The sequence below is a fragment of the Planctomycetota bacterium genome, from assembly GCA_016872555.1.
Classification (GTDB): Bacteria; Planctomycetota; Planctomycetia; order Pirellulales; family UBA1268; genus F1-20-MAGs016.
This window is the reverse complement of sequence record VGZO01000009.1, coordinates 1-114,771: the sequence shown is the minus strand read 5'-3', so window position 1 is coordinate 114,771 and position 114,771 is coordinate 1. Positions and strand designations below refer to the sequence as shown.

The window sequence follows — 114,771 nt, the reverse complement described above, 5'->3', positions numbered from 1 at the left end:
CGTGAGCTGGGTTCAGACCGTCGTGAGACAGGTCGGTCCCTATCTGCTGTGGGCGCACGAAACTTGAGGGGATTCTTCTTTAGTACGAGAGGATTTGGAAGGACGTTCCTCTGGTGTTCCAGTTGTCGCGCTAGCGGCACGGCTGGATAGCTATGAACGGAACGGATAAACGCTGAAAGCATATAAGCGTGAAGCCCGCCCCAAGATCAGGTTTCGTAGGGCTTATGCCCGAAAGTCCCCTGGAAGACGACCAGGTTGATAGGCCGGACGTGTACGTGCAGCAATGCACTGAGCTAACCGGTACTAACGGACGAATGCTTGACCACTCGTATCGATTGCTTGCCATGAGCGCTTGCGGGGTTCTTCACGGATCCCCCAGGCCTGCCAGCTACCACGACCTTACGTATACCTGCCATCCCGCAAGGGGTGGAAGGACCGAATTTCCGGTGACGATATCTGAAAGGTCACACCCGTTCCCATCCCGAACACGGTAGTTAAGCTTTCAGAGCCGATGGTAGTACTAAAAGTGCGAGAGTAGGTATCGCCGGAATCTTTTTCGAGTGACCCCCGGGGCGAACGCCCCGGGGGTTATTTTTTTGGTGGATCAGGTGGCGCGGCCGTGGTCTTCGGCGGCGAGCAATCTGCGGATCGTCGTCAGTGGAAAGCCGACGACGTTGTCGGCCGCCCCGGCCACGAGTTCGAGTGGCAGACGCGCGTCTTGGAATCCGCAGGCGCCGGCCTTGCCCTGCCACAGCCCTGAGTCGAGGTACCAATCGAGGAACCCCTCGTCGAGCGCCCCCATCGCCAGGAGGCTCTCTTCGGTAGCGGTTCGGGGGCGATCGCCCGGCATGCGCCAGACGCACGCTGCCGAGACGACGCGGTGCCGTTTTCCCGACAGCGCCAGCAGCATCCGCCTCGCCTCGGCGCGATTTGAGGGTTGGCCAAGGGCGACGCCATCGACCTCCGAGAGCGTGTCGCATGCCACCAGCGTTCCGCTGACCCCCGTGGCAGCGACGGCATGTGCCTTGGCCAGCGCGAGGCGGGTGACGTAGGCCTCGAGCGATTCCCCGGCGGCCCGGGGGGGTTGGCCGGCCTCCACGCTCTCCGGGGCGGGGGCGACGGTGACCTCCCACCCTTCCGCCTCGGCGAGCGCCCGACGGCGCGGAGAACGGCTTGCAAGCACGATCGCCCGACGCGACGCTGTGGTCATGGCAACTGCTGGAAGGGGGGTCGAGATCCTGTTCGAGGATGACGCCGTGATCGGGGTGGTCAAGCCGTGCGGATTGGCGACCGCAAATGCCCGGCGCGGAGAGCCAAGCGTGTTCACGATCGTACGCCAACGCGACCGGCGTCCGGCGGTTTTTCTCGGCGTCGTCAGTCGCCTCGATCAGCCCGTTTCGGGGGTCGTGGTGTTCGCGCGAACGCCGGCGTCCGCCGCCGCGCTGGCCCGGCAGTTCCGCGAGCGGACCGTCGGCAAAACCTACCTGGCCGTCGTCGAGGGGCGCTTCCCCGGGATCACCGGGGAGTGGCAGGAGTGGATCGATCGCCTCGTTCCCGGCGAACAGGGCTCGGGAGGAGCGTCGCCGGTCGGGCCCGGAAGCGCCGCTGAGGGCTCCACCGAGGCGCGAGTGCGGGCCCGCGTTCTCCGCCGTGCGGGGGAGGTGTCACTGGTCGAGCTCGCCCCCACCACCGGGCGCAAACACCAGCTGCGGATCCAGTTGGCATCGCGCCGCTGCCCGATCGTCGGGGACCGTCGCTACGGGGCTCGATTGCCCTTTCCCGACGGCATCGCCCTGCATTCGCTGCGCTTGGTCTTCCGTCATCCCGTCTCGACGGAGACGATCACCCTGGCGGCTCCGCCGCCGGAGCCGTGGCTTCGAAGGTTTCCCGCCCTCGCACCATTTCCAGCGAACTGACGCCATGGCGACCGCCGGCAGCCACTCGGAAGGCGATGACGATCGCGCGGCCAGGCCGATCGCGCCGCCGCGTTTCCGGGCGATCGCGCTGGCCAGCACGCTGGTCGACCCGGCGGCGCTCGACGTCGCCGAGGCGGACATCCGTCTGATCCTCGACGAATCCCGTGTCGATCCCGGAAAGTGGGACAACGCCCTCGCCCAGCGGTTGGTCGAGATGGAGGTGCTGACTCCGTTCCAGGCGAAGCAAATGCTTGCCGGGCGGCGCAAGCTCACGCTCGGCCAGTACCGGATCCTCGAGCTCCTCGGTCAGGGGGGAATGGGGCAGGTCTTTCGGGCCGAGCACGCGCTGATGGGGCGGGAGGTCGCCGTCAAGGTCCTTCCCCGCGCGAAATCGACCCCGAACACCGAGGCCGCGTTCCGCCGCGAGATCCGCATGCTCGGCCGTCTCGACCATGAAAACCTCGTCCGTGCCCTCGACGCCGGCCACGACGGCAAGGTGTCGTATCTGGTGACCGAGTTGATCTCCGGGTGCGACCTCCGCAAGCAGGTGATCAAGTACGGGACGCTCGACGAGACGCTGGCGGCCTGCATCGCGGTCCAGGTGGCCAAAGGGCTGGCCTACGCCCATGGCCAGGGGGTGGTGCACCGTGACGTCAAACCTGGCAACATCCTCGTGTCCGACCAGGGGCGGGCAAAACTGCTCGATGTCGGTTTGGCGGGGTCGGTGCTCGAGGCGGAGTCGACGCGCCTCGGGAGGGTGGTTGGAACGATGGACTACATGGCGCCCGAGCAGATCCGTTCGGCGGATTCGGCGGGTCCTGCGGCCGACATCTACGGGTTGGGGTGCACGCTCTACTTCTGCCTCTCCGGGCAGGTGCCTTTTCCCGGGGGGACGCGCCAGGAAAAGGCACGGAGGCAGCTGCAGGACGAACCCCAGCCGCTGCACGATCTCGCGCCGACGGTGTCGAACCGCTTCTGTGCCCTGGTCGCGGAGATGATGCGGAAGGATCCCGCGGCCCGGATCGCGACCGCCAACGAAGCGATCGTGCGACTGTCGCCGTGGCTCGTGACTCCGCAGCCTCCGCTCCCGCGGACACCGCGCGGCCGGGGGCAGCGTTCCGAGCGGCCGGCCGGAGCCGTGCGCGGCTCACGGGCCAACGCGAGCCGGCGGTCGTCCGACTTCGACCAGCGGCTCCTCGACGAGGTCCTGTCCCCGGGCGCCCCCAGCGATCCCCAGGGGCTCGACTCCGGCACCGTCACGCCGCCGTTGCCGCTGCCCCTCGCACCGGTGCGCGCCCGTCGGCACGACCCGGGGATCGTCGAGGTCTTCAAAGACGCCCGGCGTTGGTTTTGGCGGACCGGCGTCGGGCGGATCACCGTCCGGCTAGAGCAATCGATCGCCATGGCCGGAACGGTGGGCACCGCCTTCGGGGTCGCGGTCTGGCTCGGGCACCTGGTTGCCCCGGTCCTGGCGGTCCGCGTCGTCGGTCAGACGTCGGCGGCGACGCTGGGGTGCACGGTGTTCGCCGTCCTGCTCGGCCTGCAGTGCCTCGTGGCCCTGTTTTCAGCGGACGGAGAGGGCCGGTGAACCGGGGCCGCCGCCCAGTGGCCGGCGGATTGACAGCGGGCGGAAATCAACTCCAATTCGGGCTCGTTGGAGCAATGGACAGGTAGCTCAGTTGGTAGAGCAACGGACTGAAAATCCGTGTGTCGCCGGTTCGATTCCGGCCCTGTCCACTTGAAGGTCGGCGGACGGCCCGGCTGCCGGCAGCGTGTTCCACGCGTGCCGCCGGCGTCGAGCGAGCCCCGCACATCCCGCCACCCGGGCGGACGAAAACCGGCGGACGAAAAAACGGAGGGCGATGCCCACCAGGACATCGCCCTCCGAATTCGATCCGTCGCGATCGCCCGCCGCCGCGGCTACCGATTTTTCGGTGTCGTCGGCACCGGTATCACCGGCCCCGGCGGCCCTCCCGACGACGTTGCCGACTCGTCACCTCTGGGCTTTCGTCACCTCTGGGCTTTCGTCACCTCTGGGCTTTCGTCACCTCTGGGCTTTCGTCACCTCTGGGCTTTCGTCACCTCTGGGCTTTCGTCACCTCTGGGCTTTCGTCACCTCTGGGCCATCGGTGCACCGCTTACCGGCCGACGGTCAACCCGCGGCCATCGCCTTCAGGCTCTTGAGCGCCCGCACTTTGACCTTCACGCTGGCGGGCTTCGCAGGACGGTCCTGCAGTTCGCCGGTGAACGGATTCTTGACGCCCTTCTGCGCGGGCTTCGCCGGAACCTTGACGCGGACGATCTTCACCAGGCCCGGGATCGAGAACACCCCGACGCTCCCCTTGACGGCCTTTTGGATCTCGCTGGTCAATGCCTCCATCACCGCCACGACGTCCTTTTTGGGAAGGCCCGTCGACTCGGAAATGCTCCTCAGGATCTCGGTCTTCGTCATGGGCTTGCTACCCGACTTCTTCGCCATCGCCACTGCCTCCACGGGAAAGGGACTATTGCTCGGTCGCGGCGGCAACCCGCCGCAGAATCGTGAAAATCGGCACAGTCGTGCCGAAAACGTGCGGAGATTAGAAGCACTGGAAAACAAATTGCAAACCAAAAGCGGCTTTTTTCCCGGGGAAATACTCGGGGGAGGGTGACGGCGTCCGGGGTAACGCGGCCCCGGAAACTTGCTCGCCAGACGGAGGCGAACCTAAGATGCGACGGTCGTTCGGCCCGCCGGACATTGCACGGAAAACCGCTTCACGCACGAAGCTGCGACGCTGCCGACCCGGGCGCAGGGGTGGATGGAATGCCGATCCACGCCGCGCACATGGGGTTTTCGAGGGGATTTATGGCACGTTCCGGCCCTCCGCGACGGGGGCGGATCGCCTTCGGTGACGGCCCGGCCGATCGGCCCGTGGGGAGCGATGCCCTTGCCGCCGGTGGGCAAAGCCATCCCTGGCCTTGGTCGACTCAGGCGACCGCGGGTAATGCCGAGGGTTTGCCTGGTCGCCGTCCCCCCGCTCCGGCGGTACGCCGCCTCGATACCGGGCTCGTCCCGCGTCCCCGTCCCGCCCTGCTGCGAGGCGGGTGCGAAGCCGGCGTGCAGCGCGTCGTGGCAGTGCTCAGTTTCGTCGCGTTTGCCGCGTTCACCGTCACCACGCCGGTCGGCGGCCGGGTGGCTCGTGCCGTGGACCTGGCGCTGGTGAACCAGCAGGCCGACGAGTCGGCCGACGACGACGCCGAGGAGGTCGCGGGCCCATCTTTTCCCACCGACCGGCGCCGTGAACGGCAACTGGATCAGGTGCGCCGGCTGGTCGCCGAGGGGCGCTGGAGCGACGTCGCCACACTCGCCGACGGGATCCTCGAATCCGATCAGGATTTTTTCGTCCGTCCCGCTGCGGGTGATGCCACGTGGCGGAGCGTCAAGAGCGAGGCGGTGCGGATCCTCGCCGGCCTGCCGGACGCCGGACGCAAAGCCTACGAGCTCCAGTTCCGCACGCGCGCCGAGCGGGCACTCGCCAAAGCCGTGGCCGACAACGATCAGGCGGCGATCGTCGCCGTGGCGCGGCGCTGGTTCCTCACGCCGGCGGGGCGCCAGGCGACGCTCCTGGCTGCGCTCGAGGCGCTCGAAGGGGGGCAGCCCCTGGCGGCCTCGGTGTGGCTCGACCGGCTCGCGGCGACGCCCGAGTCGTCGGCCTTGGAGCCGACGCTGTCGGTGCTCCGGTCGACGGCACTGTGGCGGGCCGGCGAAAAGAGCGCTGCCGCTGCCGTCCTCGACGCCAGCCGCGCGGCACGGCGCGGCGACGACCGCCGTGCCCCGCCGCTCCGCTTCGGAGGGCGCGACGTTCCCTTCGACTACGCCCCCGGCACCGCGGGCGAGTGGCTCGAGTCGGCGATCGGCCAGCCCCCGGCGGCCGCCGGCCGTCGGGAACGCGAGTGGTGGTTGCCGCGCGGCGACGCCGCCCGCAACGCCCTCGTCGAGGCATCCCGCCCCCTGCTGGCGCCGCGGTACCGCGTCCCGCTCACCCGACACCCCGAGGAGAGCCGCCTGCTCGAGCGCCGCCGCCGTCAGGCTGCCGACCGCGATCAGGTCCAGTGGCCCGCCGGCCTGCCGATCGCCGTCGACGGTCGTCTCGTCGTCCGTTCGACGCTGGGTTTGATGGCAATCGACTTCGTGACCGGCAAACGCGTGTGGCTGCAACCGGCGGGAACGACGACGTCCTTCCTGGAGACGCCCGACGAGGTCGTCGACGGGTTCGACGGGAGCGCCCGCGAGGAGCTCCCGGCGTCGGTGCGCGAGGCCTTCGAGGACGCCGCCCGCGGTGGGCTGGCCAGTGACGGACGGCTCGTGTTTTCAGTCGAGCCCGATCCGCAGGCGATCGCCGCCGACCAGGGGCGTCTCCAGGCCCGCTTCGACGGGCTCGGTGCGCCCGATGTCCGTGGTGGCAACGCACTGGTGGCGTACGAGATCGAGGGGCGCGGTCGCGAGGTCTGGAGGCTGCCGCGGGGGCCGGGCGAGCGCACGGCAGCCGGTGAACCGGCCCCGCCGGGCGGCAATCGCGAGGCGGGGGGGCGTGGCCATTACCTCGGCGCCCCGCTGCCCCTCGGCGAGCAGCTGTTCGTGATCGTCGAGGACCGTGGTGAGATCCGCCTCGACGTCCTCGACGGCGCGTCCGGTGCGACGCTCTGGTCGCAGCCGCTCACCGTGCTCGACGAGGAGCTCGGCTTCGATGGAGCGGTCGCGCGGCAGCGCCGCAATGCAGGGCTGTCGCCGTCGTATGCCGAGGGGGTCCTCGTCTGCCCGACCGGCGCCGGCGCCGTCGTCGCCGTCGACCTCGCCAACCGGACGCTGCTGTGGGCCTACGCCTACGCCGCGCGGGCCGACGTCGCCGCGGCCCAGCAGCTCCCCAACGGGCTGCGGATCCGCCGCGGGGGCATCAACGCCCGAATCCTCGTCAACGGTCAACTTCAGGTCGGTGGCCAGGCCCCGTCGCGGCCGACGGGGTGGCGCGACGCCGGGGCGATCATCGCCGAGGGGCGGATCGTGCTCACTCCCCCGGATTCCGAGGAACTGCACTGCATCGATCTGCGGAGCGGTTCGGTCGTCTGGCGGAAAGCCCGCGAAGACGCCGTGCATGTCGCCGGCGTCAGCGGTGGCGGCGTGATCGTCGTCGGCCGGCACGCCGTCGACGTCCTCGCGGTCGCTGACGGCACCTCCCGCCTCGCCGCGCCGGTGTCGCTGGGGAGTGCCGCCCCCAGCGGGCGCGGGATCGTCGCCGGTGACCACGTGTTCCTCCCGCTCGACACCCCCGAGGTGATCGACATCGATCTCGTGGCCGGTGAGGTCGTCGGGCGCTCCCCGGCACGGGGCGGATCCGTTCCCGGCAACCTTGTGGCGTACCGGGGCGAGGTGATCTCGCAGGGGGTCGATTCGATCGATGTGTTCCACCAGTCCGACGCGCTGGCCGACCGCCTCCAAACGGCCGACGGGCGCGGGCGCGCGGCGCTGTGGGGTGCCGAGCTGGCGCTCGACCGCGGTGACATCGTCGGGGGTTTGGCAGCGCTGGTCGCCGCCCGCGAGGGAGATCCGACGCGGATCCCGACGGCAGTCGTCGACGATGCCCTGTCGTTCGCGCTCACGCGGGACTTTGCCGCCGCAGCGCCCCTCTGGCGGCAGCGCCTCGCCGCCGCGGATGCCCCGCCGGTCGATCCTGCTGCCTTCGCACGGCAACTCCGGGTCGCTGCCGACGGCTACCTCAACGCGGGTGATTGGGCCAACGGCTGGTGGGTCTGCCGGGAGGCGATCGCCGGGGCGCTCGATCCGGCCGCCACTCCGGCAACGGGGCTGGTCGAAGACCCGGGCGATCGGCGTCTGTCGGTCGCCGGACCACGCTGGCTCCACGGTCGGCTCGCGCGGATCCTCGCCGCGGCCCCCGCACCGCTCCGCGACGAGATCGACCGGCACGTGGCGGCGAGCCTGGGGGCGATCGCGGCCGATCCCGACCCGGTCATCCGGACGGCGCGGCTCGAGAATTTCCTCGGCGTCTTCGGCGCCCATCCCGCGGCCGTCGCCGCCCAACGGGCACTGGTCGACACGCTCCGGGAGCGGCTCGCTGCCCCGGGCACGGGAGGGGCCGGCGGCACCGGAGACACGGCGCGCGGATTGGCGCTGCGGGCGGAATTGGTGTCGCCGTCGTCGGCCTCCATGGGGCTGCCGCCGATCGACAGCCGTCGTGCCTGGCCGTTGGGGAAGGTCGTCGAGCAGCGCTCGGCGGTGCGCGGCGGCGAGCAGGTGCGGCAGGTGCGGTTGATGGCGTTGCCGGTGAACGATTCGGGTGCCGGCGCGTTTCCGGGCCTCCGCCTCTGGTACGACATGAACCAGCCGCGGCTGTTCGCCGTCGACGGCGCCGGTCGCCAACTCGGCGATCTCCTCGAACGCTCGACGCGGCAGATCGGGATGCAGATCAATCCGTTGATCTTCGAGGCGGCCACGGTCGGCAGGATCGTGGTGATCCGCACCGGCCCGGTGGCGACGGCCTTCGAACTGTCGGGCGATCCGGCGATTGCCAACCGCCGGTTGTGGTCGCTCGCGGAACGCTCCGCGCTGGCCGCGGAACTGCCGCTGATCAACGTCGGGCGGACGATTGGCCGGGTCGTCCGCGCCGGGGCCGTGCCGCTCGGGCTGCAGGTCGTCGAGCCCGACATGGCAGCTGCCCGCGAGGAGGTGCAGCTCGGCCCGGTCTCGCCGCGGGGGATCGCCGTGCGGATCGGCACGACCGTCGAACTCCATGACCCGATTTCGGGCGCGGTGGTGTGGGAGCGGCGTCGCCTGCCCGCCGGGGTCGAGCTTTTCGGCGACGACGAGGTCATCGTCGCGGTCCCCCCGACCGGCGCTGGTGTCCAGGTGCTGGCGGTGGCCGACGGCCGCCTCCTCCACGAGCTCGATCTCCCGCCGCGTCACCAGCGGCTGGCGACGCGCGGCCGGCGGGTGGTGGCGATCGAGCCGCTGCCCGGCGGGGCACAGCCGACCCCCGGTGCGCTCCATGCCCGCGTGCGCCTCGTTGCCATCGATCCGCTCTCACGCGAGCGGACGACGCTCGGTGAGTTTTCCGGAACCGCGCTGGCGGTCCAGGTCGGCGGCGACGTGCTCGTGCTCGACCGCGACGGGACCCTCGACCTCCTCGACGTGGCCGCGGGCACGGCCCGGTGGCGGAAACGGCTGCCGCTGGGCAGCACCGCCCCGCGCTCGCTCCAAGCGCAGCGCTGGGAAGACCGGTTCCTCGTGATCGTCGGGCGCGATCCGTCGGCCGAGGAGCAGGCGACCGTCCAGCGCGCCGGGATGGTGATGCCGCTTCCCCAGGCGTCGCTCCTCGGCGACGCCCCCCTGCCCACGACCGGCACCGTCTGGGCGGTGGCCGCCGAGGATGGCACGCCGCTCTGGCCGGCCCCGGCCTCGATCCTCCAGCATGCGCTCCATCCGCAGCAGCCGGCCGCGCTGCCGATCCTCGTGTTCGCCCGGCAAATCCAGAGCCAGCGCGGCGCCGGTTCGATGCGGCTCAGCCTCCTGGCGCTCGACAAGCGCACCGGATCCGCCGTCTGCAACGACGACGGGATCGAGGTCCAGCAACCACATCTGCTGATGGGCTGCGACGTCACCGCCGACCCGGAGGCTCATTCGATCATCCTCGGCCACGGCTCTGGCGACATGGCCGACCGCGTGCTCGAATTCACCGGGCTGCCGATCGCGCCGCGACCGCCGTACCAGGCGCTGGGCGTGCAGCCTCCACCGCTCGACCTGCGCGGGAGCCTGCAGCGGTTGTTGGAACGGGCCCTCATCCCCGACGGTGGACCATGAACCGAGTGATCCGATCCCCGTCCGTGTCGGCCGTCGTGCGGGCCGTCGCCGTCGGTCTCCTCCTCCGGCTCGCCACACCGTCGGCGCTCGCCGCCGATGCGGTCGCCGACCAGTCGTCGAAGGTCGACCGGGTGGTGACCCGGGCGTTGGATTGGCTCGTCGCCAAGCAGTCCCGGCGCGGAAGCTGGGCAGCCAACGAGGGGCGCTACCCGACGGCGATGACGGCGCTGGCCGGGACGGCGATGCTGATGGAGGGCTCGACGAGCACCCAGGGGCGCTACGCCGAGCCGATCCGCAACGCCGTCGACTACCTCGTCAGCCGGTCACGGACCAACGGCCTGATCGGCGATCCCAAGACCGACGATCGCTACACCTACGGTCACGGCTTCTCGATGCTGTTCCTCTCCCAGGTCCTCGGCGAGGAGGAGGACGAGCGGCGCCGCGAGGAGCTGGTGCGCGTCCTCGAGAAGGCGGTCGAGTTTTCCGGGCGCGCCCAGACGCCCGACGGTGGCTGGGGCTACGTCAGCGCCAAGGATGGCAACAACTTCGACGAAGGGTCGACGACGATCACGCAGGTCCAGGGGCTGCGCGGGTGCCGCAACGCCGGGATCCCGGTGCCGCGCGAGATCATCGAGAAGGCGATCGGCTACATCCACAAGTGCACGATGGCCGACGGCGGCGTGCAGTACAGTTCCAAAGGGGGTGGCGGACGTCCGGCGATCTCGGCGGCAGCGATCGCCTGCCTGTTCAACGCCGGCGAGGAGGACGACACGCATGTCCCCCGGATGCTCGACTACGCCGAGAAGCACCTCGGTAACATCGCCAACAACGGTTTCGGCCACTGGCACTACGCCCATTTCTATTACGCCCAGGTCATGTACCGTGGAGGGGGGCAGAAGTGGGAGGGCTACCGTGATCAGATCGTCAAGCGCATCATCGGCGAGGCCCAGGAGGACCGCGACGGACTCCACTGGCCGCAGGGGTTCATCGGTCCGGTCTACACCACTGCCTCGAACCTGACGATCCTCCAGCTCGACAAGGGCACGCTGCCGATTTACCAACGCTGATCGGACGGACCGGCACGAGGGCCCGCGCGGGGGCTCCCCGCCGCCGTCGCCGGGCCGTTTTCCTCCTGGAGACACCATGTCGACGCACCCCGATGCCGCAGCGGTCGAGCGGCTGCACCTCGCCCACGACCGGATCCTCGAGCAGCTCTCGCGGGTGATCGTCGGTCAGCACCAGGTCGTCGAGGAGCTGCTGATCAGCCTGTTCAGCCGCGGCCATTGCCTCCTCGAGGGGGTTCCGGGCCTGGCCAAGACGCTCCTCATCAGCACGCTCGCGCGGAGCCTCGACCTGTCCTTCAGCCGGATCCAGTTCACCCCCGACCTGATGCCTGCCGACATCATCGGCACCGACGTCCTCGAGGAGGACCGGGCGAGCGGCACCCGGCAGCTGCGCTTCCTCGAAGGGCCGCTGTTCGCCAACGTCGTTCTCGCCGACGAGATCAACCGGACGCCGCCGAAGACGCAGGCGGCACTGCTCGAGGCGATGCAGGAGCGCCAGGTCAGCGTCGGGCGCACGCGTCACCGTCTCGCCGATCCGTTCTTCGTGCTCGCCACCCAGAATCCGATCGAGCAGGAGGGTACCTATCCGCTCCCCGAGGCGCAGCAGGACCGGTTCATGTTCAAGGTGCAGGTCCGCTACCCGAGCTTCAGCGAGGAGCTCGAGATCGCGCGGCGGACGACCGGCCAGCCGCTCGACGAGGCCCGCCCCGTGCTCAGTGCCGACGACATCGAGAGCCTGCAGCGGAGCGTGCGCGACGTCCCCGTCAGCGACCACCTGCTGCGCTACGCCCTGTCGCTGGTGCGCCAGACCCGTCCCGGCGAGAAGGGCGTGCCCGACTTCGTCTCCGACCAGCTGACCTGGGGGGCCGGTCCACGCGCCGTGCAGTTCCTCGTGATCGGCGCCAAGGCGCGGGCCCTGCTCCAGGGGCGCGATCACGTCGCGGTCGAGGACGTCCAGGCGCTGGCAGCGCCCGTGCTCCGCCACCGCATCGTGGTCGGCTTCGCGGCCGAGAGCGAGGGCGTCACCCCCGACGCGATCATCGGCCGGATCATCGAGAACACCCCGACCCGCGAGAACGAACTGACCCGCGATGCCCGCTTCCAGACGATCTTTGCATCCTGAGGCGATCGCCCGGATCGCCCGGCTCGAACTGCGCGCCCGCGCGGTCGTCGAGGGGGTTCTCACCGGTCTCCACAAGAGCCCCTACAAGGGGCAGTCGGTGGAGTTCCTCCAACACCGTGAGTACGTCCGCGGCGACGATCTGCGCCGGGTCGACTGGAAGGTCTGGGGCCGGCAGGACCGGCTGTACGTCAAGGAGTTCGAGGAGGAGACCAACCTCCGGCTGGCGCTGGTCGTCGACGGCTCGTCGAGCATGGACTACCGCTCCACCGCCGCCGGTCGGGAGCGGATGTCGAAATACGACTACGCCGCCACGCTCGCCGCCAGCCTGGCCTGGCTGGCGCTGTCGCACGGCGACGCCGCCGGCTGCGTGCTGTTCGACGAGCAGGTCCGGGCGAGCGTGCCGGCACGGACGCGCCGCTCCCAGCTCACCGGCGTCTGCGACATCCTCGAGGCTCCGCGGCAGGGCACGCGGACCTCGTTCCAGCCGGTGCTCCGCAGCCTCGCCGAGACGTTGCCGCCGCGCGGGATGGTGGTGATCGTCAGCGACCTGCTCGGCGACCGCGACGGGCTGTTCCGCGGCCTCCAGGTCCTCAAGCGCCGCGGCCATGACCTCGTCGTGCTCCACGTCCTCGACGACGACGAGATCGAGTTTCCCTTCGACGGACCGACGCGCTTCGAGGGGCTCGAGCTCCCCGAACACGTCACCTGCAATCCCCGTGGTCTCCGCGACGGCTACCTCGAGGCCCTCGAAGCGTTTCTCACCGAGGTCCGCCGCCGGTCGGCCGCGGCGGCGGCCGACTACACGCTGATCCGCACCGGCGAACCGGTCGACGGCGCGCTGGTGCGGTTCCTCGCCCGGCGTGCGAGCATGGCGGTCTGACGGCGGCGGAAGACCGCGAGAGGGGGATCGGTCCGGTGCCGACGTTCGACTTCACGTCTCTGCTGTGGTGGGGCCTGCCGCTGGCGGCCGCGCCGATCGTCATCCATCTGATCAACCTCCTCCGCCACCGGCGCGTGGAGTGGGCGGCGATGGAGTTCCTCCTCGCCAGCCAGCGGAAGTACCGGACGCGCGTCCTCCTCAAGCAGCTCCTCCTCCTCGCGCTGCGGGTCGCGGCGGTGCTCGGCCTGGTGCTGGCACTGGCGCAGCCGCGGTGGACGGCGCTGGCCGGGTGGCTCGCCGGGGCGCGGACCGTCCACCTGGTGCTCCTCGACGACAGCTACTCGATGGGGGAGCGCGGCGGTCCCGGCGCCGCCGACGGCGCCGTCGGCACCTGCTTCGATCGCGCCCGCGACGTGGCGGAGCGGGTCCTCGACGAATTGGCCGCCCGCGGCGGCGGGCAGGAGATCGCCATCGGCCGGTTTTCGCGACTCGTCGGGCCCGCACCGCCTGGCCCGGGAGCCGACGGGGCCGCCGCGCCGGTGGATGCAGCGGCGCCGGTGGCGGCAGGCCTCGACGGGCGGCTCGATCAACCGGCCCAGCGCGTCACCCCGGCGGTGGTGCAGCGGCTCCGTGAGCAGCTGGCGCGGCTGGTGCCTTCCGCGACGGCGATCGGGCCGGCCCGGGCGCTGGCCTTCGCGCAGGAATGGCTCGGCGGGCGGGCCGGCGCCGGCGAAGACCGGGTGCTGTGGCTGGTCAGCGACTTCCGCGCCCGCGACTGGCGCTCGGCCGAAGAGTCGACCGGTCTGCTCGAGGCACTGGCGGCGGCGGGCGTGCAGCTCCGGCTCGTCGATTGCGCGACGGCCGCCGACGAGCCGGGGGGGCCGGTCGCACGGGCCGACGCCTCCGCCAACCTGTCGATCGAACGGATCGAGTCGGTCGGCGGGGTGCCGGCCGCCGGGGTGCTGCTGCCGCTGGAAATCACCGTCGCCAACCGCTCCCCGCAGGCGGTCCGCGACGTCCTCGTCGACCTCCGTGAGGACGACGTCGCCCGCCCCGGCCTCAGGCTCCCCGAGATACCCGCCGGCGCCAGCGCCACACAGCGCTTCGAGGCCCGTTTCGAGCGCCCCGGGGCGCACGTCATCACGGCCCGCCTGCCCCCCGACCGGCTGCCGGGGGACGACGCGCGGACGGCCGTGATCGACGTCGTCGAACGGGTCGACGTGCTTCTCGTCGACGGCCGGCTGGCCGCGGCGGGGAGCGCTGCCACGGGGCGCGTCGGCGATGCCTTCTACCTGGCCGCCGCCCTGGCGCCGGGGGCCGGCGCCCCGACGGGACTGCGCCCGCGGATCGAGCCCCCGGCGGCGCTCGCGACCCTCGACCTCGCCGGATTCGACTGCGTTTGGCTGCTCGACGTCGAGCGGCTCGACCGCCCCGAGCGCGAGGCCCTCGAGGCCTACGTCCGCGCCGGCGGTGGGGTCGTGTTCTTCACCGGGCCGCGGACGCGGGCCGACGTCGTCAACGAGACGCTGTACCGCGACGGCGAGGGGCCGTTTCCGGTGCCACTCGCCGGCGCCGTCGACCTCCTCCCCGATCCCGCCTCCCCCGACAGCCCCGACCTGGTCGTCGAGGAGCATCCTGTGGTCGGGGTACTCGCCGGGCAGCGCAATCCGTTTCTCGGCGCGGTCCGCGTCGGGCGGTACGTGGCGGTGCAGCGCGGCCACGAGCCGCCGGCCGGCTCCGGGCTGCGGCGGCTGCTGTCGCTGCGCAACGGCGCGGCGCTGGTGGTCGAGCGCCCGTTCGGCGACGGGCTGGCCGTCGCCGTCCTGACCACCGCCGCCCCGGAGTGGAACACCTGGGCGCGGGGCAACCCGAGCTGGGTGGTGGTGATGCTGGAATTGGAGAGCCACCTCGCCCGCGCGCGGCGTGCGGGCACGGCGCTGGCGGTCGGTGATCCGGTGACCGTCGACCTGCAGCCCGGGGTCGACGGTGTCGAGGTGGACTTTCTCGTGCCCCCCGACGGCGTGGTCGTGCGGCAGGCGGCGACGCCGGTCGCCGACGGACGCCTCGCGGCCCGTCTCGAGCGGACCGAGACGCCGGGTGCCTACCGGATGCGCTGGCAGCGTGCCGACGGCAGCGAACGCGAGCGTGCCGTCGCCGTCAACGTCGATCCCGACGAAGGACGCCTGGAGCGCGTCGGCCGGGAGCGGCTGGCCACGGCGCTGACCGGGATCCCCCACCGCTACGAGTCGGCCGCGACGTTCCGCGGCGAAGAACAGGCCGCTTCCGGGGCATCGCTGGTCGGCCCGTTGCTCAAGGGCCTCGCCGTGGTGATGCTGCTCGAGCAGCTCCTCGCCTGGTCGGCCAGTTACCATCCCACCGCCGCGCGCCGCCGTCCGCCCACCGCCTGACGGCGGCCCCGGAAACGCCTCGATGCCCATCACCCCCCTGGTCGCCGTGACCGAGAGCGTGCAGCACCGCATCACCAGCGCCGTGGTCGAGGGGTTCTCGCAGTGGTGGCAGCTCCCCCTCCTCGTCGTCGTCGTGCTGGCGCTGGCGCTGGTCTCGCTGGCGATCTACCGGCGCGATGCCGCCGAGCTGCCGCGCGGGCTGGCCCTGCTGCTGGTGACGCTGCGGCTGGGAGCGCTGGCGGCGCTCGTCGCGGCCTACCTCGACCTCCGCCGGACCGCCGAGCACGAGATCGCGTTTCCCTCGCGCGTCGCCGTCCTCGTCGACTCCAGCGCCAGCATGACGCTCGAAGACGCGCCGGCCGACGGCGCCGAGGGCGCCGCCCCCGTGCGTTCGCGGGCCGAGGAGGCGGTCGAGGTCCTCGACGGTGGCGGCCTGCTGGCGGCGCTCGGGCGGCGGCACGAGGTGTCGCTGTGGCGGTTCGACGCCGATGCCGAGCAGGTCACGCTGCTGCCCGCGCCCGGCGCCGATGTGGCGCCGGCGATCCCCGCGGCGACCGCGGACGGCGCCGAGACGACCCCGCCGGCGGCGGGCTGGCGCGAGCGGATCAGACCGCTGGGGTTCGAGACCCGGCTCGGCGAGGCGCTCGGCGCCGTGCTCGACCAGGAGCGCGGCGAGTCGCTGGCCGGCGTGGTGGTGGTGACCGACGGGGCGAGTAACGGCGGCCTCGACGCGGCGGCCGCAGCCGCCGCGCTGGCCCGTGCCGGGGTCGCCGTCCACGCCGTCGGGGTCGGTGCCGAGCGCCTCCCCGCCAACGTGCGCGTCGCCGACGTCCTCGCCCCGGCCCGGGTCTTTCCCGGCGACCGCTTCGGCGTGTCGGCCTTCCTCCAGGCGCAGGGGCTCGAGGGAACGACGGCGCGGGTCGAGCTCCTCGAAGCGGAGGCCGACGACGCCGACGGCGCGGCTCCCGACGCGGGGCGCGTGATCGACACGGTCGAGACCCGGCTCGCCGCCGACGGCGAGCTGGCCGGGGTCCGCTTCGAGCTGCCGGGCCTCGGCAGTGCCGGCCGGCGCCGGCTCACGGTGCGCGTCGTGCCACCGGCCGGTGAGCGGAACCGTGCCGACGACGTGCAGTCGGCCGAGGTCGAGGTCGTCGACCGCGTCACCGAGGTGCTGCTGGTCGCCGGCGGGCCGACGCGCGATTACCAGTTCATGCGCAACGTCCTCCAGCGCGACAAGAGCTTCGCCGTCGACGTCCTTCTCGCCACGGCCCGTGCCGGTGCCTCGCAGGACGCGCGGCGGATCCTCGACGCCTTCCCCCCCACGCCCGAGGCGTTGTCGGCCTACGACGCCGTCGTCGCCTTCGACGTCGACTGGCGGCAGATCGACCCGGCGGCGCAGGCACGGCTGGAGCGCTGGGTGGCGCGCGAGAGCGGAGGGTTGTGCCTGGTCGCCGGTGGCGTGTCGATGGACGCCTGGCTCGGCCACCCCGACTGCGCGACGTTGCGGACGCTGCTGCCGGTGGAGCCGGCACACTCGGGGCAGTTGATCACCGAAGCCCCCGCCGGGTTCACCGATCCGCACCCGCTCGCGTTCACGCGCGATGGGCTCGACGCCGAGTTTCTCTGGCTCGCGGGCAGCCGGGCCGCCAGCGAGGCGGCCTGGCGCGGCTTTCCCGGGGTCTACGCCTGCTTCGACGCCCGTGAAGCCAAGCCCGGTGCCACCGTCTACGCGCGCGTGCCGCCGCTCGGTGACGGCCCGGCGGTCGGCGACGCCCGGCGCGAGGGACCGATCTTCATGGCGGGGCAGCTGTACGGCGCGGGCACCGTGTTCCACCTCGGGAGCGGCGAACTGTGGCGGCTGCGCGGCCTCGACGACAGCTTCTACGAGCGGCTGGTGACGCAGTTGGTGCGCCACGTCTCGCAGGGACGGCTGCTGGCCGGGTCGCGCCGGGCCCGGCTGCTCGTCGACCGCGACCGCTACGCCGTCGGGGCCGCGGTCGTGGTCCGCGTGGTGATGGCCGACGGCGATGCCGTGGCGGGGCGGGCGCTTCCCGATTGCCGGGCTGTCGGCCCCGACGGGGCGGCGGTGCGCGTGCTGCTGGCGGCCGAGCCGGGGCGTCCGGGGGTGCTCCAGGGGACGTTCGTCGCCGGTCGCGAGGGGAGTTGGCGGATCGACGTCGGCCTGCCCGACGGCGGCGAGCCGGGGGAGACGCTGTCACGGCGGATCCAGGCGCGTCTCCCCGACCGCGAATTGGAGCGGCCGCGCCTCGACCGTGGCGTGCTCGAGCAGGTGGCGGCGGCGACCGGCGGCACCGTCACGTTCCTCGCCGACGGGCCTTGGACCCCCGGGCGCGCCGGCGAGCTCGCCGCCCGGCTTCCGGACAGGTCGCGCCGGGAGTACGAGCCCGGCGTCACCGACACCAGCTTCAAGCAACGTCTCAACACGGTCCTCCTCGGAGTCGGGGTCGGGCTGTTGTGCACCGAATGGATCCTCCGCCGCCTCGTGCGGTTGGCCTGAACGAAACACCCCACTCCGACAGCCGTTCACGATGGCGACCGTTTCCCACTCCCCGTCCGACGGTCTCGCGATCCTCCGGGGCCTGCTCGCGACCGTGCGCCGCGCCGCACGCCGCTGGGTGTGGATCGAAGCGCTGGCCTGGGTCGGCCTGTGCGGCGGCGCGGTGTTCTGGGCGCTGCTCGCCTTCGACTGGGCGGTCGAGCCGCCTCCGGCGGTGCGCGGGATCCTGCTCGTGGCGGCCCTGGCGGGACTGGCCTGGCTGCTGTGGAGCAAGCTCGCCGTCCGCCTCGCCACTCCGCTCGACGACGGGCAGTTGGCGATGATCGTCGAGCGCGGCCACCCGGCGTTTCGCGACAGCCTCGCGACCGCGATCGACCTCGGCCCGCGCCCCCACCCCGAATGCGATCCGGTGCTCCTCGGCCGAACGATCGACGAGGCGGCCGCCGTCGCGCCCCAGGTCGACGTCGCCCGCTTGTTCCGCGGCGGAAACATCCGGGCACTGGCGCTGGCCGGAGTGGCGGCCACCGCGACGATCGCCGGGCTGGCGGTGGCGCGGCCGGCCGTCGCCGACGTCTTCGTGCGCCGCGTACTCCTGCTCCGCGACGATCCCTGGCCGCGGCGCACCCAGCTCGCGGTCGAGGGGTTCACCGACGGCGTCCTCAAGGTCGCCCGCGGGGCCGACGTCGACATCGTCGTCCGCGCCGACGCGACCCGCGCGGTGCCGCGCGTCGTGGATCTGCGCACGCGCGGCGCCGGGCGGTGGCAGACGGAGCGGATGGGGATGCGCGGCGGGGTCGCCGATGGGACGCAGGCCTTCGGGCACATGCTCCGGGGTGTCACGGAGAACCTCGACCTCGAGATCCGCGGCGGCGACGCCCGGATCCGCGGTCTTGCGATCCGCGTCCTCGATGCCCCGGCCGTGGCCGACCTGCGGATCACCTACACGCTCCCCGAGTACCTCGGCGGCGGACGGCGCGAGGCGCCGCCGGCACGGCTCGTGCAGGTGCCGCGCGGTTCCCGGCTCGAGATCGCCGCCACTTCGACCAAGCCGCTGCGCACCGCGCGGATCGTGGCCACCTCGACCGCCGGTGAGCGGCAGGTGGCCGCGCTCGAGGCGTCGGCCGGGAACGCCCCCGCCTCCAGCGTGGCCGGCGACGCGGGGGTGATCGACGAGGACCTCGCGGTCGCGATCACGCTGGAGGACACCGATGGCCTCGGCAATCGCGAACCGATCGGATTTCTCGTGACGGCCGTGCCCGACGCGGCGCCGACGCTCGCCCTCCGGCTCCGCGGGATCTCGACCGCCGTCACCCCCCGGGCACGGCTCCCCGTGGTCGGCGCGATCAGCGACGACCACGGCCTCGTCGCCGGCGCGGTGGTCGTGGAACGGGTCGCGGCGCCGGACGCCCCGGCCGCCGCAGCGCCATCCCCGGGGGCGGCGACCGAGCTTCCCATCGCCCGGGTCGGCGGCGGGGCGGCGCTGGTCGACATCACCGCAGAGAACGCGGAGACGGTGGCGCTCGAGCCGCTCGGGCTGTCGACCGGCGGGCGGATCGCCGTGGTCGTCCGGGCGACCGACGGCTGCGGCCTGCCCCCCGGGCCCAATACCGCGACGAGCGACGTCTGGACGCTGGCCGTGGTGTCGGCCGACCAGTTGATGGCGATGCTCGAGGCCCGCGAAATCCTCCTCCGCCGCCGGTTCGAGAGCGTCGTCGCCGATCTCGCCCAGGCCCGCGACCGCGTGGCGGCCGAGCCGGCCGCGGCCGCGCCGGGCGACGACGAGGAGGGGTTCGCCGTCGGCCGCCTCGGGGAGTCGGCCGCCCGGGCGGCCGGGGAGACGGGGGAGATCGCCGCCGCGTTCCGCGACATCCGCCTCGAACTCGACAACAACGCTCTGCTCACCCCCGAACTCGAGTCGCGACTCGTCGCCCGGATCGCCGATCCGCTCGCCGCGGTCGCCGCCACCGACCTGCCCGCCCTCGCCGCGGCCTGCCGCGAACGCGACGCGGCTCCCGCGGCGATCGTCGAACGGGCCGACGCGGTGCTGGCGCGGCTGCGGGCGATCCTCGATACGATGATCGAATTGGAGTCGTACAACGAGGTGCTCGAGCTGCTCCGCGGGGTGATCAAGACGCAGGAGGAGATCCGCGCCGAGACGCTCGAATGGCAGAAGCGCCGTGCCCGCGAGGCCCTGGAGCGACCCTGACATGAGTTTCCCCCCGGGAGTGGATCGGGCGGGGCCGGCGCGACCGTCGCTCCGCCTGGTCGGGCGGCCGGCGGCGGCGTTCGCCGTCGTGCTCGTCGCTGCCGCGACCGTCGCCTGCGGCCAGGAGACGCGTCCTGCCGCCGATGCCGGCGCGGCGCTCGTCGCCCGGGAGCAGGGGCTGCGCGACCAGTTCCGCGAGCTCGAGCGGACGTTCCTCCGCCTGGCGGACCTGCTCGCTGCCAGCGACCCGCGCCGCGCCGCCCTGTTGCGCTCGGCGTTCGAACAGTCGCGCGACGGCGAGGTCACCGAGCGCCTCGACGCGATCGTCGCGATGCTCGAAAAGGGGCAGCTCCTCAAGGCGGGCACGAGCCAGGCCGGGGCGATCGACAAGCTCCGCGAACTGCTCGTCCTTCTCGAGGCCGGCGACACCGACCGGCGCTTGAGCAACACCAAGGAAGAGGTCCGGCAGTTCCTCGCCCGCCTGGGCAAGGTGATCGCCCGGCAGCGCGATGTCGAGGGATCGACGGAGGCCGGAGCCGACGCCGAGAAGCTCGCCGAGCGGCAGGACGCGCTGGCACGCGACACCGAGGCCCTGGCGCGCGACATCGGCGGCTTCGCCAAGCGGCTCGCCCCGGCGACGCCAGGCGGGGCAGGGGAGGGGGCCGAGGCGAAGCAGCCCGGTGAGCAGAAGCCGGGCAAGCCCGGTGCCGGCGACGAGAACAAGCGCGACGACGCCGAGGGGGAGAAGAAAGACGCCGACGGCAGCGACGACGAGACTCCCGACATGCCGGCGGCCGACGAGCCGAAGGCCGATGCCGGGGCCGACGAGCAGGCCGAGGGGAAGTCTGACGGCAAGGGGGGGAAGCCCGAGGCCGGCAAGGGAAAACCGGCGGGCAAAGGCAAGCCGCAGCCGGGGGGCGAGCCGGGCGAGGGGGAAGGGGAGGAGCAGGAGGGAGAGCCGGGGGCGGACGAGCCGGCGCCCGAAGGGGACGACGAAGCCTCCCGCGCCGAACGCACGCGGCAGCGCCTCGGCGCGGCCGGAAGACGCATGGAGCAGGCCCGCAAGCGCCTCGACGAGGCCAACCGGCGCGGTGCCCGCGAGGATCAGGAGAAGGCGGTCGAGGAATTGGAAAGCGCCCGCGCCGAATTGGAGGAGATCCTCCGCCAGCTCCGCGAGGAGGAGGTCGAGCGCGTCCTCGTCCAGCTCGGCGCGCGGTTGCGGTCGATGCTGCGGATCGAGAAGGGCGTCTTGTCGGGCGCCGAAAAGCTCGCCGCCACGGCGGGCGACGGCGGCGCGCCGGCCGACCGCGAGCGCCAGGTCGAGGCGACGCGATTGGCCCGCGACCAAAGCCAGGTGGCCGCCGAGGCGACCCGGGCCTTGGCGCTCGTCCGCGACGACGGTTCCGCGGTCGCGATTCCCGAGGCGCTCGTGCAGCTCCACGACGACGCGGTCCAGGCGGCGGGCCGGCTCGGCCGCGGCGACGCCGGCACCACGACCCGCGGGATCATGCAGGACATCGTCGCCAACCTCGAAGAGATGATCGCCGCCCTCGAGAAAGCGCAGCGTGAGCAGCAGGCCCGGCAGAAGGGGGAGTCCGGGGGGAGGCCGGCCCAGCCCGGCGAGCAACCGCTCGTCGACAAGCTGGCGGAGCTGAAGATGATCCGCTCCCTGCAGATGCGGGTGAACACGCGCACCGGGAGGTTTTCGCAACTGCTCACCGACGGCACCGAGCAGGCCGAGGAGCCGGAACTGTTCGACGCGGTGCGGCGGCTCGCCGAGCGGCAGCGCACGATCGAGCGGGCGGCGCACGACATCGTCAGCGGCCGGACCGAATGACGGCCGCCGGACCCGCGGCCGACGGAGGATGCGTGGGCCGGCGCGGGGTGACGACGGTATGATTGACTCAGGTCCGGTGACGCGTCGCCATCTTCCGGCTCCGAGGAATCGTGCGATGAGAGCATCGTTGCAATCGGCCGGGACGGCGGCCCACGCCGCGGCCGGCGCACGCCGCTGGTTGGTGGCGCTGGTCGCCGGGCTGGCCACGGTCCCGGCTGGCGCCGCCGGGCCGGTCGCCCCCGGGGGAGCGGCCGCCGACGACACCCAGGAAGTCCGTCGCCAGCCGAGTTGGCCGGCGGCGACCCGGCAGCGGGCCGACGAATTGGTGGCGGCCTGGCTGGGCTCGATCGCCGATCCCGCGGCACGGGCCCGCGGCGCGGAGGCGTGGACCGCATCGTTTCCGGCCACCGACCTCCTCGACGCGGCGATGGCGGCGACCGGTGCCGTCGATCCGCGGGCGGCGGTGGCGGCCGCGTCGGTCGACGACCGACGCGGGCTGGCCGATCTGGCCTGGCTCGGCGAGTCGTCCGTCGCCCCCTTCGAGCGCGACACGCTGCGGGCCTGGATCGGTCGCGAGTTGGTGCGCCGCGACCGGTTCGACGAAGCCCTGCCGGTGCTGGCGTCGGTCGATCCCGTCGCCGCGGTCGACCCCGCGGCCGTTCTGTTCCACAGCGCTGCCTGCCAGCACTGGCTGCTCGACTCCCAGGTCGCGATCACCACGCTCGACCGGCTCCTCGAGCGGGCGGGTGAGATCCCGCTGCGCTACGAACGGGTCGCCCGGCTGCTCCGCGCCGACATGGCAGGGCTCGAGGACGAGTCGCTCGATCACATCGCGCGGCGGATGCGCGACGTGACCCGGCGGCTCGGTCTCGGCCGCGCCGGCGCCCGGACGCGGGCCGTCCAGGACGGTGTCATCGAGTCGCTCGACAAATTGATCGCGCGGCTCGAGCAGGAGCAGCAGTCGCAGTCAGGTGGCGGCGGGGGCGCGGGGTCGGGGTCGGGATCGGGGCAGGGGGGCCAACCGATGGACGACAGCCGCCCGGCCGGCGGCAAGGGGCCCGGCGAGGTGACACGGAAAGACCTCGAAGCGGGCGAGGGCTGGGGGCAACTGCCGCCGCACAAGCGTGAAGAGGCGCTGCAGCAGATCGGCCGTGAGTACCCGGCCCACTACCGTGAGGCGATCGAGCAGTATTTCAAGCGGCTCGCGGCGGGCGAGGAACAGCCGCCGTCACGGTAGCCGTCCGGCGCGCCCGGTGGGGCCAGGGATCCAGCGACATGCATGCGGCACTTCCTCGCAGTGGTGGCGGCGCAGTGGCGCCGCGCCCCGGGCTCTGGCCGACGCTGGCGCTTCTCGCCGCGGTCTGTGTGCCCCTGTCGGGCGCCGCGGCCGAGCCCCGGGTCGCGCTGACGCTCGTCGGCGGTGAACGCGCCGGCGGCCGCCTCCGGGCGCTGACCGCGACCGAGGTGGTGATCGACGACGGCACCGAGCGGCGCCTCCCGGTCGCGGGCGTTCGCCGTCTCGACATCGTCCGCGACGACGGCGCCACCGCCGCCGCTCCAGCCGGCAGCGCCCGTGTGTGGTTCACCGACGGCGGCTGGATCCGCGGCGACGACTTCGCGTGGCGTGCCGACAAGGACCGGGCGGGAGATCGGGTGGTCGCGGCGCTGGTCCGCGGGGGGCGCGAGTGGCAGCTGCCCGCCGACCGGGTGCTGCGGGTGGCATGGGACGCCGCCGCGCCGGCGGCCGATCCGCCCGAGCCGCCGTCGTGGCAGGCCGATCTCCCCGAAGACGCCGATGGCGATCTTCTCGTCGTGTCCGGCTCGGGCGAACCGACGTTCGTGCCCTGTGCGATCCAGACGGTGTCGGCGGAGGCGGTCACCGTGGTCGTCGACGGGGAGACGATCCCCGTCAAGCGCGCCAAGGTGATCGGGCTGGCGCTGTTCCGCCCGGCACCCGAGGCGGCCGGGCCACCCGCCGGCGCCATCGCCGTGGTCGTGCGCGGCGGCCGGCTGCTGGCGCGCCGCGCGGACTGGTCTGCCGACGGCCTCGTCGTCGACGGCAGCCTGACCGTGCCGGAGGAGGATCTGGTCGCCGTCGACTATGCCGTCGGCCGGACCGTCGACGTGGCGACGCTGACACCGGACCGCGTCGCGGTCGAGCCGTTTTTCGGAAACCTCGCGGCTCTCGAGGGGCTGGGGCCGTTCTTCGCCCCGCGGGCGCTGGCCGACGGGGCGCTGTTGGTGCGACCGCGGAGCGAACTGGAGTACCGCATCCCCACCGGGGGACGGCGCTTCCGGGCGACCGCCGTGCCGGCGATCGCCCGCGCCGTCCAGGGCGGCGTCGCGGTCGTCGTCCGGACCGACGATCGCGAAGTGTTTCGGGGCGTGGTCTCCGCCGCCGACTCGGCCACCGCCGCGCTGCCGATCGACGTCGATCTCACCGGCGCTCGCCGGATGGTGATCCTCGTCGAATTCACGTCGCCCGCCGATCAGGGATTCCCGTTGCGGCTCGAGTCCGCCGTCATCGACAGGTAGCCGACCGCCGCACCGTGCCGAGAGGGACCATGCAACCAGCGACAGCCTCACGGAGACGGTGCGACTGGCGCTCGGCGCGGGCGGTGCCCTGGCCGGCCCTTGTGGCCGTCGTCGTGGCGACGGCGACGGCCAGCCGTCCGGCGGCGGGCGCCGAAGCCGGCACGGCGCCCCCCGACTCGGTGCTCGCCGCGGAACGCGACCGCGTCGCGGTCATGGCCCGGGCCAGCGGTGCGGCGGTGGCGATCTTCGCCGGCGATGCGGGGGGCGGTTCGGGCGTGCTCGTCAGCCCCGACGGCTACGCGCTCACCAATTTCCACGTCGTCCAGCCCGCCGGCGTGGCGATGAAGTGCGGGCTCTCCGATGGACGGCTGTACGACGCCGTCCTCGTCGGTCTCGACCCCACCGGCGACCTGGCGCTGGTCAAGCTCGTCGGCCGCGACGATTTCCCCTGGGCCGAACTGGCCGACAGCGACACCGTCGCCGTCGGTGACCCCTGCTTCGCAGCCGGGAATCCGTTCCTCCTGGCGACCGACTTCCAGCCGTCGGTGAGCGCGGGGATCGTCTCCGGCGTCCACCGCTACCAGGGCCCGGCTGGCACGATCCTCGAGTACGCCGACTGCATCCAGGTCGACGCCGCGATCAACCCCGGCAACTCGGGCGGGGCGCTGTTCGACGCCCGGGGGGCGGTGATCGGGATCAACGGCCGGGCGTCGTTCGAGAAGCGCGGGCGCGTCAACGTCGGGGTCGGCTACGCCATCTCGTCGAACCAGGCGCGGCACTTCCTCGGCGCCCTCAAGGGGGGGCGGATCGTCGACCATGCGACCCTCGGGGCGACGGTCGCCACCGCGTCCGACGGGCGCGTGGTCGTCTCCGACATCCTCGAGAGCTCCGACGCCTACCGGCGTGGGCTGCGCTACGACGACGAGGTCGTGGCCCTGGCCGGCCGACCGGTGCGCACCGTCAACGCCTTCAAGAACGTCCTCGGGACGCTGCCGTCCGGGTGGCGCGTGCCGCTGGTCTACCGGCGCGGGGGGCAACGCCACGAGATCCTCGTCCGGCTCGCGGCCGTGCACGCCCCGGCGGAACTCGAGGCGATCGTCTCCGGCGAGGGGGGCCCGCGGCAGCGCCGGCGGACGCCCGGCTCGCGGCGGCCGCAGGCCCCGGGCGACGAGCCGCCACCCGATGAGGCACCGGCCGCTCCCGCCGCCCGCGAACCGCCCCCGCTCCCCGACGCGCTCCGCGGGCTCCACGAGGCCCGGCCGGGATTCGCCAACTTCCACTTCAACCTCGTCGAACGGGACCGTGTCGCGGCGGCGATCGCCGCCCGCCACCCGGTCGAGCGGCCGGCCGGGACGTGGCGCGTCGTCGGCCGCCTGACCGACAAGGAGGCATTCCGGATCGAGCTGGCGCCGGCACGGGCGAGCATCGATCTGCCGACGGGAACGAGCGCGATCGACGCCGCCGGTGAGCTCGACGCCAATCCCGCACCGCCGGGGAGCGGCGGGCTGCTGGCGGCACTGGTGCTGTGGCGGCGTCTGATCCTCGACGGCCCCCGGTCGCTCGGGCGCACCACCTACCTCGGCACGGTGCCGGCCGCGACGGCGGCTGGCGCGGAGCCGGCGGGCACGGCGATCCCGGTCTACGACGACGTCCTCGATGCGGCGGTCGGGGGGGTCGAGGCCCGATTCATCGTCGCCGCCGACGGTGCCGTGACCGGCATCGACCTGTGGACCGCCCCCGATGCCGAGCCGTGCGAAGTGCGGTTTGCCTACGCCGCGGACGGGGGCGTGGGCGATGCGGTCGGCCTGCCGCGGAGCTTCACCGTCCGCCATGCCGATGCCGCGTTCGGCACGTTCACGATCGACGAGGTGGTGGTCGAGCCGGCCACCGAGAACGCCGACTCGACCGGCCCGGCGGCGACCGCCGGAGACGGCGCGGGAGCGGAGCGATGAGCGACACCATCCAGGGACGCCCGGCAGGGGGAGCGGGGGCGCTTCTGGCGCTTGCCCTCACGCTGGCGCTGGCCGGTCCGGTGTCGCGCGCGGCGACGCCTGGGGAAACCATCGCCGGTGCGGCACGGGGCGTCGTCAAGGTCTACGGTGCCGGCGGCGTGCGCGGCCTCGAGGCGTACCAGACCGGGATCCTCGTCACCCCGGCGGGCCACGTCGTCACCGTCCTCAGCACGGTCCTCGACTCCGACACGATCGACTGTGTTCTCGACGACGGTCGGCGTTACCCGGCCCGGCTCGTGGGGGCCGACCCGGCCCGCGAGCTGGCTGTCCTGGCGATCGAGGGGGAGGACCTGCCCGCCCTGCCGCTGGTGGCCGATCTGCCCCGTGTCGCCCCCGGCACGCGCGTGCTCGCGCTCTCCAACCTGTTCGGCGTCGCGGTCGGAGACGAGCGCGTCAGCGCACAGCACGGCGTGGTCTCGGCGGTCGTGCCCCTCGAGGCGCGGCGCGGAAGCTACGAGGCCCCGTACCGCGGCACCGTCTACCTGCTCGACTGCACGACCAACAACCCCGGCTCTCCCGGCGGGGCCTTGATCGATTTCCGCGGCCGCCTGGTCGGCGTCCTCGGCAAGGAGCTCCGCGCCAGTGCCAGCGGCGTGTGGCTCAACTACGCCCTGCCGATCGACGAGGTCGCCAAGGCCTACGACGACATCGTCGCCGGCCGCGCCAGTGCTCCGGTGGCCGGCGGCGGAACACGCTTCGACCCGTCACTCCTCGGGGTGCTGCTCGTGCCCGATCTCCTCGACCGCACGCCGCCGTTCCTCGAGGCCACGCGTGCCGGTTCGGCCGCGGCCGCCGCCGGGCTCCGCGCCGACGACCTGCTGGTCGCCGTCAACGGGCGCACGGTGCCGTCGCGCCGGGCGGTCGAGGAGGCGCTCGGCGCCCTCGCCACCGGCGATCCGGTGCGGCTCACCGTGGTCCGCGGCGGGGCAATCGTGGAATGCGACCTGGGGCCGCGCCCGGCCGCGGGGGAGGCGCCGTGAAGGGACACTGGCTCGCGTCGTTGGCGCTGCTGCTGGCGACCGTCGTGCGGTCGGCGACGGCACAGGATCCGGCCAACGCCGGCAGCCTGGCGCTGGCGGAGGAGGAGGCGTTCCGGGCTGCTGCAGCCACGGTCGCGCCGGCGGTCGTGCGCATCGAGCCGGGGGTCGCGACGGCCGCGGTCGGCGCCGGCGCCGAGGCGGCACCGGCGACGAGCTTCTCGACTGGCGTCGTCGTCGGTGCCGAAGGCTGGATCGTGACCACCGCCTTCGCCGTTCCGGACGACGTCGCCGAGACGGTCGTCCGCTTCCCCGACGGCAGCCGCGCGGTCGGCCGGGTCGTCGGCCGTGACGAGGCACGGTCGCTCGTCCTGCTCCGCGTCGAAGCCCTCCCCGCGGGCTGTGCGCCGCCGACGGAGTGGGTGCGCCGCGCCGACCTGGCGGTCGGGCAGTGGACGATCGCGCTGGGGCGCGGCTGGGACAGCGCGACGCCGGGGGTCGCAGTCGGCATCCTCTCGGCGCTCGATCGCTCCTGGGGGCGCAGCGTGCAGACCGACGCCTCGGTGTCGCCCGCCAACTACGGCGGGGCACTGGTCGACATCCGCGGCCGGATGATCGGGATCCTCGCCCCGCTGCCGGCCGACACCGCCGGGATGAGCTCGGGCACCGAGCTGTACGACGCCGGGATCGGGTTCGCCGTTCCCTACGAGGATCTCGTCCGCGTCCTGCCGCGGCTCCAGGCGGGGGAGACGCTCCGTCCCGGGATCATCGGCATCGGCTACGCGTCGCGCGACGCCGTCAACGGGCCGGCACGCGTCGCCGTGTGCCGTGCCGGCTCCCCGGCCGCGAAGGCGGGGATCCGCGCCGGCGACCGGATCGTGTCAGCCAACGGCCGGGCGGTGACGCGCGTGGCCGACCTCCGCCACGTGGTCGCTCCGCTCTACGCCGGCGATCGGCTGGAACTGGAACTGGAGCGCGGCACGGGCGACACGGCGACCGAGAGGATCGCCGCCAGCGTCGAGCTGGTGGCGCGCTTGCCCCCGTGGCGCCGCACCGTCCTCGGGATCGTGCCCACCCGCGAAGTGCCGACGGCTGCGGCCGACGGTGCCGCGGAACCGGCGGCCACCGGGATTCGCGTCGGCTGGGTATGGCCCGACGGGCCGGCGGCCGCGGCCGGTGTGCTTCCCGGCGACGTCGTCGTGGCGGTCCGTCCCGTCGAGGCCGAGCGTGCCGGCGAGCGGCTGGCCCTCGCGGCGCCCGCGCAGTTGGCCGGCTTCGTCGGCGGGCTCGAGCCAGGGAGCAGCGTGATCCTCGAACTGAAGCGCGACGCCGCGCCGGTCGAAGTCACGGTCGTGACGACCGTCGCCCAGGCCGGCGTGCCCGCGGACGTCCCGGTGACGGAGGCCGATCCGGCCGCCGTGCGCGTCGTCCGCCTCGAGGCGCCGGAGCTGCCCGAACCCGTCCTCGCCGTCGTACCCGACGGCGCGGCCACCGAACCGCTCGGGGCGCTGGTCTGGTTCGATCCACCGCGCGGTGCCGTCGACGCCGAAGGGGCGTTGCGAACGTGGCGGACGGCGGCCGCGCGGCACCGCGTCGCCGTGCTCGTGCCCGGATCGTCGGACCCGCAGCGCTGGGGCCGGGCCGACATCGGCGCCGTCGCCCGGGCCCTCGACAGCCTGCGGAGCCGGCGCGCGATCGACCCCAGCCGGGTGGCCGTGGCCGGGAACGGAGCCGGAGGGCAGTTCGCCTGGCTCGTGGCGGAGCGGCTCGGGCCGGCGGTGCGCGGCGTGGCCCTCGTCGGCGCGTCGCTGCCACGGCAGGCGACCATCGAGCCGGCCGAGCCGGGGCGCAGCCGCGTCGTCCTGTTCGGCGGCAGTGCGACCGAACCCCACCTTCGCGACGCCGACCGCGAACGGCTCACCGCCGCCGGCTACCCCGTCGGAACGCTGCCCGGTGGCGACGGCGGTGACGCCCCCGCCGAGAATCTCTGTGCGTGGGTCGAGGCACTGGGCGTCCTGTGAGCGGCGACGGGGACGAGCGGGACGATCTCCCGCGGATCCTCTGGGCCGACGGCCACCTGCTGGCAATCGACAAGCCGGCGGGGATGCCGAGCGTGCCGGCGCGCAACCCCTACGACCCCCCCGCCGCCGCCACCGTCCTGGCCCCGGCCTGGGGCCCGCTGGAGGCCGTCCACCGCCTCGACCGCGAAACCTCCGGCATCCTTCTCCTGGCGCGGACGGCGGCGGCCCGCCGCCGGCTCGGCGCGGCGTTTGCCGAACGGACGGTTCGCAAGGAGTACGTCGCCGTGGTCGACGGCCGTCCGCCGACGCCAGCTGGCACGCTCCACCTGCCGCTCGGTCCCGATCCCGACCGCCCGCCACGGCAGCGCTGCGACCCGGTCGCCGGACGGCCGTCGACGACGCGCTGGCGCTCGCTGGCCACGTCAGCGGAGCAGACGCTGCTCCTGCTCGAGCCGCTCACCGGGCGCTCGCACCAGCTCCGTTGCCATCTCGCCTGGCTCGGCGTTCCGATCGTCGGAGATCCGCTCTACGGCCGCGGCCGGCCCGTCGGCCGCCTTCTCCTCCACGCGGCGCGGATCAGCTTTCCCCATCCTGTCGACGGCACGACGCACACGTTGCTCCTGCCGGCGTGCTTTCCCCCAGACGGCGCGCCGTGGCACGCGGCCGACACGCTCACCCCCGCGCCGTCGGCCGCAACGCCGAGGCGCTGACCTGCTGCCAGTAGCGTGAAAACCGCCCCAGGTCGCGTACGCCCGCGGCGTCGACGAGCTGTGGCCGGTCGACCACCTCGACCGGGAGCACCGCGGCGATCGCCCCGGCTTGGCGGCGCAGCCGCGGGCAGGGGGTGTCGGTGAGGGCGACGCCGTCGCAGCCGTGGGCACGGGCGTGCCGGGGCACCTCGACGGTCGGATCACCGCGCACGACGTCGATCGACCCGATGTCGGCGAGGCATTCGAAGAGGAACCGCAGCCGCGCCGGCGACGGCCGCTCGGCGGCGAGCCACTCCGGATCGATGATGAACAGCCGCGGCGAGTCGGGGTAGCGTCGCGGCGCCGGCGCCGTCTCCGCCGCGGCATCGAGCGTGACCCATACCAGCGGTCGCCGCGGGGCCGTCGGCAGCGCGGGGCGCCACGGCCCGCCGGGAGGGATCCGCAGCGCCGGGCGCTGAGCCGGCGCGCCGTCGAACAGCCGGCCGGCGAGGTCTTCGTAGCTTCCCTCGAGGTCGCAGGCGCCGGCCACCGCGCAGCCGCGGCAATGGCGACCGGCGGTGAACGACTCGAGGTTTTCCCGATTGAAGATGTAGGGTTTGGCGGCGAACGTGCCCGCCACCCACTGCCACGAGAGGTGATTGGAGGCGGGATCGCCGTCGAGGAGGTGGGACAGGAACCAGTCGGCTCCCGCCCGCCAGTCGATCCCGCGGACGTGCACCAGCCAGCTCGCCAGCCACATCCGCTCGTGGTTGTGCAGCCAGCCGTCGCCGCGGAGCCGCCGGGAGAAATCGTCGATGCAGGCCAGGCCCGTGGCGGCGTCGCGGACGTCGTCGGGAAGCCGCGTCGCCGGCTGCCGGCGCGGCACCGCGGCCGGGGCCTCGATCGCCCTGCCGATCCGCGCGCCGAGGGCACCCTGGACCCGCAGCCAGTAGTCGCGCCACGCCAGCTCGCGCACCAGCACCAGGGCGTCGTCGGCGCGCGTCACTCGGGCCAGCGCCGCGTCGCGAACCTCCGCCAGCCCGAGGACCCCGTGGCGGATCCAGGGCGACAGGGAGGTCACCGCGCCGTCGACGTGATTGCGCGTCGCGGCGTAGCGGGGCGGATCGATCGCCTCGACACGCTCGAGCGCCGCCCCCCGGCCACCGCGGAAGCGCCGCGTGCCGTCCCCGCCGGTGTCGGGGCCGACGTCGGAAACCAGCGCGAGCCACGAATCGATCGGCGCTGAAGGCATGTCAGGGAGCCCACGAGTGTCGGAGTCAGACGTGCATCGTTCCCGGGCAACGGGCTGCCGTCAAAGTGGGCGGCGGCATCGCGAGCGGTCCAGATCCGTCGTCGGGGCCAGGGATGATCCCTCGGTGTGACACCGATTCCCCGGCCGTGCCGGCGACCGTCCGCCCGGAACGATCGACGGCCGCCGATCGTGGCACGACGTTTGCTGAATCGATGAGGTGGTGTCCCGCGCGGCTTCGGCGCCGGTCCGTCGCGATCCATTAGGATGCCCCAACGGCTTGGGTGGGCAAACCGCCTAGCTCGCCCAGGCCGGGGCATGCCCGGCGGGATGGAACCCCGTCCCTCCGGGCATGCCCCTCGAGGCATTGAGCGTCCGCACCGTGAAACTGATCATCGCGATCATCCAGCCCGATCGTCTCGAGTCGGTCAAGGAAGCGTTGTCCCAGGTCGAGGTTTTCCGCCTCACGGTCCTCGATGTCCAGGGATTCGGCCGGCAGCGCGGCCATGCCGAGACCTACCGGGGCCACGAGATCGCCGTCAACCTGCTCCGCAAGGTCCAACTGCAGATCGCCGTCAACGACGCCTTCGTGGAACCGACGATCGCGGCGATCATCAAGGGGGGGCGCACCGGCGAGCAGGGGCAGATCGGCGACGGCAAGATCTTCGTCATCCCGCTCGAGGAATGCGTCCGGATCCGCACCGGCGAGCGCGGCGGCGAAGCGATATAGTTTTCGCGCGGAACGAGCCCTCCCTTGCCTCGTTCCGCTTGGCCGTCCGGTGGCGACGCCAAGGGTCGCCACGGCCGGCGGCCGCCGCGTCCGGCGGCGGGAACGTGCGGTCGGAGGCGTGAGGGAGCGTCGGGAACGAGCCTTCCCTGGCCTCGTTCCGCTTGGCCGTCCGTGGTCGGCGGCGACGCGGTCGGCGTCACACGCGCTGCGGGTGGATCCGCGGGCTCGGGCCGAGGGCGATGCGGTTGACGGCCGCGAGAAACGCCTTCGCCGAAGCCTCGAGCGAATCGGTCGAGACGCCACGGCCGCGGTGCAATTCGCCCCCGTGCTCGAGCTCGACGGTCACCTCGGCCTGGGCGTCCTTGCCGACGGTCACCGCCTGGACGCGGAAGTCGCGGCAGGTCGTGACGATCCCCGTGAGCTTCTCGATCGCCAGGAAGATGCCGTCCACCGGGCCGTCGCCGGCAGTGATCGTGACCGCCTCGGCCACGCCGTCGTGGAGCACGCGCAGCTCGACGGTCGGGATCGCGCCACTGGCGCAGGAGAGCGTGTAGCCCGCGAAGCTGAACTGCTCGGGAAGGGCCGCGAACTGCGACTCGCACAGCGCCGCGATGTCGCCGTCGTAGATCTCCTTCTTCCGGTCGGCGAGCGCCTTGAATCGATCGAACAGCGTCTGGAGCTGCTCGGGGCTGAGCTGGTAGCCGAGCGACCGTGCCCGGTCGGCCAGCGCCGCCCGGCCGCTGTGCTTGCCGAGGACGAGGTCGGTCTTCTCGAGGCCGACGTCCTCCGGCCGCATGATCTCGTAGGTCCGGCGCTCCTTGAGCATCCCGTCCTGGTGGATGCCTGCCTCGTGCGCGAAGGCGTTGCGGCCGACGATCGCCTTGTTGCGCGGGACGCGGATCCCGGTGATCGTGGCCACCAGGCGGCTGGTCGGCACCAGCCTCCGGGTGTTGATCCCGGTGGCGCAGCCGTAGGTGTCGCAACGCGTCCGCAGCGCCATCACGACCTCCTCGAGCGAGCAGTTGCCCGCCCGCTCGCCGATGCCGTTGATCGTGCATTCCACCTGCCCGGCCCCCGCCTCGACGGCCGCCAGGCTGTTGGCCACCGCGAGGCCGAGGTCGTCGTGGCAGTGGACGCTGATCACCGCCCGATCGACGTTCGGCACGCGGGCCCGGAGGGCGGCGATCACGCCGTGCATCTGCGTCGGCGTCGCATAGCCGACGGTGTCGGGGATGTTGACGGTGGTGGCGCCGGCGTCGATCACCGCCTCGACGACACGGCACAGGAAGTCGATCTCGGTCCGCGCCGCATCCTCGGGGGAAAATTCGATGTCGGCGCACAGCCCGCGCGCCCGGCGCACACCCGCGACGGCCCGGGCGACGACCTCGTCCTCGGTCATCCGCAGCTTGAATTCGCGGTGGATGGCACTGGTCGCGAGGAACACGTGGATCCGCGGCCGGTCGGCGGCCCGGAGCGCCTCCCAGGCGCGGTCGATGTCGCCGTCGTTGCACCGCGCCAGGCCGCAGACGGTCGTGCCACGGACCTCGCGGGCGATCGCCGCGACGCTCTCGAAGTCTCCCGGCGAGGCGATCGGGAAGCCTGCCTCGATGATATCGACACCGAGTTGCACCAGCGCCTGCGCGATCTCGAGTTTCTCCGTGAGGTTCATGCTCGCGCCGGGCGACTGTTCGCCGTCGCGAAGGGTCGTGTCGAAGATGCGGACGGGACGGAGTTGGCTCATGGCGGCCGCGGCACTGCGGGGGGCGGGACAGCCGTGCAATGTAGCAGCCGCGGCGGCGACGACGCAGTCCGGCGCGATCCCGGTGGTGGGGGAGGGCGAACGCGGCCGAAGCTAGAATGGATGTCGGTTCCCCGCCCCTTTCGTCACGTCCGCGCCGATGTCCACCGTCCCCTCGTCGCCGCCAGCCGCCGTCGCTCCGCACGCCGCCGCCGACGGCGGCCGGCGGCCGGACCGCGCTGCCCTCGGGCGGCAGGCCGCGTTCGCCGCCACGATCGCCGCCTGTGGGCTCGCCTGGTGGTGGCTGGCGACGCATCACATGGTTCCCCCCGAGCACGACGCGCCGGCCGCCGCCCCGGCCACGGACGTCGCTGCGGGCGACGTCGTCGTCCTGCCGGCCGCCACCACCGGCATCGAGGTCGCGGCGGTCGGCCTGCGGTCGCTCCGCGGCCACCTCACCGTCCCCGGCCGTCTCGACTACGACGCCCGCTACCGCCTCGATTACGGTGCCCCGGTCGACGGCATCGTGTCGCGCGTGCTCGTGCAGGTCCGCCAACGCGTCGCGCGTGGCGATTCGCTCGCCGAGATCTCCAGCCCCGACGTCGGCACCGCGCGTGACGACATCCGCCGCCGCGAGGCCGACCAGGAGATCGCGCGGCATGCCGCCGAGTGGACCGAGACGATCGCCGGCAACGTCGATGCCCTGCTGGCCTACCTGGCACGGCGGCCATCGCTGGCCGACGTCGAAGCGGCCTTCGAGGGGCGCGTGCTCGGTGCCTACCGCGAGGCGATTCTCGGCGCTTATTCACGCCTCGTGTTCGTCGAGAAGGTCAGCGACAGCACCGCGCAGCTCGGTGCCGGCGGCGTGCTCTCGGGGCGGATCGTCGAGGAGCGGACCAGCAACCTCGAGGTCACCCGCGCCAATTACCTGGCCGCCTGCGAGGAAGCGCAATTCGCCGTCCGGCAGAAGCGCGACCAGGCCCGGGCCGAGCTGGCCCAGGCCGACCGCCTCGTCCAGATCGCCCGCGAGAACCTCCGCACGCTCGTCGGCAGCCGGCTCGATACCGACGTCGGCGGTCGGGGGTCGGGCACGGTGACGATCGAGGAGGAAGGAGAGGTGGGGACGGGCGCCACGGGGGCCACGAACGGCCTCAGCACCCTCGTGTTGCGCACGCCGTTCGACGGACTGGTGGAAGACGTGTTCGTCGCCCGCGGGGAGCGCGTCAAGGCGGGGGACAGGATGTTCGTCGTCGCCGACACCGGCACGCTGTGGGTCCGGGCGCAGATTCACGAGCGCCAGTGGACGACCGTCGAGGTCGCCGAGGGGCAGGAGGTGCGCGTCAAGGTCCCGGGGGCCGGCGACCACGACACCACGGCTCGGGTCAGCCACGTCGGCGCGACGGTCGAAGCCGATTCGCGGAGCGTGCCCCTCGTCGCCGAGCTCGAGAACGACGACGCCCATTACAAACCGGGGATGTTCGTCTGGGTCGATCTTCCCCAGGGAGAGCCGCGCGAGGTGCTCGCCATTCCGGCGGCCGGGGTGATGCGCCACCAGGGCGAGGCCTTCGTGTTCGTCCCGGCGGGGCGCGACGAAGAGGGGCGGCCGCGCTACCGGCGCGTCGGGATCACGACCGGGATCGAGGAGGGGGGCTACGTCGAGGTCACCCGCGGGCTCGCCGCGGGGGACGAGGTGGTGACCACCGGGGCGTTCACGCTCAAGAGCGAACTGCTCCTCGAGGACGAATCCGCGCCCGGTGCCGAGGGCGGCGGTGGCTGACACATCGGGGAGCGGCGCCGCGTGCTGACCGGCATCATCGAGTGGTCGTTGGCCAACCGGGCGCTGGTCATCGCCCTGTTCGTGCTGATGGCCTGCGCGGGGCTGTTCGCGGCGACCCGGATCCCGGTCGATGCCGTCCCCGACCTGGTCAACATCCAGGTCCAGGTGGTCACCGAGGCGGGCGCGCTGCCGCCGGTGGAGGTCGAGCGCTCGATCACCTACCCGGTGGAACGTGCGGTGAGCGGGCTGCCTGGCATCGAGGAGATCCGCAGCGTCTCGCGTCTGGGGATCTCGGCGGTGACGGTCGTGTTCCGCGAGGGGACCGACATCCTCCGCGCCCGCCAGCTCGTCGCCGAACGACTCCCCGAGGCCGCGGCCGGCATCGCCGTTCCCGGGGCCGAGCCGAAGCTCGGCACCCTGAGCACGGCGCTCGGCGAGATCCTCCAGTTCGAGGTCCGGGGAACCGGTCACGACCTGATGGAGCTGCGCGGCATCCTCGAGTGGGACATCGCCCCGGCGCTCCGCGAGGTGCCGGGTGTGACCGATGTCAACAGCCACGGCGGATTCGCCAAGTCGTACGAGGTCGAGGTCGATCCCGACCGGATCTCCTCCCACGGCATCGCGCTGGCCGAGGTGCTCGCGGCGCTGGAACGCAACAACGCCAGCACCGGCGGCGGGTATGTCGTCAAGCATGGCGAGCAGCGCTTCATCCGTGGCCAGGCGCTGCTCGGCGGCGTCGCCGACATCGAGCAGGTCGTCGTCCGCAGCCCCCCGGGGGGCGTTCCCGTGCTGGTCCGTGACGTCGGCAAGGTGACGGTGGCGCCGCTGCCGCGGCAGGGAGCGGCGAGTCGCGACGGGCGCGGCGAGGTCGTCACCGGAATGGTGATGATGGTCCGCGGCGAGAACGGCCGCCGGGTCGTCGCCGCGGCCAAGGAACGGCTCGGCGAGATCGGCCGGACGCTCCCCGCCGGTGTCACGCTGGAGACGATCTACGACCGCTCCGACCTCATCGCCCGGACGCTCGACACCGTCCTCCACAACCTCGCCGAGGGGGGGCTGCTGGTGGTGGTCGTGCTCCTCGTCCTCCTCGGCAATCTCCGCGCCGGGCTGATCGTCGCCTTGGCGATCCCGCTGTCGATGCTGTTCGCCGCCAACTGCATGTGGGCGGCGGGGATCCCGGCGAGCCTGATGAGCCTCGGGGCCATCGACTTCGGGCTGGTCGTCGACAGTTCGGTGATCATGGTGGAGAACTGCGTCCGGCGCCTCGGCCACGCCCCGCCGGGGTCGTCGCGGCTTGCAGTCGTCGTCGATGCCGCGGTCGAGGTCCGCGGTCCGACGATGTTCGGCGAGTTGATCATCGCCATCGTCTACCTCCCGATCCTGTTCCTCCAGGGGACCGAGGGGAAGCTGTTCCGGCCGATGGCCCTCACGGTGCTGTTCGCGCTGGCCGGGTCGCTGGTGATCTCGCTGACGCTGATGCCGGTCCTCGCCGCGACCGTCCTCGGGCGCGAGGAGGAGCGCGAGCCGTGGCTGATGCGCGTCTTCCACCGCTGCTACCAGCCGCTGGCGCGGCTCGCCGTCGGGTATCCGGTGCTGATCACCGTGGCGGCGGCGCTGCTGGTGGCGGCCACGGTCCCGGTCGCGCTCCGCCTCGGGGCTGAGTTCATGCCCCGCCTCGACGAGGGCGACATCCTCATCGAGGCGACCCGGCTCCCCAGTGCCACGCTCGAGGACGCGGCGCCGATGACGGCCCGGATCGAAGCGCTCCTCGGCGCCTACCCCGAGGTCCGGACGGTGTTCTGCAAGACCGGTCGGCCCGAGATCGCCAACGACATCATGGGGGTCCAGCAGACCGACATCTGGGTGATGCTCCGGCCCCACGGGGCGTGGCCGACGGGCGTGACCCGCGAGTCGCTCGTCGAGCGGATGGCCGCAGACCTCCCCGCCGCGGTCCCCGGCGCGACCTTCGGTTTCAGCCAGCCGATCGAGATGCGTGTCGACGAGCTGGTGGCGGGCGTCAAGGCGGACGTCGCGGTCCTCGTCTACGGCGACGACCTCGCTGCCCTCGGCCGCATCGGCCAGCGGATCGAGGGGCTGCTGCGCGGCATCAAGGGTGCCGCCGACGTCCGTGCCGACTGGCAGGCCGATGTGCCGACCCTCCGCGTCGACGCGCGCCGTGATCAACTCGCCCGCCACGCCATCGACGGCGTCGAGGTGATGGAGGCCGTGTCGGCGCTGGGGGGGATCCCCGTTGGCGTGATCTACGAGGGACGGCCGCGCTATCCTCTCGTCGTCCGCTATCCGCGCGCCTGGCGCGAGGACGAGACGCTGCTCCCGCAGATCCCGGTGGGGACGGCCAAGGGGCGCCCGGTGCCGCTCGGCGAGCTTGCCGACGTCCGCATCGAGGAGAATCCGCCGAGCATCGAGCACGAGAATTCTCGGCGGCGGACGTTCGTGTCGGCCAATGTCCGCGGGCGCGACGTCGCCAGCTTCGTCGCCGAAGCGCGGCAGCGCGTGGCGGAAGGGGTCGCCTTGCCCCCGGGGTACACGATCCGCTGGGGAGGTGATTTTGAATTCCTCCTCTCCGCCAGCCGCCGGCTGGCGCTGATCACGCCGCTGGTGCTCGGCCTGATCGCGCTGCTGCTGTACACGAGCTTCAAATCGCTGCGGCTGGCGGCCCTGATCTTCGTCGCCGTGCCGGTGGCGGCCTGCGGCGGTGTCGTCGCCCTGGCGCTGCGGGGGATGCCGTTCTCGATCTCGGCCGGCGTCGGCTTCATCGCGCTGTTCGGCGTGGCCGTGCTCAACGGCCTGGTGTGGGTGGCGGGGGCGGAACACGCCCGGGCCGACGGGCTCACGCCCCGCGCCGCCGCCCTCGCCACGGCCGAGGCCCGGATCCGCCCCGTCCTGATGACGGCGCTGGTCGCCAGCCTCGGGTTCCTGCCGATGGCCCTGGCGACCTCGGCCGGGGCGGAGATCCAGCGGCCGCTGGCGACGGTCGTGATCGGCGGGATCGTGACCTCGACCCTGCTGACGGCTCTGGTGATCCCGGCGATCTATCCCTGGTTCGCCCCGCCGCGCTCGGCCGAGCTTCCGGGATGAGGCGACCGCGGCCGCCGCGCGGTACAACTGCCGGCCGACCGGGGGCTGCATGACGCTGCGCGAGTTCCAGGCACTGATCCGCCGCATGTATCACGACAAGGACGCCGCGCGCGGTGTCGAGGGGACCTTCATGTGGCTCTCCGAGGAGATCGGCGAGCTGGCCGGAGCGCTGCGCTCGGGCACCAAGGAGGAGTTGGCGCTGGAATTCGCCGACGTGCTCGCCTGGCTGGCGACGATCGCCAATGTCGCCGACGTCGATCTCGAGGCGGCGATCGAGCGCAAGTACGGGTCGGGCTGTCCGGGGTGCGGGCAGCCGGCATGTGTCTGCCCCGATGCGGAGAAGCCATGAGGGGGAGCCGTCGGGCCGGGTCGCCCGCGACGGCGCCCGGGCGTGCGGAGGCGCGGGGGAGACGCTCTTCCCGGCCCGCCGGCGCGCGGTGCCTGGCCGTGGCCGTCGGTGTGGCCGTCACCGCGTTCCTCGGCGCGGGGTTGGCAGCGTGCGGCGCCGAGGGCACCGATCGGGTCACGGTCGGTCTCGCCGGCGCCTACCGCACAGGGAGCTGGACCCCGGTCGTCGTCGAAGTCGCCGCCGGGCCGGCGGACGAATCGATCGCCGTGTGGGCCGAGGATCCGGACGGTCAGGCTGTCCGCTCTCCGCCGATGGCGCTGGAGACGACTGCGGCCGGCACCCGCCGGGCACGCGTGCGGATCCGGCCCGGTCGCCCCGCCGCGCCGCTCCGCGTCGACCGGATCGGCGCCGACGGGCGCGCGGTCGCCGGCACGACGGTCGATCCGCCGCGGGCGCTCGATTCGTCCGAGCGGCTGATCGTCGTCGTCGGCGACCTGCCGATGGCAAACCGCGCGGCGCGGTTGAGCGTCCGCGAGGGGCGCCCGCGGGTCGTGTCCGTCGCCGATCCCGGTTCCCTGGGGACCGAAGGACTCGATTTTTCCGCTGCCGACGTGATCGTCGTCTGCGGGCGCGCCGTCGCGGCCGTGGGCGAGGCCGGCGCACCGGGCCTGGCGGCGATCGACGAGTGGGTCCGCCAGGGGGGGCAGCTCGTGCTCGTTGCCGGCAAGAGTGCCGGCGAGCCGTCGTTCCGCACGTCGCCGGCGGCGGCTTGGCTCCCGGGGCCTCAGGGACGGTCCGGCACGGTGGACCGCTTCGTGCCCCTCCGCCGCGCCGGGGCGATCGAGACCTATGCCCATTCCGCCCGGCCGCTCGACCGGGCGCTGCTCGACGGCGTCGAGGTGCCGTTGCTGGCCGACTCGCGGTCGCTCGACGGTGTGATCGAGGCCTACGAGGGATCGGCGCCTGGCGACCTGCCGCTGGTGGTCCGCAGCCCGCGCGGCTTCGGCACCGTCACCTGGGCCGGGGTCGACATCGATGCCGGCGGGATGCGCGAATGGCCGGGGACCGAGCTGATGCTGCTCGAGCTGCTCGGCGGCCCGCCACCCTCGCGGACCGCCGGGCGGACCGGCGAGTCGGCCGTGCAGGGGCAGGACCTCACCGGCCAGCTGCGGGTCGCGATCGACCGCTTCGCCGCGGTCGCTCCCGTGCCGTTCCAGATCATCGCCGGGCTGTCGATCCTGTACATCGCGTTTCTCTACCCGTTCGATTGGTGGCTCGCCTCGGGGGGGCGCCGCGATGGCCCGGCGGGTCGCGCGCGGGGCTGGGTGGCGTGGCTCTCGCTGCCCGTCGGCGTGGCCCTGTTCGCCGCTGCCGCCTGGGGGATCGGGCAGCGGTGGAAGGGAACGTCGTGGCGTTCGTCGCAGACCGATCTGGTCGACGTCGACACCGTGACCGGAGCGTTTCGCGCGCTGTCGCTGGCGGGGATCTGGTCGCCCGCCAACGACACGCTCACCGTGACGGCGGCACCGTCCGCGGCGCTCCCCGCCGGCCCTCCGCGGCTGGCTGTGTCGTGGCTGGCGGCGTCGGGGCGCGGGATCGGCGCCACCGATGCCACGACGAGCCACCCAGGGCTGGCGACCGGCGACTATTCGGCCACGGCGGCACTCGACGGCCTCGACGGCGTGCCGGTCGCCGCCCACTCCAGTCGGTTGTTCGAGGCCACCTGGAACGCCGCGACGACCGCCCCCGTGGTCGCGGCGACGCTGCGCCGCGCCGGCCCCGGCGCCCTCCGCGGGTCGGTCGAGAACCGCCTGCCGTTCCCCCTCGGCGGGTGCTACCTGGTGCACGCCGGGTGGATGTGGGACGTCGGCGACCTCGCTCCCGGCGGCCGCTTCGAAGCCTTCTCCGGCCGCAGCCCGCGGTCGTTCGTCGCCGGCCTCACGCGCCGGACGACGGTCAAGGATCGCGAGGTCAACGAGCGCTGGGACATCACCAACCGCGACCCGCTCCGGATCCTCGAGATCGTCGGCTTCCACACGAAGGTCGGCGGCAGCGGCTACACCGCGCTCGAAGCCGGTCGGCTCGGCCGCTACGACCTCTCGCCGCTCCTCGACGTCGACCGGGCGGTGCTCGTGGGGCGGGGCCCGGTGGGCACCGCGTGGCGCGAGCTGGCGGCGGAATCGGGGGCGATCGGCGACCGCGAAGCGGACGGCGCGGCCCTGTGGCGGATCGTGATCCCGGTCGCTGGAGGGGTGCCATGATCGAGACGGTCGACCTGACGAAGAAATACGGCGACTTCGCCGCGCTCGAGGCCCTGACCCTCAAGCTCGAGGAGGGGGACCTGTTCGGATTCATCGGCCCCAACGGCGCCGGGAAGACGACCACGATCCGGATCCTGGCGACGCTGCTGGCGCCGACGTGGGGCGAAGCCTACGTCTGCGGGCACTCGATCTACACCCACCCCCGCGAGATCCGCCGCGCCATCGGCTACATGCCCGACATCTTCGGGGTGTACGACGACATGCGCGTGATCGAGTACCTCGAGTTCTTCGCGGCCGCGTACCGGATCGAGGGGGCGGAGCGGAGGCGCGTCGCCGAGCGTTCGCTGGAACTGGTCGACCTCTCCGTCAAGCGCGACGAACTGGTGACGAGCCTGTCGCGCGGGATGACGCAGCGGCTCGGCCTCGCCCGGGTGCTGCTCCACGACCCGCAGGTGCTGCTCCTCGACGAGCCGGCCAGCGGGCTCGATCCGCGGGCCCGGATCGAGATGCGCGGTCTCCTCAAACGGCTCCAGGGGATGGGGAAGACGATCCTCGTCAGCAGCCACATCCTTCCCGAGTTGGCCGACATCTGCAATCGCGTCGGGATCATCGAGTACGGCCGGTTGCTGGCGTTCGGCGACGTGCAGGATCTCCTCGCCCAGGTCCGGGGCCGTCCGGTGATCCGGTTCCGCGTCGCCGGTCCCCCGGCCGCGGCGGCCGCGATCCTCGAGCGCTGCCCGGAGGCGGCCGCGGTGGCGGTCCGCGACGGCGAGGTGCTGGTGACGTTGGCCGAAGGGGTCGGCGAGCCGTCGGCGCTGGCGGCCCGTCTGGTGGCCGAAGGCCAGCAGCTGCTCTCGATGCGTGAGACCGACGTCAACCTCGAGACGGCGTTTCTCGAGATCACCCGCGGCCGTCTGGGCAGGCCGTCGGAGGAGGCGCGGGCCGAGGAGCGACGGGCCCGGGGGTGAGCCGGCGGACGGCGGGGGTGTAGACTCCCGGCGGCGGCCCGGAGCAGGGGCGCCTCGGGGACGTGCCATCAGGGAGGATCGACCATGCCGCATGCCGTTCGTCATCACATTTCCCCGCCGTGGTGTGTCCGGCCGGCGCTGGGGGCATGCCTGGTGGCGCTGGCGGGCGTCGCGGTCGGGGCCGGGCTGGCCCGTCCGGCGAACGCTTGGCAGGGGCCGCGGCCGGAGCAGGGCAGGGGAGCGCCGCCGCGTCCGGCGGGCGACGCGCCCGCCCTTCCCGACACCCCCGAGGTGACCCTCGGCTACGCCCTTGGCCTGCAGATCGGCGGCCAGATGGCGGAGGACTTCCGCCGCCCTGAAGCCGGCATCGATATCGCCGCGTTGGTCGCGGGATTGAGCGACGCGCTCCTCGGTCGTCCTCCGCGGATCGGGGAGGAGAAGGCGTTTGCCGCGTTGACCGCCTACGAGCAGAAGCTGCTCGCCCAGCGCGAGGCGTTCGAGAAGCGTATGGCCGAGGCGGCGGTCGCCAACAAGGCGAAGGGCGCCGAGTACCTCGCCGCCAACGCCGCCAAGCGCGGGGTGGTACGGCTCCCCAGCGGATTGCAGTACGAGGTCCTCGTCGAGGGCAAGGGGCCGAAGCCGACCCCCGATGACGTCGTCTCCACGCGCTACCGCGGGACCCATGTCGACGGCACGGTGTTCGACCAGACCGAGGCTGCCGATCCCCCGGCGACGGTCGCCATCAAGGGCGTCGTACCCGGCTGGCAGGAAGCGCTGCCGCTGATGAAGGTCGGTTCGAAGTGGCGGCTCACGATCCCCGCCGAGTTGGCCTACGGCGAGCGCGGTTCGCCGCCGGTCATCGAGCCCAACGAGGTTCTCGTGTTCGAGATCGAGCTCCTCGCGATCGAATCGCCAAGCGCGATCCCGCGCCCGTAGCCGCCCGTGGAAAGTCCGGAACCCGCACGATGCCCCGTTTCCCGTCGAGCGTGTGCGCCGGCGCCCTCGTGGCATTGGCCCTGGCGTGGGGGGGCGCGGCCGGCCGCGGGCAGCCCCCGGCCGGCGGCACCCGCGCCGACGGGGCCGGCGGCGACCGGATGCGGCAGGTCCGGGAGCGGATGGTGCGCGACGACCTCGTCGCCGGCGGGATCACCGACCAGCGCGTGCTGGGGGCGATGCGCGACACGCCGCGCCATGAATTCGTGCCGGTCCCGCAGCGCCAGCTGGCCTACGTCGACATGGCCCTGCCGATCGGTGAGAAGCAGACGATCTCCGGGATCTTCGTCGTCGCCTACATGACCGAGCAGCTGGCGCCGAAGGCCACCGACAAGGTGCTCGAGATCGGCACCGGGAGCGGGTACCAGGCGGCGGTGCTCTCGCCCCTGGTCGACACCGTCTACTCCATCGAGATCAACAAGACGCTCGGTGACCGGGCGGCGCGGACGCTCGAACGGCTCGGCTACGCCAACGTCGTCACCCGCGTCGGCGACGGGTTCGCCGGTTGGCCGGAGCACGCGCCGTTCGACAAGATCATCGTCACCTGCTCGCCGGAGGACGTGCCGGCGCCGCTGGTGGAGCAGCTCGCCGACAGTGGCCGGATGGTGATCCCGGTCGGGGAACGCTACGAGCAGACGCTCGTCCTCTTCACCAAACGCGACGGGCAGTTGGTGCGCGAGGCCCTGGTGCCGAGCCTGTTCGTGCCGATGACGGGGGCCGCCGAGGAAGCGCGGAAGGTCCAGCCCGACGGCGCCCACCCGGCGCTCGAGAACGGCGGGTTCGAGACGGTGCTTCCCGGGACCGACGTCCCGACCGCCTGGTACTACGGCCGGCAGGCGAGCCTGCAGCAGGGGGACGATGCTCCCCAGGGAGAGCGCTACCTGCGGATCACCAACGCCGAGCCGGGGCGCCCCGCGCAGATCTTCCAGGGATTCGCGGTCGACGGGCGGGAGGTCGCGCGGCTCTCGCTCGTGGCCCGGTTGCAGGGGGAGGCGCTGCGCGACGGTATGTCGGCCGACGAGGCGCCGGCGCTGGCGGTGCAGTTCTTCGACGAGAAGCGCTCGCGCACCGGGCGGGCGCTGGTGGGCCCGTGGCGCGGCACATTCGGGTGGCGTGAGGTGAGCGGGTCGGTCCCGGTGCCGGGGTGGGCGCGCGAGGCGATCCTCCAGGTCGGGCTGCTCGGGGCGACGGGGCAGCTCGACGTCGACGACGTCCGGATCGATGCCGTCCCGCGGTGAGCGGGAAGTGCATCGGCATCCGCGGCGGGCCCCCGGTCGGACACCGGAAAAACCTCGGTGAACGCGGCCGGTGGCGGCGCTCGTCGTCGGCGTTCGCGGCCGGTTTTCGTGGTGCCGTTCGCAGCGATCGTGACGGTGATCCGGCCTTCGGTGCCGCCCTACCTGACGCGTCGGGCTCGCCATCCACCGGTGGGGTGTCGACAAAGTTGACCCAGTCCGGACAAACTTCTTGATTTACCCGAATTACGAATTATGGTTGGGCCGCGAGAGGTACCGGCAGCACGATCGGCGGAAACGCCGTCCCCGTGATTCCTGTCGCCGCCGATCGCAGTCGCCCGGTTGCACGTCGCCCTCGTCCTTCGTTCTCCACTGTTCATCCCCCTCTTTCGCGGAGATTGTCTCTGATGGTCATGCGTCACTGCTTCCGTCATACGGGAGTCATCACTTTTCTGGCGGTCGCGGCCATGGCCTGCGACGCACATGCCGGGTGGCACAACCGATACCGTGCGGCCTACGGATCGGCCGGCAGCTCCGGTGGTTCGTCGGGCGGCAGCTCGGGCGGGAGCTACGGCGGCTCGTCGGGCGGCAGTTCGGGCGGCAGCTACGGCTCGTCTGGCGGTAGCTACGGCTCGCACGGTTCCTACGGCAGCGTCGGCGGTCACTTCGCCGCCAAGCGGGCGTGGCGGTCCTACCGGCACTCGCTCCACCACGGCTCGTACGGCTCGTCGGGCGGGAGCTCGGGTGGCGGTTGCGGCGGCAGCTCGGGCGGCAGCTACGGCGGGTCGTCGGGCGGTGGTTCGGGCGGCGGCTCGTACGGGTCGTATGGCTCGTACGGTGGCTACGGCCCGGCGCCGGCCTACACGTCGGGCTATTCCAGCTATCCGTCCGGGACGGTGATCGGCGGCGAGCAGATCATCAGCGAGGGTGCGGTGTACGGCAGCCCGGTGTACGACGGTGGTTCGGCGATCGAGTCGGTCCCCAGCTCCGCCCCGATCATCGACAGCTCCTCGGTCGAGCCGACGGTTCCGGCCGACGGCGCGATGCTCGTCGTCCGTCTCCCGGCCGACGCCGAGGTGTTCGTCAACGGCTCGAAGACCGCGGCCACCGGATCCCTGCGGCGCTACATGTCGCGCGGTCTGGAGTCGGGTCGTGAGTACGACTTCGTCGTCAAGGTCGTGACCAAGCGTGACGGAGAGCCCCGCGAGGAGACGAAGGTCGCCTCCCTCACGGCCGGTGGCCGCGAGCAGCTCGACTTCACCGCGTTGGTCGCGGCCCGGGCCGCCCGGAAGACCAGCCTCACGCTCCGCGTTCCCGCCGAGGCCAAGGTGTGGCTCGCCGGCAATGCCACCGTGTCGCAGGGCGAGGTCCGCGTGTTCGAGACCAGCCAGCTGACCGACGGGCAGGCCTGGCGGAACTACGAGATCCGCGTCGCCACCGTCGTCGACGGCCGCGAGCAGGTGGTCTCGAAGACGATCGACCTGATCGGCGGCAGCACCGTCGATCTGGAGCTCGATCCGGCGCTGCGGACCGCCTCCGCCGCGGCCACCGCCGCGGTGCGCTGAGGCTCCGGTCGGCCAATCGCGTCCCATCCGACTCCCGCGCGGCCCGCGCCGCGCGGGAGTCTTTTTTTGCTTTGTCAGGTTCTGCTTTGTCGGGGCCCGGGAGACGGTTGTCCGGCTTCTGCGGCGTGCCGGTGCGGATTACAGTCGCGTCGGCCCGCGCGTCGATGGTCCCTCCAGAGTGCCCCGATGGTCTCCGCGCCCGCCGCCGCCGCGCCCTGGAGCCGACCCGCCCGCGTCGCGGCGTCGGCGGCGATCCTCGTGTACCTCGTGGCGGTCGTGGTGCCGCCGCTCGCCGGCCCGCCCCCTGCCAGCGACCTCGCCCGCGTGCTGATCCAGCCGCTGCGTCCGCTGGTCGGGACGCTGGCCCTCGGCCACGGCTACCGGTTCTTCGCCCCCAACCCGGGCCCCGGGCACTCGCTGCGCTATCGGGTGTCGCGGTCGGACGGGTCGTCGCTCGCCGGCAGCCTCCCCGACGCCACGGCCGACCGGCCGCGCCTCCTCTACCACCGCCGCTTCATGGTCGCCGAGAAGATCGCGGCGCTCGTGCCCCCGGCCGACGCGCCCGACGACGTCCGCCAGCGCGCGCGGGGCGACTGGCTGCCGCTGGTGCGTGGCGTCGCCGGCCAGGTGCTCGAGCGCCATCGCGGCGTGGTCGTCGAGATCGAACTCGTCGAGCACCATCTTCCCGGCCCGGAGGAGCTCGGGGATCGGCCCGCGGGTGAATCCGCCGGGGCAGGGGAGGGGGAGGCGCCCGGTGGCGACGTCGTCGTGCCCTTGGGCACGTTCACCTGGCAGGACGCGCCCGGCGGCGCCGGGGTGGCGCGATGAAGAGGGGCCTTGTCGCGAGCCCCGACGTGATCCGCGGGCCGTGGAGCCCCGCCGACGCGGCCGTCGCCGAGCCGGGCTGGATCGGTGCCTGGCGCGATGCCTGGAACCGGTTCTGGTTCACTCCCGCCGATCCGCTCCCGTTGGTCGTGGTGCGGATCTGCACCGGCTGCCTGCTGGCCTGGGCGAACCTCGTGTGGCTCGCCGACGCGCCGGCGTTTTTCGGTGACCAGGCCTGGTTGCCGCCGGCCGACGTGTGGCGCGTCAACGATCAGCCGTGGCAGTGGAGCTGGTTTTTCTCCGCCGGTGGCCCGTGGGGCGTGCGCGGCCTGGCGGCGCTGGCGCTGGTGGCCGCGGTCTGCCTGGCGGTGGGGTTCCTCACGCCGCTGGCGGCGCTGGTGTCGTTCGTCGGCCTGGTGAGCAGCGTCAATCGCGCGCCGCTCAACGTGTTCGGTCTCGACGACACGCTGGGGATGCTGCTGGTGCCCCTCGTCGTCGGGCCGGCCGGGGCGCTGGCGAGCGTCGATCGCCGCCTGTGGCCCGACCGGACGGCGGCAGCCCCCTCCGTCCGCGCCAACGTCGCCCTGCGGCTGTTGCAGGTTCACCTCTGCGTCGTCTACGGTTTCTCGGGTTGCGCCAAGCTGCTCGGCGCGAGCTGGTGGGAGGGGACGGCGCTGTGGGGGGCGGTCGCCAACGGCCAGTACCGGACGCTCGACCTGACGTGGCTGGCCCGCCATCCGCTCCTCGTCAACGCCCTCACACTCGCCACGCTCTTCTGGGAGGTCTCCTATCCGGCGCTGGTCTGGCCGCGGCTGACGCGCCGGCTCGCCCTCGGGATGGCGGTGGCCGTCCATCTTGGCATCGGGCTGGCGATGGGGATGATGGAGTTCGGCCTGGCGATGATCACCGCCAATCTGGCGTTCGTGCCGGCGGCGGTGTTTCGGCGTCGGTCGGCCAACCATGCCGCCCCGGAGCGGGTTCCCCAGCGTGTGAGGAGCGTCTCGTGATCGACACCATCGCCGTCGTCGGCGCCACCGGCGCCGTTGGGCGGATCATCGTCCGGCTGCTCGTGGAGCGGGCCTTTCCCGCCCGACGGATCAAGCTGCTGGCCTCGAAGCGGTCGGCGGGGGCCACGCTGTCGGTGGCCGGCACGAGCCTGCCGATCGAGGAGTTGACGCCCGAGTCGTTCGCCGGCGTCGAGATCGCGATCGGCAGCACCCCCGACGAGGTCGCCGCCGAGTTCGTGCCCTGGGCGCTGGAGCGCGGCACCGTCGTCGTCGACGAGAGCGGGCAGTTCCGCATGCGTCCCGACGTGCCGCTGGTGATCCCCGAGGTCAACGCCGCGGCGCTCGACGGCCACGACGGGCTCGTATCGAGCCCCAACTGCTCGACGACGCAGTTGGTGATGGTGATGAAGCCGCTCCACGACGCCGCCCGCGTCCGCCGGGTCGTGGTCAGCACCTACCAGGCGGTCAGCGGGGCGGGGCTGGCGGCCACCGACGAGCTCCGCGGGGCCACCGCCGCCTGGCTCGAGGGGCGGGCCGAGCCGCGCGCCGTGTTTCCCCATCCGATCGCCGCCAACCTCATCCCGCAGATCGGCTCGCCGAAGGGGGGCGGGTCGACGAGCGAGGAACTGAAGATGGTCCTCGAGACGCGGAAGATCCTCGGCGACGAGTCGATCGGCGTGTGTGCGACCTGCGTCCGGGTGCCGGTCGGCAACTGCCACAGCGAATCGATCCTCATCGAGACAGAACGCAAGCTGTCGGCCGCCGAGGCACGGCGGCTGCTCGCAGCCGCGCCGGGGATCGTCGTCGTCGACGAGCTCGAGGCGCGCAGCTACCCGCAGCCGCGCACCTGCGACGGGCGCGACGAGGTGTTCGTGGGGCGGATCCGCGAGGACGAATCGTGCCCCGCGGGAATCGCGCTGTGGTGCGTGTCCGACAACCTCCGCAAGGGGGCCGCCACCAACGCCGTGCAGATCGCCGAGCTGCTGGCGACGAAACGGCCGAGGCGGGCAGGGGGGGTCGCGGTGGGCGCATGAGCCGCGCCATCGGCCTGCGCCTCGCCTACGAGGGCACGCGCTACCACGGCTGGCAGGTGCAGCCGGGACGGACGACGGTGCAGGGGACGCTCGCCGCGGCGATCCACGCCGTGAGCGGCGAGACGGTGCTGCCGCGCGGGTCGAGCCGGACCGACGCCGGCGTCCACGCCCTCGACCAGATCGTCTCGTTCACCAGCTCCAGCTTGCTCGATGCCGCCACCTGGGCCCGGGCCCTCGACGCCAACCTCCCGGCGGACGTGACGGTGGTGGCCGCGGCGGAAGTCGACGCCGATTTCGATCCCGTCGCCGCCGCGGTCGCCAAGACCTACCGCTACCGGATCCACGACGCCCCCTGGAAACCGGTGCTCGACCGGGCGCTGGTCTGGCGCTGGCGGTCGCGGCTCGACACCGACGCGATGGCGCTGGCGGCGCTGTCGCTTCTCGGGGAGCACGACTTCACCAGTTTCGAGAAGACCCCCTCGTCACGGGTATCGAAAACGCGCACAATCCACCGCCTCGACGTCGGACGCCGGGCCAGCCCGGCGGGGAAGGCCGATGCCGAGGTGTGGGTGGAGGTCGCCGGCAACGGCTTCCTCCACAACATGGTGCGTATCATCGTCGGGTCGCTGGTGCTGGTCGGTGCCGGTCGCCGGCCGCCGCCGTGGCTGGCGGAGGTGGTCGCGGCCCGCGACCGTATCCGCGCCGGGCCAACCGCACCGCCGCAGGGTCTCGTGCTCCTCTCGACGCAACTCCTTCCCGGGACCCCCCTCGCCGCGCCCACCGTCCGCCGGTGATCGTCGGTGTCCCCCCGGCTCCCCCATGGCCAGACTCCCCGACAGACTCGGTCCCCTCGTGCTGTCCCAGCAGCTCGGCCTGGGACGGCAGTGCCAGGTGTGGAGCTGCAAGGACGACTCGCTCGGCCGGCAGGTGGCGGTCAAGATCCTCCAGACCGGCTACGACGACGACCGCCTCCAGCGCCGGCAGCTCGAGCATGAGTTGGCGGTGGGCCGCAGCCTCGACCACCCGGGGGTGATCCGCCTCGATCGGCTCACGGTCTACGAGGGGTTTCCCTGCCTGGTGATGGAGCTGTTTCCCCACCCCAACCTCCGTCGCTTCGTGACCGGGTCGCGCGATCGGCTCCTCTCCCGGCTGCCGAAGATCCTCATCGGGGTCAGCGAGGCGCTGGCGCACATGCACGCCCGCGGCTGGGTCCACCGCGACATCAAGCCCGCCAACGTCCTGGCCAACCGGGCCGGCGAGATCAAGGTGATCGATTTCGCGATCGCGGCGCGTCCGCCAGGGGCCCTCGGCAGGTTGCTGTGGCGGCGGCAGCAGCCGCAGGGCACGCCCAGCTACATGGCCCCCGAGCAGATCCGCGGGCAGCCCCCCGACCCGCGTTCCGACGTCTACTCGCTGGGCTGCATGGCGTTCGAACTGCTCGGCGGCCATCCGCCGTTCACCGGATCCAACACCCACGAGCTCCTTTCCCGGCATCTGTACAACGCCCCGCCGGGAGTCGAGGCCTCGAATGCCAACGTCTCCGCGGCCGCGTCGAAGCTGCTGCGCGAGATGATGGCCAAGCGCGCCGCCGACCGCCCCGCCGCCGGCGACGTCGCCCGGCAGCTCCACCAGCTGCGGCTCTACGACCGCGATGTGACGCCCCCCGCGGTGGCCGACGGGGGCGACGGCTCGAATTGACGCCGGCAGCCGCGGCGCGGGACACTCCGGAACCTTCCGGAACGCCCCGCCATGAGCCGCGGACTCCACCGCCTCCCGCTCGAAAAGCCGATCTACGAACTCGAGGACCGGATCGCGGCCCTCGAGGCGGCCCCGCTCGGGTCGCAGCACGCCGGATCGTCGCCTGAGGAGGAATTGCGGCGGCTACGCCGCGAGGTCGTCGAGCTGCAGCGGCAGGTGTTCGGCAACCTCGACCCCTGGCAGACCGTCGAGGTCGCCCGCCACCCCGACCGGCCGAAGACGAGCGACTACCTGAACCTCGTCTGCGACGAATTCGTCGAACTCCACGGCGACAAGGCGTTCGGCGACGATCCCGCCCTCGTGGCCGGCTTCGCCAAGCTCGAGCGCTACAAGGTCCTGATGATCGGCCACCAGAAGGGCAAGACGCTCACCGAGCGCCAGGCCTGCCATTTCGGGTGCGCCCATCCCGAGGGCTACCGCAAGGCGATGGGCAAGATGCGGCTGGCGGCCAAGTTCGGCCTGCCGGTGATCGCCCTGATCGACACGCCGGGGGCCTATCCCGGGGTCGGCGCCGAGGAACGCGGCCAGGCCCAGGTGATCGCCGAGAGCATGTTCCTGATGGCGTCGTTGCCGGTGCCGATCGTCTGCGTGGTGATCGGCGAGGGAGGCTCGGGCGGGGCGCTGGGGATCGGGGTCGGCGACCGGGTCGCGATCCTCGAGCACGCCTACTACAGCGTGATCAGCCCCGAGGGCTGCGCCGGGATCCTGTGGAAGAGCGCCACCCACAAGGCCGAGGCCGCCCGGGCGCTGCGGATGCGGTCGAGCGACCTCTTCGGCTTCGGGATCATCGACACGGTGATCCCCGAGCCTCCCGGCGGCGCGCATCGCGATCCGCGGCAGATGGCGCGCCGCCTGAAGGTCTACCTGCTGCGCACGCTGCGCGAGTTGGCCGCGCGGCCGGCCGAGACGCTCGTGGCGGAACGCTACGAGAAGTTCCGCCGCATGGGGCGGTTCATCGACGCCGCTGACGAGGCAGCGGCCGGAGGGGGCGTGGGGACGGCAGGACCGGCCTGAAGGCCCGATTCCGCTCCCCTCCCCAACGTCCGATAATGTCTCTTATGTCCGGTTCGTGGTTCGCGTTTTCGGGCCTTTTTTTAGCCCTTTCCGCACCGGATCCCCTGCCCGGCCCACGGCGGCACGGGCGCCCGGCAGCGGCGTCGCTCCGCGGCGATCGCAGGCGGCGCTCAGCGGTAGCGCAGGGGCGACTGGCTGCCCGGCGCGTAGCCGGCCGGAGGAGCGTCGGACGGGGAACGGAACGACGGAGGCGGAGGCGCCGCGCCCAGGGGCGGGGCGGCGGTGAAAGCGCTGGTCGTCGGCCGCTGCGGTGCCGATGCCGGTGGCGGGGCGGCAGCGGGTGCGACGGGGGCGGCGAACGTCGCCTGGCGGAGCGGATTGGCCGCCGGCGGCGCGAAGAATGAGCTCCCGGCCTGCAACGCGCCCGCGGCGACCTGGGCCCCCTGCCCTGCATCGCCGGCACTGGCCCACGCAGCCGCCGACGACACCCCTTCCCAGATCGCCGCCAGCGGTGAGGCCGCAGGACCGGCCGGGGGGCCGCCGGGGACACCGGCCATGCCGGCCCCGGCGAGGCCCGTGTTGGCCGCGCTCGGCCCGAGGAACTCACGCTCGAACTGGCGCACGAACGGATCGACTTTCTCGTGAATCTCGCGCGGCAGGTAGGTGTCGGCACGGACGATCGCGGTGGCGACGATCCGCCCGCTCTTGCTGGCCACCACCTGCGGCCGGTAGGCCGGCGCCATCGTGACGGTGAAGAAGGTGATCACGATGCACAGCAAGGCCCCCTTGGCGAGCCCGAACAGCAGCCCCAGTTGGTGGTCGAACGCCGAGAGATGGACGGCGCTGATTGCCTTGGAAACCAGGCGAAACACGATCCACACGCCGGCCGACGTCGCGGCGTAGAGGGCGAGCATCCCCGACAGCTGGTTCCAGGGGGCGGTTTGCCCGAACCAGGGGGCCACCTGGGCGCCGAACCGCAGGGCGACGAAGCCGCTGGCGACGATCCCCAGGATCGAGGCCACTTGCCAGACGATGCCGCGGAAATAGCCGAGCAGCCCCGCGACCGCGAGGATTCCGATCATCACCAGGTCGTAGCCCTCGACCTCCACGGCTGATTCCTCCACCGGTGCGGGCAGCGCTCGGGGCCGTCCATGCCCAGAGGGGCTGGGAGTGTAGGGGGCGCGGGTCGTTGGGCGTAGGCCAACCGAACGCCCCTGGCGCGGTCATCGCTGCCCGGCGGCCTGAAACGGCACCGAGGCCTCTCGAGGCGACCGTTCAGGCGTTCTCACCGAACGTGCTGGGGGGCAGGGGAGGGTCGGAAATCGCTCGCAATCACGATCTTCACTCCAGGTTCCCCGGTTTTTCTATTTTGCGTAGTCATTATTCCTTGTGTCGGCGAGATTCGTCTCTGCACCGCTGGAAAATGCAGCTGGGGTTTGGGGTGGAGTGGGGACCTTGGGGAGAGTGTGCCTTTTTTGGAAATGTCGGGTGGCTCGGTCAAAGGGGCTGACGCCGGTGTTCGGGGGCTGCCGAAACTGGAGTCGGGGAACTGTGTCCGCCAGGGAAGGTCGGGCCAGCACCCCTGCGCCGCGCGGCCGAATCGAGGCTGGCGGTGGCCGCTGGGCGGAGGGAATCGGGTGCCCGGGTACCGCGTGCACATCGCCGGATCGGCGCTGGTCGGAGGCGTGTATGGCGCCGCCGGCTGGTATGCCGGCGGTTTGCCCCCCGTGACATGCGGCCTCGCCGCCGCCCTCGCCACGGCGGCCGGCATGGTTCCCGACCTCGACTCCGGGGAATCGGAGCCGCTCCGGGAAGGGGTCGCGCTCCTGGCGGCGGCCGTCCCGCTGATGATGCTCCACCGTCTCCAGCAGTGGGGCCTGCCACTCGACGGGATCGTCCTGGTCGGGATCGCGATCTACCTGGCGGTCCGCTTCGGGCTCGGCTGGATCCTCGCCAACCACGCGGTCCACCGGGGGATGTTCCACAGTGTCCCCGCGGCCTTGATCGCCGGGTTGCTGACGTTCCTCGTCGCCGGTGGCGACGACCCGCTCCACCGCTACTACCTTTCCGGTGCCGTCGTCCTCGGCGTGCTGTCGCACCTGGTGATCGACGAACTGTGGAGCGTGTCGCAGGGGATGTTCGGACCGAAGTTCAAGAAGGGCTTCGGGACGGCGATGAAGTTTCACGGTGCGGAAGCCTGGGCGAATCTCCTCGCCTATGTCCTGCTGGTCGCCCTCGCCGGACTGGCCGCCTTCGACGCTTCGCACAGCGAACGCAGCCTGCAGATCAAACGCTACACACGCCAGCAGATGGAGCAGGCGTCGCGGATGATGCAGGGCGTGCCGATGCAGCCCTGGCAGCTGCGTCGGTGAGCCGTCGCCGAACGGGGGCAGGTCACCGCGGCCGCCCGTCGGGGTCGGCCCCGGGCGCTTGTCCACCCTCGCCCCCCCGGCGATGATCGCCGGGGGAGCTCGACCCGCCTGCGGATCCTGCCATGACTCGTCCCGTCGCCCTGCTCGCCGACGCCGGAGCCCCGGCCGCGCTGCTGGCGTACCTGGTCGCGATCGCGGTGGCGGCAGCGCTCGGCGGTGCGGCGCCGGTGCTGCTCTCGCTGGGGCACCGGCGGATGCAGGTGCTGCTGTCGCTGACCGGCGGGGTGATGCTCGGCGTCGGCCTCCTCCACCTCCTCCCGCACGGCCACGGGCTGCTCGGCGGCGACATCGAGACGACGATGCCGTGGGTGTTGGGTGGGTTCCTCGCGATGTTCCTCCTCGAGCGGGCGTTTTACGGTCATGCCCACCATGCCACCGACGGTTCGCACGACGCCGAGTGCGAGCACCACGCAGCGCACTCCCATTCCCCGAGCGGCGGCGTGCCGTCGCGCTGGAGTTGGGTCGGGGCCCTCGTCGGGCTGTCGCTCCACAGCCTCGCCGACGGCGCGGCCCTGGCGGCGGCGGTCGATGCCGGCGGGACCGACGGGGGCCTGGTCGGGTTCGCCACCTTCCTGGCGATCGCGATCCACAAGCCGATCGACGCCTGCGTGATCACCACGCTGTTGCTCAAGGCCAAGGCGACCGCGAACACACGGCGCCTCGTCACCGCCGGCTACGCGCTGGTGGTGCCGATCGGGGCGCTCGTGTTCCTGGCCAGCGTCCGGCTGTTCGGCGGCGCCCACGCGGGGGTGACGGGGGCGGCGTTGGCGCTGGCGGCGGGGGCGTTCCTCTGCATCGCCGCCGCCGATCTCCTCCCCGAGGTCGAATTCCACAGCCACGACCGGCTGCTACTGACGGCGTCGCTGGCGGCCGGGTTGCTGATCGCCGTCGCTGTCACGGCGATCGAGCGCGCCTCGCCGGCCCATGCGGCCCACGCGCATGCCCGCGAGTCGCACGACCACGATCACTGACCGCGGCGTCGCCGATCGCCGGCCCGCTCGGGCCGCGGGTGCCGGTGCGGCGTGACGGAGACCGGCCGCCGCGCCGTCAGCCGATCTCGCCTCCCTCGGCGGAGGCGGCCGAGTCGACCTCCAGCCCGCGTTCGACGCGCACCCGACGGACGGCGGCGAGGACCTCCTCCACAAGCTCGTGCTGCCGCCGGATGCCGGGAATCTGGGCGAGGAAGCTCCAGGCGATTACCCCGCCGAGCGCCAAGGAACCGATCAGGTGGGGTGTCACCCAGGCCGCGGTCCCGGGCCGACCGGTCGCCGGATCGGCCGCGCCGCCGAGGGCCACGATCCCGACCACGGCGAGCATGCCGAGGAGCGCCGGTGGGAAGCCACGCCGCTTCAGCGCACGGCTGCGGTGGTCGTAGTCGGCGCCGAGGGCGTAGGTGTCGGCGACTTCGCGGCACCACCGGCCGGTCCCGATGAAGTAGGTCACTGCCATGCTGTTGACGAGGACGACCAACAGCGCCGCGAGCACCCCCGACAGGCGGTGGACCGTCGCCCAGCGGATCACCACCGGGTCGGTCTGGCCGTGGAGATCGCCGATCCACAACCCCAGGCAGGCGGTCGCCACGATCAACGCCACCGCGAACGTCGCCACCTGCCCGAAGACCCGTTCCATCGTCGTTCTCCTCCGCAACGCCACCGTCGCCGCCGTTCCGTTATAGGCTCAATCGACGCGGGCGGCAGACGAGCCGGGCCCGCCGCCCCCTCCCCTGCCCTGCACCGCGCCCCGATGAGCACCACCCTCCCCGTCGTCCTCCTCACCGCCGGCGACCCTGCCGGCATCGGGCCCGAAGTCGCCTTGGCCGCCTGGGCACGGACGACGGCCCACGACACCGCCCGGCTGCGGCTGGTGGCCGATCCCGAGCTCGTCGCGCGGACGCTCGCGCGCGTGCCCGGGATGCCGGCGCTCGAGATCGACGTGATCGCCGCCGACGACTGCCGGGCGTCGGCGGCACGGCGCGTGGCGGTCGTCGCTGCGCCGGCACCGGCGACGCCGGTGCCCGTCGGGATGGCGTCGGCGGCGGGGGGCGCGGCGGCGGTGGCGGCGCTCGAGCTGGCCTGGCGAACCGTCGCGGCGGGATCGGCCCAGGCCCTCGTGACCGGCCCGCTCCACAAGGGGGCGCTCCACGAGGCGGGGCACGACGTCCCGGGGCACACGGAGTGGTTGGCGCGGGCCTGCGGCCTTCCCGACGCGGCCGCGTCGATGATGCTCTGGCTTCCCGACGCCGGCGGCAACCCCGCCGCCGGCCTGGGGGTGGTCCACGCCACGCTCCACGAGTCGCTGCGGACGGCACTCGACCGGCTTTCCGCCGAGGGGATCGCCGCTGCCGGCCGTCGGCTCACCCCGCTCCTCGAAGCGCTCCTCGGCAGGCCGCCGCGGCTGGGCGTCGCGGCGCTCAATCCGCACGCTGGCGAGGGGGGACTGTTCGGCGACGAGGAACCGCGCCTCGTGGTGCCCGCGATCGCCGCGCTGCGGCAGTCCGGGATCGATGCCACCGGGCCCTGGCCGGCCGACACGCTGTTTCAGCGGGCGGCGGCGGGTGCGTTCGACGGCGTCGTGGCGCTGTACCACGACCAGGGGCACATCCCCATCAAGCTGCTCGGCATGCACCGGGCGGTGAACATCACGCTCGGATTGCCGCTGGTCCGCACCAGCGTCGCCCACGGCACCGCCTTCGACATCGTCGGCCGCGGCCGTGCCGATCCGGCGAGCATGCTGGCGGCGATCGACGCCGCGGTGCGCCTGGCGAATGCCGGCTGGAGCGGCGCGGAGCCGTCCGCGCCAGCGCGCTACGGCCGCAACGGCTTGAGGTAGGTGACCGCGATGTCGGTGATGTCGATCAAGCCCTCGGTGCCCGGCCGATGGACGAAGGCCGCGGCGTCGACCGGATCGCCGATCCGCACGTCGTAAAACTCCATCAACCCGACCACTTCGGGCGGTCCGTGGGCCGGGCGCGGTCCGGGCACCGCCAGCCATTCGATCCGAAAGGGAAACAGTTCCTTGCGGCTGATCGAGAACCGCACGCTCCACGGGAGCCCTTCGGGAAGGCGCGCCGGCTCGATCGCGGCGGCAACGCGAATCGCCTCCGCCTCATCGGGGAGGAGCGCCGCGAGCCGCTCCCGGTCCCACTCGCCGGTGATCGACCAGGCCGGCACTCCGTCGATCTCCACCGCGACCGCCGACGTGAACCGAAACCACTCGCGCGTCTGCGCGAGCGGCTCGAGGATCCCGCCGAGGTAGGCCGCGGTGTCGCCGCGCTGGAGGAGGCCGAGGGCAGCGAGCTTCTCGCGGAGCCTGCGGACGTCGATCCGCTCGGTGGTCGGCGCGATGTAGCCCTGCCGCCGCGAGTTCCAATGAAAGAGCCCGTCGCAGACCTCGAGGATGTCGAACTCCTCGCTCTCGGCCGAGAGGCGGGCCTCGAAGCGGAACCGCTGGTCCTCGTCGATCCCCGACTGGACGTAGCGGCCGCCCCCCTTGAAGACCCGGCCGCCGACGCGGACCAGCTGCCGCACCCGCAGCGAAATGCTCGGCGCACGGGCGATGCCCGCCAGCGCCGCCGCCACGATCCGCTCCGCCTGGCCGGCGTCGGCCAGGGTCTCGGCACCGGCGGGGGACGACTGGATCGGGGACGGCACCGGGGCGGCCTCGGCGGGCGGGGCGACCGGGTCGGCCGTGGCCGACGCCGGTCCCCGGCGGTAGACGCTGTCGGCCGCGCGGGACGGCCCCGCCACCAGCGCCGCCACCGCCACCAGGCACGCGACGCCACGCCCCCGTGTGCCGTGGCACGCCGGGCCGGCGGGGCGCGGCGGATCACCGCCTTCGCGGGGGGAAAAGGGCATGCGGGGAAGCCTGGGAGAGTGTCGAGCCGCCGGATCGGGAGGGTTGTGACGGTTTTGCCAAAGAAACCGGCGCCGGCCGGACGAATCCAGAGTCAGGTTCCGGCGGCCACCGCGCCGTCGGATCCGCCGACCGTGCCGTGAGTGTAGGGAGACGGGCGTAGCCCCCCAAGATCGACCCCGACGCGGGTCCCGGACCAACCGGGGACTCCGCGGCACGGCCCCTGCGACCACTGGACCTGGAGGTGCCCCGATGGTGAAACGACGTCTCAACCGGTTCGTCGGCGTGTCGCTGGCGGTGTCGCTCACCGGGTGCACGATCCCGGCCAATTCGCCGCTCACCGGCCTGGCGCAGATCCGGCCGGTGGCGACGCCGCACACCAACGTCCTTCCGCCGGCGGCGATGCTCCACCATCCCGGTCCCGGCGTCGAGGGCCCCGGACCGGGCGTGATTGCCCCGGCCTCCTACGAGATGGCGATGGAGGCCGCCGCGGCCGAGGCGGGCATGGGCGGTGGGGGCGGCGGGCTGCCCGACGCCAACCTGCCGGTGTCGCAGATCGGCTTCATCGGACCCGACGGGATGCAGGTCCGCTGGGACGTCTCGTCCTACGGCGGCTTCGACTCGACGCCGCTGGTCACGCCGGGCCGCTACGACTTCACGCAGGGGGCGATCTACCGCCTCAAGGTCACCGACATCCCCGGTCGTCCGGGGCTCGAGCTCTATCCGACGCTCGAGGTCGCTCCGGTGACGCCACGGACCGACGCGTTCCTTGCCCACAACTCGGTGCCGTTCCAGCTCACCGAAGAGGACCTCGACCAGGTGACGACCGGCAACTTCGTCACGAAGGTCGTCTACCTCCCCGATCCCGACTACCAGGAACTGGCCGTGGCGGGCGTCGAGACCCTCGTCAGCACGCGGCTCGACCCGGGCTGCGACCCGATCGTCGAGGCCGATCGCCGCGGGTCGATCCTGGCGATCATCCGCATCGGCAACAAGGATCTCGAGGCCTCGGGGCCCGGGATCGCCGGGGCCGGTGGCGCCGGCGGTGCGGCCGGTGGCGGCGGCGCCGGAGCCGGAGGCGGCGGGGTCTGTCCGACGGGGGCGATGATGCCGCTCGGCATGCCCTGCGGCGGCTCGCCGGCCGGGATCCCTCCCGCGTTCGTCGCCGGAGCGACCGCGCCGCAGTATGGACTGCCCTACACCGGCACGCCGATCGGTCTCCCCGGCCCGGCCCACATCCCGCTGGGGGTTCCCGCCGGACTGCAGAAGCACACGATCACCAACCACACGAAGATGCACATCCCGCCGCCGACGCGCGAGCTCAAGCTCCATGTCCAGCAGTACCCCGGCCTGAGCTATCCCAAGCCGGCACACCGGGCCTACATCGCCGAGCGGTCGGACGTGCCCAACATCCGGCTCCGCCAGCCGGTCGAGGAGCGGACCCGCTACTCCGACAACGGTGGGCCCGATGCCGACACAGCGGCCGGCGAGTGCCCGCCGGCTCCGGAGCAGTACCTGCCCTGAGCCCCGGCCCACGGCCTCGTCGATTCGTCCCTGCCGCGTCGCGGCACGCCGCTCGCATTCCGTGATCGAACTTCCCCATGCTCACCCCCCGCTCCACCGGCACGATGCTCGGATCACCGGCAACGCGGGAAACGTCGGCGGCAGCGGGCCGCCGACGCGTCTGGACAGGGACCGCGCTGCGTTTCGCACGCAGGCTGCTGGTGATGACGCTGGTGATCGCCGTCGGTCCGTCGGGCTCCGCCCGGCGCGTCTGCGGCGCTGAAACCGGCGGGCTCACCATGACCGCCACACCGGGAGCGATTGGCGCCTCGCGGCGGACGCAGAACGGTCCCTGTCCGGACATCCCCGCGGAGGCCCATCTCCAGACCGTGTCGATCCGCGGTCCGGCCGGCATGCAGGTGGCGATCGAGACCGCCGCCGGGTGGACGGCCCTGGCGGCCGCCCCTGTCAAGGCGACGCTCGTCGTCGGCGCCGCCTACCGGCTGCGGATCACCGGCATTCCCGGGGCCGAGGGGGAGGAGCTTTACCCGTCGGTCCGTGTCCTCGCCCGGCTGGCCACTCCGCCGGGGCTCGATCGCCGCTTCCCGGTCGAGATCGTCCTCGACGAGAGCGACCTTGCCGCCGCCCTCGGCGGAGCCCATGTCCGCCGCGTGGTCTATGTCGCCTTCGACAACGAGTCGCGCGACATCGGCGCCGCCGATTGGTTCGATGTCCGCCCCGGCGACGACGCCCGCGACGTCGCCGCGACGCTCGGCGCTCCCGTCGCCGAGGTCGTGATCGGCAACCGTCTCCCGTCCGGTGGAGCAGCGCCATGAACGACGCCGCCGCGCGCCGGATCCGCTGGGTCGGGATCGCCGTCGCCGTGGGCGTCCTGTCCGGCTGCCGGACCGTCGCCCGGCAGGCGGTGGAGCCGGCGACCGTCGCGCTCGCGGCGCCCGCCCCCGCGGTGGCCGACGTCCGCGCGGTGTCCTACCAGACCGCTGCCGCGCCCCTCCCCCCTGCCCTGCCGGCGGACGACTGCCTCACCTGCCGCGGCGGCGTGGCAGCGCCGGATCACGGCGGCGTCGCCGCGGCGTGTGCCGCCGGATGCGAGGCCCCTCTCTGCTTCCCCGTCGCCCCCCCGCCGTTCATCGTGCCCCCGCCGATCTGCGACGGCGGCGATCATGGTCGGCTCGCGGTGCCGTTCGGCCGCGACGGCCTGGCCAACGTCACCTCGGGCGACACCGTGGCGCGGTTCCGCGCCGCCGACGCGCCCGATCCGGAGCAGGCCTGCCTGACCACGAGCAACTGCGCCTGCGTGTTCGCGCCGCGTTTCGCCAGCGTCCGCGAGGTGATCCGCCCGTTCGAGGACGCCGCTCCGGCCGGACCCAACGGCGTCGTGCTCGACGCCGGCCCGGAGGCCGGCACGCGCGGCGAGCGGGTCTGCCGGATCACGCAGCCGCTCAATCCCGAGGCGGCGCGCCGTGCCCAGCCGCCGGTCGCGGCGGAGGAGATCCTGCCGTCGCTGGCGGTCGACACGGCGCGGATCCCCGGACAGGCCGAAGGGCTCGAGGGGCCGGCGGCGAAGCTGGCGATCGACCGGCCGGAGCGGAAGGACCAGGTCGTCGACCCGCGGACCGTGACCGGCTTCGAGGTCCCCTACTTCTGGACCTGCCTGTCGGCGGCGCAGGTGACGGTCGGCGGGGAGTCGACCGACGTGATCGCCGTCGACCGCGGCACCGCCACGCTCCGCCTCGAACACCCCGGCCGCTGCGAGCTGACGCTCTGCAAGCGCGCCGGGAGCGACGCGGTGAAGCCGGGCGAGGAGCTCGACTTCACGATCTACCTGCTCAACTCGGGCGCGCGGACGCTCGCCGACATCGTCCTCGTCGACGCGGTGCCGGCACGACTCGACGTGATCCCCGGCAGCGCGGTCAGCAACCTCGCCGCCGACGTCGTCACCGGGCCGGCGGAGGATGGCAGCACGCTCCTCACCTGGAAGCTCCGCGGCGAGTTGCCCCCCGGGGCCGGCGGCTTCGTCCGGTTCCGCACGATCGTCCGCTGAATCGATCGGCGGAATCCCGTTTGCCGCGTCGGCCGGGCCGGCGGTAGCATCCCGCGGTCGCGGCGCGCGGTGCCGCAGCACCTGCCCCCCGCCGGCCGAGCGCCGGCGTTCCCGCGAGGATCCCATGCGCATGGTTCGCCGCTTTCCGCCCCTCCTCCTCGCCGGCGCCGTGGCCCTGGCGCTGCCGGCCGTGCTGTCGGCCCAGGACGCCCCCGTCGCCGCGCCCGGCGCCGCGACCGAGGTTCCACCGCTGCCCGAGAAGGCGGAGCCGGCGGAGCTCATCGCGTTCGCCAAGCAGGTGCTCTCGCAGCCGATGCCGCAGGGGCCCCGCGACACGATGATGAAGCTCTTCCAGAAGCGCGCGGCGCTGGCGCTCGAGGCGGCCGAGCGCGCCCTGCCGGCGGTCCAGCCCGCCGACGCGGTGTTCGAGGATGCGGCGCGGATGAAGATGCAGGCGTTGATGATGCTCGCGCAGCTCGGCGACAGGACGGCGCCTCCCCGGCTCGGCAAATTCGCCGCCACGCTCGTCGACTCGCCGTCGAAGACCCTCGCGCGCGAGGCGCGGCGGATGACGATCCTCACCGACATGCAGGGCCTGTTCACCGGCGGCGATGCCACCAAGGCCGGGCCGATCGTCGACCGGATCGTGGCCCTCGTCGAGGAGGACCCCACCGACGGTGACACCGCCAACCTCGCGATGCAGACCGCCACCGTGCTCGAGCGGCTCCCCGGCGGAGACGACGTCTCGCGCTCGATCTACCGGCGTCTCGCGCCGGTCCTCGAGGGCAGCGACGACGAGCGCACCAAGGCACTGGGCGCGATGTTCGCCGGCACCCTCCGGCGCCTCGACCTTCCCGGCAACGAGATGGAGATCAGCGGCACGAACATGGACGGCACGCCGTTCGACCAGAAGCAGCTCGCCGGCAAGGTCGTGCTCGTCGACTTCTGGGCGACCTGGTGCGGGCCGTGCATCGCCGAGATCCCCAACGTTCTCGAGCAGTACGAGAAATACCACGACAAGGGGTTCGAGGTCGTCGGGATCAGTCTCGACGAGGATCGCGGCACGCTCGAGGGATTCATCGCCGATCAGAAGATCCCCTGGATCATCCTCCACGAGCAGAGCGTCGCGGAGCGCGGCGGGCATCCGTTGGCGGCCAAGTACGGCATCACCGGGATCCCGACGGTGATCCTCGTCGGCCGTGACGGCAAGGTGGTGTCGATGGACGTCCGCGGCGAAAAGCTCGGCGCCCAGCTCGACAAGCTGTTCAAGGACGCGAAGTGAACCCGTGAGCGACGGCGCAGAGGCCGGTTCCCCCCTCCCCCCCCGGGGCCCGGTGTCACGCCGGGCGGGCCGCTTCGATTCCTCCGGCATCCGCAAGGTCTTCGACCTCGCGGCGAAGCTCGAGGACCCGATCAACCTGTCGATCGGCCAGCCCGACTTCGCGATGCCCCTGGCGGCCCGCGAGGCCGCCAAGGAGGCGATCGACGCCGGCCGCAACGGCTACACGCCGACGCAGGGGATCGGGCCGCTCCGCGAGCGGCTCGAGCGGATCGTCCGCGACCAGACGGGGCAGCCGGAACGCCGGCTGTGCGTCACCAGCGGGTCGAGCGGCGCCCTCGCCCTGGTGTTGATGACGCTCCTCGACCCCGGCGACGAGGTGATCATCTTCGAGCCGGCGTTCGTGATGTACCGGCCGCTCGTCGAGTTCCTCGGCGGCGTCTGCGTGCCGATCGAGACGGCACCGTCGTTCGCGATCGACGTCGACCGCGTCGCGGCGGCGCTTTCGCCGCGGACGCGGGCGATCCTCCTCAACACCCCGGCCAATCCCACCGGCGTGATCGCCGGCGCCGACACCGTGCGCGATCTCGCCCGGCTGGCGGAGTCGCGCGGGGTGACGCTGGTCAGCGACGAGCTGTACCGCTCCTACTGCTACGACGGCCCGTTCCACTCGCCGGCGGCCTGCGCGGAAGGGGTGGTGGTGATCGACGGCTTCTCCAAGTCGCACGCCATGACCGGCTGGCGGGTGGGCTGGGTGCACGGGCCGCGGGCGATCATCGAGACCTGCACGATGATCCAGCAATACACCTTCGTCTGCGCCCCGCAGGTCGGGCAGTGGGCGGCGCTGGCGGCGCTCGACGCCCCGATGGACGTGCCCCTGGGGGAGTGTCGGCGCAAACGCGACCGCCTGATGGCGGCGCTGGCCGGTCACTACCGCTTCGTCCGGCCGGGCGGGGCGTTCTACCTCTACCCCGAAGCCCCCGGCGGCTCGGGGCGGGCGTTCGCCGAGCGCGCGGTCGAACGCGAGAAGCTGCTGGTGGTGCCCGGCGGGGTGTTCGGCCGGGCCGACACCCATTTCCGCATCGCCTACACCGTCGCCGACGCGACGCTCGACCGCGGGATCGCCGCCCTGCTCCGCCTCGCCGCCGGGTGACCGGCGCCGGTGCCCCGGCTCAGGCCGACTTGTGCCGCGCCTCGCGGAGCGGGACCACCGGCTCGGCGCCGGTCACGTTACGGTCGGTGATCACGTAGGCCGCCCCGGCGTTCTCGGGGAGGTCGAACATCACGTCGAGCATGACGTCCTCGATGATCGACCGCAGGCCGCGGGCCCCGGTCTCCTTCTTCATCGCCTTGCGGGCGATCACGACCAGCGCCTCGTCGGTGAACTCGAGCGTGCAGTTCTCCATCCCGAACAGCTTCTGATACTGCTTGACCAGCGCGTTCTTCGGCTCGCGCAGGACCTTCACCAGCGCCGCCTCGTCGAGCGGCTTGAGCGACGAGATCACCGGCAGCCGGCCGACGAGCTCCGGGATCAGCCCGAACTCGAGAATGTCGTCGGAGTCGACTTGGGGGAGCAGTTCGGCCAGGTCCGCGTCGGCCTTCACGCCCCCCGCCTGGGAAAACCCGATCGACCGCTTGCCGAGGCGCCGGCCGATGATCTTGTCGATGCCGACGAACGTCCCGCCGCAGATGAAGAGGATGTTCGACGTGTCGATCTGGATGTACTGCTGCTCGGGGTGCTTCCGGCCCCCCTGCGGCGGCACGTTGGCGACGGTGCCTTCGAGCATCTTGAGCAGCGCCTGCTGCACCCCCTCGCCGGAGACGTCTCGGGTGATCGACACGTTCTGGCTGGTCTTGCCGATCTTGTCGATCTCGTCGATGTACAAGACGCCGCGCTGGGCCGCCTCGATGTCGAAATCGGCAGCGTTGAGCAGCTTGAGGAGGAGGTTCTCGACGTCCTCGCCGACGTAGCCAGCCTCGGTCAGCGTGGTCGCGTCGCCGATCGCGAACGGCACGTTGAGGATCCGCGCCAGCGTCCTGGCCAGCAGCGTCTTGCCGCTGCCGGTCGGCCCGAGGAGGAGGATGTTGGACTTCTCGACCTCGACGTCCGAAGGCTCGCTGCCGAGCGTCAGCCGCTTGTAGTGGCTATGGACGGCGACCGCGAGGACCCGCTTGGCGTGCTCCTGGCCGATGACGTATTCGTCGAGGTGGGAGACGATCGCCCGCGGTGACGGGATCGAGGTAAACAGCTGCTTGCTCGTCCCGCGGCGCCGCTTCTCCTGGTCGAGGATCGACTGGCACAGTTCGATGCACTCGCCGCAGATGTAGACGTCGCCGGGGCCCTCGACGAGCGGCCCGACGTCGCGGTAGCTCTTGCGACAGAACGAGCAGAAGGCGTTTTTCTTCGTGGTCCCGCCGGCGCCTCGACGACCGATGTTGTTGACGTCTTTGCCGTTGGGCATGGAGGGCGGACCTCGGCGGGGCTGGGGATGGAAGCGAATGACGGTGTGGACCGCGGTCCTGGCTACGTCACCCGTGATCGTCACGGGAAACGTCATCCGGCCCAGGGGCCGGATCGGCCGGGCGCGGCTCGACAAGCGTTCTTATTTTTCGGTATTCGGCGTCGCTCAGAACACCCTTGTCCCGCAGATTCCGGTACTCGGCGAGCGTGCCGTACCAGTCGCCACCGCTCCCACCGGGACGATCGGACGGGCCGTCGAGGTAGCTGCGGCGGACCAGCACGATCGCGACCAGCGCGACGCCGATCGTGGCCGCCAGGAGCAGCGCCGTGACCAGGAACGACCAACTCTGTGCCGGCACGGCGGGCCACCTCCCCGACAGGGCATCGCCCACCGCCGGCACGCCGCCGCGGCAGCGTGGCGGAGTATGGCAGCGGTGCGCCGTCCGGGTCCAGACAGGTCGGACCCCGTTCCCCAGGCCCCGCCACCACCGCGATGCCCGGGCTCGCCGTAGCCGGCCCGGGGGGAGGGGAAAATCGGGCGGGTTTTGTCTGCCGTGCCGCCGCTGCCTGACTTCGCCGGTCGCGACGGTCGATCCTTCCAGGCATGACCACGACATTCTCCACGCTCTCGAGCGTCGCGGCAGCGCTGGCACGGATGGTTCCCCGGGCTTCGGTGGCCGCGCTGGCGCTGTGTGCCGGCGCCGTCGCCGACGAACTTCCCGATCCACCCCGGCTGCCGGAGTTGGTGCGTACCAAACAGACGGTGTTCGCGCTCCCGTTCCGGGTCGCCACGCCGCAGTCGGCCGACCGCGCGGCGCAGCGCGTCACGCTGGCGGTGTCCCGCGATCTCGGGGCCACCTGGCAGGAGGTCGGATCGGCCGAGCCCTCCGCCGGCTCGATCACGTACCGGGCGACCACCGACGGGGAATACTGGTTCCGCTTCCGGGCGATCGACGCGCAGGGCCGGCCGCGCGGCGGGCCGGGGCCGGACATCCGCGTGATGGTCGATGCCGCCGGCCCGCGGCTCACCGCGCGCGTCTGGCGGGGCGCCGATGGCGAGATCATCTGTCGGTTCGCGGCCGCCGACGACTCGCTGCGCCTCGAATCACTGGACATGGCCTACCGGGGCAAAGGGGACGCGGAGTGGAAGACGATCGCCGCCGAGGGGATCCTGGCGCGGGAATCCCCCGCCCATCTCGTCGGTGAGCAGGTGTGGTGGGCCGGCGAGCAGGTCGAGTCGCTGGCGGTGCGGATCGCGGTGACCGACGGCGGCGGCAACCGGACCCAGAAGGAGTTCCACCTCCTCCCCGCCGACCCGGGGGTCGATCAGGCGGCACTTGCCCTGGAACTGGGCGTGCCGACGCTCCCGGCCCGGTCGGTGGCCACCGTCGAGCCCGGCCAGGTCGGGCAACCGGTCGAGCTGGCCGCCCCCGTGGGCGTCTCCGCCGCACCCGCCGGCGGCGCCGCGTGGTCGCCCGAAACGGCGACACGGTTTCCGCTCGACGGCCCCGCGCCGGCCGTCGATCCGGTGCCGTCGCGCGTCCGTCCGGCGAGCAGCCCTGGGCCGCGCCTCGGCGCCGGCGCGGTGGTGGCGGTCGCCCCACCCGCGCTCGCCCCGGCCGCGCGGGTCGTCCAGCCGCCGCGCGAGTACCGTGGCCGGCCGCTGCACATTGTCAACAGCCGCTCGTTCAGCTGGGACTACGAGATCGAGACCGACCGCCCGGGTGGCGGTTCTCTGCAGGTCGAACTGTGGAGCACGCTCGACGGCGGCGTGACCTGGCAGCGTTCGGCGGTCGACGACGACGCCGTCAGCCCGATCGCCGTGACGCTGCCGAGCGCCGGCCTGTACGGATTCCGGATGGAGATCGTGCCGCCGGGCGCTCCGGCCGACCATGGCCCGCGCCCCGGGGCCGCACCCGAGGGCTGGATCGGCGTCGACGACGAAGCCCCGGCGATCGAACTGGCGCGTGTCGAAGAGGTGCGCCCGGGGGGGACGGCGGCGGTGGTCATCCAGTACGCGGCCCGCGACCAGATGCTCGTGCCCGGTGGCGTCCGCCTCCTCTATTCGCCGTCCGTCGACGGGCCGTGGGCGACGATCGCCGAGGGACTCGATGCCCAGGGGATCTACACCTGGCAGCCCGATCGGGTGGTGCCGGCGCGGGTCTACGTCCGCGCCGAGGCGACCGATGCGGCGGGCAACGTCGGGAGGGCGACCACGCCCGAGGTGGTCGCCACGTCGACCGCCCGCGCCGTCGGTCGGCTCGGCGGCATCCGCGTCGCCCCCACGCAGGCGCAGTGACCGCGCGCGGAGGCCGGCGGGGCAGCGCGGGGGTGACGACGGATCGGCTCCGGCCGACCCGGTACAATCTCGCCGCGGTGGCGGCGGCCGGTCGGGCCCCGGCTCCCGCGTGGAGCCCACCCCGTGCCCCTCGCCCTCGACGTCCTCCGCTCGGCCGAGTCCTGGGATCCCGGGACGGCGGAGTTGATCGTCCTGGCCGGGGACGAGCCGTTTCTCGTCGCCGAGATGCTCCGCTGGCTGCGGCGGCGGTTCGCCGGCGGCACGCCTGCCGACGGTGAGCCCCCGGACGACTGTGCCTGGCGCGAGTTCGACGGCACCGCGCTCGCCGATCCCCGTGACGTCTTCGACGAGGCGGCGACGCTGCCCCTGTTCGGCGGCGCGGGGGTGACCCGTGCCGCCGTGGTCCGCACCGCCGACGCGTTCGTCTCGCAGTGCCGCGATCGGCTGGAGGAACTGGCCGGCCGCGACCGTGGCGGCCGTGGCGTGGTGATCCTCGAGGTCCGCTCGTTGCCGGCCAACACCCGTCTCGCCAAGGCGACCTCGGCCCGAGAGACGCTGGTCGACGCTTCCGTCCCCGCCCGCTACGACCTCGCCCGCTGGCTCGGGGCGTGGGCCCGGGAGCGGCACGGCCGGGCGCTGGCCAGCGGCACCGCCGACCGGCTCCTCGAACGCCTCGCCGGCGACCTCGGACGGATCGACCAGGCGCTGGCCCGGCTCGCGGCCACCGGCGGCAGCGGCCCGATCCCGCCCGACGCCGTCGACGATGCCGCCGGCACGCCGCGCGACCGCACGGCCTGGAGCATGATCGAGGCGGCGGCGGCCGGCGACGCTCCGGCGGCGCTGGCACGCCTCGCCGAGCTGCTCGACGCCGGCGAGAGCCCGATCGCCCTGGCGGCGCAGGCGTCGACGGTGCTCCGCCGGCTGTCGAGCGCCGCCCGCCTGCTCGGGCTGCCGCCGGGGGCCGGGCGCCCTGCGGGCATCGACGAGGCGCTGCGCCAGGCCGGCGTGGCGGCGTGGCCGAAGGCACTGGCCCAGGCGCGGGGGGCGCTGGAGCACCTCGGGGCGCGCCGGGCGCGGGCCCTGCCGGGGTGGCTGCACCACCTCGACCGCGGGCTCAAGGGAACGTCGGCGCGCGGCCCACGGGCGGCGCTGGCGCTGGAGGAGCTGTTCTGCCGCCTGGCGGGACCGGCGCCGGGGGCGGCGGCCCGTCCGGCACGTGGCGCGTCGGGCGCGGTGGGCCGCAACGGTGGACGAACGGGTGGTCGGTGACGGCGACGGGCCGGGGAGGAACGACGTGGAGTCGGCGGGCAACGACGAGCGGCACGATGTCTGGAACAACCCGCTGGCGGCGCGCTACGCCTCGGCGCAGATGGCGCGGCTGTGGAGCGACGAGCACCGCTACACGGCGTGGCGCAGGGCGTGGCTGGCCCTCGCCGAGGCCGAGGCCGAGCTCGGCCTGCCGATCTCGGCCGGCCAGCTGGCGGCGATGCGCGCCGCGCTCGAGCCGGTCGACTTCGCCAAGGCGGCGGAATACGAGCGGCGGATGCGACACGACGTGTTCGCCCATCTCCACGCCTTCGCCGATGCCGCCCCGGAGGCCCGGCCGATCATCCACCTCGGGGCGACGAGCGCCTACGTCACCGACAACGTCGACCTGATCCTGATGCGCGAATCGCTCGACCTCGTGGCGGCGCGGCTCGCCGGCGTGATCGAGCGGCTGGCGCGGCGCGCGCTGGAGACGAAGGACCTCGTGTGCCTCGGCCGCACCCACCTCCAGCCCGCCCAGCCGACGACGATCGGCAAGCGGATCTGCCTGTGGATCCACGATCTCGTCCTCGACCTCGAGGAGATCACCCACCGCCGCAAGCTGCTCCGCGCCCGCGGCGTGAAGGGCACGACCGGCACGCAGGCGAGCTTCCTCGAGCTGTTCGGCGGCGATCACGCCCGCGTCCGCCGTCTCGACGAATTGGTGGCCCACAAGCTCGGGTTCCACTCTTCCTACGAGGTCACCGGGCAGACCTACACGCGGAAGGTCGACTCGCAGGTCGTGGCCGCGCTGGCCGGGGTCTCGGAATCGACCCACAAGGCGGGCAACGACCTCCGGCTGGCGGCCGCCTGGGGGGAGCTCGAGGAACCGTTCGAGAAGGACCAGGTCGGCTCGTCGGCGATGCCGTACAAGCGCAATCCGATGCGTGCCGAGCGGATGTGCGGGCTGGCCCGGTTCGTGATGGGGTTGGCGACCACCGCCAGCCAGACCGCCGCCGTACAGTGGCTCGAACGGACGCTCGACGACTCCGCGCCGCGCCGCCTCGTGCTGCCCCAGGCGTTCCTCGCGACCGATGCCCAACTGGTGATCTACGCCAACATCGCCGGCGGGCTGGTCGTGCTGCCGGGGGGCATTCGCCGCAACCTCGAGGCCCATCTCCCGTTCCTCGCCAGCGAGAAGATCCTCATGGCGGCGACGACCGCGGGCGGCGACCGACAGACGCTCCACGAGGCGCTCCGCACCCACAGCCATGCCGCCACGGCGCGGATCCGCGAGGGGCACGCCAACGACCTCCCCGAGCGGCTTGCCGCCGATCCGCTGTTCGCCGGTGTCGACATCCGCGCGGCGATGGACCCCGACGGGCTCGCCGGCCGCGCCGCCCGGCAGGTCGAGGAGTTCGTCGCCGGCGCCGTGCAGGTCGCCCTCGCCGGCTGCCCGGCCAGCGCCCCCGAGTCGCGCATGCGCGTGTGACGCCCACGTGGACTGTTCCGGCCGGCCGTCCCGCGGCCGGGGAGGGCCATGGAGGGCTTTGTCCACGGCCCAGGACCCGGCCGCAGGATGCGGCCGCTCAAGTGGACAAAGGCCATGGAGGGCTTTGTCCACGGCCCAGGACCCGGCCGCAGGATGCGGCCGCTCAAGTGGACAAAGGCCATGGAGGGCTTTGTCCACGTGAAGTCAGAGGAACGGCTGCCACTCCGTGCCGTGCTTCGGGGCGACGAGCCGCTCGGGGGGGCGGTCGTGCTTCTCGATCACGACCATGAACGGATAGAAGTGGATCGAGTGGATCGCCGCCTGGAAGCCCGAGACGGCGCACTGCGGCGGCCGCGTGGTGGTGTAGTCGGCACGGTTGAGCTCGTCGACGAGTCCGGCGGCGTAGGCGGCGAAGCGGTTGGTGGTCCCGTGGACGTCCTCGCAGATGAAGACCCCGCCGGGGCGGAGCAAGGGAAGCAGTTCCTCGAGCGTCGCCTGCTGCTGCTCGGGGGTGTGGCCGCCGTCGTCGACGACCACGTCGAGCCCGCCCAGACCCGCGGCGGCACGGCGCCAGAACTCCCGGTCGGCCTGGTCGCCGATCAGCACGCTCGTGCGCTCGTCTTCGTAGGCTTTGCAGGCCGGTTCGACGTCGACGCCCGTGATCCGGCAGTCGGCGCCGAGGTACGCACGCCACATCTCCAGGCTGCCGCCGCTGTAGATCCCGATCTCGAGGAGGTGGACCGGGCGGCCGACGAACCGGGAGAGGTGGCGGTGGTAGGCGTCGAAATAGTGCTCCCATTTCCACACGCCGCGACCGCTCGTGCGGGCCTGGAAGAAGTCGGCCAGCACGTTTTCGGCCGGGGGCTTCGGCGCGGCCAGGGGGCTGGGGGCACGGTCGGTGTAGCGCCGGGCGAACCGGCCGGCCGCGCAGGCGAACGGCAGGGACCACACCGTTCGGGTCGCCGCCTCGACCGGGCTCGTCGCGAGGGCCCGCGCCAGATGGAGCACCGCGCGGACGTACTTGTTCACGTGTCGTCGCCCGTCAGACGCGGTCCAGATGACGGCTGCGGCTACGGCTGCTGCGGCAGTCGGCGCACAGGCCGCTGACGATCAGGCGGTGGCCGCGCGGGACGAACTTGTGCTGGGCCGCGACGGCGCCGCAGATCGCCTCCACCTCGGCACTGGAGAACTCGATCAGCTTCTGGCAGGACGTGCAGTGGAGGTGGTCGTGCTGCGGGTAGCCGTAGTCGTGCTCGTAGACGCTCCGTCCGGCAAGGACCATCTTCTTGAGGAGCCCGGCTTCGACCATCTCGGTGAGCGTCCGGTAGACGGTCGGCCGGCTCGCCCCGGCGCCGGCGGGGGTCCGCCGCAGGTCGGCGAGCAACTGCTCGGCATCGAAGTGCTCGTGCCGGCTGGCGACGTGGTCGACGATCACCTGCCGCTGGCGGGTGATCCGCTTGCCGCGGGCCTGGAGAAACTCTGCGAACCGCTCGCGCGGCGTCAGGGAGACGGCGACCGACCCGAGCGAGAAGTCGACGCTGGCCATGGCATCTTCCGGTGAACCGTGGCCCGGTCGGGCCGCGGTCACCGGATTGTAGCGTCAGCCCGACACGGGACGATCAGTCCCGCATCGCCACGCCACGCGCTCCGGGAAAGTGGTCGGCGGGGTGGAGCGGCTCGGCAGTCGCTCAGCCGAGCCGATCGAGCAGCCGGTCGAGGGCGGCGTCGAGCTTTTCCGGCGTCTCGTAGACGCCCGCGGCGATCTCGGCGCGAATCGCCGCGACCCGGTCGAAGCGGATGTCGGAGGCGGACTCGGCGGCGCGGACGCCGTCGACCGAGAGCGTCACCGAATCGTGCACCGCCCCGACACCGCGGCCCGCGGCGGCCTGTGCCGCTTCGGCACCGGCGACACCCTTGACGGCTGCGGCACCCTGCGTGAACGAGATTCCGAAGATGTTCATGTCAGCACTCCTTGCGGACACCCGTGAATCCATTCCCACCGTTCCCCGCCCCCGTACGGAGCCCCGGGCCGGTGTGTTCGTGCGATTCGCGGTCGTCCGTCCCTCCCATTGTCGCCGCACGTCGCCGGACTGGCGACACCGATCGTGGGTCACCACGCCCGGTTCATCCCCGGGCTGCGGCGGCCCGGGGAAAGTGTGTCATCGGCGATCGATCCGGCCCGCCACCAGTTTTTTTCCGACCGCCTCCCAGTTTGCCCAATCCACCCGGTCACCGGGCGGTCACATCGCGAATTCGGGGCGCCGCCGTTCGAGTTGGTTTTGGAGCCGTTCGACGATCGCGCTGTGCATCTGACTGACGCGGCTCTCGGAGAGATCGAGGGTCGCCCCGATCTCCTTCATCGTCAGTTCCTCGTAGTAGTAGAGGATGATGATCAGCCGTTCGTTGCGGTTGAGGCCTTTGGTGACCAGCCGCATCAGGTCGGCCTTCTGGATCCGGCGCGTCGGGTCCTCGCCCTTCTTGTCCTCGAGGATGTCGATCTCACGGACGTCCTTGGAGCTGTCGGTTTCGCACCATTTCTTGTTGAGGCTGACGAGACTGGCGGCGTTGGCCTCGACGAGGAGCTTCTCGAAGTCCTCCCGCGACAGCTGCATCTGCTCGGCGACCTCGGCGTCGGACGGCGTCCGTCCGAGCTTGGTCTCGAGCGTCTTGATCGCCTCGTTGAGCTTGCTGGCCTTGGAGCGGACGAGGCGCGGCACCCAGTCCATCGTCCGCAGCTCGTCGAGCATGGCGCCACGGATCCGCGGCACGCAGTAGGTCTCGAACTTCACGCCCCGGCCCATGTCGAAGGCGTCGATGGCGTCCATCAGGCCGAACGTCCCGGCCGACACGAGGTCGTCGAGCTCGACCCCCTCGGGCAGCCGCGACCAGATCCGCTCGCCGTTGTAACGGACCAGCGGCAGGTAGACCTCGATCAGCCGGTTGCGGAGGTCCTCGTTGGACTGGTCCGCCTTGAACTGCCGCCACAGCTCCTGCACCTCCTCGGGCGTGAGCTGGGGGCCAGTCTGCGTGACCATGTCGCTGCGTCGTGAATACGTCGCCATCCTTGGCTTCCCTCGCGTTCCGGTTGCCTCGCTCACCGCCTCCGGTCCAACCGTCTTGTATCGGCGGCCGGGAGACCCGTCTTGAAACTTTTTTCCCCTGCCGTCAGCCGTTCGTCCGGCCGCGGGATTCCCCCGGCCGGCAGCGTCGCCTCAGGCTGCCCGCACCACCTCAGCGGAGCCGATCGTCGCGAACACCTCGAGGTGGTCCTCGCCGGCGAGCTCCTCGGCGGCGAACACCCGCACCGGCGGTTCGAGGCCGGCGAGGGCATCGCGGACACGAAGCCGCAGCGGCGCCGCGACCACGATCACCGGCGCCGTCCCCCGGGCCGCCCGGGCGCGCACGGCGCGGCGGATCCGCGCCACCACCTGTGGTGCGGCACGCGGGCCCTCGGCGAGCTGGCGGGCAGCGTCGTCGTCGACGCGCACGACCGGCAGGCCGCCGGCGCTGTCGCGGCAGCGCCGGCAGAGCGTGCGCACCAGCAGGGCCCGGACGAGCTCGGCCAGCGCGACCGGATCGGTCGTGGTGGTGGCGTGGTCGGCGAGGTTCTCGAGAACCTCTTCCAGCGGGCGCAGCGGCACGCCGTCGCGGAGCAGCGCCTGGAACGTGCGGTGGATCCGCGCCACGGGGAGGACGTCGGGCAGGAGCGATCCGACCAGCGACGGCGCCGTGGCGCGGAGCGATTCGAGCAGCCGGGTGACGCCGTCACGCGACAGCAGCCGGTCGGCGTGGCGGCGGATACCGGCGTCGAGGAGGGCGACGAGGACGTCGAGGGGCTCGAGGATCGTCGCCCCTCGCTGGCGGGCGATGTCGGCCTGCGCCGGCGGCAGCCACGTGCCGGTTCGCCCGCTGGCCGGGTCGCTCCCCTCGGGCCCGTCGCCGGGCGGCTCCGCGCCGGGAGGCGGCACGCACAACGCCCGGGCGGCGGGAAACTCGCCGCTGGCGACGTCGTCGCCGGCGATCGTGATCCGGTAGCCACGTGGCGGAAGCGCGGCGTCGTCGCGGAACGCGACCGCCGGGGTCACCAGGCCGATCTCGGCGGCGACCTGCGCGCGGAGCGATGCGGTCCGGGCGACGAGCGCCGCGTCGCCGTGGACGAGCCCGAGCAGCCCGCGGCCGAGGGCCACGGCGATCCGGTCGTCGGCGAGCACCGCCTCCGCCGGCGTGCGCCGTGCCGGGAGCGGATCCGCGGGGGGCGGAGCCTCGGCCGAGGCGTGCCGACCGGTCCGCCACGCGGCGAGGCCGGCGACGGTCGCCATTGCCGCAAGTGGAAAGAATGGCAGTCCGGACAGCGACAGCAGCCCGAGGAACACCGCCGTCACGGTGAGCACCTGGGGGCGCGTGGCGAACTGCCTGCCCAACTCGCGCGGCAGGTCGGTGGACTGGCTCGAGCGCGAGATCAACAGCCCCGTCGCCACCGAGACCAGCAGCGAGGGCACAGCGCTGGCCAGGCCGTCGCCGATCGTGAGCCGGGAATAGACCTCGATCGCCCGCGCCGGCGCCATCCCGCGCTGGAGGACGCCGATCGCCAGGCCGCCCAAGAGGTTGACGGCGGTGATCACCAGCCCCGCGACCGCCTCGCCGCGGACGAACCGGCTGGCGCCGTCCATGCTGGCGAAGAAGTCGGCCTGGCGCTGGAGATCGCTCCGCGCGCGGCGGGCGTCGTCGCGGCTGATCGCGCCGGCCTGGAGGTCGGCGTCGATCGCCTGCTGCCGGCCGGGGAGGCCGTCGAGGGCGAACCGGGCGGCGACCTCGCTGGTCCGCGTCGAACCGGCGGTGATCACCACCAGCTGGATGATGGCGATGATCGCGAAGATCACCGCGCCGACGACGAGGTTGTTGGCGGCGACGAATTCCCCGAACGCCCGTACCACCTCCCCGCCGGCCGCGAGGCCGTCTTCGGCGGCCCGGGCGAGGATCAGCCGGGTGGTGGCGACGTTGAGCACCAGGCGGACGAGCGTCGAGCCGAGGAGAAACGTGGGAAACAGGCTCATCTCCAGCGGCGTCCGCGCCGCCAGGGCACCGAGCACGGCGAGCACCGAGACGGTCAGGTTGGCCGCCAGAAGCAGGTCGACCAACGCCGCGGGAACCGGCGCCAGCACCACCGCCACCGCCAGCAGGAGCGTCACCGGGACCACCGCGTCGGCGAGCCAGCCGGCGACCCGACGGGTGGCACGCGGAGCGAGCCAGGTGGAGGTGGTGGAGGCCATCATCGGGTTCCGGGAGCGGCGCTGGGGCGAGGACACTACCGGTCGACCGGCGGAGCGTAAAGCCCGCTCGCCACGGCGTTTCGTGCGTGATCGGACGGGGCTGTCGGCCTTGACATGGATGCCGTGCGCCGGGGGGACGGCGGCGGTGCGGTCCCCGAGCGACCGTTCACCGATACAATCCCCGGCCACGTTTCGCCGCCTCGCCCTTTCGCGACATTCCGCCGATGCGCTTCGACCGTGCCGGGATCGCCTTCGACTACCCCGACAACTGGGAGGTGGACGTCAGCGAGGGTGCGGCGCTGGTGTCGGTGACGGCCCCCGAGGGGGGCTTCTGGACCGTCAGCGCCCACGCCGCCGGCGGTGAACCGTTGCAGCTGGCGGAGGTGGTGGCGCGGCAGATGAAGCGCGAATACACCCACATCGACGTCGAGCGTGCCGTCGAGACGGTCGCCGGGCGCCGCCTCGAGGGGTTCGATTTCAACTTCTCGTACCTCGACCTCACCAACACGGCCGAGGTCCGCGTCGTCGGCACCGCGACCGTGGTGTATCTCGTCTTCTGCCAGGCCGAGGACCGCGATTGGGAACACCTCGCCCCGGTGTTCGCGGCGATGAAGACGAGCCTCGTCAACGCCCTCCCTTCCCCCGACCCGGGCTGATCGCGTCCCGGCGGACGCGGCGGACGTCCCGCGGCGATGCTGCTACACTCCCGGGCTTCCTTCAAATCGGGAACCGTCACCGTGTCCGCCTGGATCCCCGGCCTCGGCCCGCTCTCCTGCCCGGCCCCCCTGCCCTGCCTCGCCGCCGTCGCTCCGGCGGCGGGCACGATCCACTACGGCCACTGGATCGCCTTCGCGGTGATGGTCGCGGTCCTGCTCACGCTCGACCTCACCGTCTTCCACAAGAAGTCGCACGAACCGTCGCTCCGCGAAAGCGCGTTCTGGACCTGTTTCTGGGCGGGGCTCGCACTGTCGTTCAACGTCTTGGTGTGGTGGTGGCTCGGCGGGCAGCCGGCGATCGAGTTTCTCACCGGCTATCTCGTCGAGTGGTCGTTGTCGATGGACAACGTGTTCGTGTTCGCGGTGGTGTTCGGCTACTTCGGCGTGCCGCTGAAGTACCAGTACCGGGTGCTGTTCTGGGGGATCCTCGGGGCGGTGCTGATGCGCCTGTCGTTCGTGCTCCTCGGGGCCGAATTGGTCGAGCGCTACAAGTGGGTGCTGTGGCTGTTCGGGGCGTTCCTCGTCTACACCGGCATCAAGCTCGCCTGGAGCAAGGACGAGCACGAGCCCGGCGACAACCGGGTCGTCCGCACGGTGCGGCGTTTCATCCCCGTCTCGACCCAGCCGGCCGGCGACAGATTCTTCGTCCGTGAAGGGGGGAAGCTGCTGGCGACGCCGCTGTTCCTCGTGCTCCTGGTGGTCGAGAGCACCGACGTGCTGTTCGCCGTCGACAGCGTGCCGGCGATCCTCGGCGTGGTCACGCCGGGCACGCCCCACATGCGGTTCATCGCCTTCACCTCCAACGTGTTCGCGATCCTCGGCCTGCGGGCGCTGTATTTCCTCCTCGCCGGCGTGATGGACCTGTTCCGGTTCCTCAACTATGGCCTCGCCGCCGTCCTGATCTTCGTCGGCGGGAAGATGATCGCCGAGGCCTCGCGCCACAACGAATGGCTCGCCGGCCAGGGGGGCTGGGACCCGCATGCCGCGGGCCACCTGATCCACCCTGCCCTGTCCCTTGCGGTGATCGTCGGGTTGATCGGCACGAGTGTCGTGGCGTCGCTGGCCTATCCGGAGCGCGGCGACCGGGAGGTGGCCGGCGAGGGCGACGACGGCGGGAACGTCGCCTGAGCTGTGGCGATGCCCGCTCGGCGTGCCGCGACCCGATCGCCGCCGGCGCGATGGTCGTCCGGCTCGGACGCACGGTAGACTCCGGACCTCGGGAGACTCGCTGGGGGCGTGCGATGGGCGGATGGGGGGGCATCCCGGCACGGTTTTCGCGGCGGACCACGGTCCGCGCCGGCGCGATCGGCCTGGCCGGTCTGTCGCTCGACGGCCTGTTGGCCGCCCGGGCCCGCGGCGCGACCGAGCGGCGGCGGAGCGTGATCTCGATCTTCCTCTCCGGCGGCCTCGCCCAACACGAGACGTTCGACCCCAAGCCCGACGCCCCCCCCGAGATCCGTGGCGAGTTCGCGGCGATCCCGACGCGCACGCCCGGCGTGCTGGTCGGCGAGCACCTCCCGCTCCTGGCGGCACGGAGCGAGTCGTGGGCGCTGTGCCGCAGCCTCACGCACCGCTCCAACGACCATTCCGCCGCCCATCACATCATGCTCACCGGCCGGTCCGACCTGCCGCCGGGGTTCGACCCCAACGGTCCGAAGAAGTCCGACTGGCCGGCGCTGGCGGCGCTGGCCAACCGTCTCCTGCCGCCGCGCGGGCCGTTGCCGGGCGCGGTCGTCCTCCCCGAGAAACTCGTCCACCGCACCGGGCGGACGATCCCCGGGCAGTTCGCCGGGCTCCTCGGCAGCGGTGGCGAGCCGTGGTTCCTCGAGTGCTCGCCGTTCAACGCCCGGAGCTACGGCGCCTACCCGACCCACACCTTCCACCACCACGACGGCGCCATCGGCGACGACCCGCCGCGGTTCCGGCCGCTCAGCCTGTCGCTCGCCGATCCGCTCGGCGGCGGCCGCCTCCTCGACCGCGTCGCCCTCCGCGACGCCCTCGACCGTCAGCGCGCGGCGTTGGCGGCAGGGGGCGAGGCGGGGGCGTTCGACCGGTTCCGCGGCATGGCCACGGCGCTGCTCCTCGAGCCCTCCGTCGGCGGTGCCTTCGACGTGTCCCGTGCCGACCCGCGGCTCGTCGAGCGCTACGGTGCCAACGCCTTCGGCTGGTCGCTGCTCATGGCGGCGCGGCTTGTCGAGGCCGGCGTGGCGCTGGTCCAGGTGAACCTCGGCAACAACGAGACCTGGGACACCCACGAATCGGCGTGGACGAACCTGCGGCGGTTCCTCCTTCCGCCGCTCGACCAAGCGCTCGCCACCCTCCTCGACGACCTCGGCTCGCGCGGGCTCCTCGACGAGACGTTGGTCGTGATGGCGGGGGAGTTCGGGCGGACGCCGAAGATCAGCACGATTCCGCAGGCCCGCGAGCCGGGGCGCGACCACTGGGGGCGCGTGCAGACGGTATTCCTCGCCGGCGGCGGGGTGCGCGGCGGCACGGTCGTCGGCCGCTCCGATCGCTTCGGCGGCGAGCCCGCCGACGCGCCGCAGCGCCCCGAGGACCTCGCGGCGACGATCTACTCCGCGCTGGGGATCGCGCCGGACACGCTCTGGCACGACGAATCGGGGCGTCCGTTCCCGCTCGCCGAGGGGCGGCCGATCCCCGGCTTCGGCATCTGACGGCCCCCGCGTTCCCTTCGGATGCCGCCGCCGTCGCGACGCTTCCTCGACTCCCGGGACGATCCTCTCATGGCCGACCACTCCGCCGCCCCGTCCACCCGGCGCGAGGCCGAGAGCCTCGCCGACCTGTCGCCCCAGCAGTGGAAGAGCGGCATCGCCGCCTGGCTGGGGTGGCTGTTCGACGGCCTCGACATGCACCTCTACACGCTCGTCGCGCCGCCGTTCGTGGCCGAGCTGCTCGGTGGCCTCGACCAGCGCGACGTCGCGGTCGGCCGGACCGCATCGATCATCCAGGCGGGGTTCCTCGTCGGCTGGGCGCTCGGCGGCGGCTTCTTCGGCCGGGTCGGCGACCGGATCGGCCGGACCCGCGCCCTCAACCTCACGATCCTCACCTATGCCCTGTTCACCGGCCTGTCGTTCTTCGCCCAGACGTGGTGGCAGCTGCTCATCTGCCGGTTCCTCGCCGCGCTGGGCATCGGTGGCGAATGGGCGGTCGGGGCGGCGCTGATCTCGGAAACCTGGCCGCGCCGCTGGCGGCCGTGGCTGGCGGCGGTCCTCCAATCGGCGGTCAACGTCGGCGTCGTCCTGGCGATGGTGGCGGGGATCCTCCTCGCCTCGTTCGCGCCGCGGACGGTGTTCCTCGTCGGCGTCCTGCCGGCGTTCCTCGTCGTCTGGATCCGCCGCGCGGTCCCCGAGCCGGAGGAGTGGCACGCCGCCCGGGCGAGCGCCACGGAAACCGCCCCCGGCGTGGCCGACCTGTTCCGCGGCGCCGTCCGCCGCACGACGCTGCTCACGATCGTCGTCTGCAGCCTGTCGCTGACGGCGCACTGGGCGTTCATGTACTGGTACCTCCAGCACCTCCGCAATCATCCCGACCTCGCCGGCTGGACCGAGGCGGCGAAGACGAGCTACGCCAGCCAGGCGATGATCCTGGTGATGGTCGCCTCGATCGCCGGCAACTTCCTCGCGGCGCTGCTCGCCCGGACTTTCGGCTACCGCCGCGCCATCGCGCTGTTGTGCGTGGCGTACTTCGGCGCGATGCTCCTGGCCTACTCGAGCCCCCGGCCCCACGGCGAGCTGTTTTGGCTGCTCGGGCCGATCGGCGTCTGCCAGGGGGTGTTCGGGCTGTTCACGATGTACCTGCCGCCGCTGTTCCCGACGCTCCTGCGGACCACCGGCGCCGGATTCTGCTACAACATCGGCCGCCTCGTCGCCGCCGCGGGGACGGTCGTGTTCGGGCTGTTTTCCAAGGTCGGCGACCATCGCCTGGCGCTGCTCTACGCGGCGTGGCTCTTCCTGCCGGCTGCGGCCGTCGCCTGGCTCCTCCCCGAACCGCCCGACGAATCGACTCCCGGAGCTGTCCGCTGACGGACCGGGCCGTTTCCCCTCCGCGAGGCCTCGATCGATGCCGCTCCATCGCGTTCCGACCGTGACCGTGATCGCGCTGGTCCTTTTCTCCTGGTGCTCCCCGCCCATGCACGCCGTCGCCCAGCCGCCGTCGACGAATCCCCTGGTCGCCCCGTGGAGCGGCCCGTACGGCGGGGTGCCGCCGTTCGACCGGGTGCGGACCGCCGACTTCGCCCCGGCACTCGAGGCGGCGATGGCCGAGCAGCTCACGGCGATCGGCAGGATCACCGCGGCGGCCGAGCCGCCGTCGTTCGAAAACACGATCGCTGAACTGGAACGGTCCGCCCGGCCGATGGAGCGGGTCCAGGCGGTGTACGGCGTGTTCACCGGCTGCATGAGTGACGACGCCCTTCGCGCCGTCGAGCGCGGCATGGCGCCGAAGCTCGCCGCGTTCGCCGACCGGATCTTCCAGGACGAGAAGCTGTTCGCGCGGATCGCCGCGGTCGACGAGGCCCGTGAGCGCTCGGGCCTCTCGCCCGAGCAGCAGCGCCTCACCTGGCTGACCTATACCGACTTCGTCCGTGCCGGGGCCAAGCTCGACGCCGCCGCCAAGCGGGAGCTGTCGGCGATCAACCAGAAGCTCGCCGAGCTGTCGACGCGCTTCGCCCAAAACCTCCTCGCCGACGAGACCGACCAGGCGATCGTGCTCGCCGCCGAGGCCGACACCGCCGGGCTGCCGGCGGATGTCAAGGCGGCGGCGGCGGCCGCCGCCGCCGCACGCGGCAAACCGGGGCAGTGGGCGATCCAGAACACGCGCTCGAGCGTCGAGCCGTTCCTCACCTTCTCGCCGCGCCGCGACCTGCGCGAGAAGGTGTGGCGGATGTTCGTCGACCGCGGCGACGGCGGCGGCGCCACCGACAATAATGCCATCATCGCCGAGATCCTCGCGCTCCGTGCCCGTCGGGCCAAGCTCCTCGGCTATCCGACCCACGCCCACTGGCGCGTCGAGCACGCGATGGCCAAGACGCCGGAGCGGGCGCTGGAGCTGATGGAGGCGGTGTGGAAGCCGGCCGTCGTCCGGGCCCGCGAGGAGGTGGCCGACATGCAGGCCGCGGCCGACCGCGAGGGGGCCGGGATCACGATCGAGCCCTGGGACTACCGCTACTACGCCGAGAAGGTGCGGGCCGCGAAGTACGACCTCGACGAGAGCGAGATCGTCCCCTACCTGCAGCTCGAGAAGCTGCGCGAGGGGATGTTCTTCATGGCCCGGGAGCTGTTCGGCTTCTCGTTCAAGCCGCTCGCCCCCGGCGCCGTGCCGGTCTACCACCCCGACGTCCGCGTCTGGGAGGTGGTCGACCCGGCGGGGGAGCACGTCGGGCTGTGGTACTTCGATCCCTACGCCCGCACCGGGAAGCGCTCGGGGGCGTGGATGAGCGCCTACCGGGCCCAGGAGGCGTTCGATAACGCGGTGACGACGATCGTCTCCAACAACTGCAATTTCGTGAAGGGAGAGCCGGGCGAGCCGGTGCTCGTCAGCTGGGACGACGCCACGACGCTGTTCCACGAATTCGGCCACGCCCTCCACGGGCTCTGTTCGGCGGTCCGCTACCCGTCGCTGGCCGGCACGGCGGTGGCGCGCGACTACGTCGAGTTCCCCTCGCAGGTCCTCGAGCACTGGCTCTCGACCCCCGAGATCCTCGACCGCTACGCGCTCCATTTCCGCACCGGTCAGCCGATCCCGCGCGAGTTGGTCGCGCGGATCGAGCGTGCCAAGCGCTTCAACGAGGGGTTCCGGACGGTCGAGTTCCTCGCCAGCGCCCTGGTCGACATGAAGCTCCACCTTGCCGGCGACGTGCCGATCGACCCCGACCGCTTCGAGCGCGAGACCCTCGCCACCCTCGGAATGCCGCGCGAGATCGTGATGCGCCACCGGACGCCGCAGTTCGCCCACGTCTTCGGCGGCGACGGCTACTCCGCCGCCTACTACAGCTACCTGTGGGCCGACACCCTCACCGCCGACGCCTGGGAGGCGTTCACCGAGGCGGGGGGCGCGTGGGACAAGGGCGTCGCCAAGCGGCTCCGCGACCACGTCTTCTCGGTCGGCAACACGATCGACCCGGCCGACGGCTACCGCGCCTTCCGCGGCCGCGACGCCGGGATCGACGCCCTGATGCGGAAGCGCGGCTTCGCGAAGGAGTGAGCCGCGCGCCTCAGCCGCGCCCGAGCCATGACGCCGCGTCGGCGTCGGAGGGCATCCGCCAGTCGCCGCGTGGCGACAGGCTCACCGAGCCCACCTTCGGGCCGTCGGGGAGCGCCGAGCGCTTGAACTGCTGGCTGAAGAAGCGCCGCAGGAACGTCGCCAGCGTCCGCTCGCGCTCGGCGCGGGGATAGTCGCGCGAGAACGCGGCGTGGTCGGAGAGGAAGAGGAGCTTCTCCGGCGTGAAACCGCAGCGGACGAAGCCCCACAGGAAGAAGTCGTGGAGCTCGTAGGGACCGAGCAGTTCCTCGGTCGACTGGGTGATGCCGCCGTCGGGCCCCGGGGGGAGGAGCTCGGGCGAGATCGTCGTCGCGGCGATGTCGCGGAGCACGGCCTCCAGCGCCGTCCCGGCGTGTTCGGTCGAGGCCACGTGCTCGACGAGAAACCGCACGAGCGTCTTGGGCACCGATGAATTGACGCCGTACATGCTCGTCTGGTCGCCGGCGTAGGTGCACCACCCGAGGGCCAGTTCCGACAGGTCGCCGGTGCCGAGGACGAATCCGTGGCTCATCAGCACCAGCGTCCGCTGGCGCGCTTGGACGTTTTCGAACACCAGGTCGTGGCGGGCGGCGGCCGGCAGCTTCGCCAGCCGGGCTTCGAGCCCGGCGACGTCGAGGCCGGCGGGGTCGATCCCGAACGGCCGGTGGCCGAGCGCCTTGAACGTCTCCAGGCAGACCGGGCGGATGTCGATCTCGGCGGCGGTCACACCGAGCCCGGCCATCAGCGCCCGGGCGTTGCCGCTGGTGCGGGGGGTCGTGCCGAACCCCGGCAGGGCAAACCCCCGGATCCGCGCGGCGTCGCGCCCCGCGGCGGCAAACGTCTTCGCCGCCACCAACAGCGCGAGCGTCGAGTCGAGCCCCCCCGACACGCCGAGCACCACCTCGGGCCAGCCGAGGTGCTCGAGCCGCCGCCCGAGCCCGGCGCACTGGATCCCGAACACCTCGGCGCAGCGCGCAGCGAGCGTCGCCGGCTCGCGCGGCACGAACGGCCGGCCGTCGACGTGGCGGGCCAGTCCGACGAGGTCGGCGGCCGGAGCGTCGAGCTGGACGTGCCGGTAGAGCCGCTGCTCGGCCCGTGCCGCCTCGCCGAAGCTGGAGATGAAGCGCCGTTCGCCGTCGAGCCGGTCGATGTCGACGTCGACCCCGGCCAGCCAGCCGCCACGGGCGGGGGTGCCGGGGAGGCCGACGCGCGGGCTCTCGACGAGGACCTGGCCGTTTTCGGCGACCAGGCAATGGCCACCGAAGACGAGGTCCGTCGTCGACTCGTCGGGGCCGGCGGAGGCGTAGGCGTAGGCGGCGACGCAGCGGCCCGACTGGTTGGCGACCAGCGCCCGGCGGTAGTCGTGCTTGGCGACGGTCTCGTTGGAGGCCGACAGATTGACCAGCAGCGTGGCGCCGGCGAGGGCGGCATGGCTGCTCGGCGGGATCGGCAGCCAGAGGTCCTCGCAGATCTCCGCGGCGATCACCAGCGCCCCGGCCGCGAACAGCAGGTCGGTGCCGAACGGGACCGGCTCGCCGAACAGGTCGATCTCGGCGGGGTCCCCCTGCCCTGCCCCACGAAACCAGCGCGACTCGTAGAACTCGCCGTAGGTCGGGATCGCCGTTTTCGGGACGACACCCCGCACGGCGCCCCCCTGGAGGGCGACGGCGCAATTGAACAGCGCCGGGCCGGCCGCCACCGGCATGCCGACGAACACGATCCGCGGCGCGCCTGCCGTCGCCCGCCGCACGGTGTCGAGCGCGGTGGTAGCGGCATCGAGGAGACGGCGCTGGCGAAACAGGTCGCCGCACGTGTAGCCGGTCAGGGCCAGCTCCGGGAAGACGACGACGTCGGCGTCGGCGGTCTGGTCGAGCTGGGCCACGAGCGCGGCGGCGTTGCGCGCCGGATCGGCGATCGCCACCGGCGGAGAGCAGACGGCGATGCGGTGGAACCCGTGGCGGGGCATCAGGGCGGTCCGGGGGGCGATCGGGCAGCGCGCGCCACCTGGCAAGAGTATGGCATCAGGCCGATCTGCCAGCGGCGGGGGCCACGAGGAGGCGAGGAGCCGCGATTCGGGCACTGAAGCGCACGCCCAGGTGATGTGCGCTGACCACCACACCGCGCACATCGCCCGCTCATGGGTGGGGTGTTGGTGTCTTGTGTTTTTTGTGTTTCCTCGTGTGTTTTTGGTTGATTCCCTAAAAAGTCGGGCTACCGTTAGGGGGTCCTTGGGTGGTATGCCTTGCGGTACTGTAAGCATTGACGAGAAATCGGGACATTGGTTGTCCACCTCGCTGAGTAGCGTTTTGCCGCAGAACGATGACAAGCGTCGGCCCTGGGTGGGGAAGGCATCGGAACGGATCGACGAGGCTTGTCTGTCCTCCAGATCGAGGAGCAGACGACATGGCAACGAAGCGCGGCATGGACAAGTCGGTCGGTGAGCTCGAAGCGGCGACATGCACGCTGATCTCGCGGTTCATCAGCGACCTCATCGGACGCGGCCCGCGTTCGGTGACGGCGACGCTGCGGGGCGTCACGTTGGTCGTGCTCCTCGAGGGCGTGCTCACGGCTGCCGAGGAGCGGCTCGTCGCGCTTCCCGACGAGCGGAAGAGCGGCTGCTCGATGGTCCGCCAGATGCGCGACCACATCATGCGCGGAGCGTGTCCGAAGTTGATCGACGAGCTCGCAGGCGCCCTCGGTCGGACGGCGGCGGGGATGTTTCACGACACCGCCCCGGAATTGGACCAGGAAGTGTTCGTATTCAGCCTGGCGCGCGAGAAACGCCAGCCGAAGCTCTCCTGACCGACGGCTGGCTTGCGGTTTTGCCGCTGCTGCCAGGTGCCCCTGACGTCTCAGCCGCTGTGTGGGGCGATCCACGCCAGCGCTGGTGCTGGTTGCCCTACTCTCTCGGTGGTCCCCGCGAGTGGTTTGTAGCGACGGGGAGGGCGTGATCGCGATTCCAAGCCGCGTTTCCGTGAGATCCGACGACGGCGATGCCAGCGGCGCGCGATTTGCCCCGATCAGACATCGGTCAGGTACCGCGAATGGGCCCGGAGCCCTCCGGGTGTCGCGGCTGGCCGGTCTTCAACGTCGCCGGGGGGGCATCATGGTGATCGCCGCAGGAACGTCGGGAACGGGGCACAGCAGCCGGTCGGCTCGTCGCTCGGCGGGGCCTCTCGCCTGCGTGCTGGTCGCCGCCCTGGTGGCGACCGCTGCCCACGCCCAGACACGGACGTGGGACGGTGGCGCTGCCGACGGCAACTGGACGAGCGCCGCCAACTGGGCTCTCGACACTGCTCCGGTCGCCGGCGAAGCGCTGCGCTTCCAGGGCACCGTCCGGACGACCAGCACCAACACGTTCGCCGCCAACACGGTCTTCGACAGCATCACGCTGGCGGCCGGTGGATTCACGCTCGACGGCAATGCCCTGCAGTTGTCGTCGTCGGGCACCGACATCGCCAATACGTCGTCAACCCAAAACAACGTCAACGTCGACCTCCGGGCGTCGAGTGGTGGCCTCACGTTCGCCTCGACCAGCTCCGGCCTGCTGGCCCTCAGTGGCGTCATCAGCGGCGGCGGTGGGATCACGAAGACCGGAGCGGGTCCCGTCGGCCTCGGCGGCAACAACACCTACACCGGCAACACGACCGCCACCGTGGGAATCCTCGGGATCTCGACTGCCAACGCCCTCGGCAGCCCGGTCGACGGAACGGTCGTCGCCGCCGGAGCCCAGTTGCGGGTGCAGCCCGCGGCGGGCATCACGGTCGCCGAGCCACTCACCCTCTCCGGCTCCGGTCAGGTCGGAACCGGCGGAGGCGCGCTGCGTTTGGCCACGGGCCTCGCCACATGGCAGGGGCCGATCACGCTCGCAGCCGACGCTTCGATCGGCGCGGCCGGCGGAACGGTCCTCACGCTCGATGTCCCCGCGGGCAACGCCATCACGGCCAACAACTTCAGTCTCCTGTTCGACGGTGCCGGAAACGTCACCGTCGTCGATTCGATCGCGCTGGGGAGCGGTTCGCTGACCAAGCAGGGGTCGGGGCTGACCACGCTCGGTGGCAATCTGTCGTTCTCCGGGACGAGTGTCGTCAACGCCGGCGGCCTGCTGATCAACGGCACGACCTCGAGCACCGGTCTGACGACCGTGAACGCTCCGAACAATGGCCGGATCGGCGGCGATGGCGCGCTTGCCGGCAGCCTCTCGCTGGCCACCTCCGCCAAGTTCATCTTCAACCCGTCGGCCACGCTCGATGTCGCCGGAGCGGTGACGCTGCCGAACACGTTCGGCGTCGGCAGTCTCGTCAACGCCGATGCCTCGGCGATCGATTGGACGGGGGTTGCCGACGGTACGTACACGCTCATCGGCATGACGACCTCGACGTTCGGCAACATCACGAACTTCGGGTTTGCCAACGCCTTCGATCTCGGTGGCGGCCGCAAGGCCTTTTTCCAGAACGGCGGCCTGCAGCTCGTGGTCGGCCCGGGGATTGCGATCCCGGAAATCGACCCGGGCAGCACGGGAGCCGTGGTGGCCCTTCTCGCCGGCATTCTCGGCCTCGGCGAGCGTCGCCGCCCGCGCCGCTGACACCTGAAGCGTCGCGGTCGGCCCGAATACTCCTCCGCATCGCCCGTGGCGCCCACCACCCTGGCTTTCCCCGGCGATTCCCGGGGAAAGCGGGCGGGCGAGAAGAACAGGCTCCGGTCGGAGTCGAACCGACGATGGCGGATTTGCAATCCGCTGCCTTAGCCACTTGGCTACGGAGCCGTGTGCGGGAGCTTTCCCTGACCCCTTCACGCTACGGCAACCCGGGAAGGCTGGTCAAGCAGTGACGGCGGCCGGGGGTCGAACCGGTCGGGCGCTTCGTGACGCGTGCACCGGACCCCGCGGAAAGATCGGCAGAATCCCGCGGCGGTCTTCAGTCTGCCCGTTCGGCGGCCCGCCGCCGCGGTTTGGCAGGCCCGGGGGCGGACCGATAGAGTAGCCGCCGACTCGGGGACCACGGACCGTGCCCCCGACCGACAGCCACCCCACCGGGAGCCTTTCGATGGCCAAGCAGGCGACGTGTGATTTCGGTCTCATCGGCCTCGCCGTGATGGGGGAAAACCTGGCGCTCAACGTCGCCAGCCGCGGGGTGCCGATCGCCGTCTACAACCGCACCGCGAGCGTCACCGACGCGTTTACCGCCGGCCGGGGCAAGCAGCCCCACGTGGTCGGGTGCCATTCGCTCGAGGACCTCGTCGCGGCGCTCAAGCCGCCGCGGAAGGTGATGATGATGGTCAAGGCCGGGCCGGCGGTCGACGACCTGATCCGCACGCTCACGCCGCTGCTCTCCAAGGGCGACATCCTCATCGACGGGGGCAATACCTATCCCGCCGACACCGAACGGCGCACCAAGGAGGTCGAGGCCAACGGGCTTTTGTACGTCGGGATGGGCGTCTCCGGCGGCGAGGAGGGAGCGCTGAAGGGGCCGAGCCTGATGCCGTCGGGATCGCCGGCGGCGTGGCCGGCGCTGAAGCCGATCCTCCAGGCGATCGCCGCCAAGGTCGGCCCCAAGGCCGACATCCCCTGCTGCGAATGGATCGGGCCGCGCGGCGCGGGCCATTACGTCAAGATGGTCCACAACGGGATCGAATATGGCGACATGCAGCTGATCTGCGAGGCCTACTGGCTCCTCCGCCAGGTCGCCGGCCTCGGCAACGACGAGCTCGCCGCCGTGTTCGCCGACTGGAACCGCGGCGAGCTCGACAGCTACCTGATCGAGATCACCCGCGACATCTTCACCGCCCGCGACCCGGAAACCGGCGAGTTCCTCGTCGACTCGATCCTCGACGCCGCCGGCGCCAAGGGCACGGGGAAGTGGATGAGCCAGCTGGCCCTCGACCTCGGCGTTCCCAGCACGCTGGTCACCGAGGCGGTCTACGCGCGGACGCTGTCGGCGATGAAGGAGGCGCGGACCCGCGCGAGTGCCAAGCTCGTCGGACCGTCGGCCACGTGGAGCGGCGACACGCAGGCGTTCGTCGAGGACGTGCGCCACGCCCTGTATGCCTCGAAGATCGCCAGCTACGCCCAGGGCTTCGTGCAGCTCGCGGCGGCGGCCAAGGAGCACGACTGGCCGCTCGACTACCGCTCGATCGCGATGCTGTGGCGTGGCGGCTGCATCATCCGGGCGCAGTTCCTCGAGCGGATCGCCGAGGCGTTCAGCGGCGACAAGAACCTCGAGAACCTGATGCTCGCCCCCTATTTCCAGCAGGCGCTGGCGAATGCCCAGACCGGCTGGCGGCATGTCGTCGCGACCGCCGCGGCCCACGGCGTGCCGACGCCGGCGTTCATGGCGGCGCTGGCCTATTACGACGGCTACCGAAGCGCCCGGCTGCCGGCCAACCTCCTCCAGGCGCAGCGCGACTACTTCGGATCCCACACCTACCAGCGCACCGATCGGCCGGGGACGTTCCACAGCGAGTGGCTCGACCTGCGGCGCCCGGTGCCGGCCCGGGGGAAGGCATAGATGGCCACGGCGCTCGAGCGGCTGTTCGGGCTCTCCGGTCGGACCGCGGTCGTCGTCGGCGGCACCGGCGTCCTCGGCGGGGCGCTGGCCGAGGGGCTGGCCTCGGCCGGGGCGTTGGTCGTCGTCGCCGGTCGGGGGGCCGACCGCGGCGCCGCCCGGGTCGACGCGATCCGCGCCGCCGGCGGGCAGGCGACGTTCGTCGCCGTCGAGGCGACCGAGCGCGGGAGCGTCGAGGCGCTGCTGGCCGCCACGCTCGCCGAGACGGGACGGGCCGACATCCTCGTCAACTGCGCCGGGGTGAACTCGGCGATCCCGTATTTCGAGATCCCCGACGACGACTACGACCGCGTCCTCGATACGAACCTCAAGAGCACCCACCTCGGCTGCCAGGTGTTCGGGGCGGCGATGGCCGCCGCCGGCGGCGGGGCGATCCTCAACCTCGGCAGCGTCTCCGCCGACAAGCCGCTGTCGAAGGTGTTCATCTACTCGGCGTCGAAGGCGGCGGTCGTCAACTACACGCAGAACGTCGCCCGTGAGCTCGCCCCGCGCGGGGTGCGCGTCAACGTCCTCTGCCCCGGGTTCTTCCCCGCCGAACAGAACCGGCGGATCCTCTCCCCGGAGCGGACGGCGGCGATCATGGGGCAGACACCGATGAACCGCTTCGGCAACCCGGAGGAGCTCGTCGGCGCGGCGTTGCTGCTCTGCGCCCCGGTGGCGGGGAGCTTCATCACCGGCACGGCGCTGTACGTCGACGGCGGCTTCACCGGGATGCGATTCTGACGGCCGATGCCCCCAGGACCGGGCGGCTGCCCCGGGAGCCGATGTCGCACACGATCGTGATCTTCGGCGCCTCCGGCGACCTGACGTCGCGGAAGCTCGTCCCGGCGCTGTGGAGCCTGTCGCGCGCCGGGGTCCTGCCCGCCGAGACGCGGATCGTCGGCTTCTCGCGGACGCCGTTCTCCGACGACGCCTGGCGGGCCGCGCTCCTCGAATCGACACGCGTTCATGCCGACGGCTTCGACGCCGCGAGCTGGCCGGTGTTCGCCGCGCGGCTCCACTACCAGCCCGGCGACATCGCCTCGCACGACGACGTCGCCAGGCTCGGCGAGCGGCTGGCGAGCCTCGAGGGAGCGGCAGGGGCGACGCGCGTCTACTACCTCGCCACCGCGCCGCAGTTTTACGAGCCGGTGGTCGCGGCGCTCGGCAGCCTGGGGATGGCCGCCGAGACGGCCGGACCGCGGCGGATCGTCGTCGAGAAGCCGTTCGGCACCGACCTGGCGACCGCGCGGCAGCTCAATGCCCGGCTCCACGCGGTGTTCAGCGAGAGCCAGGTCTACCGCATCGACCATTACCTGGGGAAAGAGTCGGTCCAGAACATCCTCGCCCTCCGCTTCGCCAACACGATCTTCGAGCCGGTCTGGAATCGCCGCTACATCGACCACGTCCAGATCACCGTCGCCGAGGAGGTGCCGGTGGGGCGCCGCGGGGCCTACTACGACTCGGCCGGCGTCCTCCGCGACATGTTCCAAAACCACCTCCTCCAACTCCTCATGATCACGGCGATGGAAGCCCCGGTCCGCTTCCAGGCGACGGCGGTCCGGAACGAGAAGGTCAAGGTCCTCGAGGCGATCCGGCCGCTGGAGCCCGCCGAAGTCGCCGCCGCCGGCGTCCGCGGGCAGTATGCCGGCTACCTCGCCGAGCCGGGCGTGGCGGTCGACAGCCGCACGGCGACGTTCGCAACGCTGCGCCTCGAGGTCGACAACTGGCGCTGGCAAGGGGTGCCGTTCTACCTCCGCAGCGGCAAGTGCATGTCGTGCCGGACGACGCAGATCGTGATCGGGTTCCGCCAGCCGCCGCTGGAACTGTTCGCGTCGTCGAAGCGGCGCGTGGCCCGTGAGGCCAACCGGCTCGTGATCCAGATCCAGCCCGCCGAGGGGATCCAGCTCCACTTCCACACCAAGGTCCCCGGCGCCGGGATGCAGTTGCGCCTGACCGACCTCGAGTTCAGCTACTCGCGCGAGTTTTCCGGGCGGTTGCCCGAGGCCTACGAGCCCCTCCTCCTCGACGTCCTCACCGGCGACGCCAGCTTGTTCGCCCGTGCCGACGAGGTGGAGAAGTCGTGGGAGATCATCGACCCCGTCGCCCGCGCCTGGGCGGGCAGCGACCAGCCGGCGCTGGCGCGCTATGAGCCGGGCCACTGGGGGCCGCAGGCCAGCGCCGACTGGATGGCGGCGCAGGGACGGACGTGGTTCGACACCTGCCCGGTGCTCACCGGACCCCCGGTGCCGACGTGACCACTCCCACGGCCGACAGGGGCCCGGCGATCGGCGGCGTCCGGCTCGGGTCGCCGCTGATCCAGGCGGCCCTCTCCGGGTACAGCGACCGGGCGATGCGGGTGCTCGCCCGCCGTCACGGCGCCGCCTACGCCCTCGGCGAAGTGCTCCTCGACCAGTTCGTGGTCACCGCCGGCCGCCACCCGCGCAACCGCGCCCGGCTCGCCGTGGCCGACGAGGAGCATCCCGTCGGGGGCCAACTGATGGGGGCCGACCCGGAGCAGTTCCCGCCGGCGGCGCTGAAGCTCGTCGAGGAGGGATTCGACGTCATCGACATCAACTTCGGCTGCCCGGTGAAGAAGGTGCTGGGCCGCTGCCGCGGCGGCTACCTCCTCGGCGTGCCCGAGACGGCACTGGAGATCGTCGCCCGCGTCCGCGACGCGGTGCCGCAGCACGTGCCGGTGACGCTCAAGATGCGCCGCGGCCTCGATGACTCGGCCGACAGCGCCGACCGGTTCTGGCGGATCTTCGACGGCGCGTTCGCTCACGGCGTCGCGGCGATCACGGTCCATGGCCGCACCGTGCAGCAGAAATATGTCGGGCCGAGCGATTGGTCGTTCCTCGCCGCGGTCAAGCGCCACGCCGGCGCGCGGACGGTGTTCGGCTCCGGCGACCTGTTCTCGGCCGAGGCCTGCCTGGCGATGCTCGAGCGCACCGGCGTCGACGGGGTGAGCATCGCCCGGGGGGCGATCGGCAATCCGTGGATCTTCGCCCAGACCGCCGCGCTGCTGGCCGGCGGCCCTCCCCTCCCCCCGCCGACGATCCACCGGCAGCGCGACATGCTCCGCGAGCATTGGGAGCTGGCGGTCGAACTCCACGGCGAGGCGCTCGCCGGCCGGCAGATGCGCAAGTTCGCCATCAAATACGCCCGCCTCCACCCCGAGCCGCGCGCCGTCCGCGACGCGTTCGTGGCCGTCAAGGTGAACGACGATTGGCAGCGGGTGCTCGACCGTTTCTACGCCGCCGACGGCCCGGGGCGCGATCCCTCGGCCGACGTCGACGAGACGGTCGATTGCTCCGCCGGCGACGCCGAGGGCTGAGCGCCGCGGAGGCCGATCGCCCGGCGAAGTCGCAGCGGCCGGCACCGGCGCCGCGGTCACGGCGGGCCGTCCCCGGCGTCGGCCAGGGCGGCGGACAGTTCGTCGCGGACGGCGGCGTCGGTCTCGACCGCGAGGCGGGCGGCGAGGGGCCCGCCCGCCGCGGCCGCGCCCGCCGCCCGCCAACGGCCCAGCGCCCAGGCGGCGGCGCCGCGGACCATCGCGACCGGATCGGCGAGTGCCGCGGCGAGCGCTGCCACCGCCCGGCGGGCGTGGGCGTCGTCGCCGCTGGCCGCCTGGTTTCCCAGCGCCACCGCGGCGCTGCGCGCCAGGCCGGCACGCTTGGCGCGGAGCAGCGGCGCGCCACGGAAGCGCCGGCGAAACGCCTCCTCGTCGAGCGCCAGGAGGTCGGCGAGGTCGAGCGTCGTCGCGCCGCCGCGCGGGGCGAAGGTCGGCTCGGCGCTGCCCGGCGCGAGCCGGTTCCACGGGCAGACGCGTTGGCACTCGTCGCAACCGAAGATCCAGTCGCCCATTCCCGGCCGGAGTTCCACCGGCACCGCCCCGCGCTCTTCGATCGACAGTGCACTCACACACAGCCCGGCGTCGAGGATCCGCGGTTCGACGAGGGCCCCCGTCGGGCAGGCGTCGAGGCAGGCGGTGCAGGTCCCGCAGTGGTCGACGTGGATCGGGGCGTCGCCCGGGAGGACGGCGTCGGTGAGCAGGGCCGCGAGGAAGAAATGGCTGCCGGCCCGTGGGTCGATGAGCATCGTGTTTTTGCCAAACCAGCCCAGCCCCGCCAGCCAGCCGAACTCGCGCTCCGCGAACGGCGCCGAGTCGACGACGCCGCGCGTCCGGCAGCCGGGAAGGCGCTCCTCGAGCCAGGCTCCCAACGCGTTGACGCGGCGCCTGAGGAGGTCGTGGTAGTCGTCGCCCCATGCGTAGCTCGCCACACGCCCGCGCCCCGGGGGAGCGGGGTCGGCGGCGGCCGGCGGGTGGTCGGTGGCGAGCATGATCGCGCTGCGGACGCCGGCGAGGAGCGTGGCCGGATCGCGGCGCAGTGGCTCGTGGGCTTCGAGCCAGCCGGCCATCGGCCCGGCGCGGCCGGCGTCGAGCCACGCGCGGAAGCGGGCGTGGACGAGTGGATCGCGGTCACCGACGGCGGCGATCCCGAGCCGGGAAAAGCCGATGGCGGCGGCGGCGGCGCGGAGCAGCGCGACCAGGTCGGGGGGCGGCGACGCGGCACCGGACGTGGAGGTGCAGGCAGGCTGCATCGGCGGGGGTGATCGGGAAACGGGGTTCGGGGCGGCAGGGCGGGCAGCGCGGCGTGGCGACCGACGGGCAGCCTGTGGAACTGGTCTGGACCGGCAGGTGACGATCGCTATTCTCCCCGCCGCGCCACCAGAACCCAACCGCCGTGGAGAGCCTGTCGTGCCCCAATCCACCTCCCGTCGCACGCCGGGGCCTGGCCGCGATGCAGCGGCTGCGGTTTCAAGGCTGTCCGCCGCGCACCGGCCGGCCTTGTGCCTGGTGGCGGCGACGTTGGCTTCGCTCCTCCTCACGCTCCTCGCCGGCTGCCAGACACCGCCGCAGGGGGCGACCCCGGTGTATGGCGCCTACCCGACCACGGTCCCACCGCCGGCCACCGGCATGACCGGCCAGCCGGCGCCCTACGGCGGCTACGTCGCCACGCCGCAGGGGGCCGCGTATCCCCCGGCCGCGCCGGTGATGCCCGGCCCGACGACGTCGGCCTGGCCCACCGCCGCCGCGCCTGCGACCGTCGCCGCGCCGTCGCTCGCCCCTCCGCAGGCCACCGCTCCCAATTCGTCGTGGACGTGGGCGCAATCGGGTCAGGCCGCCGCTCCCCCCACCATCCAGCAATACCCCCAGCAGCTGGCCAACCAGGCCAACCAATACGGCCAGGGCCTCAACCAGCAGGCGCAGCAGTACGCGGCCCAACTCCAGCAGCAACCGCAGCAGTTCGCCAATCAGGCGCAGCAGACGCTCGCCCAGCAGCAGGCGCAGCTCAACAACCAGCTCCAGGCGACCGCCAACCAGTACCAGCAGGGGTTCAACAACCAGCTCCAGCAGAACGTCCAGCAGGGGCAGCAGGCGCTGACCAACCAGGTGCAGCAGGCCCTGCCGCAGGCGCCGCAGCAGCAGACGGTCAACGGCAGCTGGTGGCCGTTCACCGACCCCGGCGGGCTGCCACCGGCGCGGACGACCCCGGCGCTGCCGGCCCGCTACTGAGCCGCGCGGCGGCGATCGGTCGCCCCGCCTCCCCGCCGGGAGACGGCCCGGGCGCTGGAGCGTGGTATCGTGGGCAGGGCCGCAGGTGCGGCATCCCCCCAGAGGCCCCGGTCCGATGCTCGACTTCCTCGCGCGCTTCGCGCTGCCGACGCGATCGGCGCTCGGCGCCGCCGACTGGCGGACGGTCGCGCGGATCGAGGAGCTGGCCCCGGCCTACGAGCAGCAGAGCGATGCGGCGCTGCGCCGCACGGTGCGGTCGCTGGCCTACCGCGTGAAGGCCGGCGAGCCGGTCGAGGCGGTGCTCGTCGAGAGCTTCGCGGCGACCCGTGAGGCGGCCCGCCGGAGCATCGGCCTGCGCCACTACGACGTCCAGCTTCTCGCCGGGGTGGCGCTGGTCCGTGGCGCGATCGTCGAGATGCAGACCGGCGAGGGGAAGACCCTGGTCGCGACGCTGCCGCTGGCGCTCTACGCGCTGGCCGGCAAGGGGGCCCACCTGGCGACGGTCAACGACTACCTCGTGCGCCGCGATGCCGAATGGATGGGCCCGGTCTACGAGAAGCTCGGGCTGTCGGTCGGCATCATCCAGTCGCAGATGGATTTCGACGTCCGCCGGTCGGCCTACGCCGAGGACATCACCTACGGCACCGCCAAGGAGTTCGGCTTCGACTTCCTCAAGGACCGGCTGATGGCGCGCGAGATCGCCGAGGGGCGCGGCGACCTGGGCGCGGCGCTCACCGGCCGCCACGGGGCCGGCGCGCCGCGCCTCCTCCAGCGCCCCTACTGGTTCGCGCTGGTCGATGAAGCCGACAACGTCCTCATCGACGAGGCGCGGACGCCGCTGATCATCTCGGCGCCACCGGGGCAGGCCCAGGCGGTGCAGCAGAAGCTGTTCCGGTTCGCGGCCCAGGCCGCCGAGGCGCTCGACGCCACGGAAGACTTCGAGTTCGACCCGCAGAAGAAGAGCTGCGAGCTGCTCGGGCCCGGGCGGAGCCGCGTCCGCGCGATGCCGCGCTCGACGCTCCTCGACCAGCTCAGCTTGCTGGCGATCTACGAGGCGGTCGAGCGCGCGGTCCGCGCGAAGGTCGCCTTCATCCGCGACCGGCAGTACGTCGTCCGCGACGGCAAGATCGTGATCATCGACGAGTTCACCGGCCGCGCCGCCGAGGGGCGGACGTGGCGCGACGGGCTCCACCAGGCGGTCGAGGCGAAGGAGGGGGTCGAGGTCACGGTCCCCTCCGGACATGCCGCCCGGATCACGATCCAGGACCTGTTCGCGCGCTGGCCGCATCTCGGCGGGATGACCGGGACGATCGCCTCCAGCGGCCGCGAGATCAGCCGGACCTACGGCGTCGCCGTCGCCCTCGTGCCGACCCACCGGCCGGCGATCCGCCGCCGGCTCCCCGCGGTCGTCACCGCGACGCAGGGGGAGAAGTTCGCGCGGATCGTGGCCGAGACGGCCGAGCTCCACGCCGCCGGGAGGCCGGTGCTGATCGGCTCGCGTTCGATCGACCGGTCGGAGGAACTCTCGCGCCTCCTCACCGCGGCCGGCCTCGAGCACACCGTGCTCAACGCCCGCCACATCGAGCGCGAGGCGGAGATCGTCGCCGCCGCCGGCCAGCGCGGGCAGATCACGGTGTCGACGAACATGGCCGGCCGCGGCACCGACATCAAGCTCGGCCCCGGCGTCGAGGAGCTCGGCGGCCTGCACGTGATCTGCACCGAGCTCCACGACTCGCAACGGATCGACCGCCAGCTCGTCGGCCGCTCCGGCCGCCAGGGAGACCCGGGCACGTGGCGGCAGTACGTCGCCCTCGACGACGAGATCCTCGTCGGCGCCCACGGGCCGGAGAAGGCGGCGCGGATCGTCGCCCGGCAGCGTGGGCGGCTCGACGCCGATCCCGAGGGCGTGCTGCGGGTGTTCCAGCGTGCCCAGCGGATCGTCGAGGCGCGGCACGTGCGCCAGCGGCGCGTGCTCGAATACGTCGAGCGCCAGCGGGCCGAGGCCCACATCCAGATGAGCCAGGATCCCTACCTCGACGCCGCCTCGTGACCGTCCCTGCCCGCGACGCGGAGGCGGGGCAACCTGGGCCGCCGGCGGGGTTGGCTGGCGGGGAAATTGGCGTTGACGCGGGGTCCCGGCCGATGGGACCGTCGCAGGTTGCCACGTCCGGCGGCGGTTCGGCGCCGGGCCTGTCGAGGGAGCGACCGTGACCCGTCATCGGCCCATGTCCCGCGCCTGGCACGTCGGCTGGCTGCGCGCGGCCGCGGCAGTGGCCGCGGCACTGCCGATCCCCGGTGCGGCGCAGCCACCCGCCGACGAATCCGCCCCGGCCGACATGGTGCCGGTCGTCGCCCCGGCACCGGAGGATGACGCGCCGGCCGATGCCAAGCCCCCCCCGCCGTTCGCTCCCCCTCCGCCGTTCGGCGCGCCCGCTGCCGCGGCACCGCCCCTGCCGGCCGAGCTCCCCGCCGCGCGCGGCAGCGACGGCACGATCTCCGTGCTCGTCGCTCCGCCCCCCGACCAGGAGCTCGGCCTGGTGCCGGTGGTGCCCCCGGCACGGCTGACACCCGTCGCTCCCGGCACGAACGCACCGGCGACGGGTGGGCCCGCGTTGCCGACGGCCGTCGCTTCCCCGACCGCGCCTTCGCCACCGCCTCTGGGCTCGGCACCGCTCCACGCCCCCCCGGCGACCGGCGGCGAGCCCCCGGCGGCCGAGGTGCTCGGCCGGCTGCTCGCCGAGCCGGCACCGAACGATCCGGAGCTCGGCTGGGGCCGGCCGTTGACCCTCATCGAGGCGCTCGAACGCCCCGGCGATCGCGCCCGCCGCCTGTGGATCGCGCAGGCCTACTGGAAGGCGACGGCGGCGGTGATGGTCGTCCGGGCCCGCGTCGACGCGGTCGAGCGGCTGGGGCTGGTGGCACCGGGGGGCGATGCCCGCGACCGCGACACGATCGCCGCCGCGGTCTCCGCCGCCGTCGCCGATCTCGACACCGCCCGGGCGGAGTTGGCCGGCGCCCGGCAGGAGCTCGCCGACCTGTCACGCCTGCCCGCCGGAGAACCGTCGCCGTGGCCGGTCGATCGGCCACTGGCAGTTCCGTACCAGACGCACTTCGCGACGATCTTCGCCACCCGGGCGACGACCGGCCGCGTCCGGGCGATCGATCGGATGCTCCCCTCCCGCCACGCCGCCGTCGAGGCGCGCGCCCGGGCGGTGGCCGGCGCCCGCCGCGCCGCCGCCGCGGCCGAGGAGGACCATGCCCGGGGCACGTGTCCGGTCGAGGCGGTGCTCGTCGCGCACGAGCGGCTGACCGCGAGCGAGTGTGACTTCGCCCGCGACGTCCGCACCTACAACACCGACGTCGCGGAATACGTGATGGCCGTCGCCGACACGGTGGTGCCCGAGGAACAGTTCGCCCGGATGCTGATCGGCACGCCGCTGCCGTGGCGGGTGCCGGACCCGGTCGCGGCCGCGCCGGGCGGGGTCCTCGTCGGCGGTGCGGTGTCGTCCGGCGGAGGACCGCCGCTGCTCACGCCGCCCCCGGTCCTCGTGCCCCCGCCCACCGCCGTGCCGATCGGCAACTGATCGCCCCGGCACACCGGCGCCGGTTTCGGCACCGGGTGCCCGGGGCGTACGATGGCGGGATGATGTCCGCCGAACCGTCCCCTCCCTCCCCTGCCCCGGTGGCGCCTCTGCGCCTCGGCGGGCTCGTCGTCGACCCGCCGGTGCTCCAGGCGCCGATGGCGGGCTACACCAACTTCGCCTTCCGGCAGGTCGTCCGGTCGTTCGGCGGCGCCGGGCTGTTGGCGACGGAGATGATCGCAGCGCGGAGTGCCGCCTGGCTCGAGACCCACCGCGGCGAGCACCCCGACCGGCTGTGGGGCGTGCGCGACGAGCCGCGGCCGCTGGCGGTGCAGATGTGGGACAACGATCCCGACAACCTCGCCGCCGTCGGCCGGCGCCTGGCGCGCGACTTCGCCGTCAGCGTCGTCGACCTCAACTTCGGTTGCCCGGTGCGCCAAGTCACCGAGAAGGCCCACAGCGGGTCGTGGCTCCTCCGCGACCCGGAGCGCGTCGGCACGATCGTCCGCCGCGTGGTCGAGGCCTGCGACGGCGTGCCGGTCACGGCCAAGATCCGCCTCGGCTGCTCCGACTCCTGCCGGACCGCCGTCGAGGTCGCGCAGCGCGTCGAGGAGGCGGGAGCTGCCGGCCTCACGGTCCATGGCCGGGTGGCTGCGCAGTTCTTCACCGGCCGGGCCGACTGGGATGCGATCCTGGCCGTGAAGCGCGCCGTCGGGCGGATGCCGGTGATCGGCAATGGCGACGTCACCGGCGCCGCCGTCGCGGTGGAGCGGCTCCGCAGCGGAGTCGACGGCGTGATGATCGCCCGCGAGGCGCTCGCCCGCCCCTGGATCTTCGCGCAGGTGGCGGCGCTGCTGGCCGGACGTGAACCCCCACCTGATCCGAGCCTCGCCGAGCAGCGCGAGATCGTGCTGTTCCACTATGGTCTCGTCTGCCGCCGGTTCGGCGTCGAGCGCGGCACGCTGCTGATGCGAAAATTCGCCTGTTCGTACGCCCAGGGTCTGCCCGGGGCCCGCGAGTTCCGCGGCCGGGTGTCGCGGGTGACGACGGCGGCCGAGTTTCTCGAGGCGATGGCAGGCTGGTTTTCCGGGCAGCCGCGGAATCGAGCCGCCGGTGCCGGTGTCGATCAGGCGGTAATTTCCGCAGGCGGAATTGTCGAAAATCCCGCGGGGTCTACACTGCCTGCATGAGCCGTATTCCCGACGACGACATCCGCCCGACCGACACGCCGTTGCTCGATGTGCTCCGCGCTTCGGGGCCGCACGGAGTGGGTGATCTGGCCCGGGCGCTCTTCGTCACGCCGACGGCCATCCGGCAGCGCCTTGCCCGCCTCGAACAGGCCGGGATCGTCGCCCGGACGACCGGCACCGCTGCCGTGGCCGCGCGGGGGCGTGGCCGTCCGTCCCACAGCTTCGCCCTCAGCGAGAAGGGGCGGAGGCTCGGGGGGGAAAACTACCGCGACTTGGCGCTCGTTCTGTGGAACGAAGTCCGGGCGACGGCGGATCCGGCCGTCCGGCGCGGCCTGCTCGGCCGGATCGGTGCCGGCTTGGCGTCGCTGGTCGATGCCGAGGTCGAGGGCACCTCCCCCGAGGAGCGGCTCGCCAGCGCCGCCGACCTGCTGCGGCGCCGGCGCGTCGCCGTCGAGTTCCGTGACGGCGCCGCGGAACCTGCCGGCGACGACGGCCGCCCCGGACCGTCTTCGCTCATTTCGCACAGCTGTCCGTACCCCGGGCTCGCCGAAACCGACCGCGGCATCTGTGCCGCCGAGCGCGTGATGATCGAGGAGGTGGTCGGGGCACCTGTGCGCCTCTCCGAGTGCCGTCTCGACGGCGGCGACTGCTGCCGATTCACGCTCGTACCGCTCCACGCCACCGCTACCACCCCCGGCTGAGGCCCACCGCGTCGTCCACCCGTTTCCCGGAGTTGCCATGTCCCCCCCCACCGCACCGTCGCTGCCCGCTGCCGGCCGTCCCTGGATCGAGGGGCGGTTCGAGGAGAACCTCGTCCTGACCACCGTCGAGCAGGCGATCAACTGGGCTCGGCAATCGAGCATCTGGCCGATGACGTTCGGCTTGGCGTGCTGCGCCATCGAGATGATGGCCGCCGGTGCGAGCCGCTACGACCTCGACCGGTTCGGCGCGGGGGCGTTCCGGGCAACGCCTCGGCAGGCCGATTTGATGATCGTGGCCGGCACGGTGACCTACAAAATGGCCAGCCGTGTGCGGCGGCTCTACAACATGATGCCCGATCCCAAGTACGTGATCGCGATGGGTGCTTGCACCACCGGGGGTGGCCCGTACTTCAAGTGGGGCTATCACGTAGTCAAGGGTGTCGATCTGGTGGTCCCGGTCGACGTCTACGTCCCCGGCTGCCCGCCCCGCCCCGAGAGCCTCCTCGAGGGGTTGATGCGGATCCAGGACAAGATCCTCGGCCAGCGGATCGCGCGGCGGCCCGACGGCGGCAAGATCGAAGACGAGCTGCCGGTGCCCCACCATTCCGGCCACGTCATCTCGCCGATCGCCGACGGCGAGCTCGTGTTCTCGCACCAGAAGGTCCAGCCCTGACATTCTCCGCCGCGACGGCGTCGCGGCGCGGTGGTCATGGATGTGGGCGGCGCGCCGTTCGGCCGCGTCGTGACGGTTTTCCCGGCGCGGGTAGCGCGTCGCAACAGGAGCGTGTCGATGGCGGGTGAAGTGGCGGGCGAACGGCTGGTGGTGCGCGGGCTGCACGTCGCCGTCGACGGGCAGGAGATCCTCCGTGGCGTCGATCTCGAGATCGGCCGCGGCGAGGTCCACGCGCTGATGGGGCCCAACGGGTCGGGCAAGAGCACGCTCGGCTACGCGATCATGGGCCATCCCTCCTACGAGGTCACTGCCGGGAGCATCACGCTTGTCAGCGCCGACGGCGCCGAGCGCGACCTGCTGGCAATGGAACCCGACGAGCGCGCCCGGGCCGGCGTGTTCCTCGCCTTCCAGCGGCCGATGGCGATCCCCGGCGTGCGGCTCGCCGATTTCCTCCGCCACGCCGTCACCAACGTCCGCAACCCGGAGCGGAAGGAAGGGGAGGAGCTGATCCCGATGCGGGAGTTCCGCGGCGAGCTCAAGGCAAAGATGGCCGACCTGTCGATCGACCAAGAGTTCGCCCGCCGCTACGTCAACGACGGCTTCTCGGGGGGCGAGATGAAGCGCGCCGAGATCCTCCAGCTGGCGATGCTGCGGCCGCGATTCGCGATCCTCGACGAGACCGACAGCGGCCTCGACGCCGACGCCGTCCGGCTCGCCAGCGAGAGCATCGCCCGGATCGGCGGGGCGGAGATGGGGATCCTGATCATCACCCACCACGAGCAGCTCCTCGAGCACAACATCCCGCTCCGGACCCACGTGATGCTCGGTGGGCGGATCGTCGAGAGCGGCGGGCCGGAACTGGCCGCCGAGCTCCACAAGCGGGGTTACGAGCGGATCCGCGCGGCATATCCGGAGGCAGCCGCCGCCGAGCGCGCGGCTGCGGAGGCAGCGGTCTGACGATGACGATCCGACGGTGACGGGTGTTCGGTGCAGTTCCGGCAGGAGTGACGCTGATGGATACGACGGTCGACGGACAGGGCGTGGCCCTCGGCGAAATCAACAAGTACGACTTCCGCACCGACTCCCCGGCGGTGTTCAAGGCGCGGCGCGGGCTCGACGCCACGATCGTCGCGCAGATCTCGGAGATGAAGCGCGAGCCCGAGTGGGTGCGCGACTTCCGCCTCAAGTCGCTGGAGATCTTCCACTCCAAGCCGATGCCCTCGTGGGGCGGGCGGATCGGCGTCGACTTTCAGGACATCTTCTACTACCTCAAGCCCGCCGAGCAGCAGGGAAAGACGTGGGAGGAGGTCCCCGACGCGATCAAGCAGACGTTCGACCGCCTCGGGATCCCCGAGGCGGAGCGGAAGTTCCTCGCCGGGGTCAAGGCCCAGTTCGAGAGCGAGGTCGTCTACGGCTCGCTGCAGGAGGACCTGGCGAAGAAAGGGGTGATCTTCACCGACACCGACACCGCCGTCCGCGAGCACCCCGACCTGCTCCGCGAGTATTTCGGGAAGATCATCCCGCCGACCGACAACAAGTTCGCCGCCCTCAACTCCGCCGTCTGGTCGGGGGGCTCGTTCATCTACGTGCCCAAGGGGGTGTCGATCGAGTTCCCGCTCCAGGCCTACTTCCGCATCAACGCCGAGAGCATGGGGCAGTTCGAGCGGACGCTGATCATCGTCGACGAGGGGGCGCAGGTGCACTACGTCGAGGGCTGCACCGCCCCGATGTACTCCACCGAGAGCCTCCACTCGGCCGTGGTCGAGATCGTCGTCAAGAAGCACGGTCGCTGCCGTTACACGACGATCCAGAACTGGGCCAACAACATCTACAACCTCGTCACCAAGCGTGCCATGGCCTACGAGGGCGCGCTGATGGAGTGGATCGACGGCAACCTCGGCAGCCAGCTGACGATGAAATACCCGGCGGTCTACCTGATGGAGCCGGGCGCGCGGGGGGAGATCCTCTCGATCGCCTTCGCCTCCGCGGGGCAGCACCAGGACGCCGGCGCGAAGATCGTCCACGCCGCCCCCCACACCAGCGGCCGGATCGTCTCCAAGAGCATCTCGAAGAACGGCGGCCGGGCCAGCTACCGCGGCCTGGTGCGCGTCGAGCCGGGCGCGCGGAAGAGCCGGTCGAGCGTGGTCTGCGACGCCCTGATCCTCGACGACAAGAGCCGCAGCGACACCTATCCCTACATCGAGGTCGAGGAGCAGGACGTCTCGATCGGCCACGAGGCGAGCGTCTCGAAGATCGGCGAGGAGCAGCTGTTCTACCTCACCAGCCGCGGCCTCACCGAGGCCGAGGCGAGCACGATGATCGTCGGCGGGTTCATCGAGCCGCTCGTCAAGGAGCTGCCGATGGAGTACGCCGTCGAGATGAACAAACTGATCCAGTTGCAGATGGAAGGCTCGGTGGGCTGACGCATGACGACCGCGACTCCTGCCGCCCCCCCTGCCCCGGCGTTCGACGAAGCGGCGCTCGGCCGTCTCGTCGCCGCCAGCCCGCTCCCCGGCTGGGCGACCGACACGCGCCGGGCGGCGTTCGCCGCGCTGGCCGGCCTCTCCCTGCCCGACCGGCGCAGCGAGAACTGGATGCGCACCGACCTGCGGCTGTTCCGTCCGCAGGCCTGGGGACTGCGCGACGGGGCTGGGGGCAGCGCCCCCGACGGGCTGCTCCCCGCGGCGATCGTCGCCGGAGCCGGTCAGGAGGAGGACGGGGCCCGGGTGGCCGGCGTGTTGGCGGGGCGGTTCGTGGCCCTCGACGGCACGGTCGTCCGTGCCGAACTCGACCCCGACCTGGCGCGGCGCGGTGTCCGCTTCGGCGCCGCCGAGGCCGTGCTCGCCGACTCTGGTGAGCTCCTCCGCGAGCACTGGTTCACGGTCATCGATCCCCACGCCGACTACTTCACCGCGCTCCACGCCGCTTTCCACCGCGCTAGCGCCATCCTCTACGTCCCCTCCGGCGTGAAAGTGGCCGAGCCGCTCCACGTCCTGGCCGCACTCGGGCCGGGGGGGGTCGACACGTCGCACGTCCTCGTCGTCCTCGGCGAAGGGGCCGAGGCGACGCTCCTCACCGAGACCGCCGGCGGCGGTCCGGCCGGCAGCGCCGGCGGCCTGCACTGCGGTGGCACCGAGATCGTCGTCGGGCGCGGCGCCTTCCTGCGGATGGTGAACCTGCAGAATTGGAGCGACGGCGTCTGGCACTTCGCCCGCCAGCGGGCGGTGATCCACCACAGCGGCCGTCTTCAGTGGACGCTCGGGGCCCTCGGCAGCCGGCTCTCGCAGGTCGCCCAGGACGTCGCCCTCGTCGGCCGCGGGGCCGACGCCCAGGTCAACGGGGTGATGTTCACCGAGGGGCGGCGGCAGCTGGTCTACAACACGCTCCAGCACCACCAGGCCCCGGCCTGCCGGAGCGACCTGCTCTACAAGGGAGCCCTCCAGGACCGCTCGCGCCTCGTGTGGCGTGGGATGATCAAGGTCGACCGTGCCGCCCAGAAGACCGACGGCTACCAGCGCAACGACAACCTCATGCTCTCCACCGAGGCCCGTGCCGACTCGATCCCGGGCCTGGAGATCGAGGCCGACGACGTCCGCTGCACCCACGGGGCGACCAGCGGCCGGGTCGATGCCGAGCAGATCTTCTACGCCCGCGCCCGCGGCCTGGCGGCCGACGAGGCGGCGCGGCTGGTCGTCGCCGGATTCTTCCAGCAGGTCTTCGACCGGATCACGATCCCGCCGGTCCGCGAGGCCTTCGCCCGCGCGATCGGCAGCCGGATCCGCCGGATCACCTGACCGTGCCGGCCGTGCCGCCTCCGGCCGGCTGAAACCCTCCTCCGTCTCCCGTCCGCTGGAAACCGTCCGATGGAAGGCTTCACCCGGGTCGCAGACGCGTCCGCGATCCCCGATCCCGGCCGCGAGCTCGTCGAGGTCGAGGGGGAGGTGGTGGCGTTGTTCCACGTCGGCGGCGCGTTCCACGCCATCGACGACGTCTGCACCCACGATGGCGGCACGCTCGCCGACGGCGCGCTGGTCGGCTTCGCCGTCGCCTGCCCGCGGCACGGTGCGAAGTTCGACGTCCGCACCGGAGCCGCCCTGTCGATGCCGGCGGTCCGGCCGACCCGCTGCCACGAGGTGCGCGTCGCCGACGGCGGCGTCTGGATCCGCCTCCGCAGGGCCCCCGGCGGCGGCCCACCGCCGGCGGGAAGCCCCGCGACCGCGCCCGTCGCGGCCAGCCCCGCTCCGGTCGCAAGCGCGCCCCGGGCCGCCCCTGCCGGTGGCGTCGAGCCGCACGCCGTGGCGACCGATGGCGGCGGCGAGGTCTCGGAGGACGCGGTCCGCGAGATGCTCCGCGAGGTCAAGGACCCGGAGCTGTTCGTCAACATCGTCGACCTCGGGCTGGTGTACGGGGTCACGGTCAGTGCGGCGGCCGACGACCCGGCGGGCCGGCAGGTGTCGATCGACATGACGATGACGAGCCCTGCCTGCCCTGCCGGTCCGCAGCTGATCGCCGACACCAAGCGCGCCGTCGGCCGGCACGCGGCCGTCCGCGGCGTCGAGGTGCGGATCGTGATGGATCCCCCCTGGACCCCCGACCGGATGTCCGACGCGGCCCGCGACCAGCTCGGCATCTTTTGACTGCCGCCGTGCGCGTCGTGCTCCACGAGTGGGCCTGCAGCGGTGGCCTCCACGGTCCGCAGACCGCGCCGCTGCCGTCGTCGGCCACGCTGGCGGCCGTCGTCGCCGAAGGGCGGGCGATGCTCGCGGCCCTCGTCGCCGACGGCCTCCGCGCCGGCGAATTCGACCTCACGCTGCTCCTCGATGCATCCCGGCCGCCGCTGCTCTCGGCGGCGACAGGGCCGGTGCACGTCGAGCCGGTGCCGCGCGGTGCCGAGCTCGACCGGCTCGTCGCCCTCGGCGCCGGGGCCGACTGGACGCTGATCGTCGCCCCGGAGAGCGACGGTCTCCTCGCCGACCGCGTCGCCGCCGTCCGCGCCGCCGGGGGCCGGGTCGCCGCGCCGCAGGGGGCGTTCATCGCCCGCGCCGCCGACAAACACGCGACGGCCCTCGCGCTGGCGGCAGGCGGCGTGCCGGTGCCGGCCGGCCGGCGTCTCGGGCCCGACGAAACCTGGCCGCCGGGATTCGCCCTGCCCGCCGTCGTCAAGGCGCTCGATGGCTGTGGCGGCGACGGTTTCGCGCGTCTCGACACGCCGGCGGATCTGCTCCCCGCGCCGCGCCCGCGGCGGCTCGAACGCCACGCCGCCGGGGTCTCGGTCGGCGTGTCGGCGCTGTGCGGTCCCGCCGGGCACCGCATCCTCCCCCCGGTGCGTCACCTGTTTTCGGCGGAGGACCGGCGGTTTCTCGGCGGCCGCTGCGACCTGCCCGCGGCGCTGGCGGACCGTGCCGCAACCCTCGCCGGCCGGGCGATCGCCGCCCTCGAGCGCGCCAGCGCCCCGGCGGCCGGGTGGGTGGGAGTCGACATGATCCTCGGGCACCGCGACGATGGAGACGCTGACCGCGTCCTCGAGGTCAATCCCCGGCTGACGACGTCGTTCGTCGGGCTGGCCCGAGCGGGGAGCGCGAGCCTGCTAGGCGCCCTGCTGGCGACGGCCGCCGGGAAAGTGGCACGGTGGCCAGGTCGCCGGGAACGTGACGGCAGCTACGCGATCGCGACCCCGGATGGAGCCGCCGCCGATGTGCCCTCCGGCTGACCGCCGCGCCGTTCTTGCCTTCGACATCGGCGGAGCGAACCTCAAAGCGGCCGACGGGCGCGGCGATGCCCATGCCGAGCCGTTTCCCCTCTGGCGACAGCCGCAGCGCCTCGCCCCCCGCCTCGCCGAGCTCGTCACCGAGCGCCGCCCCGGGCGGGTGGTGGCGACGATGACCGGCGAGATTGCCGACTGCTACGCGAGCCGAGCCGAGGGGGTGCAGGCGATCGTCGCGGCCGTGGTCGCCGCGGCCCGGCCGGTGGCCGCCCCCGTCGCGATCCTCGCCACCGACGGTGCGCTGGTCGCGCCCGAAGCCGCCTGTGCCGCTCCGCTGACCGTCGCCGCCGCGAATTGGCACGCCGTGGCCCGGCTCGCCGCCGCCCAAGCCCCCGCCTTCCCGGCGGTGTCGATCGACGTCGGCTCGACGACGGTCGACGTCATTCCCCTCGTGGCCGGCAGCCCCGCCCCGCGCGCCGCCGACGACGTCGGCCGGCTCCGCTCCGGCGAACTGGTCTACACCGGCGTCGAGCGGACGCCCGTGGCGGCGCTCGTCCGCCGCGTCGATCGCGGCGGGATCGCCTGCCCCGTCGTCGCCGAGCGCTACGCCCTCTCGCGCGATGCCTGGCTCCTCCTCGGCGGTCTGGCCGAGGATCCGGCCGACACCGACACCGCCGACGGCCGGCCGTTCACCCGCCCCCTGTCGCGCGCCAGGCTGGCGCGGATGATCCTCGAGGATCCGGAGGCGTTTTCCAGTGCCGACGCGCTGGCTCTGGCCGAGGCCTGTGCCGCGGCGCAGTCGCGCGCGGTGGCGCGGGCGCTGCGGCGCGTCGCCGCGGCACTGCCCGCGCCCCCGGCGGCAGTCGTTCTCTCCGGGCATGGCGACTGCCTGGCGCGGCGGGCGCTCGGGGTCGTCGGCTGGCGCGTGCCGGTGGTGTCGGTGGCAGAGCGGCTCGGGCCGGCGGTGGCGCGGGTCGCCCCGGCCCACGCGCTGGCGCTGGTCGCGCTCGGGGAATTGCCATGAACCCCGTGGCGGGATGGGACGGCGGCCTGCTCCGCGGGGAAGCGACGCGGATCCCGGCGGACCCGGTCGTGAAGTGCGGCGGCAGCCTGCTGACGATGGCCGACTGGCCGGCCCGGCTGCACGCCTGCCACGCGGCGCTGGCGGCCGCGGGCACGCCGCTGATCGTCGTCGGCGGCGGGGCGATCGTCGACGGACTGCGGCGCGTCGACGCCGCCGGAGGGCTCGACGGCGCGGTGGTTCACGACCTCGCGATCGCGCTGATGGGTATCACGGGGCGCCTCGTGGCCGGGGAGCTCGGGTTGCCGCTCACCGCCTCGGCACGCGGCGGGGGCGTCCTCGACGCCGCGGCGTTCCTCGCCGACGAGCGGGCGGCGGGCCCGCGCGGCTGGGAGGTGACGAGCGATTCGATCGCGGCGCTGGCGGCGCGGGTCGCCGGTCGGCCGCTGCTGCTGCTCAAGAGCTGCCCGCCTCCCGTCGTGGGAGGCGACGCGCTCGAGGCCGCCGCTGCCGCCGGCTGGGTGGACGACTGGTTTCCGCGTGCCGCCGCGGGCCTGACCTGGATCGGCTGGGCCTGCCCGAGCCGGGACGCGGTGGCTCCACGCTGAGCGGGCCGGTCACCGCCGAAGCGCGATCGTCCCCGCCGGTCAGTCCCACCAGCAGGAGCCGGCGCCGCCACGGGCGGCCAGGGCGGTGCCCCGGGCCGTGGACAGCGTCGCATCGGCCTCGTCGACCGTGGCGCTGGCGAATGCCCAGGGCTGGAACTGCACTCCCCCCGACGCCGACACCACCCACCGGCCGCCGCGCTCGATGGCGCTGGCGACGGTCGGCACGGTCGCCGGCGCGTCGTAGGCGGGGACCTTGACGCGCGCCGGATCGAGGAGCGGGGTGAGGTCGAGCCCGGCGCGCTTGTCGAGTTGGCGGCCGTGGATCAGCGCCGCGACCACGGCCAGATCGACGCAGTTGACCAGTTCGGCGAACACCGGCTGCTTCTCTGCCAGCTCGTCGTAGTGGCTCGTGAACGCCTCGCACCACGTCGCCGCGCGGCGGTCGGTGCCGCCGGCGCCGCGGACCGTGCCGTCGCGGCCGACAATGTCGTTTTCGGTCAGGCAGGTCATCCGCCGCCCGCCGATCCGCCACGCCAGCTCGTCGGGATCGCGGGCGATCGGGTCGTACGACGCCTCGAGCCAGAAGCGCGGCAGCATGCCTCCCGCCGGCGCGGTCGTGAGCATCGACACGTAGCTCGGCAGCCCGGTCACGCCCGAGGGCTCGAGGCCCATGCCGATCCGCTTGAGCCGGTAGTCGGCAGCGACGAGCACGCGGGCCAGCCGGCTGTCGGCGGGCACGCCGCCGACGCTGACCCGCTGCGGACCGAGCAGCTCCTCCATTTTGCGGAGCGTGGTGTCGGGCCGCCCGGTGACGGGTTTCTGGTCGCGGAGGAACTGCTGGACCTTCGTCACGCCGGCGGGATCGGGGTCGATCGAGCAGCGCATCCCGCCGTCGCGGGCGCCGTCGATGGCGCGGAGCGCGACGACCAGGTCCTCGAGCTGCAACAGCGGCCGACGGCTGTTGGAGGCGACGACGTTGCCGGCGGCATCGACCACCGCCGCGTCGGCGGGGCCGGCGAGCACGATGTCGTGCCCCTCGGGGTCGACGAACAAGTGCGTGACCCGCTCGAGGCCGCCGAGGAACAGCACCTCGGGAGGGAGCGGCTTGCCGCCGGTCGCGGCCGCTTCGACGGCGGCGATGACGCGGGCCAGCGACACCTTCCGCAGCTCGCTGGCCGCGGTGGGACGGCCACCGGCTTTGGCCAGCGCGTCGCGGCGCTTCGTCGCCAGCTCGGCGATGGCGCCGGGCTCGAGGTTGCGGACGATGCCGGAGGTGTCGATCGAGATTCCCCCGACCGCCTGACCGAAGCCGAACCCACCCATCTGGGCGCGAGCCGTGACGCCCGGCACAACGGCCAGGGCCGCCAGCACGACGGCCGCCAGCGGGCGGGAAACGCCGGCGGTGGTGGGCCGGGACGACGACAGCGGCATCATGGACAGCCTCCGGCTGGCGGAAGGGGCATCCGGCCCCTTGAACGGTGCCGCCATGCTAGTCTGGCCCGGTTCGACGCGGCAAACCCGATTCCCCCGCGAAATCATTTGTCTCCCGCCCTTCGTTGCCCGCCCGGGCGCCCTCGCCACCCGTCCTTGCCCGGCACATCATGGGGCGGGAGGAGGTGACGGGGACACCTTTTCCCGGCCGATGCCATGGTCACTAGCGCACACCTGATCGTCTGCGATCCCGAGTCCGGCGCGGTGCCGGTGCGGCTCGTCGACGGCCAGCGTGTCACGCTCGGCCGGGCCAGCGGCAACGCGATCGTCATCCGCGACGAGCGTGCCAGCCGCTGCCATGCCGAGATCTTCGCGGTCGACGGGCAGTGGCGGATCCGCGACCTCGACAGCCGCAACGGGACGAAGGTCGCCGGTGAACCGATCAGCGGCGACCGTGTCCTCGCCACCGGCGACGTGATCCGGATCGGCAAGACCGAGATCGCGTTCGGCCTCGGGGACCCGCCGACCAACGGCAGCGGTGCCGCCGGTCCCCCTTCCAGTGGCATGTCGACCGACCGCCTTCCCGACGTGCTCCAGCAGTGGCAGGCGTCGATCACCCACCGGCGCACCGAGACGCGCCTCCTCGAGGCGATCCGCGAGTCGGCGGCGAGCGTGCCCCGCGTCGGCCGGGCGGCGGCCGAGTTGTGCCGGTTGGCGTTCGCGCTCGGCCAGGCGGGTGATCTGCGTACGGTCGCCGAGCTGGCGCTTTCGACGGCGCTGGAGGGATGCGGGGCCCGGCGCGGGATCGTGTTCCTGCCCGACGGCGTGGCCGGTGCCGGCGATCGCGTGAAGGTCGAGTCGCTCGAGCCGCTGGCGTCGCTCCCCGAGCCCTGGCCTGCCGACTCGATCCCGCGCGCCGCCGCCGCAGCGGTGATGAAGATGAACGAGGCGATCGTCGCCCACGAGGCGGCGCGCCGCGCCGGCGGCGCGTCGAGCATGTCGGCGCCGATCCGCGCCGACGGGCGGACGATCGGCGTGCTCCACGTCGAGCGGCAGCCGGGTGAGCGCGAGGGGACGCCCGACGATCTCGAGTTCCTCCTCGCCGTCGGCAACGCCCTGGGGATGGCGGTCGCCAACCTCCAGGCGCGCGAGGCCCTGTCTGTGAAGCTGGCGACCACCGTCGACGAGAATGCCCGCCTCAAGGCCCGGCTCCGCGAGGAATCGCGGATGGTGGGGGTGAGCCGGTCGTTAGGGACGATCGTCGGTCAGATCGGCAAGGTGGCCGGCACGAAGGCCACGGTGCTGGTCCGCGGCGAGAGCGGCGCCGGCAAGGAGCTCGTCGCCCGCGCGATCCACGAGGCGAGCGAGCGGCGCGGCGGGCCGTTCGTCTGCCTCAACTGCGCCGCCCTCTCGGAGACGCTGCTGGAGAGCGAGCTGTTCGGCCACGAAAAGGGAGCGTTCACCGGGGCCACCGAGCGGAAGGTGGGGAAGTTCGAGCAGGCCCACCGCGGCACGATCTTCCTCGACGAGATCGGGGAGATGAGCCCGGCGATCCAGGCCAAGTTCCTCCGCGTCCTCGAGGGGCACCCCTACGAGCGCGTCGGCGGCCAGTCGCGCGTCCAGGTCGACGTCCGCGTCGTCGCCGCCACCAACCGCGATCTCGAAAAGGGGGTGGCCGCCGGCGAGTTCCGCCGCGACCTCTACTTCCGCCTCCGGGTCGTCGAGATCCTCGTGCCGCCGCTCCGCCACCGGGCCGACGACATCGAGCCGCTCGCCCGCCACTTCCTCGCCCGGTTCGTCGCCGAGACCGGCCAGCTGGTCCGCGACTTCACCCCGGCGGCGCTCGAGGCGATGCGCCGCTACCACTGGCCGGGCAACATCCGCGAGCTGCGCAACTGCATCGAGCGCGCCGTGACGCTCGCGACCACGCCGCTGATCGACGTCGCCGATCTGGTGTTCAGCGAGCTCGGCTCGAGCGGCGACACCGGGCGGGTGGCGACGGCCGCGCCGCGCTACGTCGCCGCGACGCTCGAGGAGGTCGAGCGCCGCCACGTGATGGCGACGCTCACCGCCACCGGCGGCAACAAGACCAAGGCGGCGATGATCCTCGGCATCGAGCGCTCGACGCTCGACCGCAAGCTGGCGCGGTGGGCCGCCGATGGCGATGCCGAGCCGCGCCGCCCGCGGCGCGGCGACTAGCAGCCCGTCAGTCGAGGCCGAAGTAGCGCTTCCAGGCGGCCACGTCGCCGGGCTCGGGCGGAGGGGGCTTCGATTCGGCGGGGCGCCGGGCGGCGCGGGCCCTCGAGCGCCGTTCGGCGAGCCACTGATCGGGGCCCACCGCCGTCGCCCGCCGCCGCCGCGCGGCCGCCTGGAGACGCCGGTCGCCCGACACGACGACCAGGCTGCCGGGAGCGTCGTCGCCGGCGACCAACTCCTCGATCAGCGAATCGGCATCGGGATACTCGCGTGCGAACCAGACGCGGATCCCACGGTGGACGAGCCGGCCGGGGAGGCCGTCGGGCGAGCGCGCCGCGTCGAACACCACCAGGCAGTCGCCGGCGTCGTCGCCGAGGAAGTCGGCGAGCAGATCGAGCAGCGCGACGCGCGACTGCTCGAATCCGCGCGGCCCGCGGTCGGCCCCGAACACCCCCGAGGCGTGGAGCAGGTTGTAGCCGTCGATGATCAGCGTCATCGGCGCCCCGGCCCCTGTTTCAGCGGCGGAACTTCACGCGCCCGGCGACGATCGTCGCGGCGGCCCGGCCCCGGAGCGTCCAGCCGTGAAACGGCGAATTGACGCTCTTCGACCGGAAGGAGCCGACGTCGACCTGCCAGGTGACGTCGGGATCGATGACGGTGATGTCGGCCACGGCACCGGGGCGGAGCGTGCCGCGTGGCACGCCGAGGATCCGCGCCGGAGCGGTGCTGAGGGCGTCGACGAGCCGCGGCCAGTCGAGCCGCCCCGTCGCCACCAGCCGCGTCACCGCCAGCCCGACGGCGGTCTCGAGGCCGAGGATTCCGAACGGCGCCCGGTCGAGCTCGAGCATCTTCTTCTCGCGGGCGTGCGGGGCATGGTCGGTGGCGATGCAGTCGATCGTCCCGTCGGCGAGTCCGGCGATGATCGCCTCGACGTCGGCGGCCGTGCGCAGCGGCGGGCTCATCTTGCAGTTGGCGTCGAACGAGCGCAGCGCCTCGTCGGTGAGCGTGAAGTGGTGCGGGCAGGCCTCCGCCGTGACGCGGATCCCGCGCGCCTTCGCCTCGCGGACCTGCGCCACGCCGCCGGCGGTCGTGACGTGCATCACGTGCAGCCGCCCGCCGGTGAACGCGGCCAGGGCGATGTCGCGGCCGATCATGATCTCCTCGGCCGCCGCCGGCCAGCCGCCGAGGCCGAGCGCCAGCGACACCGCCCCCTCGTGCATCACGCCGCCGCGGGTCAGCTCGAGGACTTCCTCGTGGGCGAGGATCGGGACGTCGAACATCCGGCAGTATTCCAGTGCCCGGCGCATCAGCTCGGCGTCGTAGACGGGTGCCCCGTCGTCGCTGAACGCCACCGCGCCCGCTTCGAACAGCGCGCCGATGTCGGCCAACTCCTTCCCCGCCCGGTCGCGGCTCACGCAGCCGACGACGAACACGTTGCAGGCATCGGCGCGGGCGGCCTTCTGGTGGATGAAGCCGACCGCCGCCTGGGTGTCGATCGGCGGCTCGGTGTTGGGGATGCAGGCGACGCTCGTGAACCCGCCGGCGAGGGCGGCACGGGTGCCGGTCTCGATCGTCTCGTCCTCCTCGCGCCCCGGCTCGCGGAGATGGACGTGCATGTCGACCAGCCCCGGTGCCACGATCATCCCGGCGGCGTCGAGCGATTCGTCAGTCGGCCCGGCTGCCCGGCCGATCGCCGCCACCACGCCGTCGCGCACCAGCACGTCGTCGACCCGGTCGATCCCCTGCGCCGGATCGATCACCCGTCCGCCGCGCACCAGGAGCGTTCCCATCAGCCCTGCCCTCCCGCCGCGGCCGCCGGCCGGGCGTTGCACGACAGCCACAACACCGCCATCCGCACCGCCAGGCCGTTGGTCACCTGGTCGAGGATCACCGACTGCGGGCAGTCGGCGACGTCGGCGGTCATCTCCACGCCCCGATTGATCGGACCGGGGGCGAGGATCAGCAGCTCGGGGCGGGCCCGGCGGAGGCGCTCGCCGGTCATCGCGTACAGCGCGGCATATTCGCGAACCGACGGGAAAGGTCGCGTGTTCTGCCGCTCGAACTGGATCCGCAGCAGGTTGAGCACGTCGCAGCGAGGGATGATCGCGTCGAGGTCGTGCGAGACCTCGGCGCCGAGCTCCTCCCAGCGCGGCGAGACGAGCGTCGGCGGGCCGCAAAGGATCACCTTCGCGCCGAGGGCAAGGAGCCCGTGGAGGTTCGAGCGCGCCGTGCGGCTGTGGGCGATGTCGCCGACGAGGCCCACCGTGCACCCGGCCAGGCTCCCGCGCCGTTCACGGATCGAGAAGATGTCGAGCAACCCCTGGGTGGGGTGCTCGTGGGGACCGTCGCCGGCGTTGATCACGCCGGCGGCGAGGTGCCGCGCCAGGAGGTGGGGCGTGCCCGGCGTGGCGTGGCGGACGACGACGACGTCGATCCCCATCGCTTCGAGGTTCCTCGCCGTGTCGATGAACGACTCCCCCTTGGCGAGGCTGCTGGCCGAGGCCGAGAAGTCGACCACGTCGGCGCCTAGCCGCCGGGCGGCGAGGGCGAAGCTGGTGCGGGTGCGGGTGGAGTTCTCGAAAAACAGATTCACGACCGTCCGGCCGCCGAGGACTGCGAGCTTGGTGCGGCAGCCGTCGGTCGCCTCCTTGAACCGCCCGGCGGTGTCGAGGAGCAGTTCGATCTCGGCGGCGTCGAGCCGCTCGAGGTCGAGGAGGTGACGGTGCCGCCACGCGGGGGGGGCTTCGGTGGTGAACGGAGCGGTGGGCATCGGCACGAAAGGCGAAGGGGGGAAGCGATGGCGCGGCGGAGATTCTAGCTTTCCCGGTGACAAAGCCCTCCATGGCCTTTGTCACCTCCGGTCGACCGGTGGGAACGCCGAGGGTTCCCACGGTCGACGGGCGCCGCATCGTGCGGCGGGCTTTCCCGGTGACAAAGCCCTCCATGGCCTTTGTCACCTCCGGTCGACCGGTGGGAACGCCGAGGGTTCCCACGGTCGACGGGCGCCGCATCGTGCGGCGGGCTTTCCCGG

General features: G+C 72.7%; 85 protein-coding genes, 2 tRNA genes, 2 rRNA genes and 2 pseudogenes. 68 read left to right on the top strand and 23 right to left on the bottom strand.

The window, feature by feature from the left end:
* Both FJ309_05050 and rrf read left to right on the top strand, forming a co-directional pair.
* Positions 1 to 328, top strand: a 23S ribosomal RNA gene (locus FJ309_05050); the annotation flags it as partial.
* A 114-nt stretch (positions 329 to 442) separates the two neighbouring features.
* Positions 443 to 550 (top strand): 5S ribosomal RNA (gene rrf, locus FJ309_05045).
* A gap of 54 nt (positions 551 to 604) precedes the next feature.
* On the opposite strand, the gene FJ309_05040 is transcribed toward rrf, so the two are convergent.
* On the bottom strand, positions 605 to 1,210 hold the full coding sequence (locus FJ309_05040; protein MBM3953967.1) for a septum formation protein Maf: 606 nt from the start codon (positions 1,208 to 1,210) through the stop codon (positions 605 to 607).
* On the opposite strand from FJ309_05040, the gene FJ309_05035 reads away from it, so the two are divergent.
* The 3 genes from FJ309_05035 (at position 1,209) to FJ309_05025 (ending at position 3,653) form a co-directional block, all read left to right on the top strand.
* Complete coding sequence (locus tag FJ309_05035) at positions 1,209 to 1,916, top strand: RluA family pseudouridine synthase (GenBank protein ID MBM3953966.1); 708 nt, start codon at positions 1,209 to 1,211, stop codon at positions 1,914 to 1,916. The genes FJ309_05040 and FJ309_05035 overlap by 2 nt on opposite strands.
* 4 nt (positions 1,917 to 1,920) lie before the next feature.
* Positions 1,921 to 3,504: a serine/threonine protein kinase gene (locus FJ309_05030; GenBank protein ID MBM3953965.1), complete on the top strand. Its 1,584-nt coding sequence runs from the start codon at positions 1,921 to 1,923 to the stop codon at positions 3,502 to 3,504.
* 76 nt (positions 3,505 to 3,580) lie between these two features.
* Positions 3,581 to 3,653, top strand: a tRNA-Phe gene (locus FJ309_05025).
* Between the two features lie 415 nt (positions 3,654 to 4,068).
* Here the strand turns inward: FJ309_05025 and FJ309_05020 are convergent.
* Positions 4,069 to 4,395 (bottom strand): DNA-binding protein, encoded by a 327-nt coding sequence (locus FJ309_05020; protein ID MBM3953964.1) that lies wholly within the window; start codon positions 4,393 to 4,395, stop codon positions 4,069 to 4,071.
* A 324-nt stretch (positions 4,396 to 4,719) separates the two neighbouring features.
* Here FJ309_05020 and FJ309_05015 point away from each other — a divergent pair, with 324 nt between their 5' ends.
* The 13 genes from FJ309_05015 to FJ309_04955 all read left to right on the top strand — a co-directional run bounded on the left by FJ309_05015 (position 4,720) and on the right by FJ309_04955 (position 30,059).
* Positions 4,720 to 9,768 carry a hypothetical protein gene (locus FJ309_05015; GenBank protein ID MBM3953963.1) on the top strand — a complete coding sequence of 1,683 codons (5,049 nt, stop codon included), beginning with the start codon at positions 4,720 to 4,722 and terminating at the stop codon, positions 9,766 to 9,768.
* The gene (locus tag FJ309_05010; protein ID MBM3953962.1) at positions 9,765 to 10,835 is read left to right on the top strand and encodes a terpene cyclase/mutase family protein; all 1,071 of its coding nucleotides are present in this window, start codon (positions 9,765 to 9,767) and stop codon (positions 10,833 to 10,835) included. The genes FJ309_05015 and FJ309_05010 overlap by 4 nt, the downstream gene beginning before the upstream one ends.
* Positions 10,836 to 10,911: 76 nt before the next feature.
* Positions 10,912 to 11,955 carry a MoxR family ATPase gene (locus FJ309_05005; protein ID MBM3953961.1) on the top strand — a complete coding sequence of 348 codons (1,044 nt, stop codon included), beginning with the start codon at positions 10,912 to 10,914 and terminating at the stop codon, positions 11,953 to 11,955.
* The gene (locus FJ309_05000; protein MBM3953960.1) at positions 11,945 to 12,835 is read left to right on the top strand and encodes a DUF58 domain-containing protein; all 891 of its coding nucleotides are present in this window, start codon (positions 11,945 to 11,947) and stop codon (positions 12,833 to 12,835) included. The genes FJ309_05005 and FJ309_05000 overlap by 11 nt, the downstream gene beginning before the upstream one ends.
* Positions 12,836 to 12,870: 35 nt before the next feature.
* On the top strand, positions 12,871 to 15,243 hold the full coding sequence (locus FJ309_04995; protein ID MBM3953959.1) for a hypothetical protein: 2,373 nt from the start codon (positions 12,871 to 12,873) through the stop codon (positions 15,241 to 15,243).
* Between the two features lie 22 nt (positions 15,244 to 15,265).
* The gene (locus FJ309_04990; GenBank protein ID MBM3953958.1) at positions 15,266 to 17,761 is read left to right on the top strand and encodes a VWA domain-containing protein; all 2,496 of its coding nucleotides are present in this window, start codon (positions 15,266 to 15,268) and stop codon (positions 17,759 to 17,761) included.
* A 31-nt stretch (positions 17,762 to 17,792) separates the two neighbouring features.
* Positions 17,793 to 19,967, top strand: coding sequence for a hypothetical protein (locus FJ309_04985; GenBank protein MBM3953957.1), 2,175 nt, complete (start codon positions 17,793 to 17,795; stop codon positions 19,965 to 19,967).
* 1 nt (position 19,968) lies between these two features.
* Positions 19,969 to 21,804: a hypothetical protein gene (locus FJ309_04980; GenBank protein ID MBM3953956.1), complete on the top strand. Its 1,836-nt coding sequence runs from the start codon at positions 19,969 to 19,971 to the stop codon at positions 21,802 to 21,804.
* Positions 21,805 to 21,919: 115 nt separating this feature from the next.
* Positions 21,920 to 23,041: a hypothetical protein gene (locus FJ309_04975; protein MBM3953955.1), complete on the top strand. Its 1,122-nt coding sequence runs from the start codon at positions 21,920 to 21,922 to the stop codon at positions 23,039 to 23,041.
* 484 nt (positions 23,042 to 23,525) lie between these two features.
* On the top strand, positions 23,526 to 26,291 hold the full coding sequence (locus FJ309_04970) for a PDZ domain-containing protein (GenBank protein ID MBM3953954.1): 2,766 nt from the start codon (positions 23,526 to 23,528) through the stop codon (positions 26,289 to 26,291).
* Positions 26,288 to 27,331 carry a serine protease gene (locus tag FJ309_04965; protein MBM3953953.1) on the top strand — a complete coding sequence of 348 codons (1,044 nt, stop codon included), beginning with the start codon at positions 26,288 to 26,290 and terminating at the stop codon, positions 27,329 to 27,331. Before FJ309_04970 ends, FJ309_04965 begins: the two co-directional genes overlap by 4 nt.
* A complete protein-coding gene (locus tag FJ309_04960; protein MBM3953952.1) occupies positions 27,289 to 29,349 on the top strand; it encodes a PDZ domain-containing protein in 2,061 nt (686 codons plus the stop codon). Before FJ309_04965 ends, FJ309_04960 begins: the two co-directional genes overlap by 43 nt.
* Before the next feature lie 83 nt (positions 29,350 to 29,432).
* On the top strand, positions 29,433 to 30,059 hold the full coding sequence (locus FJ309_04955; GenBank protein ID MBM3953951.1) for an RNA pseudouridine synthase: 627 nt from the start codon (positions 29,433 to 29,435) through the stop codon (positions 30,057 to 30,059).
* On the opposite strand, the gene FJ309_04950 is transcribed toward FJ309_04955, so the two are convergent.
* Positions 30,022 to 31,290: a deoxyribodipyrimidine photolyase gene (locus tag FJ309_04950; GenBank protein ID MBM3953950.1), complete on the bottom strand. Its 1,269-nt coding sequence runs from the start codon at positions 31,288 to 31,290 to the stop codon at positions 30,022 to 30,024. The genes FJ309_04955 and FJ309_04950 overlap by 38 nt on opposite strands.
* 379 nt (positions 31,291 to 31,669) lie before the next feature.
* Here FJ309_04950 and FJ309_04945 point away from each other — a divergent pair, with 379 nt between their 5' ends.
* On the top strand, positions 31,670 to 32,017 hold the full coding sequence (locus FJ309_04945; GenBank protein MBM3953949.1) for a P-II family nitrogen regulator: 348 nt from the start codon (positions 31,670 to 31,672) through the stop codon (positions 32,015 to 32,017).
* Positions 32,018 to 32,213: 196 nt separating this feature from the next.
* Here the strand turns inward: FJ309_04945 and FJ309_04940 are convergent, their stop codons facing one another.
* A complete protein-coding gene (locus FJ309_04940; GenBank protein ID MBM3953948.1) occupies positions 32,214 to 33,758 on the bottom strand; it encodes a 2-isopropylmalate synthase in 1,545 nt (514 codons plus the stop codon).
* A gap of 157 nt (positions 33,759 to 33,915) precedes the next feature.
* On the opposite strand from FJ309_04940, the gene FJ309_04935 reads away from it, so the two are divergent.
* From FJ309_04935 to FJ309_04905, 7 genes are all read left to right on the top strand, one after another.
* The gene (locus tag FJ309_04935) at positions 33,916 to 35,532 is read left to right on the top strand and encodes an efflux RND transporter periplasmic adaptor subunit (GenBank protein MBM3953947.1); all 1,617 of its coding nucleotides are present in this window, start codon (positions 33,916 to 33,918) and stop codon (positions 35,530 to 35,532) included.
* Positions 35,533 to 35,553: 21 nt separating this feature from the next.
* Positions 35,554 to 38,631, top strand: coding sequence for an efflux RND transporter permease subunit (locus FJ309_04930; GenBank protein ID MBM3953946.1), 3,078 nt, complete (start codon positions 35,554 to 35,556; stop codon positions 38,629 to 38,631).
* Between the two features lie 49 nt (positions 38,632 to 38,680).
* The gene (locus FJ309_04925) at positions 38,681 to 38,980 is read left to right on the top strand and encodes a nucleotide pyrophosphohydrolase (protein ID MBM3953945.1); all 300 of its coding nucleotides are present in this window, start codon (positions 38,681 to 38,683) and stop codon (positions 38,978 to 38,980) included.
* A 98-nt stretch (positions 38,981 to 39,078) separates the two neighbouring features.
* Positions 39,079 to 41,241 (top strand): hypothetical protein, encoded by a 2,163-nt coding sequence (locus FJ309_04920; protein ID MBM3953944.1) that lies wholly within the window; start codon positions 39,079 to 39,081, stop codon positions 41,239 to 41,241.
* Entirely contained in the window at positions 41,238 to 42,209 is a 972-nt protein-coding gene (locus FJ309_04915) for an ABC transporter ATP-binding protein (GenBank protein MBM3953943.1), read from the top strand. The genes FJ309_04920 and FJ309_04915 overlap by 4 nt, the downstream gene beginning before the upstream one ends.
* 84 nt (positions 42,210 to 42,293) lie before the next feature.
* Positions 42,294 to 43,145 (top strand): FKBP-type peptidyl-prolyl cis-trans isomerase, encoded by an 852-nt coding sequence (locus FJ309_04910; protein ID MBM3953942.1) that lies wholly within the window; start codon positions 42,294 to 42,296, stop codon positions 43,143 to 43,145.
* Between the two features lie 29 nt (positions 43,146 to 43,174).
* On the top strand, positions 43,175 to 44,440 hold the full coding sequence (locus tag FJ309_04905) for a protein-L-isoaspartate(D-aspartate) O-methyltransferase (GenBank protein ID MBM3953941.1): 1,266 nt from the start codon (positions 43,175 to 43,177) through the stop codon (positions 44,438 to 44,440).
* Positions 44,441 to 45,128: 688 nt separating this feature from the next.
* Here FJ309_04905 and FJ309_04900 read toward each other — a convergent pair.
* Positions 45,129 to 45,248 (bottom strand): annotated as a pseudogene (locus FJ309_04900) (RNA-binding protein).
* 328 nt (positions 45,249 to 45,576) lie between these two features.
* Between FJ309_04900 and FJ309_04895 the strand changes: the two are divergent.
* From FJ309_04895 to FJ309_04865, 7 genes are all read left to right on the top strand, one after another.
* Entirely contained in the window at positions 45,577 to 46,002 is a 426-nt protein-coding gene (locus FJ309_04895) for a TIGR03000 domain-containing protein (protein MBM3953940.1), read from the top strand.
* Positions 46,003 to 46,188: 186 nt separating this feature from the next.
* Entirely contained in the window at positions 46,189 to 46,830 is a 642-nt protein-coding gene (locus FJ309_04890; protein ID MBM3953939.1) for a hypothetical protein, read from the top strand.
* Complete coding sequence (locus FJ309_04885; protein MBM3953938.1) at positions 46,827 to 47,834, top strand: HTTM domain-containing protein; 1,008 nt, start codon at positions 46,827 to 46,829, stop codon at positions 47,832 to 47,834. Before FJ309_04890 ends, FJ309_04885 begins: the two co-directional genes overlap by 4 nt.
* Positions 47,831 to 48,868: an aspartate-semialdehyde dehydrogenase gene (locus tag FJ309_04880; GenBank protein MBM3953937.1), complete on the top strand. Its 1,038-nt coding sequence runs from the start codon at positions 47,831 to 47,833 to the stop codon at positions 48,866 to 48,868. Before FJ309_04885 ends, FJ309_04880 begins: the two co-directional genes overlap by 4 nt.
* Entirely contained in the window at positions 48,865 to 49,662 is a 798-nt protein-coding gene (truA, locus tag FJ309_04875) for a tRNA pseudouridine(38-40) synthase TruA (GenBank protein ID MBM3953936.1), read from the top strand. The genes FJ309_04880 and truA overlap by 4 nt, the downstream gene beginning before the upstream one ends.
* Positions 49,663 to 49,687: 25 nt before the next feature.
* Positions 49,688 to 50,566 carry a serine/threonine protein kinase gene (locus tag FJ309_04870; protein ID MBM3953935.1) on the top strand — a complete coding sequence of 293 codons (879 nt, stop codon included), beginning with the start codon at positions 49,688 to 49,690 and terminating at the stop codon, positions 50,564 to 50,566.
* Between the two features lie 51 nt (positions 50,567 to 50,617).
* Complete coding sequence (locus tag FJ309_04865; protein ID MBM3953934.1) at positions 50,618 to 51,640, top strand: acetyl-CoA carboxylase carboxyltransferase subunit alpha; 1,023 nt, start codon at positions 50,618 to 50,620, stop codon at positions 51,638 to 51,640.
* 170 nt (positions 51,641 to 51,810) lie between these two features.
* On the opposite strand, the gene FJ309_04860 is transcribed toward FJ309_04865, so the two are convergent.
* Entirely contained in the window at positions 51,811 to 52,749 is a 939-nt protein-coding gene (locus FJ309_04860; protein ID MBM3953933.1) for a CvpA family protein, read from the bottom strand.
* A 357-nt stretch (positions 52,750 to 53,106) separates the two neighbouring features.
* Here FJ309_04860 and FJ309_04855 point away from each other — a divergent pair, with 357 nt between their 5' ends.
* Both FJ309_04855 and FJ309_04850 read left to right on the top strand, forming a co-directional pair.
* Positions 53,107 to 54,012 (top strand): metal-dependent hydrolase, encoded by a 906-nt coding sequence (locus FJ309_04855; GenBank protein ID MBM3953932.1) that lies wholly within the window; start codon positions 53,107 to 53,109, stop codon positions 54,010 to 54,012.
* Between the two features lie 122 nt (positions 54,013 to 54,134).
* The gene (locus FJ309_04850; GenBank protein ID MBM3953931.1) at positions 54,135 to 55,043 is read left to right on the top strand and encodes a hypothetical protein; all 909 of its coding nucleotides are present in this window, start codon (positions 54,135 to 54,137) and stop codon (positions 55,041 to 55,043) included.
* A 76-nt stretch (positions 55,044 to 55,119) separates the two neighbouring features.
* On the opposite strand, the gene FJ309_04845 is transcribed toward FJ309_04850, so the two are convergent.
* Positions 55,120 to 55,701 (bottom strand): hypothetical protein, encoded by a 582-nt coding sequence (locus tag FJ309_04845; protein ID MBM3953930.1) that lies wholly within the window; start codon positions 55,699 to 55,701, stop codon positions 55,120 to 55,122.
* 114 nt (positions 55,702 to 55,815) lie between these two features.
* Between FJ309_04845 and pdxA the strand changes: the two genes are divergently transcribed.
* Complete coding sequence (gene pdxA, locus FJ309_04840; protein MBM3953929.1) at positions 55,816 to 56,901, top strand: 4-hydroxythreonine-4-phosphate dehydrogenase PdxA; 1,086 nt, start codon at positions 55,816 to 55,818, stop codon at positions 56,899 to 56,901.
* On the opposite strand, the gene FJ309_04835 is transcribed toward pdxA, so the two are convergent.
* Entirely contained in the window at positions 56,877 to 57,926 is a 1,050-nt protein-coding gene (locus FJ309_04835) for a hypothetical protein (protein MBM3953928.1), read from the bottom strand. The genes pdxA and FJ309_04835 overlap by 25 nt on opposite strands.
* Before the next feature lie 1,008 nt (positions 57,927 to 58,934).
* Positions 58,935 to 59,009: pseudogene (locus FJ309_04830) on the bottom strand (OmpA family protein).
* A 516-nt stretch (positions 59,010 to 59,525) separates the two neighbouring features.
* Here FJ309_04830 and FJ309_04825 point away from each other — a divergent pair.
* The 4 genes from FJ309_04825 (at position 59,526) to FJ309_04810 (ending at position 63,924) form a co-directional block, all read left to right on the top strand.
* The gene (locus FJ309_04825) at positions 59,526 to 60,263 is read left to right on the top strand and encodes a hypothetical protein (GenBank protein MBM3953927.1); all 738 of its coding nucleotides are present in this window, start codon (positions 59,526 to 59,528) and stop codon (positions 60,261 to 60,263) included.
* Positions 60,260 to 61,492, top strand: coding sequence for a DUF11 domain-containing protein (locus FJ309_04820; protein ID MBM3953926.1), 1,233 nt, complete (start codon positions 60,260 to 60,262; stop codon positions 61,490 to 61,492). The genes FJ309_04825 and FJ309_04820 overlap by 4 nt, the downstream gene beginning before the upstream one ends.
* A gap of 697 nt (positions 61,493 to 62,189) precedes the next feature.
* Entirely contained in the window at positions 62,190 to 62,774 is a 585-nt protein-coding gene (locus tag FJ309_04815; protein ID MBM3953925.1) for a TlpA family protein disulfide reductase, read from the top strand.
* 52 nt (positions 62,775 to 62,826) lie between these two features.
* Positions 62,827 to 63,924 carry an aminotransferase class I/II-fold pyridoxal phosphate-dependent enzyme gene (locus FJ309_04810; GenBank protein MBM3953924.1) on the top strand — a complete coding sequence of 366 codons (1,098 nt, stop codon included), beginning with the start codon at positions 62,827 to 62,829 and terminating at the stop codon, positions 63,922 to 63,924.
* A 19-nt stretch (positions 63,925 to 63,943) separates the two neighbouring features.
* On the opposite strand, the gene clpX is transcribed toward FJ309_04810, so the two are convergent.
* The gene (clpX, locus tag FJ309_04805) at positions 63,944 to 65,233 is read right to left on the bottom strand and encodes an ATP-dependent Clp protease ATP-binding subunit ClpX (protein MBM3953923.1); all 1,290 of its coding nucleotides are present in this window, start codon (positions 65,231 to 65,233) and stop codon (positions 63,944 to 63,946) included.
* A 67-nt stretch (positions 65,234 to 65,300) separates the two neighbouring features.
* Complete coding sequence (locus tag FJ309_04800) at positions 65,301 to 65,591, bottom strand: hypothetical protein (GenBank protein MBM3953922.1); 291 nt, start codon at positions 65,589 to 65,591, stop codon at positions 65,301 to 65,303.
* 245 nt (positions 65,592 to 65,836) lie between these two features.
* On the opposite strand from FJ309_04800, the gene FJ309_04795 reads away from it, so the two are divergent.
* From FJ309_04795 to FJ309_04785, 3 genes are all read left to right on the top strand, one after another.
* Positions 65,837 to 67,531, top strand: a complete 1,695-nt coding sequence (locus tag FJ309_04795) for a hypothetical protein (GenBank protein ID MBM3953921.1) — start codon at positions 65,837 to 65,839, stop codon at positions 67,529 to 67,531.
* Between the two features lie 123 nt (positions 67,532 to 67,654).
* Positions 67,655 to 68,800, top strand: a complete 1,146-nt coding sequence (locus FJ309_04790) for a hypothetical protein (GenBank protein MBM3953920.1) — start codon at positions 67,655 to 67,657, stop codon at positions 68,798 to 68,800.
* 25 nt (positions 68,801 to 68,825) lie between these two features.
* Positions 68,826 to 70,268: an adenylosuccinate lyase gene (locus tag FJ309_04785; protein ID MBM3953919.1), complete on the top strand. Its 1,443-nt coding sequence runs from the start codon at positions 68,826 to 68,828 to the stop codon at positions 70,266 to 70,268.
* A gap of 204 nt (positions 70,269 to 70,472) precedes the next feature.
* Here FJ309_04785 and FJ309_04780 read toward each other — a convergent pair whose 3' ends face one another.
* From FJ309_04780 to FJ309_04760, 5 genes are all read right to left on the bottom strand, one after another.
* Positions 70,473 to 71,297, bottom strand: coding sequence for a class I SAM-dependent methyltransferase (locus FJ309_04780; GenBank protein ID MBM3953918.1), 825 nt, complete (start codon positions 71,295 to 71,297; stop codon positions 70,473 to 70,475).
* A gap of 13 nt (positions 71,298 to 71,310) precedes the next feature.
* A complete protein-coding gene (locus FJ309_04775; protein MBM3953917.1) occupies positions 71,311 to 71,814 on the bottom strand; it encodes a transcriptional repressor in 504 nt (167 codons plus the stop codon).
* Positions 71,815 to 71,956: 142 nt separating this feature from the next.
* Entirely contained in the window at positions 71,957 to 72,229 is a 273-nt protein-coding gene (locus FJ309_04770; GenBank protein ID MBM3953916.1) for a flagellar biosynthesis anti-sigma factor FlgM, read from the bottom strand.
* 279 nt (positions 72,230 to 72,508) lie between these two features.
* The gene (locus tag FJ309_04765; protein MBM3953915.1) at positions 72,509 to 73,303 is read right to left on the bottom strand and encodes a FliA/WhiG family RNA polymerase sigma factor; all 795 of its coding nucleotides are present in this window, start codon (positions 73,301 to 73,303) and stop codon (positions 72,509 to 72,511) included.
* Positions 73,304 to 73,480: 177 nt separating this feature from the next.
* Positions 73,481 to 75,541: an FHIPEP family type III secretion protein gene (locus FJ309_04760; GenBank protein ID MBM3953914.1), complete on the bottom strand. Its 2,061-nt coding sequence runs from the start codon at positions 75,539 to 75,541 to the stop codon at positions 73,481 to 73,483.
* A 221-nt stretch (positions 75,542 to 75,762) separates the two neighbouring features.
* Between FJ309_04760 and FJ309_04755 the strand changes: the two genes are divergently transcribed.
* From FJ309_04755 to FJ309_04735, 5 genes are all read left to right on the top strand, one after another.
* Positions 75,763 to 76,194: a hypothetical protein gene (locus tag FJ309_04755; protein ID MBM3953913.1), complete on the top strand. Its 432-nt coding sequence runs from the start codon at positions 75,763 to 75,765 to the stop codon at positions 76,192 to 76,194.
* Positions 76,195 to 76,230: 36 nt separating this feature from the next.
* Positions 76,231 to 77,382, top strand: coding sequence for a TerC family protein (locus FJ309_04750; protein ID MBM3953912.1), 1,152 nt, complete (start codon positions 76,231 to 76,233; stop codon positions 77,380 to 77,382).
* A gap of 113 nt (positions 77,383 to 77,495) precedes the next feature.
* On the top strand, positions 77,496 to 78,929 hold the full coding sequence (locus FJ309_04745; protein MBM3953911.1) for a DUF1501 domain-containing protein: 1,434 nt from the start codon (positions 77,496 to 77,498) through the stop codon (positions 78,927 to 78,929).
* Positions 78,930 to 78,998: 69 nt separating this feature from the next.
* Positions 78,999 to 80,297 (top strand): MFS transporter, encoded by a 1,299-nt coding sequence (locus FJ309_04740; protein MBM3953910.1) that lies wholly within the window; start codon positions 78,999 to 79,001, stop codon positions 80,295 to 80,297.
* A gap of 37 nt (positions 80,298 to 80,334) precedes the next feature.
* On the top strand, positions 80,335 to 82,476 hold the full coding sequence (locus tag FJ309_04735; protein MBM3953909.1) for a M3 family metallopeptidase: 2,142 nt from the start codon (positions 80,335 to 80,337) through the stop codon (positions 82,474 to 82,476).
* A 10-nt stretch (positions 82,477 to 82,486) separates the two neighbouring features.
* On the opposite strand, the gene FJ309_04730 is transcribed toward FJ309_04735, so the two are convergent.
* Complete coding sequence (locus FJ309_04730) at positions 82,487 to 84,478, bottom strand: NAD(+) synthase (GenBank protein MBM3953908.1); 1,992 nt, start codon at positions 84,476 to 84,478, stop codon at positions 82,487 to 82,489.
* A 353-nt stretch (positions 84,479 to 84,831) separates the two neighbouring features.
* Between FJ309_04730 and FJ309_04725 the strand changes: the two genes are divergently transcribed.
* Positions 84,832 to 85,314 carry a DUF2294 family protein gene (locus tag FJ309_04725; GenBank protein MBM3953907.1) on the top strand — a complete coding sequence of 161 codons (483 nt, stop codon included), beginning with the start codon at positions 84,832 to 84,834 and terminating at the stop codon, positions 85,312 to 85,314.
* A 304-nt stretch (positions 85,315 to 85,618) separates the two neighbouring features.
* Complete coding sequence (locus FJ309_04720) at positions 85,619 to 87,097, top strand: hypothetical protein (protein ID MBM3953906.1); 1,479 nt, start codon at positions 85,619 to 85,621, stop codon at positions 87,095 to 87,097.
* 108 nt (positions 87,098 to 87,205) lie between these two features.
* Here the strand turns inward: FJ309_04720 and FJ309_04715 are convergent.
* A tRNA-Cys gene (locus FJ309_04715) sits at positions 87,206 to 87,277 on the bottom strand.
* A gap of 280 nt (positions 87,278 to 87,557) precedes the next feature.
* Between FJ309_04715 and gndA the strand changes: the two genes are divergently transcribed.
* From gndA to FJ309_04695, 4 genes are read left to right on the top strand one after another with little or no spacing between them, the layout of a single operon-like run.
* On the top strand, positions 87,558 to 89,018 hold the full coding sequence (gndA, locus tag FJ309_04710; protein MBM3953905.1) for an NADP-dependent phosphogluconate dehydrogenase: 1,461 nt from the start codon (positions 87,558 to 87,560) through the stop codon (positions 89,016 to 89,018).
* Entirely contained in the window at positions 89,019 to 89,798 is a 780-nt protein-coding gene (locus FJ309_04705; GenBank protein MBM3953904.1) for an SDR family oxidoreductase, read from the top strand.
* Between the two features lie 41 nt (positions 89,799 to 89,839).
* A complete protein-coding gene (gene zwf, locus FJ309_04700) occupies positions 89,840 to 91,312 on the top strand; it encodes a glucose-6-phosphate dehydrogenase (GenBank protein ID MBM3953903.1) in 1,473 nt (490 codons plus the stop codon).
* Positions 91,240 to 92,391, top strand: coding sequence for a tRNA-dihydrouridine synthase family protein (locus FJ309_04695; GenBank protein ID MBM3953902.1), 1,152 nt, complete (start codon positions 91,240 to 91,242; stop codon positions 92,389 to 92,391). Before zwf ends, FJ309_04695 begins: the two co-directional genes overlap by 73 nt.
* A 56-nt stretch (positions 92,392 to 92,447) precedes the next feature.
* Here FJ309_04695 and queG read toward each other — a convergent pair whose 3' ends face one another.
* Positions 92,448 to 93,659, bottom strand: a complete 1,212-nt coding sequence (queG, locus tag FJ309_04690; protein MBM3953901.1) for a tRNA epoxyqueuosine(34) reductase QueG — start codon at positions 93,657 to 93,659, stop codon at positions 92,448 to 92,450.
* Positions 93,660 to 93,927: 268 nt separating this feature from the next.
* On the opposite strand from queG, the gene FJ309_04685 reads away from it, so the two are divergent.
* The 13 genes from FJ309_04685 to FJ309_04625 all read left to right on the top strand — a co-directional run bounded on the left by FJ309_04685 (position 93,928) and on the right by FJ309_04625 (position 108,113).
* Complete coding sequence (locus FJ309_04685) at positions 93,928 to 94,635, top strand: hypothetical protein (GenBank protein ID MBM3953900.1); 708 nt, start codon at positions 93,928 to 93,930, stop codon at positions 94,633 to 94,635.
* Between the two features lie 115 nt (positions 94,636 to 94,750).
* On the top strand, positions 94,751 to 96,685 hold the full coding sequence (locus tag FJ309_04680; protein MBM3953899.1) for a preprotein translocase subunit SecA: 1,935 nt from the start codon (positions 94,751 to 94,753) through the stop codon (positions 96,683 to 96,685).
* A 175-nt stretch (positions 96,686 to 96,860) separates the two neighbouring features.
* Positions 96,861 to 98,219, top strand: coding sequence for a hypothetical protein (locus tag FJ309_04675; GenBank protein MBM3953898.1), 1,359 nt, complete (start codon positions 96,861 to 96,863; stop codon positions 98,217 to 98,219).
* 62 nt (positions 98,220 to 98,281) lie between these two features.
* Positions 98,282 to 99,406 carry a tRNA-dihydrouridine synthase gene (locus tag FJ309_04670; GenBank protein ID MBM3953897.1) on the top strand — a complete coding sequence of 375 codons (1,125 nt, stop codon included), beginning with the start codon at positions 98,282 to 98,284 and terminating at the stop codon, positions 99,404 to 99,406.
* Positions 99,403 to 100,107, top strand: a complete 705-nt coding sequence (locus tag FJ309_04665) for a MarR family transcriptional regulator (GenBank protein MBM3953896.1) — start codon at positions 99,403 to 99,405, stop codon at positions 100,105 to 100,107. The genes FJ309_04670 and FJ309_04665 overlap by 4 nt, the downstream gene beginning before the upstream one ends.
* Positions 100,108 to 100,144: 37 nt before the next feature.
* The gene (locus FJ309_04660) at positions 100,145 to 100,780 is read left to right on the top strand and encodes an NADH-quinone oxidoreductase subunit B (protein ID MBM3953895.1); all 636 of its coding nucleotides are present in this window, start codon (positions 100,145 to 100,147) and stop codon (positions 100,778 to 100,780) included.
* Positions 100,781 to 100,897: 117 nt separating this feature from the next.
* On the top strand, positions 100,898 to 101,737 hold the full coding sequence (gene sufC / locus FJ309_04655; protein ID MBM3953894.1) for a Fe-S cluster assembly ATPase SufC: 840 nt from the start codon (positions 100,898 to 100,900) through the stop codon (positions 101,735 to 101,737).
* Between the two features lie 56 nt (positions 101,738 to 101,793).
* Positions 101,794 to 103,203 carry a Fe-S cluster assembly protein SufB gene (sufB, locus tag FJ309_04650; protein MBM3953893.1) on the top strand — a complete coding sequence of 470 codons (1,410 nt, stop codon included), beginning with the start codon at positions 101,794 to 101,796 and terminating at the stop codon, positions 103,201 to 103,203.
* Positions 103,204 to 103,206: 3 nt separating this feature from the next.
* Positions 103,207 to 104,574 carry a Fe-S cluster assembly protein SufD gene (sufD, locus tag FJ309_04645; GenBank protein MBM3953892.1) on the top strand — a complete coding sequence of 456 codons (1,368 nt, stop codon included), beginning with the start codon at positions 103,207 to 103,209 and terminating at the stop codon, positions 104,572 to 104,574.
* 306 nt (positions 104,575 to 104,880) lie between these two features.
* On the top strand, positions 104,881 to 105,417 hold the full coding sequence (locus tag FJ309_04640) for a metal-sulfur cluster assembly factor (protein MBM3953891.1): 537 nt from the start codon (positions 104,881 to 104,883) through the stop codon (positions 105,415 to 105,417).
* 8 nt (positions 105,418 to 105,425) lie between these two features.
* Complete coding sequence (locus FJ309_04635; protein ID MBM3953890.1) at positions 105,426 to 106,490, top strand: ATP-grasp domain-containing protein; 1,065 nt, start codon at positions 105,426 to 105,428, stop codon at positions 106,488 to 106,490.
* Entirely contained in the window at positions 106,459 to 107,508 is a 1,050-nt protein-coding gene (locus FJ309_04630; protein MBM3953889.1) for a H4MPT-linked C1 transfer pathway protein, read from the top strand. Before FJ309_04635 ends, FJ309_04630 begins: the two co-directional genes overlap by 32 nt.
* Positions 107,505 to 108,113, top strand: a complete 609-nt coding sequence (locus tag FJ309_04625) for a hypothetical protein (GenBank protein MBM3953888.1) — start codon at positions 107,505 to 107,507, stop codon at positions 108,111 to 108,113. Before FJ309_04630 ends, FJ309_04625 begins: the two co-directional genes overlap by 4 nt.
* A 39-nt stretch (positions 108,114 to 108,152) precedes the next feature.
* Here FJ309_04625 and FJ309_04620 read toward each other — a convergent pair whose 3' ends face one another.
* Positions 108,153 to 109,652, bottom strand: a complete 1,500-nt coding sequence (locus FJ309_04620; GenBank protein MBM3953887.1) for a DUF1598 domain-containing protein — start codon at positions 109,650 to 109,652, stop codon at positions 108,153 to 108,155.
* A gap of 108 nt (positions 109,653 to 109,760) precedes the next feature.
* Here FJ309_04620 and FJ309_04615 point away from each other — a divergent pair, with 108 nt between their 5' ends.
* Positions 109,761 to 111,743 carry an FHA domain-containing protein gene (locus FJ309_04615; protein ID MBM3953886.1) on the top strand — a complete coding sequence of 661 codons (1,983 nt, stop codon included), beginning with the start codon at positions 109,761 to 109,763 and terminating at the stop codon, positions 111,741 to 111,743.
* A gap of 7 nt (positions 111,744 to 111,750) precedes the next feature.
* On the opposite strand, the gene FJ309_04610 is transcribed toward FJ309_04615, so the two are convergent.
* From FJ309_04610 to FJ309_04600, 3 genes are read right to left on the bottom strand one after another with little or no spacing between them, the layout of a single operon-like run.
* Complete coding sequence (locus tag FJ309_04610) at positions 111,751 to 112,236, bottom strand: hypothetical protein (protein MBM3953885.1); 486 nt, start codon at positions 112,234 to 112,236, stop codon at positions 111,751 to 111,753.
* 19 nt (positions 112,237 to 112,255) lie between these two features.
* On the bottom strand, positions 112,256 to 113,530 hold the full coding sequence (locus FJ309_04605; GenBank protein MBM3953884.1) for a dihydroorotase: 1,275 nt from the start codon (positions 113,528 to 113,530) through the stop codon (positions 112,256 to 112,258).
* Positions 113,530 to 114,510, bottom strand: a complete 981-nt coding sequence (locus FJ309_04600) for an aspartate carbamoyltransferase catalytic subunit (GenBank protein ID MBM3953883.1) — start codon at positions 114,508 to 114,510, stop codon at positions 113,530 to 113,532. Before FJ309_04600 ends, FJ309_04605 begins: the two co-directional genes overlap by 1 nt.
* Between the last annotated feature and the right edge of the window lie 261 nt (positions 114,511 to 114,771).

Excerpts from the sequence above, each read along its gene's own strand:
- FJ309_04865 (MBM3953934.1), top strand. The coding sequence starts at position 50,618 with ATGAGCCGCGGACTCCACCGCCTCCCGCTCGAAAAGCCGATCTACGAA.
- FJ309_05020 (MBM3953964.1), bottom strand. The coding sequence starts at position 4,395 with ATGGCGAAGAAGTCGGGTAGCAAGCCCATGACGAAGACCGAGATCCTG.
- FJ309_05010 (MBM3953962.1), top strand. The coding sequence starts at position 9,765 with ATGAACCGAGTGATCCGATCCCCGTCCGTGTCGGCCGTCGTGCGGGCC.
- FJ309_04960 (MBM3953952.1), top strand. The coding sequence starts at position 27,289 with ATGCGACCTGGGGCCGCGCCCGGCCGCGGGGGAGGCGCCGTGAAGGGA.
- FJ309_05035 (MBM3953966.1), top strand. The coding sequence starts at position 1,209 with ATGGCAACTGCTGGAAGGGGGGTCGAGATCCTGTTCGAGGATGACGCC.
- FJ309_04680 (MBM3953899.1), top strand. The coding sequence starts at position 94,751 with ATGCTCGACTTCCTCGCGCGCTTCGCGCTGCCGACGCGATCGGCGCTC.
- FJ309_04610 (MBM3953885.1), bottom strand. The coding sequence starts at position 112,236 with ATGACGCTGATCATCGACGGCTACAACCTGCTCCACGCCTCGGGGGTG.
- FJ309_04980 (MBM3953956.1), top strand. The coding sequence starts at position 19,969 with ATGAGTTTCCCCCCGGGAGTGGATCGGGCGGGGCCGGCGCGACCGTCG.
- FJ309_04870 (MBM3953935.1), top strand. The coding sequence starts at position 49,688 with ATGGCCAGACTCCCCGACAGACTCGGTCCCCTCGTGCTGTCCCAGCAG.
- FJ309_04905 (MBM3953941.1), top strand. The coding sequence starts at position 43,175 with ATGCCCCGTTTCCCGTCGAGCGTGTGCGCCGGCGCCCTCGTGGCATTG.
- FJ309_04975 (MBM3953955.1), top strand. The coding sequence starts at position 21,920 with ATGAGAGCATCGTTGCAATCGGCCGGGACGGCGGCCCACGCCGCGGCC.
- FJ309_04890 (MBM3953939.1), top strand. The coding sequence starts at position 46,189 with ATGGTCTCCGCGCCCGCCGCCGCCGCGCCCTGGAGCCGACCCGCCCGC.
- FJ309_04750 (MBM3953912.1), top strand. The coding sequence starts at position 76,231 with ATGCTGCTACACTCCCGGGCTTCCTTCAAATCGGGAACCGTCACCGTG.
- truA (MBM3953936.1), top strand. The coding sequence starts at position 48,865 with ATGAGCCGCGCCATCGGCCTGCGCCTCGCCTACGAGGGCACGCGCTAC.
- FJ309_04705 (MBM3953904.1), top strand. The coding sequence starts at position 89,019 with ATGGCCACGGCGCTCGAGCGGCTGTTCGGGCTCTCCGGTCGGACCGCG.
- FJ309_04825 (MBM3953927.1), top strand. The coding sequence starts at position 59,526 with ATGCTCACCCCCCGCTCCACCGGCACGATGCTCGGATCACCGGCAACG.
- FJ309_04915 (MBM3953943.1), top strand. The coding sequence starts at position 41,238 with ATGATCGAGACGGTCGACCTGACGAAGAAATACGGCGACTTCGCCGCG.
- FJ309_04625 (MBM3953888.1), top strand. The coding sequence starts at position 107,505 with ATGAACCCCGTGGCGGGATGGGACGGCGGCCTGCTCCGCGGGGAAGCG.
- FJ309_04660 (MBM3953895.1), top strand. The coding sequence starts at position 100,145 with ATGTCCCCCCCCACCGCACCGTCGCTGCCCGCTGCCGGCCGTCCCTGG.
- FJ309_04770 (MBM3953916.1), bottom strand. The coding sequence starts at position 72,229 with ATGAACATCTTCGGAATCTCGTTCACGCAGGGTGCCGCAGCCGTCAAG.
- FJ309_04940 (MBM3953948.1), bottom strand. The coding sequence starts at position 33,758 with ATGAGCCAACTCCGTCCCGTCCGCATCTTCGACACGACCCTTCGCGAC.
- FJ309_04970 (MBM3953954.1), top strand. The coding sequence starts at position 23,526 with ATGGGACGCCGCCGCGCCGGCGGCCGATCCGCCCGAGCCGCCGTCGTG.
- FJ309_04615 (MBM3953886.1), top strand. The coding sequence starts at position 109,761 with ATGGTCACTAGCGCACACCTGATCGTCTGCGATCCCGAGTCCGGCGCG.
- FJ309_04820 (MBM3953926.1), top strand. The coding sequence starts at position 60,260 with ATGAACGACGCCGCCGCGCGCCGGATCCGCTGGGTCGGGATCGCCGTC.
- FJ309_04755 (MBM3953913.1), top strand. The coding sequence starts at position 75,763 with ATGCGCTTCGACCGTGCCGGGATCGCCTTCGACTACCCCGACAACTGG.
- FJ309_04850 (MBM3953931.1), top strand. The coding sequence starts at position 54,135 with ATGACTCGTCCCGTCGCCCTGCTCGCCGACGCCGGAGCCCCGGCCGCG.
- FJ309_04720 (MBM3953906.1), top strand. The coding sequence starts at position 85,619 with ATGGTGATCGCCGCAGGAACGTCGGGAACGGGGCACAGCAGCCGGTCG.
- FJ309_04925 (MBM3953945.1), top strand. The coding sequence starts at position 38,681 with ATGACGCTGCGCGAGTTCCAGGCACTGATCCGCCGCATGTATCACGAC.
- FJ309_05015 (MBM3953963.1), top strand. The coding sequence starts at position 4,720 with ATGCCGATCCACGCCGCGCACATGGGGTTTTCGAGGGGATTTATGGCA.
- FJ309_04670 (MBM3953897.1), top strand. The coding sequence starts at position 98,282 with ATGTCCGCCGAACCGTCCCCTCCCTCCCCTGCCCCGGTGGCGCCTCTG.
- FJ309_04600 (MBM3953883.1), bottom strand. The coding sequence starts at position 114,510 with ATGCCCACCGCTCCGTTCACCACCGAAGCCCCCCCCGCGTGGCGGCAC.
- FJ309_04730 (MBM3953908.1), bottom strand. The coding sequence starts at position 84,478 with ATGCCCCGCCACGGGTTCCACCGCATCGCCGTCTGCTCTCCGCCGGTG.
- FJ309_04910 (MBM3953942.1), top strand. The coding sequence starts at position 42,294 with ATGCCGCATGCCGTTCGTCATCACATTTCCCCGCCGTGGTGTGTCCGG.
- FJ309_04675 (MBM3953898.1), top strand. The coding sequence starts at position 96,861 with ATGTCCCGCGCCTGGCACGTCGGCTGGCTGCGCGCGGCCGCGGCAGTG.
- FJ309_05040 (MBM3953967.1), bottom strand. The coding sequence starts at position 1,210 with ATGACCACAGCGTCGCGTCGGGCGATCGTGCTTGCAAGCCGTTCTCCG.
- gndA (MBM3953905.1), top strand. The coding sequence starts at position 87,558 with ATGGCCAAGCAGGCGACGTGTGATTTCGGTCTCATCGGCCTCGCCGTG.
- sufC (MBM3953894.1), top strand. The coding sequence starts at position 100,898 with ATGGCGGGTGAAGTGGCGGGCGAACGGCTGGTGGTGCGCGGGCTGCAC.
- FJ309_04640 (MBM3953891.1), top strand. The coding sequence starts at position 104,881 with ATGCCGGCGGTCCGGCCGACCCGCTGCCACGAGGTGCGCGTCGCCGAC.
- FJ309_04735 (MBM3953909.1), top strand. The coding sequence starts at position 80,335 with ATGCCGCTCCATCGCGTTCCGACCGTGACCGTGATCGCGCTGGTCCTT.
- FJ309_04765 (MBM3953915.1), bottom strand. The coding sequence starts at position 73,303 with ATGGTCACGCAGACTGGCCCCCAGCTCACGCCCGAGGAGGTGCAGGAG.
- FJ309_04885 (MBM3953938.1), top strand. The coding sequence starts at position 46,827 with ATGAAGAGGGGCCTTGTCGCGAGCCCCGACGTGATCCGCGGGCCGTGG.
- FJ309_04845 (MBM3953930.1), bottom strand. The coding sequence starts at position 55,701 with ATGGAACGGGTCTTCGGGCAGGTGGCGACGTTCGCGGTGGCGTTGATC.
- queG (MBM3953901.1), bottom strand. The coding sequence starts at position 93,659 with ATGCAGCCTGCCTGCACCTCCACGTCCGGTGCCGCGTCGCCGCCCCCC.
- FJ309_04955 (MBM3953951.1), top strand. The coding sequence starts at position 29,433 with ATGCCGAGCGTGCCGGCGCGCAACCCCTACGACCCCCCCGCCGCCGCC.
- FJ309_04745 (MBM3953911.1), top strand. The coding sequence starts at position 77,496 with ATGGGCGGATGGGGGGGCATCCCGGCACGGTTTTCGCGGCGGACCACG.
- FJ309_04605 (MBM3953884.1), bottom strand. The coding sequence starts at position 113,530 with ATGGGAACGCTCCTGGTGCGCGGCGGACGGGTGATCGATCCGGCGCAG.
- FJ309_05030 (MBM3953965.1), top strand. The coding sequence starts at position 1,921 with ATGGCGACCGCCGGCAGCCACTCGGAAGGCGATGACGATCGCGCGGCC.
- FJ309_04775 (MBM3953917.1), bottom strand. The coding sequence starts at position 71,814 with ATGGCCAGCGTCGACTTCTCGCTCGGGTCGGTCGCCGTCTCCCTGACG.
- FJ309_04795 (MBM3953921.1), top strand. The coding sequence starts at position 65,837 with ATGACCACGACATTCTCCACGCTCTCGAGCGTCGCGGCAGCGCTGGCA.
- FJ309_04665 (MBM3953896.1), top strand. The coding sequence starts at position 99,403 with ATGAGCCGTATTCCCGACGACGACATCCGCCCGACCGACACGCCGTTG.
- FJ309_04950 (MBM3953950.1), bottom strand. The coding sequence starts at position 31,290 with ATGCCTTCAGCGCCGATCGATTCGTGGCTCGCGCTGGTTTCCGACGTC.
- FJ309_04935 (MBM3953947.1), top strand. The coding sequence starts at position 33,916 with ATGTCCACCGTCCCCTCGTCGCCGCCAGCCGCCGTCGCTCCGCACGCC.
- clpX (MBM3953923.1), bottom strand. The coding sequence starts at position 65,233 with ATGCCCAACGGCAAAGACGTCAACAACATCGGTCGTCGAGGCGCCGGC.
- pdxA (MBM3953929.1), top strand. The coding sequence starts at position 55,816 with ATGAGCACCACCCTCCCCGTCGTCCTCCTCACCGCCGGCGACCCTGCC.
- FJ309_05005 (MBM3953961.1), top strand. The coding sequence starts at position 10,912 with ATGTCGACGCACCCCGATGCCGCAGCGGTCGAGCGGCTGCACCTCGCC.
- FJ309_04740 (MBM3953910.1), top strand. The coding sequence starts at position 78,999 with ATGGCCGACCACTCCGCCGCCCCGTCCACCCGGCGCGAGGCCGAGAGC.
- FJ309_04990 (MBM3953958.1), top strand. The coding sequence starts at position 15,266 with ATGCCCATCACCCCCCTGGTCGCCGTGACCGAGAGCGTGCAGCACCGC.
- FJ309_04835 (MBM3953928.1), bottom strand. The coding sequence starts at position 57,926 with ATGCCCTTTTCCCCCCGCGAAGGCGGTGATCCGCCGCGCCCCGCCGGC.
- sufD (MBM3953892.1), top strand. The coding sequence starts at position 103,207 with ATGACGACCGCGACTCCTGCCGCCCCCCCTGCCCCGGCGTTCGACGAA.
- FJ309_04760 (MBM3953914.1), bottom strand. The coding sequence starts at position 75,541 with ATGATGGCCTCCACCACCTCCACCTGGCTCGCTCCGCGTGCCACCCGT.
- sufB (MBM3953893.1), top strand. The coding sequence starts at position 101,794 with ATGGATACGACGGTCGACGGACAGGGCGTGGCCCTCGGCGAAATCAAC.
- FJ309_04725 (MBM3953907.1), top strand. The coding sequence starts at position 84,832 with ATGACAAGCGTCGGCCCTGGGTGGGGAAGGCATCGGAACGGATCGACG.
- FJ309_04965 (MBM3953953.1), top strand. The coding sequence starts at position 26,288 with ATGAGCGACACCATCCAGGGACGCCCGGCAGGGGGAGCGGGGGCGCTT.
- FJ309_04815 (MBM3953925.1), top strand. The coding sequence starts at position 62,190 with ATGCAGACCGCCACCGTGCTCGAGCGGCTCCCCGGCGGAGACGACGTC.
- FJ309_04985 (MBM3953957.1), top strand. The coding sequence starts at position 17,793 with ATGGCGACCGTTTCCCACTCCCCGTCCGACGGTCTCGCGATCCTCCGG.
- FJ309_04620 (MBM3953887.1), bottom strand. The coding sequence starts at position 109,652 with ATGATTTCGCGGGGGAATCGGGTTTGCCGCGTCGAACCGGGCCAGACT.
- FJ309_04630 (MBM3953889.1), top strand. The coding sequence starts at position 106,459 with ATGGAGCCGCCGCCGATGTGCCCTCCGGCTGACCGCCGCGCCGTTCTT.
- zwf (MBM3953903.1), top strand. The coding sequence starts at position 89,840 with ATGTCGCACACGATCGTGATCTTCGGCGCCTCCGGCGACCTGACGTCG.